The following is a 115,343-nucleotide window of genomic DNA, read 5'->3' on the forward strand; positions in this document are numbered from 1 at the left end:
AAGGGGGAATTGCTCACGCTGAACGTGGTCAATGATTATGGCACCAACATTCCCAGCGATTATCATTTGTAATGCGGTCGTGATGATAATCCGCTATGTGCCAGGCGACAGGGATAGCCAGTGAAGTTTGCTCCTTGGTTACCCTACCTGCTGACACCAAGCCTGTTGGTCAGTCATTTTGTATCAGCGGCAGATGAGAACAAACAAGACGAATATGTGTTTGAGGATGCGTTATTACGCGGTTCATCACTCGGCTTGGGTTCCATCTCCCGCTTTAATAAAAAAGACAGTTATGAAGCAGGCAAATACCAAGTTGATCTCTATATGAACAACAAGTTTGTCGATCGGATCGGGCTGCTGTTTGTGACAAAAGATGACGCGGTTATCCCCTGCTTATCAGCATCACAACTGCAACAAGCCGGCGTTAATGAAAATGTGCTGAACAATGTCGACCCGGAAGATAATTGTCTGGACTTTAAAACCCTGCTGCCCGCCAGTGATTACCACTTCGATTATGCCAAGTTGCGTTTTGATTTATCAGTGCCGCAACTGTTTGTTAAAAATGTCCCACGCGGCTATGTTGACCCACGCAATCTCACGGCAGGAGAGACCATTGGTTTCAGTAATTATAATTTAAACCAATATCACGTGGGTTATAACAAAGATGGGATTAAACGGACGACGGACTCAAGCTATTTAAGCCTGAATAATGGTATCAACGCCGGTATGTGGCGTTTTCGCCAACAAGGCTCTTTGCGTTATGACCAAACTCGCGGTGCAAGCTGGACATCTAATCGGCTATATAGCCAACGAGCCCTGCCCAGCATTGGTAGTGAAGTTACCGTGGGTGAGACATTCAGTTCTGGTCAATTTTTCTCCAGCCTCGGGTTCAGTGGTGTGGCACTGAGCACGGATGACCGCATGCTGCCAGAGTCACAACGGGGTTATGCACCGATTGTTCGGGGGATTGCCAGAACCAATGCCAAAGTCACGGTATATCAAAATAATCGGCCCATTTATCAGAGCACCGTTTCGCCGGGTGCATTTGAATTCAATGATTTATCTGCCACCAATTTGGGCGGTGACCTCACCGTTGAGATTCAGGAGGCCGATGGCAGTCTTAGCACCTTCCAGGTGCCATTCTCCTCGGTGCCAGAATCATTGCGCCCCGGTTATTCCCGTTACAGTTTCGCCGCCGGTCAGGTTCGCGACCTGAGCAGCCATGAAGTATTTAGTGAATTGACTTACCAACGCGGGGTCAGTAATGCTATTACAGCCAATACTGGGATGCGCTTGGCATCAGGATATCAAGCGGTTATGTTGGGCGGCGTTTTCACCCACTATATTGGGGCGCTGGGGCTGGATGCCACCTATTCCCATGCCAGCCTTCCTGGCGATGCCGACTCACCTGACAATAAACAGCAGAATGGCTGGATGGCCCGCGCCTCTTTTAGCCGGACGTTTGAGGCCACCAACACGACATTATCTGTCGCGGGTTACCGTTACTCCACGGAAGGTTACCGTGATTTAAGTGATGTGCTGGGCATCCGGGCCACCAGTAGTGGCAAAGTGTGGAATTCGGGCACTTACCAACAGCGCAGCCGAGCAGAAATATCCCTCAATCAGAATTTCAACAGTTATGGTTCGCTGTATTTAACCGCCTCCTCACAGGATTACCGCAATTCGCGCAAGCGAGATACTCAGCTGCAATTGGGCTATGCCAATACCTTGTGGCGCAATACCAGTTTTAACTTGGCGGTTTCACAACAAAAAACCGGCGGCGGCAACAATGAAACTTACTTTGTCGACCCCGGCAGTGGCATGCCTGCCGCGAATGGGGCCAATATCTTCGCCACTAATGAGACTGTGGTACAAATGTCGCTCTCATTCCCATTAGGGGGCAGCCCACAATCACCTTATATCTCCGCCGGGGCGGTCAATAGCCGGGTTAGCGGTGCCAGCTATCAGACATCGCTCGCCGGTGTGATGGGCGATGATCAGTCGGCCAGTTACAGCATGGATTTTGCCCGCAGTGAGCAAACCAAGGAAAACACCTTTAGTGGCAGTTTACAAAAACGTTTGCCCACCACCAGCCTGAGCGGCAGTGCATCGCGCAGCCCGGGTTATTGGCAAGGTTCTGCCAGTGCGCGGGGCGCGGTGGCATTCCACAGTGGCGGTGTCACGTTGGGGCCGTATCTCAGTGATACCTTTGCATTGATAGAAGCTAAAGGGGCCAGTGGGGCTAAGGTGATGTATGGCCAAGGTGCAAAAATTGACCGCTTCGGCTATGCCTTGGTTCCGACCTTGACACCCTATCGCTACAACACCATTACCCTCGATCCCGATGGGATGGATTTCAATACTGAACTCCAGGATGGCGAGCGGCAAATTGCGCCTTATGCCGGCTCCGCCGTGAAGGTCAAGTTCCGTACCCTCAGCGGATATCCAATTTTAATCACGGTCAGACTGGCCGATGGTAGCCAAATACCGATGGGAGCTGTGGTTTACAGCACTGGCGCTACAACCGATGACAACAGCGACGCGACGCCACAAAACTTGGAAGTCGGCATGGTCGGCCAAGCCAGTCAGGCATATTTACGGGCTGAACATTCCCACGGGTCGCTGATGCTGGTCTGGGGGGATGCCGCCAATGAACGCTGTCAGTTAGATTACGATTTAGGCACGCCTAATCACGATAAACAGCTGTATAAACTCGATGCCTTGTGTGTCGTTACCCAACATTGAATCAGAGAAACAGTATGAATCCTATGACACGTCAGGGTGCCAATCACCCCCTATGCAAGCCTCTTTTCTCCGGCGGTTGGCGCTTATTCTTTGCACTCTCGCTACTGAGTTCCGTGTTGCCCGGCTATGCCCAATGTGTTTGGAAAGGGGCAAATATTGGTGGCGATAATTACGGAGCCTCCTTGCAACTAGGCAACATCAATGTCACCAGTAATTATATTCAGCCCGTCGATTCAATTTTGGCGTCCAGCATTATTAGTTTGGTACCGGCGCGTTTTTGGTCCGATCCCGAGGCTGTTATCTATGAATGTGATCTCGCCGATAAAGACAGTTTATTTGAAGTATTTGCCACTAACGGCGACAGCAATGTCGGTGGCTATAGCAATATGGGCGACAACTATTTTCAAACTTTTTTCCCTTACACCGCGTTAAAACTGATTCATGTGGATAGTGGCATTGAGTTCACGCGAATCTGGCAGCAAGTTCCGCTAAAAAAGTATGATATGGTTGGCAATAAGATTCAGATTAAAGGCAAGCATTTCAGCCAGATCCGCGCTGAATTGAAAAAGGTCGGCACTGTCGACCGAACCCCCGGCCCCTCCAGCTGGGGCTGCTCGGGGCCAGCGGCAGATAACTATTCCGGTAGCTATACCTGCAATCAGCCCAATGGTTATGTGGTGTTCATGGGGCCGGGCATGCCAGTGCCGGAAACAGGCTATGATTCAGCGACAAATTATCAGACCTGGGGCTCAGGCCGCTATATGGCGTTCGGCATGAATACCTCGCCAGTTTCTATCCTGACGCGTAAAAATACCTGCGTTGTGCGCAATGTCACGCCCTATGTCATCTTCCCCATCATCACCGTCAGCGAACTCAATGATAATCAAACGCGCAGTGCGGATATCACCGTTGACATTGAATGTCAGGCCGGCACCGAATCAGGAATTAATAGCGGGCAAACCGCGCTCGGCATTCAAACTTCATTGCCAGGCTATCTGATAGCGCAAGGGCTAGGATTGGTCAATTCCGCAGGCGGTGTCAGTTACTTGCTTTCCGACCATTATGGTACTGACAGCCGCATTGCCACTGGCGTGGGAATCAGCCTCAGTGATAGCAATGGCGGGCCGATGAATTTTGTTGGCTGGGGCGGGTGTGTCAGCAATTGTGCCTCGACAGCCAGCGCAGGTTGGTATCCGGTGCTGAGCGGGGCCAATGCGAATGGCAGCCATGCTGCCGGTTTCAACAGCTACTCACACAACTTCACTGCCACCTTAAAAAAACTGCCTAACGGCACCCCAACCGCCGGTAAAGTTGATGCTACCGCCTATGTTTTGGTGAAAATACAATGAGAAACTTGTGCCTATTTTTATTGATGTTAAGCATTAATCCGCACGCCAGCGCGGGGCTGGTGGCGGCGTCAACCCGCATGATTTATCAGCCTGAATCGCGCGAGCGCACACTGATGTTGGCAAATACTAATGATTACCCGGTCGTGGTACAGACTTGGGTTGATGATGGCGATGTTGACAGCACACCAGATCAAGCCAAGGCCCCGTTCATGGTGTTACCGGCTGTATTTAAAATGCAACCCGGTGCCGCCCAAGGGCTACGTATTATCAATAAAGGGGACAATTTGCCGAGTGACCGGGAATCAGTTTATTGGCTGAATTTGTACGAAATCCCGCCGAAATCACGGCGTAACACCGATGCCTATGCCCAAGTGGCGATGGCCATGAATACACAGATGAAAATCTTCTATCGGCCAGCGGGATTAACCCCTCAACCGGCGGAAGCCATGAAAAAAGTCAGTTTTACCCTCAATAAGCAAAATAAAGAATATGTCCTCACTGCTCATAACCCTACGCCCTATCACGTTTCTTTCGGTCAGATTCAGCTCAAAAACCGGCAGCAAAGCTATACTATCGCGCAAGAGATGAACATGATGCTCGCCCCCTTTGCAGAGCGGCAATATCAGTTTGAGCATTCGCCAACATCACTTAGCGGTGAACAGACCTTGGACTATGTATATTTCGATGATGCTGGTAATCAGGTAAAAAACAGTCAGTTAGTCAAAGTGACACCGTAATATCTGGCGATAAGTTTGAATAAAAACCACATGAAAACCGACAAGTTTGCTGAAAAACAAGCCAATAAGCTCATTCTCTCAGCAAACGCACGTTTTTAGTGTTTTTCTACTTTGACAAATGCCACCGCCCTCGCTATTATTCGCCTCGTTCACACGATTCCTCTGTAGTTCAGTCGGTAGAACGGCGGACTGTTAATCCGTATGTCACTGGTTCGAGTCCAGTCAGAGGAGCCAAATTCTTGTTTTCATGCCGCTTTGCGAATCCTTATGTGATTCAGATTCAATAAGTTAGCGTGAAAAACCTTCCCGATGCATTTTCAGTCTTCCTTCCGCATCAGGAGAGTTTGGTGGTCAGATTTGGGGTAAAGTTAATTCGATGCACTGAATGCCCACTAAATGTCTCTTAATGATTCAAAAATCCGCAACGTAAAATCATCAGCAAAACCCTTCAAAGTTTCCGATTCTGACAGTCTGTATCTTTTAGTTCATCCAGGCGGTTCACGTCTCTGGTATCTCAAATATCGTATCAATAGAAAAGAATCCCGCCTCGGGCTTGCTGAATAAATCTAACTATTGGTAGCTATCAGGATCAAGTCATCACACTCCTGGCCTTGTCGCGCTATCTCGTGGCAAAACAAATGTTAAAAATGACGCGGCAGGTATGCCAGAAAGTGTACAAATTGCCTGAGGAAGTTACTGACAGAGGGACTTTTATCTAAATCCGATTTATTCAACAAATCCATTGCAGGGATACAACAGAGGCTAGCTTTCTTATATTTGGCCTATTCTAGCTGCTCGGATACCAGTAAAGGGCCACTTCATTGTTCTGCAGGCAACAAATTGTCACCGGCAGAACAATTTTATCTGTTGCCTGCCTAAAATATCGGCATCGTGGCTTCTGCTAATTGACGACACCAATGAGATCGAGTCTATTAATCTAGGCCATAAGTCAGAGTGTAATAGTCCTTGTTGAGTGGTCTGTTTTTGGTTTCAGTCTCTTCCACACAGGGCGAGCTTTTATCTGGGCTATCTTTTAGCGAGTTACCTAACAGCGGATCGCTATCAGATAAATGCTCATCCAACTCGCATTCCGCAAGCGGATTGTACTCGCCGCTGAATGTTGCATATTCATTAGCCTGATTATATGAGCCCGCATTCACATGGCGAGAATTCGCTAAACCAGCGACTTTAGTGAGTGTGCCGTCGTTTTCCAGGATTCCAGCAGTCTTGTTGATTGCTGAGCCTACGATGGGATGAATATTTTTAATCGTGCCGGGGCGGGTGACTGGCACGGAAGCAATCATCCCTTGGAAAGTATTGCCGTGGCGGTTAAGCGGGTTATAAAGCGCTATTTTGGCCGCCGGTGTTTGTTGTGCTGCGGTGGAGTGAATATTTTTAATCGTGCCGGGGCGGGTGACTGGCACGGAAGCATTCATCCCTTGGAAGGTGTTGCCGTGGCGGTTAAGCGGGTTATAAAGCGCTATTTTGGCCGCCGGTGTTTGTTGTGCTGCGGTGGAGTGAATATTTTTAATCGCACCGGGGCGGGTGACCGACGCGGAGGTCATCATCCCTTGAAAGGTGTTGCCGTGGCGGTTCATTGATGACGACGTATTTCTTATCGAAGCGACGCTGGCTGAAAATTTTGTACTTATCCAGTCTGCGACGAACGAGGCGCGAACGGTATTTTCAGTTACCATGCGCAACCCATTTATTGAGTTATTGATTGCTGTCATTTTCTTTACTTCCGTTTGATGGTGTTAGGGTTTGCTATATTCAAACGGCAGGGATTTTATTTCTTCCAAAATACGCTTATTTCTGGGTTCGCGGCACAACCGCAAAATGCGACATTTGATTTTTGTGAATACAAACGGTGAAAAAGATCAACTGTGAAATATTTACATTTGTAGGTATCAAATGCTATTACTGTTCTTGAACCAACATTTTACACGTTTAATAAATAGGCCTATTCTGGAGAATAAATGTTAACAATAAACGATAGCAAGCATAGAACAATAGATATTGAAAAAAGAAATCACTTTTTAAGACGGCATTCGTTTTCTGAAGGAGATCAATTTTCTTTAAAAAACAAATTAAAAGAGATAAATAACTCGCCATTGAGTCTAAGGCGTAGTGAGTTAATTTCTAATCTTGCACTGTCTGATAGTAATCAAACTCTAAGTAATCTAGTAAAAATTGAATATAAGGACAGTAAATTAAGTCAAATAAACAGCAAAGATTATGTATATTGTGGTTCAACAACAACACTCCCTGTTAATTATTGTGGAATGTCTCTCGATAATAATGGCCACTTAGTTTTAATTAAAGGGGATAGTTATGATTTTTTTGAAGGGATCTTCAAAAAATACACTACAGGTTATAAGTATAAAACTTCACAATTGATAGATAGTGAATGTGACAAGAAATTTAAAAGTCTCTACATAGATGATAATGGTCTATTAATCGGTACTGAGCGAAATACAGGAAAAAGTTATGTCATAAACATCTCTATTCCTGAACTCGATGTAAATAGTAAGGGGCAGTTCATTACTCTTGATTTAACAGACTATTCCTTGGAAGGAAAAAAAGAAGATCTAACATTTAAAATTGACAATAACCACTCCGTTTCATACTTTACAACAAACAATAAGTTATATTTAAAATCAATTCAAGAAGGAGATAATGTAAAAGATTATTCATGTTTACTTTATGAAATTAAAATCCCATTACGTACAGGTTATAGCCTCTCAAGCATAAAAAAAACAATGGGTGTTTTACAGGTGGAGATTAAAAATAGAAGTAAAAGGAGGGTTCTGTTTATCGACCCCAGACATATATCATCTAAGAAATTGGTCGTTAATAAAATAAGCCATAAGCCGCCACAAGTGTTTTCATCGCGCATAGGAAATGATCCTCATGAAAAATATCATGCAGGTCAACCTTTTACATCAGATCGCAAGGCTAATTTCAGCAGCAAAAATATCCCTTTGTTTTCATCTATAATCGATACATTTAGGACAAATATAAAACAAGCTAAACAACATTCCGTAGAAGGTCGACATAAAGAGGCTATAACGCATATCGCAAAAGCTATCGACCCGGGAATTAGTGCGGTTTATACTACAGTTCCAAGTTTGGTTAAACCAACAGCCTCAGCAATTGGGAATAATATTGACAGTAAAGAAAAATTATACGGCCATAATATAAATAGACTGAGGGCTAATGCTAAACCTTTATCAAAGGTCGCTAATGATGCTCTGGGGGTAAAACCAGAGCAAAACCTGTCAAAATCATTAATAAATTTGGCTAATGAAATTAAGCCCAAAGATACATTACATTTGACCAGTTCTGACAGGATAGCTGCATTCTTTGGCATTGCTCCCGGTGGCCCCCCCTTCGCTCCGGGATGGTTCGCTGGTATTGTCGCAGAACTATCAGATAGTCACAGCCTGACAATAGCCAAAACAGAAACTAGCAATATCAGAGTCTCATTTAACAATCGTCATAAAGTAGCTGCTACTGGTTTGGTTGGCACCGGACAAGGGTGGGAAAAAACATTACTGAATACGCCGAAGATAGATTACATGAAAGTAATGCCCTTCGAGGCAAATGCTATTATTGCCGCACAATGTATCTTAGGTAACAATTTCTCATTTGATATGTCAGAAGAACACTTCAAAGAATTTGCCACACAGTTTTCAGAACCGAAAAAAGACTCTTTGCTTAGAAATATGACCATTACTGAAGCTAAAGCCGAAAAAATAAAAGAAAAGGAATTTTTCATTAGACTTGAAGTCAAAGGAGAACTAAGGCTACAAGTAGGAAGTATGGTTAATCCCAGCACTTATATGGTCATGCCCCGAACAGCGGTGGGGGCGCGCTTGGCATTAGATTTATTAAAGATAAAAAGCAATACGTCAGAAGCGGCAGATAAGAAGGATAATATATTCCATCCCGACAAAGAAAATTTTAAAGTTACAGCGCTTGACCATGAGGCTGCTCTCTTCGCTGAGTGGAAGATAATGCCGATTGCTATGCATGGTGGGGGGGATGATATACTCTGGTGTTATCCATTACCTTTACTGGAAGAAAGTAAAACGCTGGCTCAATACACTAATAAAAATTCATTGACCATTTTTGAAAAGGCAGTAAACAATAAGCAATCGACAACACTTGTCAATAACTTACCTACCATAAATAGTATTAACATTGTTAGGGATACGCCAATTTTAATTACTATTAATGATAAAAAAGGTGTAAAAGCAGGGCTAAAGCTTAAAAAAGCGGCAAAGGTGGATAAATATATGGGGGTGGTTGATGATACCCTTAGAGAATTAAGAAAGTCTTTAGTTAATAAGCAAAGGAACAGCCAGAATAAATCCAGTGAAATAAACGTTATATCTCATTATGAACCAATTACCAGCCCATTTCTTCCTTCGGAAGTGGTAATGGACAATCAGTTATCGAAACCCAACACTTCTGAAGCCAAAGCTTATAGATTAAAAAAACTGGAGTTTCGCAGGAACAGTTCATTACAACACAAAGATGCTACTGTTCCGATGCCAATTCTGAATTTATCAAGTATTCACAGTATTACTTACGATCAATTCTTAGGTGAAATTGAATTTCTGTATCACAGTAAGAGTGATTTATCGCCGGTGAATGTAAGACGTAAGCTAACTACTTTATATTGATAAGATAGGGTCGACTGGTAGTCAGACTCGGGGTGGCGGCCGGGATCTGCCCTATCAGTCGACGGTACTTGTGGTAGCGCCCATCCTCCCGGCTCAAAAGAGCACTTTTCCCTGAAAAGTTGTGTCCAGCGGATTTTTGGTTAAACTCTGAACTAAAATTTCTTTTTTTCATTGAGACACCTGTGTTGTTCTGAGGTGAGCATATCACCTCTGTTCAGGTGGCCAAATTCAGTGTGCCACTACAGTTATAAATCCAAAATCATTGCATCACAAGGAATTGTGTTTTTGCTGGTCACTCTGGGGTCTTGACAGAGAGATGATTTAGATTCAGCTTATATATTAGCCAGTTACTGGCTAAAGAGAACCCAATCAGAGGAGCCAAATTAGAAAATCCCGCTTGGGCAACTAAGCGGGATTTTTGCTTTCTACTGCAAAAAATATCGTTAATCAAATACTCTGTAAGTGGAGCTTGGTCGGGAATAATAAAGAGCTATCATCACAGCGCATAAAAAATTAAAGCAGCAATGCCTCCGAATAAAAGCCACTTAATAAGATAATATATTCTGCGATTCCAGGCTTTAAGACGTTTGCCCACCTTACGTACCGCATAGATATATTTAAAAATTCGATTGACGCCCCCAGTCCTGTCCCCCTCTTCATTGGGTGCGGTAGCGGCACTCATTAGATTTCGCCCTAGCCAATGGTTAACCCACTGTGCCCAACGATAGCGCATTGGGCGCTCAATATCGCAAAATAAAATAAGCCGGTCTTGCCCACTCTGATTTTCAGCATAGTGAATATAGGTTTCGTCAAACAATATTCCCTCACCATCACGCCAACTGTAGGTTGTCCCATCCACATCAATAAAACAGCGATCATCATTCGGGGTAATTAAACCAAGATGATAGCGCAAAGAACCGGCGTAAGGATCACGGTGACGAGGTAAACGGCTGCCATCTGGTAATTCAGCAAACATTGCTGCTTTCACCGAGGGCAAGCCCTGTAATAATGTGGTTGTATGGGGGCACAACGTCATTGCCGATGGGTGGCTATCTTCATACCACTTCAAATAAAAGCGCTTCCAACCCGTTTTAAAGAAAGAGTTAAAACCGGCATCATTATATTTATCCGATGCTTTTATTTGCTGGATTTCCATTAATGCTCTGCCTTCCTCCCTGATTTTTAACCAATTATCTCGTAATACGGCAAGTTCGGGAAAAAGGTCTTGCTTTAAATAGGGCGTAGAGGGGACTCGTGAAAATAAATACATAAAGACATTCAGTGGCGAAACGAATGTCGAATGGTCTGAGAGTTGACGCCAGAATTTATAACGAACCTTGCCGCGAAAATGCACATAAGCTACACATAGGATGAAGAGCAATAGCACTATATATTTCATGATGTCCTATCAATAAATATTTTCAGTAGCTAATATTTAGTCTATTCCAATTGAACTTTCCAACCTAAAAATATTAAAAATAATGTCATTTGGCGATAACATCATAATTAATAAGCAATAAATGTTTGAATGTCATGGTTATTTAATGTGAAACACCCGGTAAAACAGCGCCCAGCAGGAAAGTCTTCACTTAACTCTCGCAACAATTGCAATTCAAAACGCCCAGTATCAAGCGAATAGCTGAGCAACTTTGCCTCAAGAAAATCAAAATAACGCCCAAGTTGTGGGTATACCGCTTTAAATAAACTCTCTTTAGCAGAAAAAGCCAATGTCAGCAATTGGTTGAATGGTAATGGGCCATCTTGAAAACAGTAATATTCCTCTTCACTAAGAATACCCGGCCATAGGTTGTCCGCTCTTTCAACAGCAATTAAACTTTCGATATCTAGGCCAATACCATGCAGTCGACGACTTACATCTAACAGCTCATTAGCAGGTGCTATTATTTGTGCGCCGCACAACGCGCGTTGGGTATTATGGCTGATGCTGCCAATCAGCCCGGCTGGCCAGCATGGCGCGCGGTCGATACCATTGAGCAAAGAATAATCGCGGACTTCTAGCATATTAAGGACTTGTCTGGCAACAAAGCGCCCGGCCAGATATTCAGCACGCCGTTTAGCAACGGCTTTTTGTAAACTGCCCGGGAACGCGATGCCATATACGGTAAACAACTCATCCCGATAAACATTGACATCAAAATCACATTTAGCCAAAAGCCCATGAAATAAGGGTTGATTATTCAAACCGGCGGCGGGTAATGCGGCAAAGGTAAAATTACTGAGAAATACCGGCGTCACACGTTATCCTGCTTATGTTGATTCATAGCGTTTTATACCCTGAAAAATTTGAATCACAGGAGAGCGGCAATTAAGCCATCCCCGCAATCTGACACATTAAGTGACTGGGGTGGAACAAAGAAAAGACAGCTAACACTTCTGCAACTTGCAGTATGGCGGATATAGTAGTAGCTAACTCGCATTGTCACAATATCAGACCCAGCCATTTGATGTAAAACGTTAGTCACTTCAAGTTGCACCTCGTAAATGGCCTAAAAACGATGTCATTCACTCCTCATTTTTTGATTTTAATTCATCATGAAATGCCACTTCACAATTATTGAAACGCAGTTTCTCCCATTTCTTTTTCTGTGACAATGGTCAATTTAAAAGCAAATGTAAACAGCTAGGTTGAATGTCATGGGATAAAGGAATAACCCTTTCATATAACTATTTCACTATTAGAAATACTGTAATTTTATTTATTATTTTAATGAATTCTGGAGACCGCCGAATGAAATTTCCTAAGCCACTACCAACACTCTGCCTAGCAATTTCTACCATTTTATTTAGCCAAATAGCCACCGCGCAACAAATTAAAGCCGCTGATGTTCACCCTAAAGATTATCCCAATGTGGTCGCAGTTAAAAATATGGGAGACAAACTGAAGACGGCCACTGATGGTCGCCTGGAAATTAAAACATTCCCAGGTGGGGTGTTAGGTGATGAGAAACAAATGATAGAGCAGGCTCAAATGGGAGCAATTGATATTATTCGTGTCTCTATGACACCCGTTGCTTCTATTTTACCGGAGATCAGTGTCTTTACTCTGCCCTATATGTTCCGCGATGAAGATCACTTGCATAAAGTGCTTGATGGTAAGATAGGTCAGGAAATTGGCGATAAAATCACTAACAGTAAAGACTCAAAATTGGTCTTCCTCGGGTGGATGGATGCCGGCACTCGTAATCTAATAACTAAACAGCCGGTCATTAAACCTGAAGATCTTAAAGGCATGAAAATCCGTGTACAAGGTAGCCCTATTGCGCTGGCAACACTGAAAGCCATGGGCGCTAACTCACTGAGTATGGGGGTCAGTGAAGTATTCAGTGGCATGCAAACTGGGGTTATTGATGGCACTGAAAATAACGAACCCACTTTTGTCGCACATAACTATATGCCAGTCGTTAAGAATTATACCTTGAGCGGCCATTTTATTATTCCCGAATTGTTCCTTTATTCTAAAACCAAGTGGGATAAGTTATCTCCTGAAGATCAGCAAGCCATTCTGAAACTGGCAAAAGAAGCACAGGCAGAACAGCGGGTATTATGGCAAGCCTACGTACAGCAATCTCATGACAAAATGAAAGCTGGCGGTGTGCAATATCATGAAATTGATCATGACCATTATTACAAAGCTACCCAATCCGTTCGTGATGAATTTGGCAAAGATTACCAAGACCTTATCCAGCAAATCAGTGCTGTCCAATAATACTCTTTTGGCGGTATGACGCTGTTCGAATACCGCCTATATTCTGAGGTCTCCACTATGGCTCGCTCTTATCTATCAACGATGGATGTTTTATATCGCCTGTCAATCTGGGTTGCTGGTATTGCTTTAATTATTATGGTTGCGGTTATTCCTATAGGGATATTCGCCCGTTATGTGCTCAATGATGGCTTATCTTGGCCCGAACCCGTGGCTATTTTATGCATGGTCACTTTTACCTTTGTTGGCGCAGCGGCCAGTTATCGCTCCGGCTCACATATCGCGGTCAGTATGGTCACCGACCGGCTGTCTGAAACAGGTAAAAAAGTCTGCCTGATATTGGTGGATTTGCTGATGATATTAATAAGCCTGTTTATTTTGGTGTACAGCTACATTTTGTGCAGCGAACTTTGGTCACAACCCGTGGCGGAGTTCCCATTACTGACCGCCGGGCAAACTTATATTCCTCTGCCTATCGGCTCCGCTATTACCTTACTCTTTATTATCGAGCGCTTGTTTTTTGGCCCACAAACCCACCGCCCGGTCGTCATGATTGGCAATTCATAATTTGGGGAACTTTGCCTTATGGACGCATTTATTTTAGTTTTTACTTTGGCAATTTTGTTGGCTATCGGAGTGCCTGTGGCCTACGCCGTCGGCTTAAGTGCTATTGCTGGCGCATTTTGGATTGATTTACCTCTCGAAGCCGTAATGATTCAAATTACCAGTGGCGTAAACAAATTCTCATTATTAGCCATTCCATTCTTTATTCTGGCGGGTGCCATTATGGCCGAAGGGGGAATAGCGCGGCGGCTGGTAAGTTTCGCCTATATCTTCGTTGGGTTTATCCGTGGCGGTCTGTCACTGGTCAATATTGTCGCCTCAACATTTTTCGGTGCCATTTCAGGCTCGTCAGTGGCAGATACTGCCTCAATTGGCTCAGTGATGATCCCCGAAATGGATAAAAAAGGTTATCCCCGTGATTTTGCCGCCGCCGTGACTGCCAGTGGCTCAGTGCAAGCAATATTGACTCCTCCTAGCCATAATTCAGTGATTTATTCATTAGCAACCGGCGGTACGGTCTCTATTGCGGCTCTGTTTATTGCCGGGATCCTACCGGGCCTGTTGCTCAGTTTCACACTGATGCTGATGTGTGTCGGCTTTGCTTATAAGCGGGGCTATCCCAAAGGTGAACGCGTGCCCTTCCGTCAGGCGCTTAAAATCTTTGTCGACACATTATGGGGGCTGATGACGGTAGTCATCATCATGGGGGGCATTCTTTCCGGGATATTTACGGCCACTGAATCAGCCGCAATTGCCTGTTTATGGTCGTTTTTTGTGACCATGTTTATCTATCGTGATTATAAATGGTCAGAGTTACCCAAGTTGATGTACCGCACGGTAAAAACCGTCACTATCGTGATGATTTTGATCGGGTTTGCGGCCAGTTTTGGCGCCATCATGACCTATATGCAATTACCCGAGCGAATCACGGAGTTCTTTACCTCAGTTTCTGATAATAAATACGTCATTCTGATATGTATCAATATCATGCTGTTGCTGATCGGCACTTTGATGGATATGGCGCCGCTGATTTTGATATTGACCCCGGTATTGATGCCGGTCACCAATTCATTAGGCATTGACCCGGTGCATTTCGGCATGATTATGTTGATTAATCTCGGGATTGGCTTGATTACTCCCCCGGTCGGCTCGGTGTTATTTGTCGCCAGTGCGGTGAGTAAACAGAAAATTGAACAAGTGGTGAAAGCCATGCTGCCGTTTTATGGCGCGCTGTTCTTGGTGCTGATGTTGGTCACCTATATCCCGGAAATATCGCTGTGGTTGCCCAGAGTCTTTGGTGTGCACAACGGCTAAGATAGGCCGCTTTTACTCAGTTGGGCCGCTGACTGGCCCAACCGAGATAAATAAAATTAATTAAATCAATACCATAGACTCATGATTGGCCACCCCACCAGCAGCAACATGGTAATGTAGAACACCCCCATGATCCCGCCCAGCCGCCAATAGTCTTTTGATTTCACATAGCCGCAACCATAAATAATCACGCCAGGGCCGGTAGCATATGGGGTGAGAACCCCCATGATCCCAATAGACAATACTAGCAACATGGATAAATGTTCCATCGGCACGCCACTCAACCCTTTACCGACAGCTAAAATCACCGGCAACATGGTGGCGGTATGGGCAGACAAACTGGCAAACAGATAGTGGGAGAAATAAAACACTAACACTAATGCGACAATGGTCATATTCGGTGAGAAACCGTCCAGATGGGTGCTCATGGTGTTGGCGAACCAATCAATAAATCCGGAGCGAGTCAGGCCGTTGGCCATCACCACTAATGTCGCCAGATTGACCAAGGTATTCCAGGCGCTGGAGTATTTGGTAATATCCTTCCACGACACCACATGTAGCGCCAGCATCAGCGATACTGCCAGTAAACCGACCGCCGTTGCATCAATAAACTTACTGCCAAATACCCACAAACACAGGCTCAACAGCACCAAGCCAATCAGCGTCATCTCTTGGCGAGTCAAGGCCCCCATCTCTTTCAATGCTGTTTGTGCCCAAGCCGCCACTTCATCACTTTTGGTGACACCGGGCTTATATAGTACATAAGAGAGCCAAGGTGCGACGACCAGCAAAATTAAGCCCACGGGCAGGAATGCCAAGAACCACTGCATCCACCCGATATGCACACCGGCAATCTTATTCACAAACTCAATACCGAGCACGTTAGGTGCCGCGCCGGTTACAAACATGGAGGAACTGATGCTGGTGCCGATCACCATCATCCACATCAGATAACCGCCAATCCGCCGTGACGAGGGGTCATGCGGGTAGGAATCAAATAGCGGTGGCAGGTTTTTGACCACCGGGAACACCGTCCCCCCCGTGCGGGCAGTATTCGATGGAGTAAATGGTGCTAAGAGAATATCAATAATAACAATAGCATAACCCAATGTCAGAGTCCGTTTGCCCATGAATTTAACCATGAACAAGGCGATTCGACGGCCCAACCCGGTCGCTTCATAGCCGAGCGCAAAGATAAATGCGCCAAACACCAGCCAGACGGTGGTGCTGGAGAACCCCGCCAGCCCCCATTTCAATGACTCTTTACTACCATTGAAACTGGCATCGGCCACTTCCGCCGCACTGAATAGCACCCAATCAGAGCTCAGCACGCAAATCGTTACCGCAATAAAGCTTATCGCGGTGGCGGGAATCGGCTCTAAAATCATCCCGACAATCATAGCGACAAAAATCGCAAAATAGCGCCAGGCTTGAGGTGGCATACCTTCCGGCGTGGGTATCAATAGCAAAACCGCCAGCACCACAAAAGGCGCGAGCGCTTTCCATAATTTCTCATGCGACTTCAACATAAAGTGACTCCTATATACCCAATAGATTTCAAGTTGCAGTTAGACGGCAACGGAATGAACCCAGGAGTTGAGATAACTCAATGACTTGGGTGAGTGATGGCAGCCAACAACCCTGCATCTTGAAAGATGACGGGTATAACTCCGTTATTATTTTTGTCAGGGATATGATGAGGAAATTGCGCCAGAAACCAGGTCAGGATCAGCAGGTCAGCGCTGCCGCCGGGGCTAAGATTACGGGCGATACACTGGGCGTCAAACCTCCGCACTTTTAACTGGCTGAGAGGCGCGCGCATCCCTGCCGGTGAGAGTGAGGCCAGAAGTTCTGTCGCCTGTTGTTGTAACCATTGCAACCCCGCCATACCGCCACGAGAAACCACATTGGTATCGCGATTGACGGACATCAAAATCAGCAAGGTGTGCAATAGGGCATGATCAGGTTGCGCTCCGTCAGCTAATAAGCGCCGGTATGCGGGTAAAGCATGGGTTAACACCGTCGCAAAACCTGATTCCGCCTCACCGCGCGCACCGGTCAGGCCATGTTGATAAAACAGGCGCTGACCCGCAGTTTGTTGCGGATTGGATTGGTACAACTCGCGCTCGGTTAGCCCACAACATAAGCTGGCAACCTCCTGACACACCGTTTCAGCACTGATTTGTTGCGCACGCACACTCAACCGCCCGAGCGCACAGCACATTAATCCCAGTGAAAAAACGCTGCCTTTATGGGTATTCACACCGCCGGTGGCCAAAAACATGCTGTTTTCACACGCCAGCCCCAGTGGTCGTAAACGGCTCAGTGCCGCCTGCCCGTGCACATCACTGTGGCGAATACCATGCTCAATAAAACGTGGCAGCCACGGCGCAATAGCATCCGCACTGTGATAAAAATCGAGCAGCGCCATATCCCGATGTGCGCCACAATTAACGCGGTCGACCAAACCGGGTTTGGGAGTCAGGTTGACTTCGGCCAACAGCGCCTGATAAGCCAGTGCACCATATTTTTGGCTAAAGCTAGATCCCTGCCAATGTGCCGACGACGACAGCACCATGTCGTCAGTGCGTTGCAGTTGTGGCATTGAGCATCAACTCCATCTGGGCCAGTAATTCTTCGATACTGTGGGTTTGCGCTCGAGCACAAACATGCGCTGGGCGGTGGCATAACAGGCAGCGGCGGGCAGCCAAGCCGACATCACGACGCGACAAAATTCGCCCTGAAATATCAAGCACATCGATATCCCATAACCGGCCCTGCGGGTGCTTTAGCTCCAGTAACAGTGCGGCGTCTTTCACCTGCTCCGCAGGCAAATCAACCGCTATCAGCCCTTCACACCCAGTCGGCAATGGGAAAACTTCTTGCTGCAATACCGGCCAAGATTGCTGCTGGCTCAATGCAGTAATCGCTTGCCACGCCAACGCAAACAGCTTGCGCGTCAATGGGTTATCTTTCACTGCACCGGGCGCGACTAAGGTCAGAGAAATCAACGTGACTTGGTGGCGAGCCAACCAAACCTGTTGACGGCTCTGGCGCGACTCTCGACTGGTCAGCAATTCCGGCAAACTAATCGGCCGGTTAGCCGCTAACGCCGGGGAAAATGTATTCATCGCCTACTCCTGTATCTGATGAACAACATCAATCACCGAGCCGTCGCGGTAACGCACTACGGCCACCACACGGTCGGTGAATTTGATAGGTTGCGGTGCGCCCGTCAGGGTCAGCGCGCGCTGATAAAGCCAATCGATAGTCACCACCGGTAAACCCGCCTGTTGCAAACGTTCTGCCAGTTCTGGCCGTGCCGGATTGACCGCAATACCGTGATCGGTCACGAGAATGTCCACACTGGAACCCGGCGTCACGCAGGTTGTCACTTCCTTGACTAAGGTCGGGATCCGCCCACGCACCAGCGGCGCCACAATAATTGACAATCGCGCCGCTACCGCGGTATCACAATGGCCACCCGAAGCCCCGCGCAGCACGCCATCAGAGCCGGTCAACACATTGACGTTAAAACCAATGTCAATCTCCAGCGCACTGAGCACCACCACATCCAGCCGGTCAACTGATGCGCCTTTTGAACTGAAATTGGCATATTGATTCGCACTGATTTCAATATGCTGCGGATTGCGAGCCAGTGAAGAAGCCGCCTGTTTGTCAAAACTTTGCACATCTAACAGCTTGGTAATCAGCCCTTTTTCATGCAGTTCCACCATGGTTGAGGTGATCCCCCCGAGGGCAAAAGCCGCCGTGATATTGCGGCGCACCATTTTGTCCTCCAGGAAGCGGGTCACGGCCAGTGATGCCCCGCCGGTGCCGGTCTGCAAAGAGAAGCCGTCGACAAAATAGCCCGAGCCCGCAATCACCTCTGCGGCGCGGCGAGCAATTAATAATTCGCGGGGATTAGAGGTCATTCGGGTGGTATCAGCACCAATCTTGTCGGCATCTCCCACTTTCTCAACTTGCACAATCAAATCGACCTGATCCTGAGTAATACTGGCGGGATGGTGTGGATAAGCCAGCAAAGCTTCAGTTAACAGCACCACACAGGCGGCATATTCAGCATCAACACGGGCATAGCCCAAGGAACCACAACAGGCATTCCCACTAAAACCATTGGCATTGCCGAACTCATCACCGGCCGGAACCCCAATAAAGGCGACATCAATAGTCAATTCGCCGGACTCAATCAGATTAACGCGGCCACCATGTGAGTGAACTTGAACAGGTTTGGTTAATAATCCGCGCGATATTTCCTCTGCCAGCGGCCCGCGCATACCCGAGGTGTATATTTCGCTGACTACGCCATTGCGAATATGCTCAACCAGCGGTGAATGGCAGTCACTCAGGGAGCTGGAAGCTAAACGTAAGTTTTTGAATCCCATGGCTGCAATGGCATTCATGACCAGATTTAAGGTCAAATCACCGGCACGAAAAGCATGGTGGAAGGAGATGGTCATGCCATCTTGCAACCCACTGCGGCGGATAGCATTTTCCAATGAATCACAAACCTTGCTATCGCGCGGTTTTTGCGCCTGTAAATTCGCTTTCGAGCTGCTTTGATATGGGGGATGCGCCGGGCTGTTATCCTGACAATCACTTAAGCTGGCTATCCGTTGTTGCCTATTCATTTCTTATTCCTCACGCAGGCCGCTGGCCGCACGCTGTAAAACCAACCGCGCCCGCTCAATTACCGGGCTGTCCACCATCTTGCCGTTCAGGGAAACCACCCCGCGTCCTTCGGCTTCTGCCGCAACAGCGGCATCGACCACCGCCTGTGCATGGCGGACTTCTTTCTCAGTCGGGGCATAGAGGTTATGTAATAGTTCGATTTGGCGTGGGTTTATCAGCGATTTGCCATCAAAACCCAGTTGTTTGATGAGCGCGGCTTCCTGCAAGAAACCGGCTTCGTTATTGGCATCGGAATACACGGTGTCGAAAGCTTGAATACCGACAGCGCGGGCCGCCTGCAAAATTGAACAGCGCGCAAATAACAGTTCAATGCCCTCGGGCGAGCGATCAGTGCGCAAGTTGCGGACATAATCCTCGGCTCCCAAGGCAATGCCCATTAAACGCGGGGATGCCTGTGCAATAGCCAGCGCCTGCGTAATGCCCTGCGCAGACTCAATTGCCGCTAACAGGCCGGTGCTGCCCACTTCGCGGCCGCACTCCGACTCGATACGGCTGATTTCATCCGCCATATCTGCCACATCTTTCGCGTGGTCAGTTTTCGGCAAACGCACGATATCCGCCCCACCGCGCACGACAGCCTCTAAGTCAGCCAGACCATAAGCTGAATCCAATGCATTGACGCGAACTATGGTTTCCACATCTTGATACAGTGGATGCTGCAAGGCGTGATAAACCAAACGACGAGCGGCATCTTTTTCGCGCAGGATAACCGAGTCCTCCAGATCAAACATCAGTGCATCAGCCTGATAAATAAAGGCATTACTGACCATGGCAGCATTAGCACCGGGAACAAATAACATGCTGCGGCGCATTCTGTTTTTCATTTCGGGTTTCATCAATGCGCTCTCCATGGCAGAATTTTTTCATCGCAGGCTCTCAGCAGCGCGGTTTCCAGCCGTGCTTGCAAAACGCAATCTAGCGCGCCTTTATCGTCAATAATCAGTTGCACCCCGGTCACTCGATACTGTTCCAGCAACGCCAATACGCTGTAGCGAATGGCTTCACCAAATTGCTTGTCTACACTGCTGTGTATTTGCAGGTCTATTTCGGGTGGATTTAATGGCGCGATGCGCACCATAACGTCGCTTGACTCCAACGTTCCGGCGACGGCCTCTCTAATAATTTTCATGTTTCACCTGATTAACTTGTCTTCAAATTCGCGGTTTCTGATTTACACATCAGTCCCTATCTTTGCGCCCTGCTGTAACCAACTGCTTTTAATCAGTTAAAACAGGGCTGAATTCTTTACTCGCGTGGGGCTTTTCTCGGCGCTGGCTGCCTTATGTGCGCGTTGCGCCAACAGTCGCTGTAAGTAATGGCAGGTCGCCGGAGGCACTAATTTTCGAATGGTTTCGCCATCTCCCTGGGCCAGTAATTTGCGCACCCATGAGGCGGAAATGGCGGTGTTGTGATATTTGAGGCGTTCAATTTCTACCAATGCAATCGGCGGATAAGGCAATGATGGCGTTTCCAGCCAAAAGCCCATGTCGCGGTTATATTTGGCCGTCACGCTACAAAACGGCTCAGTTCCAACAAAACGATGAGTGACACCCAGTGCCGGAGCTAAATATTGGCGGAATATTTTCAGGTCAATCTCGGTATAACAGTCATCTGCCACACCTTGATCTTTAATGAAATAGCACGGGAATGTGGCGCGGGAAATCATATATTCCGAGCCGGGGTGTACCGTCAGATTTGCAATATCTTGCGTGCCTTCGAGCACCAATTGCAGTCGATCTTCGTACGGGAAACGCGAATTATCTTCTTTGACTAAAAACAGATGTAACCAATCACATTGGGCCGCGGCCTGCCGCACCAAATATTGATGCCCGCGGGTAAACGGGTTGGCATTCATTACAATACTGCCAATTTTCTGCCCTGGCTGGCGTAATTGACTTAATTGTTTGGCATAGCGCTGCAAACGGCAGTCGCTATTTTCCATCAACACCGCAATACCCGGGACACTGGCTATAGGATAAAAGCCACAAGCTTTAAACAAGCTCTCATTTTTAGTTTTGGTATAAATAAACAGATGGCTATGGTGGCGTTCATAGGCCAGATTGACTAACTCAGTTGCCAACGTGAGTGCCAACCCTTCGCCCCGCACCTGCTCACTGATTGCCACGCATTTGATAATATTGCCAGCAATGCCACCACAAGCTACAAGCTTTTCATTACGGCTTACGGTAATAAACACCTCAACGGTGGTATCTATATTCAGATCATTGGCACGTAAGAAACGTGTTATTTCTGCAATCTGCTGATGGTCTGAACGATTAATTCGGTCAAATACCGTGTCCATAATTCACTCTCTACCATAACGTTTACATAACAAATAAAAAACAAGTTAAGAAGCGAACAATAAAATAAAAATTCGCCACAATTTAAAATAAATAATTCACGTAGAAACAACAGCATGAAATAAATCGGAGTCAGATTATTTTTAATTTTAATTTTAATTAATTTACGAGCACATGCTAAACATAAAAACAACGCGGTTAATTGACCTATTTCACAGATAAGAAAGTAAATATAAGTTATTTAATGGTTTTAATTTTCTTAATTATAAATATATATTTTTATTTCTCTTAGCTATTTAATTATTTCTTAAATTAACTTATGTTATCGCCAGTGCAATAGCCCATATGTTAATTAAGGTGAGTCGTGTGCCAAGTTATTCCATAGCAGAAAAATTAAAATGGCGCGGCCGCATATGGGGCCGGCTGAAAAACATGGCCTTTCCACTGCGCATATTTCTGTTGCTGTTAACCGTGTCTATCTTACTGGTCGGCGCGCTGGATCGTTTTCTCAGTCATAACTTTGAGCAATATCTGTTGGATCAAGTCAGTAAAACTGCAATGAATCAGGCCAAGATAATTGCGTCGATGGACTCGGTGGTCAATGCCGTTAAACATCGTGATAAAGCCCAACTAGCACAAATTGTCGGCCGGCTTGGCAATACCTCCGACCTTGACTACCTGGTCATTGGTGATACCCAGTCAATTCGCCTGTATCACCCAAACCCGCAGATGATTGGCTACCCGATGCAATGGACCAAAGCCGGCGCATTGGAAAGGGGCGAGAGTTACATTATTTTTGGTAAAGGCTCAATGGGCGAGGCCATGCGCGCCAAAACCCCAATTCGTGATGAACAGGGAAAAATCATTGGTGTGGTTTCGCTCGGTTATCTGATCAGCAAAATAGATCACTGGCGACTGATTTATCTGCTGCCCCTGACCCACTCTTTTATTCTGGTGCTCGTGGTGCTGTTGCTTTTGTCATGGCTGTTTGCTCACCATATCCGCCGCCAAATGATGGGAATGGAGCCGAAAGAGATAGCGCGCGTGCTAAGACAGCAAGAAGCGCTGTTTGGGGCTGTATTTGAAGGGCTATTAGCGGTTGATCCTGAGGGGAGGATCACTGCAATCAATCAGAATGCGCGTAAAATGTTACACATCTCAGCCACGCCACAGCAATTGATTGGCCGTAAAGTCAGTGAGGTGGTCTCTCCTGACCACTTCTTTCTCGAGCAAAGTGGTGACAATCGCCAAGATGAACTCTGTACTTTTAATGGCTTAAATGCCATTGCCAACCGGGCGGGCATTTGGTCGGAAGAGAGGGTTTTTCAGGGCTGGGTGGTGAGTTTTCGCAGTCAGGATGATATTCATACTCTCAGTGCCCAGCTCAGCCAGATTAAGCAATATGTCGAAAATCTGCGCACAGTGCGCCATGAACATCTTAATTGGATGTCGACGATGAGTGGGTTGTTGCAAATGAAAGAGTTTGACCGGGCACTGGAGATGGTGAAAACCGAATCTTCCTCCCATCAGGCACTGATTGATATGCTGCGCACCGCATTCAATAACCGGCAGATTGCGGCGTTATTATTTGGTAAATACCACCGGGCCAAAGAGTTAGGTCTGAATTTGAACTTTATCCCCGGCTGCCAGTTAGGGCATTTACCGCCCAATATCGGCGAGAATGAACTGGCCGCTATTATGGGAAATCTGCTGGATAATGCTTTTGAAGCCAGCTTAAAAAATCCAGAGGGTGACAAACAAATTGAAATTTACCTATCTGATGAGGGTGATGATGTGATTTTAGAAGTCGCCGACCATGGCTGCGGTATCGACCCACACCTGCAAGATAGCCTGTTCGAGCGGGGTATCAGTTCTAAAAATTCAGACGAACACGGTATTGGCCTGTATCTGGTGGCCACCTATGTTCAGCAAAGTGGCGGCACCATTACGCTAGAAGAAAATCCGCCGCGCGGCACCTTATTTACCGTCTTTATACCAAAGACGCATTGATCTCAAAGACAGGGAGATCCCATGGAATGTCTTAATATTTTAGTGGTAGAAGATGAAACGCCACTGGCAGAAATGCATGCAGAATTTATCCAGCAAAGCCCCCATTGCCAGCAAGTCTGGCTAGCAGGCAATTTGCAGCAAGCCCGCAGTATGGTGGCCCGCTTTCATCCTGATTTGATTCTGTTGGATAACTATCTGCCCGATGGCAGTGGTTTGGCGTTATTACGAGAACTGACTTTACAGGGGTTTTCCGGCGGCATTATTTTTGTTACCGCCGCCAGTGACAGTGAAACAGTCTCTGAGGCTATTCGCTATGGGGTATTTGACTACCTGATAAAACCGGTCGCTTACCAACGGCTGGAACAATCTTTGGCCCGCTATCGCCATCGTCATCAAGTCCTGCAAGATGGTACTAAGGTCAATCAGCGCCAAATTGATGAGATGTACAACACTTATGCCCGTGGCGAACAAAAAGTCACATTGCCATTGGGTATTGACCAAATGACTTTGGATAAAATTCAGATGTTGTTTGCTAATAATGCAGATGAATATACCGCTGAAAATGTTGCGCAGGTGCTCGGTTTAAGCCGGACAACAGCCCGCCGTTATCTGGAGTTTTGTGCGACTAACCAAGCCCTACAAGCAGAGATAATTTATGGCAAGGTGGGCCGGCCGCAGCGAATCTACCGCAGTAAAAAAACGGCGTAATCCTAAACCTGTCTAAGTTCCACGCCACCTCTTTCATGCTCCACACTCCCCCTGTGGAGCACTGCATTTTTCAGTGAGAATTGCCTATTTCTCCAGCAGATTTCCGCCGCATATGTTAAGCCTCTTACATTTTTAATAACAATTATTGCCACGCTAATGATTGATGAGCATCATGCCAACTTATGTCCCGTAATAATGAAAAATCATGATTAATGTCGCATTGATAGATGACCATATTGTTGTGCGCTCGGGTTTTGCCCAGTTGTTATCGCTGGAAAAGGATATTCGTATTATTGGTGAATATGGCTCAGCGGCAGAAGCTTGGGCCAAGCTGCCCGAGACAAATATCCATGTCGCTGTTATGGATATTTCAATGCCGGATGAAAGTGGCTTAAGTCTGCTCAAGCGCCTGCGCCAAAAAATGCCCCATTTTCGCGCCATTATCCTGAGTATTTATGACACTACCGCATTTGTACAAAGCGCGATGGACGCCGGGGCCAGTGGCTATTTGACTAAGCGCTGTGGCCCGGACGAATTAGTTCAAGCGCTACGCACCGTCAATGGCGGTGGGCTGTATCTGTGCGCCGATGCATTGCGGGCATTGCGCCATATGCCACAACAGCCGCAACAACTGGCGGTGTTAACACCACGAGAGAAAGAGATTTTCCAGCTATTAATCAATGGAATAAGTGTTAAGTCGATTGCTGAGAAATTATCGCTCAGCCATAAAACTGTGCATGTTCACCGGGCTAATATTCTGGGTAAACTGAATTGCGAAACCACTGTCGAACTGGTGCATTTCGCCTTGCAACATCAGTTATTGGCAGGAAACTGACATGTGGCAATTGCGCTCTGTGGGGTTATCGCTGTTTCTGGCTATTTTCTTCTCGCTGAGTTGGCTGGCACTGTGGACAATTAGCTTTTATCTGAGTGATGATGGCCTGCACGCCGTTTTATTACTGCCCCAAGGCCTGCGGCTAGCATTGATAATTCTGCTGCCACGCCGCTATTGGTCGGTGTTATTGCTGACAGAGTGCGCTGCATTGGGGTGGTTGCACAGTGAGCAGTTGCAACCGACGATTTTGATTATGTTGTCCCCACTCCTCAGTTTGCTACCCGCCGGACTGACCCAGCGTTTTTGGCACCATTACACCCTTTATTGGCAGCGGCTATTACTGCTGCTCGCCGCCGTCACGGGTAACAGTCTGCTACACGGGCTAATTTTTAGCTACTGGCTACCTTTGCCATTAACTCAAACCCTGCTCGCCACTTTTACCGGCGGCATCCTGCTGGTGCCATTTACCTATCTAATATATGAATATTTAAAACAGCAGCATATTCGAAACTTATTCTCTCAACAGATGCCAGACCCGCCACTGCGCACATCTCTGCTCATTTGGTGCTCGCTGATTTTCGCAATTGGGGTTTGTGTGCAGATAGCCATTGCCCCGAATATGGAGCGGCTGTTGCTGATTTTTGTCTTCCTGCCCAATGTCTTCATGGCCTATAAATTTGGCTGGCAAGGAGGGGTGTTAGCGGCGGTATTAGGCAGTTTGATGATAACAGTGACCCGTCAAGCCAGTGGGGCATTTCATGATTTAGCTGAACTGGAGTTGTTCCTTTCGACTCAAGCACTTTTGGGGCTGACATTAGGCATCGCCATCAGTCGCCAACAGCAGTTGGCACAACATCTGCACCGTTATCGCAATCAGCTAGAGCAAGAGTTGCAAACCCGCCGCAAACTGATGAAACGGCTGGTGCATACAGAGGAAGATGTACGCAAGGAAATTGCCCGCGAGCTACATGATGAAATCGGCCAGAATATCACCGCCATTCAAATTCAGGCGATGCTAGTAAACCGCAGTGCGCCCTCGCCAGCAGCACAATCTGCCGCCAATCAAATTAGCAGCTTGTCACAACGTATCCACCAAACAACTCGCCAATTATTACGACAATTGCGCCCGCCAGTGCTTGATGAAATGCCACTCAACCAAGCACTGCATCATCTGGCAGAAGAGTTTGCTTTTACCGAGCAAGGGATTCATTTTCAAATGGATTATGCGCTACCCTCACCGCCCGGTGAGGATGTGGTGATATTTACACTTTACCGGTTGGTGCAAGAGTTGCTCAATAATATTAATAAGCACGCTAACGCCAGCAATATCCAGGTAAGTCTGCACTTGACCGACGATATCATCACTTTGGAAGTGCGTGATGACGGAATGGGTATCCCGGAGTCATCTCCCGGCGGTGGATTGGGCTTGCGCGGTATTGAAGAGCGCGTGCGGGCGCTGGGCGGCGACTGGTTGCTACAGCGCCGCTTAGGCACCCGGGTCGTGGTCAATCTGCCCACCCATGTCCGCACCAGCGACTCTGTGAGCCTGCCCACAGAACGGGATCAAAAGCCCGCATAAATAAGCATTATTCCTAACCGTCTACAACCTTGTCTGATCCCTTTTATTTTTTCCTTCCTTACACTCAACCTAATTACCGGAGGAATCCATGTCAGCACCGCCATTGTCGTCAAAGACTTTACCTGCCGAGCCTTTGACACCGGAACAGGTGAATGCGCGCTACCGCTATTGGCGACCGCGCCTGATGGCCGCCATGGTGATGGGCTATGCCGCCTTTTATCTGACACGCAAAAGTGTCAACTACGCGATGCCGGTGATGCAACTGGAACTGGGTCTGGATAAAGGGGATATCGGCTTACTCGGCACACTGTTTTATTTGGCATATGGCGGCTCAAAATTTGTTTCCGGCATTGTCAGTGACCGCAGCCAAGCGCGCTGGATTATGGGCATCGGTTTGATGATGACCGGGATACTGAATGTGGTCTTTACCCTGTGCCACTCGCTGCCCGCCCTGTTGGTGGTCTGGACTTTAAATGGTTTCTTTCAGGGCTGGGGATGGCCGCCTTGCGCCAAATTGCTAAGTACTTGGTATTCACGCAATGAACGCGGCACTTGGTGGGGATGTTGGAATACGTCCATCAGTATTGGCGGGGCGGCGGTGCCGCTGCTATCGGCTTTTCTGGCCTCGCACTACGGCTGGCAGGCCGCACTGCTTGTGCCCGGGACCATCGGCATTGTGTTAGGTATTTGGTTATGCTGGCAATTGTGTGATAAGCCGCAACAGCAAGGTTTGCCGACCATCGGCCAATGGCGACGAGATCCGCAAGATCAGTGGCAAGAGCAACAAAGCCCGCCCATGCCGATGGGGCGTATTTTTCGCGATGCCATTTTGCGCAACCGCACCATCTGGCTGCTGGGCGTTTCTTATGTGCTGGTCTATTTGATCCGCATTGCCCTCAATGACTGGGGCAATATTTGGTTAGCAGAGAGCCATGGCGTCAATTTGCTCAGTGCCAATGCCACCCTATCACTGTTTGAGTTAGGGGGATTATTTGGCGCGTTATTTGCCGGTTGGGGGTCAGATTTATTATTTCGCGGACAGCGCGCGCCCATGATTTTGCTGTTTGCGCTGGGGTTATTTCTGACCATGACCGCCCTGTGGCTGGCCCCGGTACACAACTATGCGCTGCTATCAGTGACGTTTTTCAGCATCGGCTTTTTTGTTTTTGGACCACAAATGCTGATTGGCCTGGCGGCCACCGAATATACCCATAAAGATGCCGCTGGCACTGTCACGGGGTTCCTCGGGTTATTTGCTTATCTCGGTGCTGCGCTGGCGGGGTGGCCACTGGCGCAAGTATTGCAACATTATGGTTGGCAAGGTTTTTTTGCTTTGCTTACTCTGGCGTCAGCCGCTGTTGGTTTGTTATTGATGCCGCTCTTGATGACCGGCATCAATCGATTGAAAGCAGTACGTTAGACAAAGTCAGTCATACCGCTACCTACAACTGTTGTCTCTGTAACCGTTGTCTCTATAACGACAGCCCAACCTGCACCCGGTAACGTGTGCATAAGGGTATAAAAAGGATAATGTGATGAAACTTGTACCTCTCTCAGCATTGATCGCCGCCGGCCTCGCCCTAAGCGCCTGGACTACCGTTGCCAAAGCGGAAGGCCGTTTGGTTATTTATTGCAGCGCCACCAATGCCATGTGTGAAGAAGAAGCCAAAGCATTCGGCGAAAAATACGATGTAAAAACCAGCTTTATTCGTAATGGCTCCGGCAGCACGCTGGCCAAAGTGGATGCAGAGAAAAAGAATCCGCAAGCCGATGTTTGGTATGGCGGCACGCTAGACCCGCAGTCACAGGCCGGTGAAATGGATTTACTCCATCCCTACGCCTCTCCTAACTTAGCGCAAATCATGCCGCAGTTCCGTGACCCGGCAAAACGCAAAGGTAATTACTCCTCCGCCGTTTATATCGGCATTTTAGGGCTGGGAGTCAATACTGACCGCCTGAAAGAGAAGGGCCTGCCAGAGCCAAAATGCTGGAAAGACCTGACCAACCCGGTCTATAAAGGCGAAATCCAGATTGCCGATCCGCAAAGCTCTGGCACCGCCTACACCGCACTGGCAACTTTCTCACAGTTATGGGGGGAAGAGGCGGCATTCGATTACCTGAAAAAACTGAATGCCAACGTGTCGCAATACACCAAGTCAGGTATCGCCCCGGCCCGTAACGCCGCACGTGGCGAAACCACCATCGGCATTGGCTTCTTGCATGATTACTCTCTGGAAAAAGAGAAAGGCGCGCCACTGAAATTGATTTCACCCTGCGAAGGGTCTGGCTATGAAATTGGTGGGGTCAGTATTTTGAAAGGGGCGCGGAATCTGGACAATGCCAAGTTATTTGTTGACTGGGTATTGTCAAAAGACGCACAAGAATTGGCATGGCAGAAAGGCCAGTCATACCAGATTCTGACCAACACGACGGCAGCGACCTCCCCTAACTCACTCAAGCTCGACGATCTGAAGCTGATTAACTACGATATGGACACTTATGGTGCCACCGAAATGCGTAAGAAACTGATAACCAAGTGGGTCAATGACGTCAAGATGGGTCAATAACCACCAAGTATAAATATTAATAACTTATCGACTACTTCTATACCCAAGGTCATTGGCGTTGCAGCAAAGTTAACCACACCGCTGTAGCGCCAAAGACACCGGGTGGTTATCTAGGGAACACCATGACACATACTCTGCGGCTCCCGCAGACACGGGATGCTATTTTCTATTGGCTGGCGTTTGCCGTGGCTGCTTTTGCCTTATTACCCACTTTCAGTCTGGATTACGGCCTGCTTGAAGCGAGCCGCTCTGAGCTGCTGCTCGCTTATGGTTGGTCTGGGCTAAACATCAGCACATTGTGGTTTACCCTGCCATTAGTATTGCTTTTCAGACCACTCTCCCCGCAAGGGCGCGAACACCGTGCTCGCCATTTATTTGATGCCGGTTTTGCCCTATTCTGCGCTCTATTCGTGGTAATAAGCTCTGCATGGCTGCAACGTGGCTTAGGTTTTGCCACGATTGGCTTGTTTATTGCTTTGGGGGCCATCATTACATTGGCGCTCGCTCGCCTTGAATGGCTGGGCGGCGACCGTTTTGTAATCGGATCATTGGTCACCATTATTGCTTTGATAACCGTCTTCATTCTGTTTCCCAGTATCGCTATCTTCATTCCGGTGTTTACTGACGAAAGCGGAGCGTTTGCGCCATGGCAATTTATGGCGATCCTCGGGCAGGCGCATATCCTGCAAGTTATCTGGAATTCGTTCGTGCTGTCGGTTGCAGTCGGTATCGGCTGCACATTCTTTGGCATGGTGCTAGCCATTTACACCACCAGAATTGCCAAGCGCTCAGCTTTGCTGGGGCGGATTTTCTCCATTCTGCCGATTGTCACCCCGCCGTTTGTGGTGGGGCTGGGCGTCACCCTGATGATGGGCCGCTCCGGTTATGTCACCGAGTTAATGGTCACGTGGTTCGGCCTAACGAACACTAACTGGCTCTATGGTTTTACCGGTATCTGGCTGGCACAAGTTCTGGCCTTTACCCCGATGTCATTTATGATCCTCGACGGCGCGATTAAAACCATTCATCCGTCGCTGGAAGAAGCCTCTTATACCCTGCGCGCCAGCCGCTGGCAGACTTTTATGCAGGTATTTCTGCCGCTATTGAAACCGGCACTGGCGAACTCATTTTTGATAGTCATTGTGCAGTCACTGGCAGATTTCAGTAACCCACTGGTATTGGGGGGGAACTTTGACGTGCTCGCCACGCAAATCTACTTCTACATCACTGGCGCGCAACTTGATTATCCGGCGGCATCCACACTCGGCGTCATTCTACTGATGTTCTCGCTGTTTATTTTCTGTATCCAATACATGTGGATAGGCAAGCGCTCCTACGTCACCATCTCCGGTAAATCTTCGCGCGGCGATGTCCAACCATTGCCCGTCACTCTGGTGTGGGGCACGACGGCCATGTTGTATGTGTGGATTGCCTTTAACGTGTTGCTTTACGGCAGCATTTTCTATGGCAGCTTTACCGTCAACTGGGGCGTCGATTACACCTTAACGCTGAATAACTTCAATCAGCTATTTGGCCAAGGTTTCAGTGACGGTGCTTGGCCCTCATTGCTCGATACCCTGCTCTATGCCGGTATCGCCGCACCTATCACCGCCGCTTTTGGTCTGCTCATTGCCTATATCGTGGTTCGCCAGCAATTCCGAGGGAAAAAAACCATCGAGTTCAGCACCATGCTGTGTTTCGCCGTACCGGGAACCGTGGCCGGGGTCTCCTATATTTTGGCCTTTAACAGTGCGCCGGTGTACCTGACTGGCACGGCGGCCATCGTCATTATCTCGATGGTGATGCGAAATGTTCCAGTTGGGATACGTGCCGGGATTGCCGGCCTCGGGCAACTCGATAAATCACTGGACGAGGCCTCACTCAGCTTGCGAGCCGGTTCGCTGCGCACCGTGATTTACATTTTGCTGCCATTGTTGCGTCCGGCGATTTTATCGGCACTGATTTACAGCTTTGTGCGGGCTATGACGACGGTCAGTGCCATTGTTTTCTTGGTGACGCCAGATACGCGAGTCGCCACCTCCTACATCCTTAACCGCGTAGAAGATGGTGAATACGGTATCGCGATTGCCTACGGCTCAATTCTGATTGTGGTGATGCTCGCCATCATCTTCCTATTTGATTATCTGGTTGGCGAAGCGCGAATTGCCCGCTCAAAAGCCAGTAACGCCGAATAATGGCGCACTGAAAAGGCTTAACATGATGACTAACGAAAATAATGGGTCTAACAAAAATTATTTTTCTGATAAAAACCAAGTGACTGAGAAAAAGCATTTTGTCGAACTCAAGCATGTCAGTAAGCGTTTTGGCAGCAATACCGTCATTGATGACTTAAATCTGGCTATCCCTAAAGGCGAAATGGTCACCTTACTTGGGCCCTCCGGCTGTGGTAAAACCACGGTATTACGGCTGGTTGCCGGGCTGGAAAAACCCACTGGCGGGCAAATTTTTATCGACGGTGAGGATGTTACGGACAGATCTATCCAGCAACGGGATATCTGTATGGTGTTTCAGTCCTATGCCTTGTTCCCCCATATGTCTCTGGGCGAAAATATTAGTTATGGCCTGAAAATGCTGGGGCGTCCAAAAGATGAAATTCGCGAACGGGTGAAGGAAGCACTGGCATTGGTGGACTTAAACGGCTTTGCAGACCGTTTTGTCGATCAGATTTCAGGGGGGCAACAGCAGCGCGTGGCGCTGGCAAGGGCACTGATTCTAAAACCTAAAGTGCTGCTGTTTGATGAGCCCCTCAGTAATCTGGATGCTAACTTGCGCCGCAGTATGCGCGATAAGATTCGTGAATTGCAGCAGCAGTTTAATATTACTTCGCTCTATGTGACACACGACCAAAGTGAAGCTTTCGCCGTTTCTGATACCGTATTGGTGATGAATAAAGGCAAAATCATGCAAATTGGTGCACCGCAAGAATTATATCGCCACCCGGCGTCACACTTTATGGCCAGTTTTATGGGGGATGCCAACGTCTTTCCCGCGCGTATCAACAGTGATAGCGTCGAAATCTTTGGCTATCACATCCCTCGTCCACAAGGATTTGCTGCAGGATATCAACAAGCTACCGTGGGTGTAAGACCAGAGGCCATTACCCTTAGCCAGCAAGGTGAGCCAAGCCAGCGCTGCACTATCAATAAAGTAGCTTATATGGGGCCGCAATATGAGGTTTTAGTTGATTGGCAGGGTCAATCATTATTATTGCAAGTGAATGCCACACAGTTGCAACCGGCTCCTGGCGATAACTATTACCTGCAAATTCATCCATATGGCATGTTTGTCCTGACGGATGCCCCGCAATAAGTTCTCTGGCGGGCAGTGTGACCACACAACTGCTCGCCACTTTATCGGCCGCCATGGCGATTTTGTCGGCGAGTATTGCTCGAAAAGCCAAAAATCTCAATAAGTTGCACAAACTGTAAGCAAACAATCCAAATTTACTGTTTCCCCTTTGACATGTTCCTCGGACCCCGCTATTATTCGCCCCGTTCACACGATTCCTCTGTAGTTCAGTCGGTAGAACGGCGGACTGTTAATCCGTATGTCACTGGTTCGAGTCCAGTCAGAGGAGCCAAATTAGAGAAACCCGCTTAGGCAACTAAGCGGGTTTTTTGCATTCCAATCCCATGATTAGAATCGCTTTCTGATATACAAGATCCAGAGCAACGCCGCCAACACGCACTGGCACAATTACCAAGCTCGCCGCTCTACACACGTAAAACCGCTCCGGCGAGGATTATTCTCAGGAGCGGTCTGTTGGAATCATTATTGCCGCTATGGATTCAGGACTTTTTTGAGTCCAATGCTCGGTGAATCGCCGCTTCCAATTCGTTAGCTTCGAATTTTGCTACATAGGCATCAGCACCCACTTTGCGGACATGATCTTCATTCGCACTCCCCGATAATGAAGAATGGATAATGACAGGAATATTCTTCAGGAATTCATCCCGCTTAATATTTAATGTCAGGGTAAAGCCATCCATCTCCGGCATTTCTAAGTCAGTTAGCACAAATGAGATTTTATCCGAGACAGGGCGGCCCTCAGCCCTCGCCTCTTCAGCTATCTTCTTGATTTTATTCCATGCCTCTAAGCCAGTGATATGCATCACGGCGGGAATATTCATCATCTTCAGCGCTTGTTCCAGCATAGAGCGGGCCACTTTTGAATCTTCTGCCACAATAGCCACCGCATCCGGCTTCAAATCAAATGCCTTGGTTTTCTCGCTATCAATTTGCACATTGCGGTTAGCGGGAATAATGTCATATAAAATTTGTTCGACATCTAATACCAGCGCTAACCTGTTACTGGCGGTGTCATTATCGAGCCGGGCGATACTGGTGATATTGCGGCTTTTTACCCCCGCATCGGCAGCCAGTACCTGGCTCCATTCCAGACGAACGATATCGTCAACAGACTCCACCGCAAAGGCCTGGGTGCTGCGGGCATATTCAGTCACCAGCAGAATATTCAATCCAGTTTTGGGCACACACCCCACAATCGCTGGCAGGTCAATTACAGGAATGATTTCACCACGTATATTCGCCACGCCCATCATTGGTGAAGCCATGCCTGCCGCTTTGGTTAGGGTTGGCATCGGGACAATTTCGCGCAATTTAAACACGTTAATACCGTATAACTCCGATTGTTGTTCCTTTTGGGACTCCCCTAAACGGAACAGCAACAGTTCAAATCTGTTGGAGGAGGTGAGATTAGTTCTCTCCTCTATCTCTTTTTGAAAATTATCCATACTTTCCCCGCTGCAAATAAGAAGTCCAATACAACACGGCACGCGCTCATCCCACGACTTCTCATTACCTTGCTGGTGCGCACAATAGTAGAACTTATTTCTTTATCGGCAATTGGCGCGAAATGCTTAATAATTCGATATCAGATTGATAAAGTGCGGCGGGTCTTTGCTATCAATGCACTGGCGCGGCTTGGCTCCGTAAACTGGGGTTACGGATATACTGAACTTATGCCGCTGGCCGATAACGCCATAACCAGCGGCCAGTGGACATCCGGCGGTAAAATAGTACGCCGCGCACTATCCAGTCGAGGAACATCCCCATCCATACCCCGGTGACACCAAATCCTAATGTCACCCCCAAAATGTAACCGACGATAATACGGCATCCCCACATTCCAGCAAGTGCGACCCACATAGTGTAACTGGCATCTTTCGCGCCTTTTAACCCCGACGGCAGCACCCAGGCCGCCGCCCAAATTGGCATGAAGAGCGCGTTTATCCAAATCAGGTGCTTAACGACGTCGATAACCCCCGGCTCATTGGTATACAACGCGGCCAAGAATCCGGCGCTGGGGATAGACAGCACCGCAATAAAACAGACCCCCAGCGTTGAGAGCCAAAAAATATGCTGGAGCTGACGGATGGGCTGCAAAATCTGCCCTTTCCCCAAGCGGGTTCCGATAATAATCGTCGAGGTATACCCCAGCGCATTACCCGGCAAGTTAATCAGCCCGACGATTGAGAATGCAATAAAGTTGCCGGCAATGACTTCTGTCCCCATCCCGGCCACAAAGCGCTGAGTAATCAGCTTTCCAATACTAAACATCACCGACTCAACACTGGCAGGAATGCCAATACTCAAAACCTCGAACATGATGGCCGAAGTAAAGGGCATAAAATAGGCTTTAAAGGGGATGCGCAGAGTATTATTGGCCCCGAAAATCAACACCAACACCACGACCAGGGCACCTAAATAACGGGAGAGTGTGATGCCAATCCCCGCACCGACAAAACCCAGCCCTTGCCAATGCCACAAACCGTAAATCAGCACACTACTGATGGCAATATTGAGAATATTCATGGCGATATTGATAAACATCGGCAGCCGTGTATTACCCGCGCCGCGTAAGGCACCGCATCCCACCAGGGTTATTGCCATGGCCGGATAATTCCACACCGTCAAATGCAGGTAGGTCAACGCCATCGCCTTAACTTCAGGATCAGCCTGGCTGGCCATTAGATTGATAATGGCTTCCCCGGCAAAATGCACCAATAACACTAATAAACAGGAGATGAGGACTAACAAGGAGATGGATTCACGTGCCGCGGTTTGTGCCTGTTTGCGCTTGCGCTGGCCCAAGCTGAATGACACTACCACTGACGTACCGAGCGCTACTGAAGCAAAAAAAGCCGCAATCAACATATTGAAACTATCGGCCAGCCCCACCGCGGCCATCGCTTCTTTGCCCAACCAGCTGACCAGCAAAGTGCTAAACACGCCCATCAGCAACACGCACAAGCCTTCAATAAACAGTGGGATCGCCAGCGGCGTTATTTCACGCCAAAACAGTACCCGATATGATTTTCGCTTTTTATACCAGGCATTTTCGCAAAAGATTTTCAACTTAACAGTCCCTGAAACCCTACCCATTTGCATACCTCCGCGCTTTCCACCACTATGGTGAAATATCCCTAAGCGCAGATTTACAATGGCGATTTCTCACTTTAAATTTTAACGTGTAATACACGATAAAAAGTCGACCCACCCATCATAACAGAATGGCAGGTTAATTTAAATGAAACGCAATTTCACAACATAGATAATGAAATAGTTATGCAATAAGATATACATAAATATGCAAAATCTCTTTGACTCGAACACCCGTTTTGCGATATCAATGTAGGCATTGAAACCTTTGCCAGACAGACCTAATTCATACAGGATTTAATTGATGACAACTATTCTCAAACACCTTCCTATTAATCAGCGTGTTGGTATTGCTTTTTCCGGTGGTTTGGACACCAGCGCAGCACTGCTGTGGATGCAGAAAAAAGGGGCGATTCCTTACGCCTATACCGCCAATCTGGGTCAGCCTGATGAAGAAGATTACGATGCCATTCCGCGTAAAGCGATGGAGTACGGTGCTGAGAAAGCTCGCCTGATTGATTGCCGGAAACAACTGGTTGCTGAGGGGATTGCCGCCATTCAGTGTGGGGCTTTCCATAACACCACTGCGGGTGTTACTTACTTCAACACCACGCCACTGGGTCGGGCGGTTACCGGGACGATGTTAGTTGCCGCAATGAAAGAAGACGGCGTGAATATTTGGGGTGACGGCAGTACTTACAAAGGTAATGATATTGAGCGTTTCTATCGTTACGGTCTGTTGACCAATGCAGAGTTAAAAATTTATAAGCCATGGCTGGATACTGACTTTATTGACGAACTCGGTGGCCGCCATGAAATGTCCGAATTTATGATTCAATCCGGTTTCGATTACAAAATGTCGACCGAAAAAGCCTATTCCACTGACTCCAATATGTTGGGTGCCACTCACGAAGCCAAAGATTTGGAATTCCTGAACTCCAGCGTCAAAATCGTTAACCCGATTATGGGCGTAAAATTCTGGGACGAAAATGTGGTGGTGAAAGCGGAGCAAGTTTCTGTCCGTTTTGAGCGTGGTTATCCGGTTGCGTTAAATGGCGTGGTGTTTGACGACAGTGTTGAGCTGATGATGGAAGCCAATCGCATCGGCGGTCGTCACGGTTTGGGTATGAGCGACCAAATTGAAAACCGCATTATCGAAGCCAAAAGCCGTGGTATTTACGAAGCCCCGGGGATGGCATTGCTGCACATCGCTTATGAACGCCTGCTGACCGGTATTCATAACGAAGATACTATTGAGCAATACCATGCTAATGGCCGCGTGTTGGGCCGGCTGCTGTACCAAGGCCGTTGGTTCGATCCACAAGCACTGATGCTGCGTGACTCGGCTCAGCGTTGGGTCGCCAGCGAAATCACCGGTGAAGTCACACTGGAACTGCGCCGGGGCAATGATTACTCCATCTTAAATACGGTGTCTGAGAATCTGACTTACAAACCAGAGCGCCTGACCATGGAGAAAGGTGATTCGGTGTTCTCACCCGACGACCGTATTGGGCAGTTAACCATGCGCAATCTGGATATCACTGATACCCGCGAGAAACTCTTCAACTATGTTGAGACCGGGTTACTGTCATCTTCTGCGACGACGGGTTTGCCGCAGGTGGATAACAATAATCTGACCGTACATGGGTTGCAGAACAAGAATAACTAATTGTTATTATTAATATAAATTGCCATTGGCATACACTGAAGCAGGTTTGGGTTATCAACCGAAACTTGCTTCAGTCATCATTGTTGAAACAATATCAAATAGTTGGCGTTGGCAATTCGATATTACTCTCCGCCAATGACCCCATATTGTTATACATCGCGCAGGCCGCATCCACCAAATGCATGGCGAGCGCCGCACCGCTCCCCTCACCTAGGCGCATGCCCATTTGCAGGTAAGGCTCAAGTTGCAAATGGTTGAGAGCGATAACCGCGCCTTTCTCGGCCGACAAGTGCGATGGAATCAGATAATCATGCACTCCCGGGGCAATACGGCAAGCGGCCAATGCCGATGCATAGGAGAGAAAACCATCCAACACCACCGGCAAACCTGCAGCCGCCGCACCTAACATCACCCCGGTCATACCCACCAAATCAAAACCACCGACTTTGGCCAACACATCAATACCATCACTGCCATCCGGTTGATTGGTTTCAATCGCCCGCCGGACAACCGCCACTTTATGATGCAATTGTTCACTGGGGAAATTTGCCCCAATCCCCACAACACATTGTGGGTCGCTGTCAGTGAACACACTGACCATCGCCGCCGCTGGTGTCGTATTCGCCATGCCTAATTCGCCCACACCAAACACTTTCACACCATCAGCCGCCTGCTGTAATGTCAGCTTCGCACTGGCGAGCAGTAAGTCTTCAGCTTGCAGGCGGGTCATGGCGGCCTCACAGGCGATATTGCCACTGCCTCGCGCCACTTTCATATCTAGCACGCCCGCTAGCGTCTCACTGTCGATCCCCACATCAACCACTTTCACTTCAACCCCGGCATTGGCGGCCAGCACACAAACACCGGTGGTGCCTTTCACCATATTCAATGCCTGAACCATCGTCACGGCGCGCGGGGAGACAGCCACCCCCTCATCGTAAACACCGTGGTCAGCGGCCATCACGATGATTTGTTTGCGCTCGACTTGATGACCATATAACCCACGCATTCCAGCCAGTTGAATCGCCAATTGCTCTAAACGCCCTAGGCTACCAGGGGGTTTTAGCAAACCATCCAGCCGTGTTTTGGCGCGGGTCATGGCCCTGCTATCTAGCGGCCCAATAGTGCGTAGAATTGATGACAGTGTTTGCATGTATTTAACCTCGTGTTGCAGGCTGCCAAACAGCCCGGCTGTTGAACGCACACAACGTGACAAATCCTTGGTGGATCTCCAACACGCTGTATGCCCCCTGCTCAAAATGAAAATGCCACATGGCTGCCGCCGGCATTGCCAGTAAGCGCGCCAGCATCAGGCTTAATACCCCTTGATGGGAAACCAGTAACTGATTGTTATCGTTATTTTTTATTGAAAGCAGTGACTGAACCACGCTTTCTATCCGGGCTGAAAACTGTGGAAAAGACTCCCCGCCGGTGGGGCTGGCCTGTTGCCAGTCCGCCAGCCATGCCGCCCATGCATCAGGGTCTTCACGTTGTAAATCATGGTGATGGCGCATTTCCCATTGACCAAAATTCATTTCATTTAATTGGTCGTCGGTGCCTGCATCCAGTGAATGCCCCGCCAACACAATATTGGCAGTATGGCGCGCGCGCAGTAACTGGCTACTGACGCCATGGCCGAACGCCACATCCGCCAGCCAACCCGCGACATCGCCAGCCTGTGCTACCCCCTGCGGGGTTAACGCCACATCGGTCAGGCCGCAAAAAACACCGCGCAAATTGGCTTCAGTTTGCCCATGGCGCACCAGAAAAAGTCGCATACAATGGCTCATCAAGATTGATCGGAAACCGGCCGCCTCACAATAGCGCCAGTAAGAATACCAATTCACCCACTTCAGCAGCGGCACCCAGTGTGTCACCGGTTTGCCCCCCTAAACGGCGGCGCAGGTAGACCGCCAATAGCAGCACAACAACCATGGCGATAATCAGCGCCAACAGTGCCGCCCCCTTACCGAGCAACAGTGTCAATACCGCCCCACCGGCCAAAGTGACGGCGGTTTGCCACCCCGTGACTTTACCAATGTATATATTGCCTAACCCATTACCTTCGCGCGCATAACGTTGGCGATACATCAACAATACAATGACCGTGCGCCCAGCCACGGATGCTGCAGTGAGCATCGCTAACATGGGCACATCGCGCAGTGCCAATTCACTGACCACCAGCACTTTGGCGACCACGATAAATATCAGCGCCAAACCGCCATTAGTACCGAGGCGGCTGTCGCGCATGATCTCCAGCATTTGCTCGCGTTGACGGGCAGAAAACACCCCATCACAGGTATCTGCCAGCCCATCGAGATGAAAAGCGCCGGTCACCAGCGCCAATACCAGGACATATCCCAGCGCCGCCAGCGGCACACCACACCACGGAGCCAACAGAGTGAATCCCCCCCCCGCGATCGCCCCGACAATCAAGCCAATCAGAGGAAAACCAATAATACCGCGCTCATAGTTATCCATCGCCAGCCCGTGAGTCCAGCGCTCAGGCACCGGAATGCGGGTCATAAACTGCAATGTTGCGAGAAATAAACGCAGGCTCATTTAATTTTTACCTCAATGCCAGAAACCACGAGAAACACCTCGTCAGCGGCGGCAGCCAGGCGCTGGTTGACCCGCCCGGCGATATCACGAAAATGCCGAGCCAAGCGGTTTTCCGGCACAATTCCCATGCCCAACTCATTGGTGACCAGATAGATAGGCGCTGAACTTCGGGCACAAGCTGCCAGCAGGTCGGTAATTTGCTGCTGAATCCCCACTTCCAATAATGTAAAATCCATCTGCTCCGGCGGGGTATCACCCGCCAGTTCAAACAGTAAATTGGTGATAAGTGTCGTGATGCACTCCAACATCACGGCTTCACCGGGCTCAACCTGTTGCTCAAGCACCATGCCGAGGTCTCGATACCCTTCCCAAGTTCGCCAGTGCGCTGGGCGGCTGGCGCGATGTAATTCCACTCGCGCGGCCATTTCTGTATCTGTCACCACCGAGGTGGCTATGTAAAACACCCGCTCAGCAGCTTGCGCGGCTAGGCGTTCGGCTAATGAGCTCTTGCCACTGCGCGCCCCCCCGGTAATCAAAATCACTGCGCGCGCTCCTGTTGATGTGTTTGCATGAGTTGAAAAATTTTATCAATATCAATATGTTCGCGCATGCATGATGCCAAAATGTCGAACTGTTGCTGTTTATGTTCAGCATAATTGACGGCCACCCCGTCAAAGGCCGCCAGCCCTTTGCGCTGGCGCAGGTTATCCAATAGCGCGCGGGTAAAATAGTGGCTGTCAAACACCCCGTGAATGTAGCTGCCCAGCACGCTGCCATCGGCATTTAGCGCGCCATCCAGCCACTGCTCGGATTGCCCATTGCGCAGCATTAAGCGGGCAAACGGCGTCGCATCGCTCCCCAGATGGGAGACACCCATATGGATTTCATAGCCCTCAAGCTGCTGCTCACCGCAATTTGCCAGGATCCCTGGCAGGCCAGTCTGACAATAGCCGCTCACTCGCGTGGTGACTTTATCGTGGGCAAACGCGGTCTCCACATCCAATAGCCCCAAGCCGTCCATCTGCTCAAGGCCCGACTCCACACCATCAATGATACGTTTGCCCAGCATTTGATAACCGCCACAAATACCTATCACGGGTACATTATGTTGATGCTGCGCCAGTAACGCCGCCGCCAATCCGCTGTGGTGCAACCATTGCAAATCCCCCAGCGTATTCTTGCTACCCGGCAGGATAATTAAGTCCGGTTGACCCAACGCCGACAATTGAGAAACATAGCGCAGGCGGACATCCGGTTGAGCGGCCAGCGCATTAAAATCGGTAAAATTGGCGATGTGTGGCAAGCGAATCACGGCGATATCCAGCGACTTTTCCGCGGCATCCTGATATTTGCCATTTTGCAATGCGACGCCATCTTCATCTTCTAAATCAATATCCAGCCACGGCATCACCCCCAGCACCGGCACGTCCGTCAAAGCTTCAATCTGTTCTAAACCCGGCTTGAGCAGCGCGATGTCACCGCGAAATTTATTGATTATCACCCCTTTGACCCGGGCTTTTTCATGCGGATGCAACAATGCCAAGGTGCCATAGATAGAGGCAAAAACACCGCCGCGATCGATATCAGCCACCAATAACACTGGCGCATCCGCCATCTCCGCCATGCCCATATTGACGATGTCACGATCACGCAGATTGATTTCCGCCGGGCTGCCCGCCCCCTCCAGCACCATGACGTCATATTCGCGCGCTAGGCTATGGTAAACCGCGCTAATTTGTTGTTGCAGTTGCGGTTTATATTGGTGGTATTCCACGGCATCCATATTGCAGGCAACTTTGCCCATTAACACTACCTGCGCCTTGCGGTCACTGGTGGGCTTGAGCAACACCGGATTCATACGGACATCCGGGGCTATTGCGGCGGCCTCGGCCTGAAAAATCTGCGCGCGGCCCATCTCTTCACCTTGCGCCGTAATCCCTGAATTAAGGGCCATATTCTGTGATTTAAAAGGCGCGCAGCGGTAACCATTTTGCATAAAAATGCGGCATAGCCCTGCCACTAATACACTTTTACCGACATCGGATGCTGTGCCCTGCACCATTATCGATAAATTCTTCACAGGCCGACTCATCGCATTTCCTCCGTTTCCCGCTGATGCATCAGCGCAAAAAGTTGTTCTTCTGTTTTGCACAGTGGCAACCCCAGCTCACTGTGCATTTTGACTAACCAGGGCTGAACCAGCCCAGCAGCCTGGAGTTTATCCTGTTGCAAAAATACATCGGTTGTTGCGCCCGCAATCACCAGATGCCCGCGCGATAAGACATACAAATAGTCGCAAACCTTATAAATCAGATCGATATCATGGCTGGAGAGAATAACCCGTTTTCCCTCGGCGACAATGCGCTCAATAATAGTAATCATGTGCTGGCGGCCCGCGGGGTCTAGCCCGGCGGTAGGTTCATCCAGCAACAGATATTCCGCCTCCATGACTAGCGCGCCAGCAATCGCCACCCGCTTTTTCTGGCCGTGGCTCAAATGTTGGATAGATTTATGGCGAAATCCTTGTGCGTCAACCAGGGTCAATGCCCGGTCAACACGCTGTGCAATAATATCTTCTGGCATGCCTAAATTGCGCAAACTGAAAGCAATGTCGCTATCAATGTCAGTATAAAAAACCTGCTGTTCCGGGTCTTGAAACACCGTGGTCACGCGCTGGCGTAATTCGCGCAAATGGGCTTTTTTATAACTGAGCGGCTCACCTTGCCACAATACCGCCCCCTGCTGGGGTTGCAGGATGCCGGTCAGGTTCATAAACAAGGTGGATTTACCACAACCATTGGCCCCCAAAACGCCGGTGACCGCGTGCTGACTGAAATCCAAAGTCAAATCATGCAGTACTTGCTCATCCTGATAGCTGAAACCTAACTGCCTTGTGGCTAACATGACATTCTGCCTTACAGGTGGAAATCGCCCTGATAGAGTTTCATATCCAGCGCAATGACCATTTGCTGATAGCGAATCATCACGCGGGTAAATAACATACCGACCAACATTGCTAGCGAGTGGTAGCCGATACGCAATGAGATATAGCCAAATCGCAGAGACTGCGCCTGTTGGATAGCCGCGGCCTCTTCAATCAAAATAAAGATAAAACGCCAAGTCAGCAGGATCTGCTCAGTGAGCAATCGCGGGGCATGGCAGCGCTTCAATATTTGGATAAGCTGCGGAAAAGGCGTGTTAAGCACAAACCAAAACGTCGCCGCCAATGCCGCCAAACTGCGCCACAGTGTTTGATTAGCGGTCGCTAAGCCGACTCTATCAATCCCCAGCCACCAATGACCCATTTGTACCCCCCACCATAAACTCTCCGGTTGGCGGGAAAGCGATAACACAATGGTCACCAGCCCCACCAACAAGAAAGAGAGCGGTAGCGCCAACCAGCGTAAATAACGCCTCGGCCCCACCCGCAGCAAGTAGCAGGTCAGCCCGGCGATAAACACGAGCAGCAATGCTTGATACATCGGCGGGCTAAGCATGGCCAATAATAGGAAAACGCCATATAACACCAGTTTTCCCATGGGATCGACCTGTCGCCAGCGGCTTTGATAACTTAGTTTATCAATCCCCAGCATGCTCACCGCGTTTCCCCCGGTAATAGCCTAAGATATAGAAAATCACCGCCGCCCCAATGGAACCTTGCAGGGTGAAGAGCAAACTTTCAATTTCGCCGCTGGCCGGCTCATACAAAGGCTGGAACCAGGGTTGGTAATGGGGTGCTGTTGCCTGGATCAAGGTTTCAGCTTCACCATCTGAGCCACCGTATTCACCACCGTGATTAATAAAGAACGGCATTATGACCAGAGCGATAACCATCGCCAGCAAAATAAGTGTCTTTTTCATGTTAATGTGTCTCCGCGTGAATTAACTGGCGTTTAGTTAATTGGTCATAAATCATCACCGTCAGCAGCCCTTCGGCAATGGCAATCGGGATCTGGGTAATGCAGAACACCCCCATAAATTTGACCACCGAGCCACTGACACCAAATTGTGGGTCTGGAAAGGCCAAACCGAGCTGTACCGAGGTGACAAAATAGGTGGTTAAGTCCGCCAGCATGGCACAGAGGAATACCCCAACATCACGGCGCAACCCGGCCTTACAGGCCAATTTCCAGACCAGATAGCCCACCACCGGCCCAATGACCGCCATTGACATGCCATTCGCCCCTAAGGTCGTCAAACCGCCGTGTGCCAATAATAGCGCTTGGAACAGCAGCACAATCGCGCCCAACACCGCCACCACGACCGGCCCAAACAGAATGACCGCCAGCCCGACACCGGTTGGATGTGAGCAACTGCCGGTCACTGAGGGAATTTTCAACGCAGATAACACGAAAATAAAAGCGCCGCACAGCGCCAGCAGCACTTTTTGATTACTGTCTTCAGAGACAATCTGTTTTAAGCGCACCAGCCCCATAAACAAGCACGGCAGGAACAGTATCCACCAGGCCAAGGCCCACATTGGCGGTAAAAACCCCTCCATGATGTGCATCGCAAAAACATCATTGGGTGCCAGTGTTAGCAGGATGGCGATGGCCACTCCGCTATATGAAAGTTTCTTTAACTCTTTTTCCATTTCCATTAGTTGCTCCAATCACTTTGGATATCGGTTAAAAAACTGAACGGTTCATTATTTTTAACTTACTGTTATTAAATAACTAATTTCTGCTTATTCACTAAAATAGTCGAGAAATAGGGCAATGGCTGGTCAGCGGCAATGGTATCTAACTGACGCCAGCACACTTCCCCGGGCAATGAGGCTTCCGACATCAGGAGCGCATGTGGGAACAGGTTTAATCGGCCCAACAGCGCCTGAATTCGGGCGAAACGGCCATAAACTTTCATCAGCACCACACAGTCGTGGTCACGCAGTGCGCGCTCCAGTTCAATTTCCGGGGCAGTGCAAGACATAATCGCCAGTGACTGTTGCTCCATTGCCAGCGGTAAACCGGCGCGCGAGGCAATGGCAGCAAAGGAGGTCACGCCGGGTACAATTTCCAACCAATCTGGCCGACCAATACGTTCTAGCAAAAATACCCATGTGCTAAATAACATGGCGTCGCCAAGGGTGATAAACCCGACCTGACGGCCATTGGCAACTTCCGCCTGTAACTGTTGCGCCACCTCATCCCAAACTGCTTGTTTTTCGCGGTCATCAGCGCTCATCGGGAAATGGCAGCTGCGGATTTCGGTTTGGGGGGATAAATATTCCCGCACAATCGACAATGCCAGACTGTCGCCGCCCTTACGCCCCGCCGGGGCATACAGCACATCAAGCTTGCCGAGTAATCTGGCGGCTCGTACGGTGATTAAATCGCTGGCTCCGGGGCCAACTCCTAATGCATAAAGTCTGCCGCTCATTACGCCGCCTCCTGCTGTTTTTGTTGTAAAGCATGGTCTAAATGTTCGACAAACATCTGGCGAATCAAGGGGTTTTCCCCCAAACCTTGCAGCCATGACTGAGCACGGATGCCGGCAAGCTCCAGTTGTGATTGCCATGAATCCGGCTCATCAGAGGCCATGTCATTGATAGCGTGGTCACCGGCCACCAACATCAATGGCATTAAGTGAACTTTGCGCACCCCCTGCTGCTGTAAGCGGGTAATGATCTGACTGATTTCCGGGTAACTTTCGACGGCACCGACCAAGGCGGGGAAGTTCAGAGAGGTCATTAAATGGTCCAGGCAAGCATAAGCCGAAAAGGCATAGTGACTGGCACCGTGGCCCATAAATACCACGCGCTCATCAGCCGCCAGTGGGGGCATTTGCGCCTGGAGCGCCACCAGTAATTGCTGATAATCGGCAAAACGACTCAACAGCGGCGTACCCAATACCAAGTGGTGGAAACATTCACTGAAGCTGCGCACTTCATTAGCCACTTTCTCGTATTCATCGCCATTAATGACATGCAAAGATTGAATAGCCACATCCTGGTAGCCTTGCTCAGCCAAGAGTTTCAGTGCTTCTCGCGGGTTATTGATAAGCAGGCCATCGCGTTTGCGCAGCTTGCGAATAATCATTTCTGATGTAAATGCACGGAACACATCACGATCGCTGTAAGCCGCAGCCAATTGCTGCTCACAGGCATCAATATTCTTTTGCCGGGTGTGTGCGTAACTGGTGCCGAAACTGATGACCAACAGTGCCTTTTTCATTTTATTGTCCTCGTTGTTGCTGCCAGTGCATCAGATGCTGGGTAACTTCATCCAATGAAGTCACTGGTTGCCCAATGCCCCCCAACACCACTGTGGCCGGGCGTAGCACCACAATGCAGGGAATATTCAATGCCAGACAGGGAGCCACTTTTTCCTGATAACCACCTTGTGCGCCCGATTCTTTGGTGATGACCACATCCGGCCCGCAAAACTCATACAATGCTTGATTGAATTGCATGCTAAATGGCCCGCGCAGTGCAATAATCTGATCCACCCCCAATCCCAGCGCCTCACATTGGCTCAATACTTCTGCTGTTGGCAGCACCCGCACGAATAAGGTTTTACCTATCAATTGCTGCTGATACTCAGCTAACTGCTTACTGCCAGTCGTCAGCAACACTCGCGGCCCCAGCCGCTGTGCTACAGCGCAGGCGGCCGCAATGCTGTCCACTTTGTAGAGCAGGGGGTGATTGAGCGCTTCAATTTCACTGGGGCGCAGATAGCGGGTTAGCGCCACATTAGCTTGCCGGCAAGCGGTAGCCACATTGTCACTGAGCAAATCAGCATAGGGATGCGAAGCATCAATCACCCACAATAGGTGTCTATTGATAAGGAAATCAGCCATCTCGGCCGCATCCATCCGCCCTACCAATATCTCGCCGCCAATATCCCCCGCCAGTTGTTTGCCAGCATCGGTGGCAACCGATAGGCTGTAGCGCTCGCCTGCGCTGTCCAGTAATTGACAAATCAGCCGCGCATCACTGGTGCCACCAAAGATATGGATCGGCGGATAATCCTTGCTCATAGCGCATCGCCCATCATAATGAATAGCCCCGCGGAGTAATCATCAGCCCGTGACGACAATAAGTGGCCTGATTTCCCACAATCACCAAACTGGTCATGTCTACCGGCTCATAATCCATGGCTGCCAGAGTGGTTAACCATTTTTCCTGCTTTTTACGCCCTGCCGCTTTCACCACGCCGACCGGTGTTTCAGCTTTTTTCCACGGCTGCATTAACTCAAATGCCCGCGCCAAGTGCCCTTCACGGCCACGGCTGCGTGGGTTATAGAAACAGATAACAAAATCTGCCTGCGCCGCCGCGATAATGCGCTTTTCAATCACCGCCCATGGCGTCATCAAATCACTCAGGCTGATGTGACAAAAGTCATGCATCAGCGGCGCGCCGAGCAGTGAGGCCGCAGCAATGCTGGCGGTAATCCCAGCCACCAGCCGCACCTCTAGGTCAAGCTGTTGCTGTGTAACCAGCTCCAGCACTAAGCCCGCCATCCCATAAATACCCGCATCACCACTGCTGATAAGCGCCACGTTATGGCCCGCCATGGCCAGATCAATGGCCGCCTGACAGCGCTCAATCTCTTTACACATGCCAGTTTTAATCACCTGTTTATCTAGGGTCATGGACTTAACCAAATGGGTATAGGTTTTATAACCGACGATAATTTCCGCCTCGCGAATAGCGGCGATAGCGTCCTGGGTCATCATCGATTCACTGCCCGGCCCGATGCCAATCACGGTTAACATTAATGCGATACTCCCAAAGTGATGGTGACGCCCTGCTGGCGCAGAGTATTGCCAACCAATTTACCGTCACTCATTAGCCAGGCGACGGGTTGTGAAACGCTGCCGACACCCACCGTTTGGCGGACAAAATCAGAAGCAGGGAAACGTTGCTCATGGCGGCTCAGTTCGCCGACACTAAACAGTTCAAACGGCACCCGCCAGCACTGAGCCAATTGGTGTAGCGCCGGTTCGTCTTTCTTGATAGTGACACTGCCAATAGCGCGCAATGCCATGATATCGAAATGATTTTCTGCCATTTGCTGTTGCAGCAATTCAACCAATGTTTGCAGTGACGTCGCACGGCGGCAGCCAATGCCCGCCACCACCCGGCGCGGCACCAGCTTGTAAACAGGTAATGGCAGTGGCGGCAGAGTGTCACGCAGGGTGATGCACACTAAAGCGTCCAGTTGCGGCAATGCATCCAGAGAATCAACCGGGATAAACCCGCGGGTATCGCAGCGCGCGCGTTCAACCCGCAGAGGGGTATCCCACCACAACCCAACTTTTTGGCTGCTAACCAGCATTTGATTGACCACTTTGACTGCGTGACGGAAATCCTGCATTTCGGCATCCAACTGGGTTGCCAAGGTGTCCAGCGCGGCCATCTCGTTAACATCGGTGGCGGTGGTTATCACCGGGTCTGCCCCCAAAAGGCCCGCCAGATAGCGAGTTAGTGTATTTGCCCCCCCCACGTGACCCGACAATAAACTGATTACGTGTTGCCCGCGCTCATCAATCACCACCACCGCAGGGTCGGTCATTTTGTCCTTAACTAATGGCGCAATAACCCGAACGGTCAGGCCGATAGCCCCCACCACCACCAGCGCCGAATACTGTTTAAACGCCTCGCGTAGGGTATCGCCAAAACTGCCGTTGAACGGCAAAAAGCCCGGCTCCAGTAGCTTGTCACTGGTAAAACAGGTCAGCGGTAAATGGGTTTGCAAACGCCGCGCCAGCCGCACGCCACCGGGCGTCAAGCAAAAAACGGCGATAGATTCAGGCTTGACGATATTCATGGCTGAACCCCGCATCATAGAGTTTGGAATAGTGGTATTCATCGCCAAGGAATGCCCCCACCAAAATCAGTGCAGTTTTATGAATCGCCGCCGCCTGAACCAACTCGGCGATATCGGCCAATGTGCCGCGTACCGTGCGGCTTTCCGCCCATGTCGCTTTGTACACTACGGCGACCGGCGTATTGGCGGGATAGCCACCGGCAATTAAACGCTCGGCAACGCGGTCCATTTCTTGTACTGACAAGAAGATAGCCATTGACGTTTGGTGGGCCGCAAAAGCTTCCAGTTGTTCCAATGGCGGCATCGGGGTGCGCCCCTCAATCCGGGTGATAATCAAACTTTGCGCCACTTCCGGGACGGTATATTCCACACCCAGTTGCGCCGCCGCACCCAAGAAAGCACTGACCCCCGGCACCGAGACAAAGCCAATGCCATGTTCACCCAAGACCTCGCCCTGCTCACGAATCGAGCCGTACAAAGAGAGGTCGCCGGTTTGCAACCGCACCACCAATTTGCCCGCGCGCACGCCATCCACCATCAGCGTAATGATTTGCTCCAAATTCAAACCCGCGCTGTCGTGGCACTCCGCTTGGGGGGAGCAATACGCCAGCAATTCGGTGTTGATAAGCGACCCGGCATAAATGACTACCTGTGCCTGTTGCAGCAGGCGGTAACCTTTTAAGGTAATCAGCTCTTTGTCACCCGGCCCGGCCCCAACAAACCAGACTTTTTGCGTATCCCATGTTTGTGTAACCGCTGTCGATACGGCATTAGGCTGCTCAGACATTGCTCGCCTCCTTGTGGCAGGAAATAAGATAAGTAGGATTATTCGGTTTAAAATAGTGCCCGCTGCCCAGAGGGGTTAGAGTGGCGAGTTGCAATTGCACACAATCCAACTCGCTGACGGCGCAGGTCTGTAAATGGCTTAATGCTTCATTGAGGTTATTGAGTAAAATAAAGGTCAGAACCAGGCGGCCACCGGGATTGAGCATCATCAGCGCCCAGTCGATAAGCTCCGTTAAATGGCCACCGCTGCCGCCGATAAAAATGGCATCGGCTTTATCCGCCAATGGCTGTGGCGCGATGCCCGCGATGATGGCCACATTGCTGCACCCCAACCGCTGACGGTTTTCATCAATTAATTCAAGGGCAGCCGGATTGCGCTCAATGGCGCTCACCCGTAAATGGGGGAAACGCAGCGCAGCCTCCAACGCCACACTGCCGGTTCCGGCACCGACATCAATTAGGTGAATGGCACTCGGCAATTCCAATCGCTCCAAGGCCAATGCCCGCACCGCTTCTTTGGTCATCGGGACTTTTTGCCCGCGTAAGAACAATTCATCTTTCATTGAGGATAACCACCACATTCATGTCATAACGGGCTGCCACTTGATCGGCCGGCAGGCGGTGGATGCGCTCGTTGGATTGCGAAAGGTTTTCACCAATAATTAGGGTGCGAGATAGGCCACGTTGGTGCAGCGCATCGGCAATGGCCCGTGGGCCAATAATTCCATCGGTCACCATCGCCACTTTGTCGTGCTGGAAAATCCAGTCAAAATCCGGTTCGCGGCCATGGCTGCTGGTGAGGAAAAGGTCATTCATGTCCAGCGCGACTTTGGCGCACAAATATTGAATTGCGCTGATGCCGGGGACGATCTGCAACTCCTCGGCGCTGAAGTTCGCTGCCAATAATTTCCCGATGCCATACAGCAGAGGATCACCGGAGGCCAAGACCACAATGGCGCGATTTTTGTTGCTATCCAGCCACTCTAATAACCCCAGCAGATCAGAATCCAGTAAGCGCGACTCTTTGCTATTGCCACTGAATGTTGCCAAGTGGCGTTTACCACCAATCAGCACCTCGGCTTGGTTAATAACCCGCCGCGCTTGCGCAGTCAGATACTGAGTATCACCGGGGCCAATACCCACCACAGTAATCATCGGAGCGCCTCCACAATCTCATCCAGTGGCCGGCTACTGCCCAGCACCTGATTATCAAAAGAGAATAAAATGGCGTCACACTGGGGTGGATTAACGGAAAAACGCATCATTTCAGCGACCCGTTCACAAATGCGCACCGCAATGCGCGAATACACCTGCTGCCAGCCCTGTTCGGCAATTAACTCCATTGCCGCTTCTGTGGTATCGCACTGATTAACTTCAAGTAATAACGCATGCGGCGCGCCCAGTAAGGCCAGATGCGCCACCAGCGTTTCCATCCGTCCGTCCGCAATATGGCTGTGAGTGTGAAAAATACCGGCGGCCACTTTGACTAATTTGCCGGGGTGCCCCACTAACAGGACGTGGCGAAAGCCCAGCCGCACTGTTTCTTGCAACATATAACCGACGAAATTACTCATGGTGACCACCCGCTGACTATCGAGGCCCAGATGGTCGCGAACAAAACGCTCGCCGTGATTCCCCGGCACCAAAATAACGCGATCTTCACCCGCCGCCCGTTTCATCTCCAACTCCAGCGCCAATGAGCGTTTCCAGCTCTCTTCTGACATCGGCGTCACAATGCCGGTGGTGCCGATGATGGAAATGCCGCCCAGAATCCCCAACCGCCCGTTGTAGGTTTTCTTTGCCCGTTCTTCCCCTTCTGGCGCGAAAATTTCTATCTCTGCACCGCGTAGTGGGCCGATGACCTCGCGCACAGCGGCTTCGATAGTCTGGCGTGGGGTGCGATTAATGGCGCTGCTGCCCAGCGGCAGACCAATTCCTTTGCGGGTGACCGTCCCCACCCCTTCACCACCACGGAGGGTAATCTCCGTAAGTTCAGTGAGTGTCACGCGGGCAAAAATCAGCATGCCGTGGGTGGCATCAACATCATCACCGCCGTCTTTGCGAATCGCCGCAGTTGCCTGCTGGCCTTCAATCAAAGGCTGCTCAACATTCAAACACAGGGTGATGCCAGAGGGAGTGACAATAGAAATCTGATCAATCACTTGCTGGCGCAACACCATCAGTGCGGCCACCTTCGCCGCCGCCGTGGCACAAGAACCGGTGGTGTAGCCTTTGCGGTATTGCTTGCCATTATGCCAAATGCTGTCTAATGGCTGGTTTTGCTGCATAATGTCAGCACTGGTCAGACTGTCACTCATACCGCCCCCCGTAACTGGTAGAGGATGGCATTGACAATGGCCGCTGCCACATTACTGCCCCCTTTGCGCCCCAGTGCGGCAATGCAGGGCAAATCACTGTCAACTAGCGCATCTTTGGATTCTGCCGCCCCGACAAAACCGACCGGCACACCGATAACCGCCACCGGCGTGGCTTGCCGCTCCAATAAGCGGAATAACGCGGTTGGCGCATTGCCGAAGACAAATAGCTGTTCACCGGGTTCTGCCAACGCAACATCCACCGCCGCCATCGAGCGGGTAATACCCTGTATTGGCGCACTTTCTACCACGCGAGGGTCACTGATATAGCAGCGGCATTCACAGCCCATCTGCTTGAGCAGGGTTTTATTGATGCCCGACATCGCCATGGTGGTATCGGTGTATAAGGTACACCCCCGGCTGATAGCCTTCGCAATACGGCTCAATACCTCCGGTGAAAAATGCAGAATATCCAGCCAGTCAAAATCGGCTGTGGTGTGGATAACCCGTTTGATAACCGCTTCATGCATCTCACTGACAAACACATAATCGGGCCGTTCATGGGCAATAATGTCACCAATAATAGCAAAGCTGTTTTGCTCGATTTCTTGTGGATTCTTTATATAGCTCATGGGGTTATCCTTATCAAATCCCGGCCAACAGCAGCCTAGCCAATGCGAATAGTAAAAGAGCCAATAACGACGCCATCGTCATCAAATGGATGCTGCGCGGGATATCACTCAGGGCCACGTCACGCCGCGCATCACCCATCCAGGGTTTTTCTACTCGCTCACCAAAATAGTCATTTGGGCCGCCCAAGCGGATACCCAGCGCACCCGCCACCGTGGCTTCTGACCAAGCACAATTCGGGCTGGAATGCTGATAACGATCACGCCAGCCAATGCGCAGCGCCTGCCGATAATCGGCCTGAATCAGCCAGGCGGCGGCACTCAGTAGCAACCAACTCAAGCGTGCTGGAACCCAATTTGCCAAGTCATCCATGCGCGCCGAGACATACCCGATCGACCGATATTTCGGTGTTTTGTATCCCACCATCGAATCAAGGGTATTGACCGCTTTGTAGGCCATTGCCAACGGCGCACCGCCCAACATTAAGAAAAACAGCGGTGCAATCACGCCATCAACACTGTTCTCCGCCACGGTTTCCACCACGGCGCGGGTAATTTGCGGTTTTTCCAGTTGCGAAGTATCCCGCCCGACAATCCATGACAGTTTTTCGCGACTTTGCGCCAATGACCCCTGCTGTAGCGCAGTAAACACCAACAGTGCCGCGTCACTCAAACAGCGCCCGGCCAGCAAGGTGTAAATCATCCACACTTGCGCCAGCCAGCCGAGCCACGGGTTAATCGCTGTCATCAGCCATAAAAACCCCCAACTGGTCAGCCCGGTGATACCGACCACCAGCAACCACAGCACCGCCCCGCCCCACTTCAGCGCCCGCTCACTGCGGCAGACTGCGCGGATGACTCGTTGCAGTTGAGTAATCAGGTTGCCAATCCAGCGCACCGGATGCGGCCAGTGCGGCGGGTCACCCAGCCAATGGTCCAATAAGAAAGCAACAAACCATGCGCTCAGGGTCATAGCACACTCCGGGCGGCAGTCAGCCAGCCATCCAGTAAACCGGGGCGTTGAGCAAAGTGAATATGCAGGTAGCTGGCCTGAGTCCGTTTTACTTGATAGCCACTGCGCCAGCGCTGGATAACTGCACCATCGCGCCACTTGCTGCTATCAAAAACTGGCGTCAATGGGCTGGTAAAATCGGAGTAATGGAATTCATGACCGCGTAAAATCTCGCCTTGTGCTGCCAATAACGTGTCACTGTTGGCCTGTGCTTGGCAGTAGCCAAAGCGGGTTAAACGTTTTCCCATCCGGCTGTCACCGGCCAAGATTCCTACCATCGAATGGCGTTGCCCATTCTCATCAGTTAAACCTTCGCCCAGATACATCAAGCCGCCGCATTCGGCATACAGCGGGATTTGCTGCCGGTGGGCTTGCTGTAATGCGGCATGCATCGCGGTATTAGCGGCCAACACCGGGGCGTGGATTTCCGGGTAACCGCCCCCCAGATAAATCATCTGGCAGGCGGGCAAATGGCGGTCATGTAGGGGGCTAAAACGTTGGATGCGCACCCCGGCTTGCTCTAGCAAATCCAAGTTATCGGGATAGTAAAAATTAAAAGCTTCATCTTCGGCTAAGGCCAATGTTAGGCCATCAGCCAAGGCCTGCGGGGGTAATGCGGGCGGGGTGCCCACCGGGAGTTCAGTGGCAGAAGTCAGAGCCAGCAATCTGTCCAGATCGATAAATTCTTCAACCTGCTGAGCCAGCCGTTGCCAACGTGGGTCGCTATCTGGCTGTTTGCCAGTTGGTCCGCCGCGCTCTTGCGCCGGAATCAACCCTAAGTGGCGCGATGGCAATGCCACATCTTCCATCACCGGCAAACGACCCAATACTGGAATGCCGCAATAGTGTTCTATGGCATGGCGAATAAGTTGATAGTGATTATCTGAATTGACGCGGTTAACAATCACGCCTGCAATGTGGAGATTAGGATCAAATTGGCAAAAACCGAGCACGGTGGCGGCAACCGAGGTTGATACGGCCTTGCCATCAACTAACAAGATAACCGGGCAGCCCAACTGTTTGGCCATCGCCGCACTGCTGCAATAATCAGGATCAGTCCCATAGCCGTCATACAACCCCATGACGCCTTCAATCACCGCAACATCGGCATGGCACATATGCTGGTTATACAACCCATTGAGGGTAGCGGATGGCAGCATAAAGGCATCGAGGTTGCGCGAAATTACGCCACTGACGGCGGTATGCCAGCCAGTATCCAGATAATCCGGCCCGACTTTGAAAGGTTGCACCGACAATCCACGCGCCATCAGCGCCCGCAAAATACCCAGCGTGACAGTAGTTTTACCGCATCCACTGCCGGTGCCTGCGATGATAAATGCTTGTTTGCCTGAGTGTTGCATAAAAAAATCCCGCCATTTCAAGCGGGATTTGCAGGGTCAAAAAGGTGCAGTTACGCAACGACACCGCTGCGCGCATCTGATGACAACCCGCTTCCCACCGAAGGAGTTGAAACTCTTTTACTGATTTGGCAGGTCTTCTGGCTTAGCTTCATCCTCCCCCGCTACCTTCCCAATCCTATGGATCAGTGGTCTCAGCGGGTTCGTCAGCATCACAGCAGCGGGGGCTGCGGGGGATTGTCACCCCCTTCCCAATCGTGACTTTAGTGCAAGTACACGACATAACCATTTCAGTAACTGAAATTATCTAATTACAGTAGACTCTGTTATTAATTTCTTTTCTTACTATGTAATTTATCTCTTTATTTACACTGTTATAACAGGCCATTTATTAATTGATAGCCTGATAGAATTCCTTAAAATTAATATACGCCTTTCTGATCGGAAAAAATGGTTAATTTTATTTTTTGCGAATAATTTTTTTGCTAAACCATAACAAATAATTGTCACTGAATATGATTATTAACCATTAAAAACAATAAGTTATGATGACATTTTAGTTAAAAAAAACAGCAATAAATTGCCATTATTTATTTTATATTATTAATACTAGGTTTAATTTTTAAATAGATAATCTTGAGTGAATAGCATGACCAATTGATATTAGATCAATAACTGTCATTCCATTTCGCTACGCTCAGAAGAAAGCGAGCGAAATACCTGCGGTGTCACATTGTAAGTCTGACGGAACACTTTGCAGAAATAGCTGGTCTGGGAAAAACCTAAATTCTTGGCAATACTGGCAATGCTCCAGTCACTGTGTTGCAACATCTCACGGGCATTAGCCATCCGCTGCTGATTGACCCAGGCATTAAAGCCGATGCCCTGATATTTTTTAAACAATTTGCTGAAGTAGTAAGGGCTGAGATAAACCTTCGCGGCCACTTCTTCCAACCGCAATTCTTCCGATAAATGTGTGTCAATATAGCGCAATGCTTTCTTCATTTTACTGTCGTGGGGGTGAACCGGGCGTATTCTACCCGGTTCTTTGCTGCCCATATTGTCATTGATAACCACAAAGTTGAGATGCTTTTTGAGGCAATTCTCCACAATCAACTTCAGTAAATCCGCTGAAGCAATCACCCGAGAAAAATCCATAATGGGCACATTGTGGAATTCATCCATCAGTGCCGGATTCTGTTGCCAGTGATTATCAACACTAAGGATATCAATTAAGTAAACATCCGAATGTAGCCGCACCTGACCGCATAGCACAAACCCGACCAAATGGCCGGCGATAACTAACGGGATAGAGAAATCCGTTAGCCCGGCGTGGCAACGGTAAATGCAAGGCTCATTGGATTTTGAGGCTTCAAGGCCACCACAGCGATCACTCATTCGGCAACGCAGGTGGTTAACCGGGTCTTGGCGCATCAATTGACAAAATGGGGTGAAGTTAAAGAGGTCAGAAATTTCTTCGCCGTGAATATTCACCACGACCACAGCCAGCCCGGTTGCCTGAGCAAAATCCTGCGCGATTTTATTTATGAGCTCTGAGTTTAGAGAACTGGCAGAAATCATGATAAAACCTCTCAGTTAATTTTAATTTATTGTTATTAAGTTTCGTTTGTTACTATAAATCATCCCTGTAATGAACAATGTGTTGCTGCTTTGTTATATTTTCATTCCTATTTGCAATGTGGAAAACCCATATCCCTGTCGAGGTTTGTGCTTTAGTGAAATGAAGGAAAATAACAATTCACTTTACCAGAGTCATAATCAACAGGGGACTATAATCAGTCTATTAACCAGAATAGATCACGAAATTCCCTCATCTTAATACCTATTTGCAGTCCCAAGATGAGGAAATCATCATTAATTTTTAATAGCCTAATTTACTATTTCTTCATCATCCAACTTACAGGTCTTGCACGGCAGGTTTTTACCAATAAAGAAGCGGTAAACAGCTGCACCCAAGCAAGCACCAATAATAGGGGCCACAATAGGAACGATGAAATAAGGAATATCACGACCACCGGTCATCGCGAGTTTCCCCCACCCGGCAAAGAAAGTAAATATTTTAGGGCCAAAATCACGCGCGGGGTTCATAGCAAAACCGGTTAATGGGCCAGTCGCCGCACCAATCACCGCCACCAGAATACCAATTAAAAGCGGCCCTAATGCCCCACGAGGAACACCATTGCCATCATCCGTCAATGCCATAATCAGCCCCATCAAAATTGAGGTAATAATGATTTCAACAAATGCGGCTTGCCATACACTAATAGCCGGTGATGGGAAGGTACTGAAAATACTGGCCAGTTGCAGACTATCCAAACTGCCGCGCACCATCTGATGTGCCGTTTCAAAATCAGTGAATAAATTGTGATACAGCATATAAGACAGCGCCGCACCACCAAAAGCCCCGGCAATTTGCGCAACACTGTAAGGAATAACTTTACGGCCTGGGAAGCAGGCAAACAGCCATAAAGCAATGGTGATGGCTGGGTTAAGATGAGCACCAGAAATCCCGGCAGTCAAATAGACGGCCAGTGAAATTCCAAGCCCCCACACAATACAGATTTCCCACAAGCCAAAACTAGCACCGGCCACTTTCATTGCCGCCAAGCAACTAATACCAAAAAATAAAAACAGCCCGGTGCCAAGAAATTCTGCCATACACTGGGCTTTGAGTGAGTCGTTCATAGGGTTACCCTGCTTGAAGTTATTATGATTAATACGTTGTGTTCAGTAATGCACGGCCCTTGACTCAACCACTATAAAGAGACAGAAAATGAAAGTGTTGTCGTAATCTGCCATTCATTAAACAAAAACTAGAGTTTCAATAACAAATTATTGCTATTGCGTCGTCATAAAACAACCGCAATGCCCTGAGAATAAACCAGTTAGAACTGAATTTAATAATGTGACTTTCTTGCCATTTATTCTTTCTATTATTGTTATCAAGCTCGCAGTTTCTCATTTTATGTGAGCCAACTCTTCCTTTATGTTAATGCGCGCAAATACCAAAGATAATATCGCCTGTCACCACTTAAATTTTAATTTTGAATCTGCCATAGCCAATTATTGTCACTCATCAATTATTAAATAGACTTAAAAAATAATAAGTTAATGTTTATGGTGACAATATTTTGTTATTTCGTCGCTAACCATTCTCGCCAGTAAATTCATTACAGCCATTCTTTTTCATTGCTTGTTTGTATATTCAATTCCAGCACGAACCTGACAACGTTATTTCTGAACATGACAATCCAAGCCAGAACACGGCATCTGATATTCCGTCGAGGTATTTATGCAACAAGAAGCACTAGGAATGGTGGAAACCAAAGGGTTGACCGCTGCCATTGAAGCTGCTGACACCATGGTGAAATCGGCCAATGTGACGTTGGTAGGCTATGAAAAAATTGGCTCCGGCCTGGTCACTGTCATCGTACGTGGTGACGTCGGGGCGGTAAAAGCGGCGACTGATGCTGGCGCAATTGCAGCCGCTAACGTGGGGGAAGTGAAATCTACCCATGTCATCCCACGTCCACACACCGATGTTGAGAAATTTTTACCCAAGGGAAATAGCCAATGAAAAGCAATGACCTGGTCGACCAAATTATGGCGCAGGTGATAGCAAAAGTCGGTGAACACGCTCCGGCGTCTTCTGCACCATCATTTGATAAACCATCATTCAATAAACAACCATCCTATAAACAACGAGATACGGCTATGGCTGAGAAAACTTGCAGTTTAACGGAATTTGTTGGAACCGCGATCGGTGACACGGTCGGACTGGTAATCGCCAACGTCGATAGCGCCTTACTAGATGCAATGAAGCTCGAAAAACGTTATCGCTCCATTGGTATTTTGGGCGCTCGCACTGGCGCTGGCCCGCACATCATGGCGGCGGATGAAGCAGTAAAAGCCACCAATACCGAAGTGGTCAGCATTGAATTACCACGCGATACCAAGGGTGGCGCTGGCCATGGTTCGCTGATTATTTTCGGTGGCGATGACGTTTCTGACGTCAAACGTGCGGTGGAAGTAGCACTGAAAGAGTTGGACCGGACTTTCGGCGATGTTTACGCCAATGAAGCGGGCCACATTGAATTGCAATACAGCGCCCGCGCCAGTCATGCATTAGAAAAAGCTTTCGGCGCACCGCTGGGGCGCTCTTGTGGTGTGATTGTCGGCGCACCGGCATCCATCGGTGTTTTGATGGCCGATACCGCCGTTAAATCCGCCAATGTTGATGTGGTGGCTTACAGCTCACCGGCACAGGGCACCAGTTTTAGTAACGAAGTGATTCTGGTTATCTCCGGTGACTCTGGCGCGGTTCGCCAGGCTGTGATTTCTGCCCGTGAGATCGGCAAAACGGTATTAGCCACCTTAGGCGCTGAACCGAAAAATGACCGCCCTTCTTATATCTGATGCCACAGTGAGGCTGTTTCATGAAATCGAAAAGATTTGAAGCATTGGCAAAACGCCCGGTTAATCAGGACGGTTTTGTCAAAGAGTGGATCGAAGAAGGCTTTATTGCCATGGAAAGCCCGAACGACCCAAAACCATCCATCAAAATTGTGAACGGCGTGGTGACTGAGCTCGACGGCAAGCCACAAAGCAGTTTCGACCTAATTGACCACTTTATCGCCCGCTACGGTATCAATCTAGAGCATGCGGAAGAAGTGATGAAGATGGATTCCGTCAAGTTGGCCAATATGCTGTGTGACCCCAATGTGTCGCGCCGCACCATTGTGCCGCTGACGACCGCCATGACACCGGCCAAAATCGTCGAGGTGGTTTCCCACATGAATGTGGTGGAAATGATGATGTCGATGCAGAAAATGCGCGCCCGTCGTACCCCATCACAGCAAGCCCACGTCACCAACGTGAAAGATAACCCGGTGCAAATTGCCGCCGACGCCGCCGAGGGTGCATTCCGCGGTTTTGATGAGCAAGAAACCACCGTGGCGGTAGCCCGCTACGCACCATTCAATGCTATTGCGCTGTTGGTTGGCTCGCAAGTGGGCCGCCCAGGAGTTTTGACTCAATGTTCTTTGGAGGAAGCCACTGAGCTGAAACTGGGGATGCTGGGCCACACCTGTTACGCGGAAACCATTTCAGTTTATGGCACTGAGCCGGTATTTACCGACGGCGACGATACCCCATGGTCAAAAGGTTTCCTGGCCTCTTCCTATGCATCACGCGGCTTAAAAATGCGCTTTACCTCCGGTTCCGGCTCCGAAGTTCAAATGGGCTACGCCGAGGGAAAATCCATGCTGTATCTGGAAGCGCGCTGCATTTATATCACCAAAGCCGCCGGGGTTCAGGGGCTGCAAAACGGCTCTGTCAGCTGTGTCGGCGTGCCATCAGCGGTGCCATCGGGCATTCGCGCCATTTTGGCGGAAAACCTGATTTGTTCGGCGCTGGATTTGGAATGTGCCTCCAGTAACGACCAGACCTTTACCCACTCAGATATGCGCCGTACCGCTCGTCTGCTGATGCAATTCCTGCCGGGTACTGACTTTATCTCCTCCGGTTATTCGGCGGTGCCGAACTACGACAACATGTTCGCCGGCTCCAACGAAGATGCCGAAGACTTTGACGATTACAACGTCATGCAGCGCGACCTGAAAGTGGATGGCGGCCTGCGCCCGGTATTGGAAGCGGATGTGGTGGCGATTCGCAATAAAGCTGCACGCGCTCTGCAAGCTGTATTTGCCGGAATGGGCCTGCCGCCTATCACTGACGAAGAGGTGATTGCGGCAACTTATGCCCACGGCTCAAAAGATATGCCAGAGCGCAATATCGTCGAAGACATCAAATTTGCTCAAGAAGTTATCAGCAAAAACCGCACCGGTCTGGAAGTCGTGAAAGCCTTGGCGCAAGGCGGCTTTGAAGATGTGGCGCAAGACATGCTCAACATCCAGAAAGCCAAGATTGCCGGTGACTACCTGCATACCTCGGCCATTATCAAAGGTGATAACCAGGTGCTGTCAGCGGTGAATGACGTCAATGACTACGCAGGGCCAGCTACCGGTTACCGGCTGGAAGGTGCACGTTGGGAAGAAATTAAAAATATTCCAAACGCGCTTGATCCAAATGAGCTTGGCTAAGGGGTTCACGAAATGGTGGATATTAACGAAAAACTGTTACGCCAAATTATTGAAGGCGTATTGCAGGAAATGCAGGGAGACCAGAATACCGTCTCCTTTAAGCAAGAGACCCAAGCTGCGCCAACGGCAACCGCCGTGGCTTCAGGGGATTTTCTCACTGAAGTGGGGGAAGCGCGTCCAGGCACCCAGCAGGATGAAGTCATTATTGCTGTCGGCCCGGCATTTGGATTGTCGCAAACCGCCAATATCGTCGGGATACCGCACAAAAATATTCTGCGCGAAGTGATTGCCGGAATCGAAGAAGAAGGTATCAAAGCACGCGTCATCCGCTGCTTTAAATCCTCCGATGTGGCCTTTGTCGCAGTTGAGGGCAACCGCTTGAGCGGCTCGGGGATCTCTATCGGCATCCAGTCAAAAGGCACCACGGTGATTCACCAGCAAGGTCTGCCACCGCTCTCCAACTTAGAGCTGTTTCCACAGGCCCCACTGCTGACACTGGAAACCTATCGCCTGATTGGTAAAAACGCCGCCCGCTATGCCAAACGGGAATCACCACAACCGGTTCCGACCCTAAATGACCAAATGGCCCGGCCAAAATATCAGGCCAAATCCGCGATTCTGCACATTAAAGAAACCAAATATGTGGTGACTGGCAAGAATCCTCAGGAACTCCGGGTGGCGCTTTAACAAAGGAAAACACAATGAATTCCGAAGCTATTGAATCCATGGTTCGCGATGTGCTGAGCAAGATGAACAGCTTACAAGGCCAAACGCCAACTGCAGCTTGTGCTCCAGCGGTCAGTTCGCGCAGTGATGCCAAAGTCGCTGATTATCCGCTGGCGAATAAACACCCTGATTGGGTGAAAACCGCCACAAACAAAACGCTAGATGACCTGACATTGGCTAACGTGCTGAATGGCAGTGTGACTTCACAGGATTTACGTATTACCCCAGAAATCCTGCGTATTCAGGCATCTATCGCCAAAGATGCCGGTCGCCCACTGCTGGCAATGAACTTCGAACGTGCGGCCGAGCTGACCGCGGTGCCCGATGACAAGGTGCTGGATATCTACAACGCCCTGCGCCCATACCGCTCCAGCAAAGAAGAGTTACATGCCATCGCCGATGACTTGGAACAGACCTACAAAGCGATTATTTGCGCTGCTTTCGTGCGCGAAGCCGCCGTTTTGTATGTCCAGCGCAAGAAGCTAAAAGGCGACGATTAATTTGGCGATATCAAACGAAGGGAAATAGGTCGTTGGGGTCGTAGCGGCGTGAGCCGCCGGAGCGCCCCTAGACATATAGGCCCTTCGCTCACCTCGGCTAAATCAGTGGGGTGTTACTGTCAGCAACTTAAGGTAAGAGATATGGATTACATCGTCGGGGTAGACATCGGCAACTCATCAACAGAAGTCGCATTGGCACAATGCATGACTGATGGTCAGCTGCACTTTGTTACCAGCACCCTAACCGAAACCACCGGTATAAAAGGGACGCAACGCAACATTTTCGGCATTAATAAGGCGCTGAATTTGTTGGTGGAAAAGGCCGGTATTGCGCTCAGTGATATCAGTCTGATCCGTATTAACGAGGCAACCCCGGTAATTGGTGATGTGGCGATGGAAACTATCACTGAAACCATTATCACTGAATCCACCATGATCGGCCACAACCCGAAAACCCCCGGAGGGCTGGGGTTGGGGGTCGGGCTGACTATCACTCTTGATGAGCTGGTCACCCGTGACCCTGCCCAACCTTACATTCTGGTGGTGCCATCCGCAGTGGATTTTGCTGATGTCGCTGCGGTGGTTAATGCCGCCAGCGGTGCCGGATACCGCATTAGCGCGATTATCCTGCAACGCGATGATGGGGTTCTGGTCAGCAACCGCCTAAATAATCCACTGCCCATCGTCGATGAAGTGCTGCATATCGACCGCATTCCAATGGGCATGCTGGCGGCGGTTGAAGTTGCCATGCCAGGTCAGGTGATTGAAACCCTCTCTAACCCTTATGGTATTGCCACGGTCTTCGAACTCAGTGCCGAAGAAACCAAAAATATTGTTCCCGTGGCACGCGCGTTGATTGGCACGCGCTCGGCGGTAGTGGTGAAAACGCCAGAAGGGGATGTTAAAGCCCGCTCCATCCCGGCCGGGCATCTGGAGTTATTCGCCGATGGCCGTACTGTCCGCGTGGATGTTGCCACCGGAGCAGAGGCCATTATGACCGCAGTTAACCGCTTTCGGCATCTGGACAATGTGAGTGGCGAAGCGGGCACCAATATCGGCGGCATGCTCGAACACGTGCGCCAGACCATGGCGGAGCTGACCAACAAACCCACCAATGAAATCTTCATTCAAGACCTACTGGCCGTTGATACCGCCGTGCCAGTTAATGTCATTGGCGGGCTGGCGGGTGAGTTCTCGCTTGAGCAGGCGGTGGGTATCGCCTCCATGGTGAAATCTGATCGTCTGCAAATGGCGCATATCGCCAGTGAGATCGAAAAGACCCTGAACATTGATGTACAAGTCGGGGGGGCGGAAGCCGAAGCGGCGATACTCGGCGCGCTGACCACACCAGGGACAAGGCGGCCACTCGCCATCCTCGATTTGGGCGCGGGCTCTACCGATGCCTCCATTATCAATGCCCAAGGCCAAATCGTGGCAACCCATCTGGCCGGCGCTGGGGATATGGTCACGATGATCATTGCCTCTGAGCTGGATCTTCAAGACCGCTATTTAGCCGAAGACATCAAAAAATATCCATTGGCAAAAGTGGAAAGTCTATTCCATCTGCGCCATGAAGACGGCAGTGTGCAGTTCTTCCCACAACCGCTGCCGCCCGAGGTTTTTGCCCGATTAGTGGTCGTCAAACCCGAGGGGCTGGTGCCACTGCCGGGTGATTATGCACTGGAAAAAGTGCGCAATATCCGCCGCTCCGCCAAACAGCGGGTGTTCGTCACCAATGCGCTTCGCGCCCTACGCCAAGTCAGCCCGACCGGCAATATCCGCGATATCCCCTTCGTGGTGCTGGTTGGCGGCTCGTCGCTGGACTTTGAAATCCCGCAATTGGTCACCGACGCCCTCTCCCACTACAAGCTGGTGGCCGGTCGCGGCAATATTCGCGCCAGTGAAGGCCCACGTAATGCGGTGGCAACCGGGCTGATTCTGGCCTATCAGCGGGAGAGTGGCCGATGAACTTTTCCCATGATGCACCCGCCATTGTTATCAGCCTAACCTCGTCAATACCCGAGGCGGTCTGGCACCCGATATTACTGGGAATTGAAGAGGAGGGAATTCCCTGGCAATGGCAGCAAGACGACGAGGGTGATGCCGTACAACGCGCCTGGCAGGCGGCGACCCGCTCCCCATTATTAGTGGGGCTGGCGTGTTCTGCCGACGAAATCGTGCTGCATTTTCGCAATTTACCGCCCACCAGCCCGCTGTTTCGGCAAGCGTGGGCACAAGACTCAGACCCACTACGGCGGCTAGGCAACAATGCCGCCCGACTGGTGAAAGGTTTACCGTTTAAGTTATAGCCACAACCCATAAAAGGATAAATGAAATATGAACAACGCATTGGGCTTAGTTGAAACCAAAGGTTTAGTCGCTGCTATTGAGGCGGCTGACGCCATGGTCAAGTCTGCCAACGTACAGCTGGTGGGATACGAAAAAATCGGCTCTGGCCTGGTCACAGTGATGGTCCGTGGCGATGTCGGCGCAGTAAAAGCAGCGGTTGACGCCGGTTCTGTAGCAGCCAGCGCGGTGGGTGAGGTGAAATCTTGCCATGTTATCCCACGCCCGCACAGCGATGTAGAAGCCATTTTACCGACCTCTGCCTAAGGGTTAAGAAGAGGAACACAGCGTGAAAACGTCACTGGGTTTACTTGAAGTTAACGGTCTAGCGCTGGCGATAGGCGCGGCGGATGCCATGGCAAAAGCGGCATCCGTCACCCTTACCGGGATTGAAAAAACCAACGGTTCTGGCTGGATGTTAATCCGCCTGACCGGTGATGTGGCCTCGGTACAGGCGGCAATCAACAGCGGTGTCGCCCTTGCCCAACAACACCATGGTTTAGTCTCGCACGCAGTATTGGCCCGCCCGGCAGATGCGTTAATGGCGCATTGGCAAGCGCCCAAATGTGAGCCGATAGCCGCCAAAGCGCCAACCTTGAGCGAAGTTGCGCACGAGGTCGCCATCGAGGTTGTTATCTCTGAAGTGTCCGCCGATGAGCAGGCGGAGGTTGAAGAGGCAGCAGCCCCTCGGCCTGCCGCCACCGACGATGCCCCGGCAATAGCCTTGAACGCGGAAAAAAAGAGTGCAGAAAGTGAGGCCCAGCCGGCTGTGCGTGTGAGCTGCAATCTCTGCCTCGACCCGGCTTGCCGACGCCATAAAGGCGAGCCTCGCTTTCGCTGTATCCACTTAGGTAAACGAGGAAAAATCTGATGGAAAAAGCGTTACTGGAACCCGTTGTCAGTAAGATCCTCGACGAAATGCGTCTTCGTCCGATCCCACTTGGGGTTTCCAACCGACACCTGCACCTCGCGGTGCAGGACTACCAGCAATTATTTCCCAATCAGCCGCTGGTCGAGAAAAAAGCGCTGCTACAACCCGGCCAATTTGCCGCCGAACAGACGGTCACTTTGGTCGGGCCAAAAGGCAGTTTAAACAATGTTCGCATCCTGGGGCCATTACGCAGCCGCAGCCAAGTAGAAATTTCGCGCACCGACGCCCGCACTTTGGGTATCAATGCGCCGCTGCGCATGTCGGGTAATTTGGACGACACTCCGGCTATCCGCTTGGTCAGCCCATACGGCGAACTGGAGTTACCCCACGGCGTGATTGTGGCACTGCGGCATATCCATATGTCACCGCTGGACGCCCTTATCTATCGGGTCAAACACGGTGACCGAGTGCAGGTGGCAATCCAAGGCAGTGGTCGGCGGCTGATTATGGATGATGTGGTTATCCGCGTTTCACCCCAAATGAAACTGGAAATGCACATTGATACCGACGAGGCCAATGCGGCAGGTGCCGATGATCCGGCGGCATTTGCCACATTGTTAACGCCATCACAGGCAACGCAGCCATGAACTTAACGCAGGCACAAACCGAACAACTGGTCAGCCAGATTGTCACGCGGTTAGTTGAGCGCGAACGCCGGGTGCATACCTTGCTGCTGCCCCAGCTCCGCGCCGGGCTTGATCCTGCGCTATTCATCCACCATGCCACGCTGCATTTAATGTTGCCGGACTTGGCATTTATCTGCCGGTTAGCACAGTCCGACACCCGCTGCCCGGCGGTAGCGGCCCTGAACGAAGCATGGTCATGGGGCATGAAAGTGCATATCAGTTTGCAGCGCCAACTATTGCCAGCGCTGCCCGCTGCGGCACTGCGCCGTATGCCGCTGAGTTTCAGTGACAGCCAAGGCATGGCGGTACGGTTTTATGCAGGCCAGGTGTTGAGCTATCGCGATCTCGCCACACTCGACCCCGGCTGGTTGCTTATCGACCACCCTACGCTGGTGACACCGCTGGCAAAAGACCAGCTGTTAGCCCGTCACATTCAACTGTTAAGGCAGGAGTAAATCATGCAACTGGCCAGAGTGGTAGGTTCCGTGGTCTCAACGCAAAAATCGCCGACGCTGATTGGTAAGAAGCTGCTGTTAGTGCGCCGTGTGGCCGGTGATGGGTCACTGCCACCGGATAGCAACACGCCGGATGAAGTGGCGGTCGATTCAGTCGGTGCCGGCCAAGGCGAGTTAGTGTTGCTGTCCGGCGGTTCCAGCGCCCGGCGTGTTTTTGCCGAGCCAAATGATGCCATCGACCTGGCCATCGTCGCCATCGTCGATGAATGCTCTTACTGATTGCGCGGGTGATTTTATGAGTATCTATACCAAAACTGGCGATGCAGGCACCACCGCCCTATTCACTGGCCAACGGGTGAAAAAAAGTCACCCACGGGTAGAAGCCTACGGCACATTGGATGAACTGAATGCAGCCCTGAGTCTGTGTGCCCGTGCGGCACAGGGCGAGGAAAATCTTCAGCTACTGGACGCCGTACAGCACCAACTATTTTATTTCAGTGCTGAACTAGCCAGCGAGGGCATAGCAACGCCTCCCGCAGGGCGCAAAAGTATTCATGAGCAAGACATTCATGCGCTGGAACAGGCGGTAGACCGCTGCATGGCACAGTTACCACCGGTTCACAGTTTTATCCTGCCCGGTAATAGCGAGGCCGGCAGCCGCTTGCATTTTGCCCGCACCCTAGCACGGCGCTGCGAACGGCGGCTGATTGAGCTAGCAGAACAAATCCCGGTGCGCCCGGTGCTGTTGCAATACCTAAACCGGCTATCCGATTGCCTGTATGCACTGGCGCGTGATGAAGACCAGCGCCAACAATTGCAGCAAACCGCACAAACTGTCGTGGCCCGTTATTTGGCGGCAACCGAGCTGCCGTCTGTACCAATCGCTGCCACAGCGCCAGCCAATATTGCCACAGCAGAACTCGGATTTTCCGCGGTCCATCAGTTAGTTAAGCTGGCGGTTCATGCCGCGATGACATTACAAATTGCAGTGGTGGTGGCACTGACTGACCGCCACGGCAACATGATTATGACCTACCGCATGCCCAATGCCCTGCTGGTCAGCAGTGAGCTGGCACCGAAAAAAGCCTGGACCGCCGTGGCCTTAAAAACCGCCACCCATCAACTTAGCCATGCCATTCAGCCGGGGGCTGACTTATTCCAATTAGAGGCCAGCACCGGCGGCAAAGTGGTGAGTTTTGGCGGCGGTTACCCACTGTGGCGCGATGGCCAATTGGTCGGCGGGCTGGGGATCAGCGGCGGCAGCGTCGAACAAGATATGCACATTGCAGAAGCGGCCATATCGGCTTTACACCTGAGGAATGAATAATGAACACCAATGACCTTGAATCTCTCATTCGCACTATCCTCACCGAGCAACTGACGCCCGCACCTGCGTCTGCCTCCAGCGCTATTTTTGCCAGCGTGGATGAAGCAGTGAATGCCGCCCACCGCGCATTTTTGCGCTACCAACAAAGCCCGATGAAAACCCGCAGCGCCATAATTAGCGCCATCCGCGAACAGCTTAAACCACAGCTTGCATCTTTATCTGAGCGCGGTGCCAGTGAAACCGGCATGGGAAATAAAGAAGATAAATTCCTGAAAAATAAAGCTGCATTGGAAAACACCCCGGGGATTGAAGATTTATCGACCACTGCGCTTACCGGTGATGGCGGCATGGTGTTATTTGAATTCTCACCATTTGGGGTCATTGGTTCTGTTGCCCCCAGCACCAATCCAACCGAGACCATTATCAACAACAGCATCAGCATGCTAGCTGCCGGTAATGCGGTGTATTTCAGCCCGCACCCTGGAGCCAAAGCAGTATCACTGGATTTAATTGCCCAAATTGAAGAGATAGTTTTCACCAGTTGCGGCATCCGCAATCTGGTGGTGACGGTGCAAGACCCCAGCTTTGAAGCCACCCAACAGATGATGGCGCACGATAAAATTGCCTTACTGGCAATCACCGGTGGGCCGGGCATTGTGGCGATGGGAATGAAAAGTGGCAAAAAAGTGATTGGCGCCGGGGCCGGTAACCCGCCATGCCTGGTGGATGAAACCGCCGAATTAGTAAAAGCGGCGCAGGATATTGTGGCCGGTGCCTCCTTTGACAATAACCTGCCCTGCATTGCAGAGAAAAGTCTGATTGTGGTGGAGAGTGTTGCCGACCGCCTATTACAACAAATGCAAGCTTTCGATGCTTTATTAATCAGTGATCCGCAAGAGGTCGACAGCCTGCGCCAAGCCTGCCTGACACCACAGGGCCATGCTAATAAAAATCTGGTCGGTAAAAGCCCGGCAGAGTTACTGAAAGCCGCGGGGCTAACCTGCCCGGCGAAAGCACCGCGCCTGTTACTGGTTGAAGTGGCCGGTGACGACCCTCTGGTCACCACCGAGCAATTGATGCCGCTGTTGCCGGTGGTGCGGATAAAGGATTTTGATGCTGGCCTGACACTGGCATTGCAAGTGGAAGCAGGCTTGCATCACACCGCAACCATGCATTCGCAGAATGTTTCGCGCCTAAACCTGGCGGCGCGTCTGCTGCAAACCTCTATCTTTGTGAAAAATGGCCCGTCCTATGCTGGGATTGGCGTGGGTGGCGAGGGCTTTACCACCTTTACCATCGCCACCCCGACCGGAGAGGGCACCACCTCGGCGCGTACTTTTGCACGTCAACGCCGCTGTGTGTTGACCAACGGTTTCTCCATTCGCTGAGTGAGGTCGTATGAAGACTTTTTTCCTACAAACTCGCATTTATAGCGGGGAAGGCAGCCTTAAAGTGCTGCAACGTTTCCAGCAGCGTAAAATCTGGATTGTGTGTGACGGCTTTCTGGCGACCTCGCCATTGTTAGACCGCCTGAAACAAGCGCTACCCGCAGACAACCAGATAAGTCTGTTCAGTGATATTACGCCAGATCCGAACATCGCCACGGTGGTGAAAGGCATTGAACAAATGCACACACAGCACCCCGACATCGTGATTGGCTTTGGAGGGGGATCAGCACTGGATGCCGCCAAAGCTATGGTCTGGTTTAGCCGCAAACAAGGGCTGGAGATAGAAACCTGCATTGCTATCCCGACCACCAGCGGCACCGGTTCTGAAGTGACCAGCGCTTGCGTCATCAGTGACCCGGAAAAAAGCATTAAATATCCGCTATTTGACGATGAAATTTACCCGGATATCGCCATTTTGGATCCGGCGTTGGTAGCGAGTGTGCCACCGGTTATCACCGCCAATACCGGATTGGACGTGTTGACACATGCGCTGGAAGCCTATGTATCACCGCGTGCTAGTGACTTTACCGATGCATTGGCAGAGAAAGCGGTTCAGATTGTATTCCGTTATTTACCAACCGCTTGCCGTAAAGGTGATTGCCTAATTACCCGCGGCAAAATGCACAATGCTTCTACTCTAGCGGGCATGGCGTTCAGTCAGGCCGGGCTTGGCATCAATCATGCCATTGCTCACCAATTGGGCGGCCAATTTCACATCGCGCATGGTTTAGCAAATGCCCTGCTACTGGTGCCGGTCATTCGTTTTAACGCCGCGGATGCCCGGGCACGCAAGCGCTATGCTCGGCTGGCGAAATTATGCCATTTCAGCCCAGCCAATGGTGATGACAGCGCGGCGGTCAATCAGTTGATTCACCAGATTGAGTTACTGAAACGCCAATGCGGGCTACCTCAACCACTGGCGGCAATGAAAGTCGACGAACGCCAGTTACAACAACGCATTCCAGACATGATTACCGCCGCTCAGGCCGATGTGACATTACGCACCAATCCGCGTCCGGCTGATGATAATGATATCCGTGGAATCATCGAGGCACTTTATGAGTGATATACAGATGCCAGATGCCCCATTGCTGCGCTCGCCTCCCGCCTATGGCGAGCTGGCGCAATGTGATGCCACCACTATCCAACAGCGGGTGCGTGATGCTGGAGTTGTTGGTGCGGGCGGGGCCGGGTTCCCAACAGCAGTGAAACTTCAGGCACAGGCTGAGATTTTCCTGGTCAATGCCGCGGAGTGTGAGCCAATGCTGAAAGTGGACCAGCAATTGATTCCTCGTCAGGCGGCGCGGCTGGTGCGTGGCGTGCTGTATGGCATGACCGCTACCGGTGCGCGCGAAGGCATTATTGCCCTGAAAGCCAAATATGTAGAGGCGATTGCCGCACTCACTCCGCTGTTACCTGCGCAAATTCGGTTACATACTTTACCCGATGTTTACCCCGCCGGGGATGAAGTCATCACTATCTGGCTGGCCACTGGCCGCCGGGTGCCACCGGCCGCCCTGCCCGTCAGTATTGGCGTGGTGGTCAATAATGTGCAAACCCTGCTCAATGTGGCACGCGCGGTTGAACAACAATGGCCAGTCACTCGCCGTACCTTGACGGTGAATGGCGCGGTGGCGCGGCCCTTAACACTAACCGTGCCACTGGGTACCCCCCTGCGCGAAGTGCTGGCGCTGGCCGGTGGCGTCACTATTGATAATCCCGCCTATATTAATGGCGGCCCGATGATGGGCCACGCCCTGCATGACCTCGACCAACCGGTAACCAAAACTACCGGCGGCTTATTGGTGCTGCCAGCGCATCATTTATTAATCACCCGCCGCGCCCGCAGTGATCAAGACGTGCTCGCCATTGCCCGCACCGTATGCGAGCAGTGCCGCATGTGTACCGAGCTGTGTCCACGCCATTTGATCGGCCATGAATTGCCGCCGCATCTGCTGGTGCGCGCCATTATTTATCAACAAATTGCCACGCCGGACATCTTACTCAGCGCCCTTACTTGCTCGGAATGTGGTGTGTGCGAAAGCTATGCCTGCCCGGTGGATATCTCGCCCATGCGCATTAACCGCTTGCTGAAAACACAATTACGCGCACAAGGCGCTCGCTATCAAGGAGAACTGCGCGAGGCCGACCCAATGGCCAATTACCGCATGGTGCCAATATCGCGACTCATTGCCCGCCTGGATTTAACCGATTGGTATCAGCCCGCCCCATTTGACGAGGCAGTCTATCTGCCGCAGCAGGTGATTTTGCCGCTGCGCCAACACATTGGTGCGGCGTCAGAAACTGTTGTGACAGTGGGCGAGCGGGTTGAACAAGGCCAACTCATCGGGCAAATCCCGGATAACGCCTTGGGCGCAGCACTGCACGCCAGTATTCGTGGTGTTGTCACCGCCATCAGCGCCAACGCCATCACCATTGAGCGGCTTTCTTAAGAGGAATGGGCATGTCACAAGCCATTGGAATTGTTGAATTAAGCAGTATCGCCAAAGGGATGGAGGTCTGCGACCTGATGCTGAAAAGCGCCAACGTCAACTTGTTGGTCAGCAAAACACTGTGCCCCGGCAAGTATTTGCTGATGGTGGGAGGCGCTATCGGTGCCGTTAGTCAGTCGGTACAAAATGGTGAACGGCACAGCGGCCACTTATTGGTCGACAGCATCGTGCTCCCCAATCTTCACCCCTCGGTATTACCGGCCATCAGCGGCCTAAATCCGGTGGAAAACCGCCAAGCCGCAGGGGTAGTGGAAACCTGGAGTGTGGCGGCCTGTATTACCGCAGCTGACCGCGCGGTTAAAGCCGCCAATGTCACTCTGGTGCGCATTCATATGGCATTTGGCATCGGCGGCAAATGTTATCAGGTGCTCAGTGGCGATATTGCCGATGTGCAAACGGCAGTGGATGTGGCCAGCCAGTGTGCTGGTGAGAAAGGATTGTTGGTTTACAGCGCCACTATCCCGCGGCCCCATGAGGCGCTGTGGCGTCAGTTAGTTCAGGAGGCATGATGGAAGCGAACAGCCCCCCCGAGCGCGTGATTCAAGAATATGTTCCCGGCAAACAGATAACTCTCGCGCATCTGATAGCCAACCCTAATAAGGCGCTTTATAAAAAATTGGGGCTAAACGATGTCAGTAGCGCCATTGGCATTTTGACCATCACCCCGAGTGAGGCTTCCATTATTGCCAGTGATATCGCCACCAAGTCTGGGGCGGTTGAGATTGGTTTTATTGACCGCTTCACCGGGGCGGTGGTGTTTACCGGCGATGTTTCGGCGGTGGAATATGCCCTCAAGCAAGTGATTCACACCTTGGGCGACATGATGAAATTTACCGCCTGCCCGATGACGCGGACCTGATGCCATGCAACGCATTATGTTAATTGGCCCCAGTCAGTGCGGCAAAACCTCGCTGATTCAGCGCCTGCATGGCGAGGCACTGAATTATCAGAAAACCCAGTCCATTATCTGGCAAGACAATGCCATCGATACACCGGGTGAATATTTGGAAAACCGTTGTTTATACAGTGCGTTATTGGCCAGTGCTTGTGAGGCCGACGTGGTGGGCTTGGTGCAAAACGCCGATGCCACGCAAAGCTGGTTTGCGCCGATGCTGGCGCAGGTATTCAACCGGCCGGTAATCGGCATTATCAGCAAAGCCGACAGTGTCAGCCATCCCAATCAACTGAGCTGGGCGGCGGACTGCCTCACTCAAGCGGGCGCACAGCATATTTTCATCACCTCGGCGCACACCGGCGAGGGGTTAACTGACCTTATGACTTATTTGAATCATTCTGGAGAGTCGCATGCCCGGTAAGATTATGGCGATTAACGCCGGCAGTTCTTCGTTGAAATTTCAGTTGTTTTCCATGCTAAATGCACAAAACGGCCAACAGGACGAGCAAGTGCTGTGTCAGGGGCTTATTGAGCGCATTGGCATGGATGACGCCGTGTTTAACCTGCGCGCCGGTGATGTGAAATGGCGAGAAACACGCCCGATTGCCGATTGCCGTCAAGGTGCTGAATACCTACTTAGCGCGCTGATTGAGCACAATATTATTGATTCGCTGGATGAGATCATCGGCGTCGGCCATCGTGTTGCTCACGGCGGCGAGGCTTTTGCCGATTCGGTGCTGATAACCCCGCAAGTACTGGATAAAATTGAACAACTTGGCGCGCTGGCCCCATTGCATAACCCAGTTAACGCCTTGGGCATTCGGGTATTCTTGCATGCTCTGCCCCATGCCCGCGCTGTGGCCGTGTTTGATACTGCATTCCACCAAACACTTAGCCAGACTTCTTATCTCTACCCGCTGCCGTGGCGCTACTATGAGGAGCTGGGCATTCGCCGCTATGGTTTCCACGGCACCAGCCATAAATATGTCAGCGCAGTCTGTGCCGAACGGATGGGGCGGCCCCTGGAAACCTTGCGGATTGTCTCTTGCCATCTGGGTAACGGCTCCAGCATCTGCGCCATTGGCCATGGGCACTCGGTCAATACCTCGATGGGCTTCACCCCCCAGGCCGGCATCATGATGGGCACCCGCAGCGGTGATATTGACCCCTCTATTTTACCTTTTATTCAACAAACCGAGGGCAAAAGTGCGGTCGAAATTAACCAGCTGATTAACAACCAATCCGGCTTACTGGGGGTCTCCGGCATCTCACATGATTACCGCGATGTCGAGCAGGCCGCAAACCAGGGTAATCCCCGGGCCGCCGTGGCTCTGGCGCTATTCGCCGAGCGGATCCGCGCGGTCATTGGCAGCTATATTGTGCAATTGGGTGGGATTGACGCACTTATCTTTACCGGTGGCATTGGTGAGAATGCCCGCCATGCCCGTCAACAGATATGCCGCGAGCTAGGGTTTCTTGGCATTGAACTGGACGAAGATAAAAATGCAAGAAATCAGTTTTTTATCCAGCAGGATAATGCTGCCGTGCAAATTGCCATCGTCAATACCAATGAAGAATTAATGATTGCCCGTGATGTCATGCGCGTGGCACTGAACCTGCCGGTACAACCAGCGCTGGCCGCACAATGAGAGACAATATGAACAGTGGGAAAGTTTGGCTAGTGGGCGCAGGGCCTGGGGATGCAGCATTGATTACAGTCAAGGGCTTACATGCTATTCGTCGCGCCGATGCTCTGGTTTATGACCGTTTAGTCTGTGCCGAGCTGCTGGCGGAAGCGCCAGATGGCTGTGAAATGATTAATGTGGGCAAAAACCCAAATCACCACTTGGTGCCGCAGCCACAAATTAATCAGATTCTGGTCGATTGCGCCCAGCGCGGATTAAATGTGGTGCGGCTCAAAGGCGGCGACCCGTATGTGTTTGGCCGCGGCGGTGAAGAAGCTGAGGCGCTGGCGCTGGCGGAGATCCCGTTTGAAGTGGTGCCGGGGATAAGTTCCGCTATCGGCGGGCTGGCCTATGCCGGGATCCCGGTAACGCATCGTGATTATGCCTCTGGCTTTCACGTCATTACCGGCCATTTGCGCCAAGGCAATGAACCACAAGATTGGGCGACATTAGCCAAACTGGAAGGCACGCTGATTATTCTGATGGGGATGACTCAGCTGACCACCATTTGCCAGCAATTGATTGCCGGCGGTAAAGCACCGGCCACCCCTGCTGCGGTGGTGATGTATGCCAGCCACCAGCAACAGCAAGTGGCCAGCGGCACCCTGACCACATTAGCGGATCAAGTGGCGGCACAAGGCTTATCGGCACCGGCGCTGATTGTTATTGGTGATGTCGTGCGCCTGCGCGATATACTGGCATTCACACCAGAGGCGTTGTCGCTAAACTCAATTCCCTCGCTTATGGTACTCTAAACACACAAGCTAAATAGGGGTATGACGCCGCAATGAGTGAGCATGGTGGGAATGTGCTGGAAATGGCACTAAAAATCGGAACTGATGCAGAGAATATCATTGATTTTAGTGCCAATATTAATCCACTAGGGATGCCAGATTCTCTAAAAAAGGCCATTGTTGCGCAGTTAGCTCGCGCGGAGCACTACCCCGATGTTGAGTATCGCCAATTGCACAGTGCATTGGCACGCGCCCACCATTGCTTGCCGGAGAATATCATGGCGGGCAACGGTGCCACCGAACTGATTTACGCCGTGGTGCATTATCTGCAACCGCGCAGCGCCCTGCTGTTAACGCCGAGTTTTGCTGAATACCGCCGGGCCCTGCAACGGGTGGGTTGCCAGATTCACAACTATGCGATGAGTGCAGCAGATGGCTACCAGCCCGATGAACGGCTGCTAGAAGTTTTAGTGCAATTACGCCCGGATTGCCTGTTTCTGGCAACGCCGAATAATCCCACGGGCCTGATGCCGGATGCGGCGCTATTGCAAGCTATTGTGCGCTGCTGCTATCAACACCATATCGCCTTAATTGTTGACGAAGCCTTTCTTGATTTTCTGCCCGAGGAACCGGGGCTTATCCCGCAATTGGCGGATTTCCCCGGCCTGTATGTCTTACGCTCGCTGACCAAGTTTTTTGCCATTCCGGGGCTGCGTTTAGGTTACCTACTCAGTGGTGATCTGGCGGGCATCCGGCATATGAAACAACAACGCGAACCCTGGACCATCAATGCATTTGCCGCACTGGCCGGTGAGATTATTCTCGACGACCAACCTTATATTCAAGCCACTCATCAATGGTTGGCCCAACAGCAACATTGGCTATATCAGCAACTCTGCGCCCTACCCGCACTGCGTGTATGGCAAGGCCGCGCCAACTATCTCTTCCTGCACTGCTTGAGGCCAGAGATTAATCTGCAGCAGGCATTATTGCAGCATCATATTCTGATCCGCCATTGTGCTAACTACCCAGGATTGACGCGCGATCACTACCGTGTGGCCATCAAAAGTGCGGCGGATAATCGGCTGTTGGTCAGCGCCTTGCAGCAGGTTTTCGGCCATGGCTGAAGCCCGCTGCCCCGCCTCCTGTGGTGAGTTGATTCAGGGCTGGATACTGGGCGGCGAGAAGCTGATTTCCTGCCCGGTAAATTGGTTTAGCACCGTGTCAGTCGCTGACGGAGTTCCGGGCCACTGCGAGCGGCCACGTATGCGCCAAATGCTGCGGGCGGTACTGGCTTACTTCGACCAACCTGCCGACAGCGCCCGTGGCCTGCATATCAGTTTTGAGTCCACGATTCCGGTGGCTAAAGGGCTGGCCAGCAGTACCGCCGATATTGCCGCTACCGCATTGGCCACAGCTCGCCATCTGGGTGAAACACTGGACGAGGCAACACTGGCTGGTTTGTGTGTCGCTTTGGAACCCACCGACAGCACCTTGTTTCAGCGCCTGACGTTGTTTGACCATCAAACCGCCGCCACACAAATTTCTTATGATTGGCAGCCCAGCATCGATATTTTGCTGCTGGAAAGCCCAGAAACACTCAATACTGAAGACTATCACCGCCGCCATCGCCAGACTGCACTGCGGGCAAGCGCGGCGTCTTTGGCACAAGCATGGCAACTGTTTACTCAGGCCGCCGAGCACCACGATTACGCCCTGTTAGGCCAATCCACCACACTGAGTGCCGAAGCCAGCCAGCATTTGTTGGTCAAGCCGGATTTTTCCGCCTTATTAGAATTAGTGGAGGATCTGGATTTATATGGACTGAATGTGGCACACAGCGGCAGTGTGGTGGGGCTATTGTTAGACCGTCAACGTCATGACGTAGAACAACTTTATTGGCAATTGCACCAGCGCAATATCAGCCGAAACTATCCAAGCCAACATCTATTAACCATGGTGCCAGGTGGGGTGCGATAACCCCGCCACACCGCGATGCAACCGCAGATAAGCGGCTAAAACACCTCAAACCAGAATGTCCATGTAAACTACGCTGTTATTACTCTTCCACCGACCATTTTTATGCAACGGTCTTTGTTTCTCCCCTCAGAATCATGACGCCAGTCACAAACCGGGAAAGCAGCTATTTTATCCATGTAAATAGCATTCAAAGATATGGGGAAAATAGCTATCGAGGCAGTAGAGTCCATCTACGGGAATGTAGTACGGATGTAAAATCTGTTTCCCAATAAATCTTCATTTTTTTAAAAACATAAATAAAACTTAACTAATACAGAATATTACGTCAACACCTAACAACGATAGCCTCAACCTACATTAGCTCCGGGAGCCTTAGATGAAAAAACTGAGTGTAAAAACGTTATTGGCAGCCAGCGTATTCAGCATGATGGTGTGCTCAGGTAGTGCACTGGCGCAAGAAGTGGAAGTCGTCAATATCTCGAAAATCGCGGGAATGCCATGGTTTAACCGTATGGGTGAAGGAGTGGAAAAAGCCGGGAAAGACCTCGGGATTAAAGCCTATCAAGTCGGGCCTTCCAGCACTGATGCCCCACAGCAAGTTAAGATCATTGAAGATTTGATTGCCAAGAAAGTCAGTGCCATCAGTATTGTACCGAACGATGCCGATGTGCTGGAGCCGGTATTCAAGAAAGCGCGTGATGCCGGTATCGTGGTATTAACCAACGAATCTCCGGGGCAGCCGAGCGCTAACTGGGATATCGAAATCATCGATAACGCCAAATTCGCCGCAGATAATGTGGAAGAAATGGCAAAAGCGATGGGCGGCAAAGGCGGGTATGTCATTTATGTCGGCAGCCTGACGGTGCCACAACATAATCTGTGGGCCGATTTGTTTGTTAAATACCAGAAAGAGCATTATCCGGAAATGTTTGAAGTCACCAGCCGTATGCCTGTTGCTGAGAGCATTGATGACTCACGCCGCACGACATTAGACCTGATGAAAGCCCATAGCGATTTGAAAGGTATCGTGGCCTTCGGTTCACAAGGCCCGATTGGTGCTGGCCGCGCCGTGAAAGAAAAACGCGCGAAAAACAATGTTCACGTATTTGGCATGATGATCCCGTCTCAGGCGGCGTCATTGGTTAAAAGTGGTGATATCGCCATGGGCGTCACTTATGACCCAGGTTCTGCCGGCTATGCCATGACTGCCGTGGCGGACAAAGTGCTGAAAGGCGAGAAAATCGAAACTGGCATGGAGATCCCTGGGGTGGGTAAAGCCGAAGTTGATCAGGGTAAACACCTGATTCAATTCCATAATGTGTTACGGGTCACCAAAGACAACGTAGACTCGCTGTATTGATTCTTTGTGTTATCGCAGAGCCGGGAACTGCCCTCGGCTCTGCCATTAATGCCCACCTGAATCAAGAGGATGTATGCAGCCATTCATTACTTTAGAAAATATCAGTAAGACCTTTTATGGCGTCAAAGCACTCAATAAGGTCGCTATGACCCTGTTACCGGGTGAGGTTCACTGCCTCGCGGGGCAGAACGGTTGTGGCAAGTCGACACTGATTAAGATTATCTCCGGTGTTTATCAACCCGATACCGATGCCGCAATTACCATTGACGGTAAAACTTACTCTACGCTAACCCCGATTGAATCTGTCCGCCTGGGAATTCAGGTGATTTATCAAGATTTATCATTATTTCCCAATCTGACCGTGGCTGAAAATATCGCCATGAACCATTATCACCACCATCTGTGGGTGAATAAGCACCAGATGCGGGAAACCGCCGAGCGCGTCATTAACAGTATTGATGCCCACCTTAATCTGGACGAATTGGTCGAGGATTTGCCTATCGCCCAGAAACAATTAGTCGCTATCTGTCGCGCACTGGCACAGGATGCTCGCCTCATTGTCATGGATGAACCTACCGCCTCGCTGACCCGCCAAGAGGTTAACGGCTTGCTGCGGGTGGTGCATGAACTGAAATCACGCAATATCTGCGTGGTATTTGTCAGCCACCGGCTGAGCGAAGTGCTGGAAATTTCAGACCGAATTACCGTGCTGAAAGATGGCAATTGGGTTGGCACCTACCCCGCGACCGAGGTAGATAACCAGCGCCTGGCTTGGTTGATGACCGGGATGAAGTTTGATTTTCAGGTGCTGCCCCCGTACAGTGCCGCGCGCCCGGCCGTGCTGGCGGTCGAAGAGTTGTCGCGTGGAAACGAATACCACAATATTTCACTGACTTTGCACCCCGGCGAAATTGTTTCACTGGTCGGCTTGCTCGGCTCTGGCCGCACCGAATTGTGCCTCAGCCTATTTGGTTTAACTATGCCTGAGTCTGGAACCATTCGTATCAATGATAAGCCAGTGTATTTCACCAGCAACCGCGATGCCATTGCCGCCGGTGTGGGCTATGTCTCGGAAGACCGTATGAGCACCGGGCTGATTATGGCGCAATCCATCCGCGACAACATCAGCGCCACCGTATTACATCGGCTTAAAAATGCTTTCCACCTGATGCGGACTGAACGAGTCGATACTCTGGTGGAAGATATGGTCAAACACTTGTCGATCAAAATCGGTAATAGCGATTTGCCGGTCAATACATTGTCTGGCGGCAATGCCCAGCGCATTGCCATCGCCAAATGGCTGGCAACTGACCCGCAAATTTTGATCCTCGACTCCCCAACTGTAGGGGTGGATATTGCCAACAAAGCCGGTATTTATAATATTATCAATGCCCTGGCTGCACGGGGAATTGCGGTGTTAATGGTGTGCGATGAGATTGATGAAGCTTACTTTAATAGCCACCGCATTTTAGTTATGCGGTCTGGGCGGCTTGTGCAGCAGTTCTTGCCGAGTAACAGCAGCGAAGCAGCCATTGCGGAGGTAGTAAATGGCTAACCCCCATGCACTTAATAAATCTGATGTCGGTAAAACGGGTTTATTCAACAAAGAAAATCTGAAACGCCATGAAGTGATGCTGGCTTTCACTATATTGATTATTTCGACTTATCTTACTTTCACCAGCCCTGACTTTCTCACCCTCGCTAATATTTATGACTTGATAAATAACTATGCCATGTTGACCATTTTGGCGTGTGGCTTGTTTATCGTGTTGATTTCTGGCGGTATTGATATTTCATTCCCGGCGATGACCATTATCTCGCAATATGTCATGGTGACATTAATTGTGAAGTTTGGTGGTAACTTCCCCGTGGCTTTCGCACTGGCTGGCGGCATCGGCTTATTACTAGGGTTGATTAATGCGCTATTAGTTAATCGCCTGCGCGTCCCATCCATCATTATTACCATTTCTACGCTAAATATATTCTACGGATTATTGCTGTATCTCAGCCGGGGAGTCTGGCTGTATACCTATCCGGAATGGTTCGAACACGGCCCAATGTTGTTCTCTTTCACCGCTGCGGATGGTTATGATTATGGTCTTTCACTGCCTATTTTGACATTGCTGGTGACCATTATTGTCACTGCCCTGCTGATGACTCGCACCAGTATTGGCCGGCAAATTTATGCATTGGGCGGCAATCAGGAAGCGGCATCCCGCATGGGATTCAGCATTCTTAAACTGCAACTGTTTGTTTATGGCTATATGGGCTTCTTATCCGGTATTGCCGGGGTGGTGCAATCCTATACCGTGTTGACGGTAGCACCAGACTCATTGCTGGGTTATGAACTCACTGTATTGGCGGCGGTCGTGTTGGGTGGCACCAGTATTGTCGGCGGGCGCGGTACCCTAACCGGCACTCTACTGGGGGTGATTTTGCTGGCAATACTGCAAAATGGTTTGAATTTACTGGGTATTTCGTCGTACTGGCATACCGTGGTTATCGGTCTGGTGATTATCATCAGTATCAGTGTGACGGCCTGGGGCCAACGTCATAAGGTAGGAATATAACCATGTCGAAAACAACTCAACGTGATCATACCGAGCGCTGGCTGGTCGCACTGCTGGTGCTGGTGGCGGTGGTATTCAGCCTCCTGATCCCTCAGGTATTCTGGTCTGCGGCTAACTTCCAATCCATCGCCTCACAAATTCCCGTGGCGGGAGTATTGACGCTGGCAATGGCTATCACCATGCTGACCGGCGGGATCAACTTATCCATTATTGCTACGGCGAATGCCAGTGCATTAGTCATGGCATGGGTTTGTACCCAACTTGAACCAACATTCAGTTCAATGATATTGATGCTGTTGGCGGGGGCTTCGGTTGCCTTGGTGGTGGGAGTTATCAATGGGGTGCTTATCTCAGTGGTGCGGGTCTCCCCTATTTTGGCGACATTGGGCATCATGACCTTGCTCAAAGGCGTGAATGTGCTTATCTCCAAAGGCTCGGCGATTTCGAATTTTCCCAACTATGTGCTGGCATTAGATCGCAGCTATTTCCTCGGCGTTCCCGTGCCGCTTTATCTGTTTGCGGCGGTGGCGTTGGTTATTTGGCTTATCTTGGCGAAGACCCCACTGGGCCGCCAGATATATCTGTCCGGTTCTAATGAAAAAGCCACCTTTTTCTCTGGGATCAATACCCGCCGCACGCTGATTTGGGTGTATGTGATTTCATCGTTACTGTGCGCTGTCGCGGCATTGTTGATGATGTCCAAACTTAATTCGGCCAAAGCTTCTTACGGCGAATCATTGCTACTTATCACTATCCTAGCGACAGTCTTGGGCGGAGTTAATCCTGATGGCGGATTTGGTAAGATTTTCGGCATAGTGTTAGCGCTATTCTTACTGCAAATGCTGGAAAGTGGGCTGAATATCATGGGAGTGAGCAGCTATATCACCATGGCGCTGTGGGGCTCGCTATTGTTGGCATTTATCTTTGTTAAAGGCACGAAATTGCCCGCCTTGAGTTTTTTGCGACAGAACAAACCATCAAACTAAGGGGGTTTTGTTCAAAAGAAAAGGCTGGCAATCAATACCAGCCTTACTCTTAATAGCATTAAAATAAGCTATCAAACCTGGGTGAAGTTATTTAACCTCGCCCATCGCCTTCAGTTTTTTCGACAATTCACGGCGTTCTTTGGACAAATCAGCATTTTTGATGATGTAATCATCAACACGATCTTCGTAGTCACCACGCATGTTAGCGATAATGGCCTGAACCTCTTCGATGCTCATCCCTGGCTTGATGTATTCACTCAAGTTATCGAGCAACAGAACGCGTTTTTGGTTATCACGGATTTTCTTTTCGTTATCAACGATTTCACGCTGCAACTTGTTTTTGCGACGGAACATACGCACAAACTCCAAAACGTCCTGGAAAGTTGGCTTACTTGCATTATCCATTTTCACACCTTCACTTAAGTTTTACACAAATTCAATTGCTGGTGACCAAGCTACCTGCACCATACCGCTTTGCCGTGCCTGGTGACAAGATTCATTGGCTTATCTTACCTGCTTTACCCGCCAGACAGAAATTTCATCTGCCTTAACACCCAATCGATCACCTGCGTAAGGTCATATTAATCAGAAAGTCCAATTCCTCAAGCTGTTTGGTTAACTCCATACTCAACCAAACATAGCCATAAATCGGCGTTTCTACCTGCTGTTCTTGCGTGACAGCCAACATCAATGATTTCAATTCGGTCGAGATTTCACTCAACTCACTGGCCACTTCGCGCTCGCGGGCCGGGGAACCATCACGCAAGCTGTCACTTAATGTATTCAGAGTGCGGACAGTCACCAATTGGGTGTTTCGTAACCCTTTGGCATTGAGCATAATAAAATGACTTTCCCGCGATGACCAATATGCATCTACCAATAATTCTAATGTGCAAATCAGATTGCGGCTTAATGTCTGAATAGCCTCAAACACATCTTTATTAATATGGGATTCTTTACTGGCGGGTACAATAAACGTACGCATTTTCACCGCTTGATTGAGCGCGGCTTTTAGTTTTGGCTCTAATCGCGGGCGGTCGATAACATTCGGCGACAAGTAAGCAGCATAAACTTGGCTGAGCGCGCGCAGATTATCACTCATTTGCATACGCCAATGGGTAAAAGCCCGCTGTGGATAGACACTGGTAAAAACCAGCGCCAATAGTGAGCCAAAAATAACATCGCCACTGCGCCACAGCGCGGTATGCATATCCCCGGGAGCAGACCCACACACCACCGTCAGCGTGATACCAATTAGCAGGGCCATATAGGGCCGTTTGCCCAAGGTCAGGTAGCCACAAAAGAACATCACTACCCCACACCAAGCCAGCATAAATGTTAGAGAATAAGTTTCAAGATACAGCGCTATCAAACCCGATATCGCGCCAAAAACAGTTCCGCCAATACGCTGCATCGCCCGGGACAACACATTACCCCAATAGGATATTGGCCCCATCACCACCACTAATGTTATCAGCGGCCAAGTGCCCTCTGGAATCGCCAGTAAACGGATAATCAAGAATGTTAGGATAAACGCCAGCGTAATACGTAAAGCGTGAGTAAAACGGTAATGGGTATAAATCAGGTTGTCCAATGGCGATATTTTTTTGTTCAGGCGCACGACAGACCTATTTCCAATAAGACAGAAAAACCTAAGTCTAGCCGAGTTATTTCGCGTTGGCACCGGCTTAACCGTTACCAAAAGTGGCAGGAACAGATCAGAGGGGGAAATATTCCCCGTCAGAGATTTCCGACGGGGAAACCGGCTTATTTAAAATCAACCGCCATTTGTTGCACAATAGACACGCCAGAGCTGGACTCAACACAGCAAGCAATATAATCGGTGAACCGTGGTGACCTTGGCATACCCAGACTAAGCAAACGTTCATTACTAAACCGCACGTTAAGCATGGCAAAAGCACCATATAAGCGCATGGCTTTCAACATTAAGCGCTCATTGCAGGGGCCGAAAATACCTTTTAGTTGATTGCGCATCTGCACCAATACGCCGTATTCCACCTGGCGATAATCCGTACCCACCGGTTTTTGTCTGGCGGCTGAAGACATGGCTTGATCAATTTCGGCAAAGCTGACACTGCCCATTTCTCCGGCAGAAATATGATAGATATTCTCCGGTAAATTAGGATGTTGCAAAATACACAATAAAGCATCGGCACAGTAATCAACTGGAATAACATCAATGTGGTCATCCAATGAGCACATGAATTTGCGCAGCATTAGTGCCATACGGAATACCCAGAAGATGCTACTGGAAGGTTGGCAACCCAGACGAGTATGCCCAACAACAATTGATGGCCGGGCAAATACCAGCGGTAACTCTGGGCACTCTTCTGCCAGTAAACGTTCAATAGCCGATTTAGATTTGGTGTACTCGACCAAATGTGCGTGATCTTCAGCAGATAAAACCTGCTCACTGACCACAGTGTCTGCATCTGGAGTGCAAGACATGGCGGTGCCAACATGAATAAACCGTTTCAAACCAGCAACTTGTGCCATTCTCTTGCCAAGAGCTAATGTGCCATCGACATTCACTTTCCAAATTAATGGATTATTACCGAAGGAAGCAACAGCCGCACAATTAATAACATGCGTCACCTCGTCAATACGCGGGTCATTAATAAAACTGTCCGGTTCCGCTAAATCGCCTAATAAAATATGGCTGACATTTATTTTATTCAAGCGCCCACTCGGGAGATAAAATTTTGCCATATTCTCTCGAATACGAGTCAGCCCCTGTTCCGGTGTGTTAGCCCGGACCAATAATAAATAATTAAAATCTGAGTTTTCCAACAATAGTTTTTCGAGTACAGCTCCGCCCAGAAAACCAGTGGCACCGGTTAATAGAAGTGTTTTCACTATGAGTCCTACTTATTATGTTCAGTAGGCGAATTGTATGAATAACTAAGTAAACGGCAGGTAAATATTAGTTAGATCGGTATACCCTGAGTGAAACATAATTATTTCAAAATAAATCCTGACGTCCCAGCACGTGGGAAATGATATTCTAAAACCAATGCCTTTGGTCACTGCGGCCTACCGCTAGCGGAGACCCACCATAAAGAATGACCATAAGAATTAAGGGTTAAACTGAATAATGTCAGATAAAAATAAGCAACCAACATTTTACGTCCACGATTATGAAACTTTCGGCCAGCACCCGGCATTAGACCGGCCAGCACAGTTTGCTGGGGTGCGCACCGATTTGGATTTCAATATCATCGAAGAGCCACTGGTGGTTTACTGCCAGCCCGCAGATGACTATCTACCGCAGCCAGAAGCCGTGATGATTACCGGGATTACCCCGCAACATGCCTTAGCCAATGGGGTGAATGAAGCTGAATTTGCCCGCCAAATCCATCAGGCTTTCAATGTGCCCGGCACCTGCATTCTCGGCTACAACAATATTCGTTTCGATGATGAAGTTAGCCGCAATATTTTCTATCGCAATTTTTACGACCCCTATGCCTACAGCTGGCAAGGGGGGAATTCTCGCTGGGACTTGCTTGATGTGATGCGTGCCTGCTACGCCCTGCGACCGGACGGTATTATCTGGCCGGAAAACGAAGATGGCCTACCCAGTTTCAAATTAGAGCATTTGACCAAAGCCAATGGCGTCGAACACTTACATGCCCATGATGCAATGTCCGATGTGTATGCCACCATTGCTATGGCAAAATTGGTAAAACAGGCGCAACCACGGCTGTTTGATTATCTTTATCAGCACCGCAGTAAACATAAAATAAACGCACTAATTGATATCGCAGATATGACGCCGCTGGTTCATGTGTCCGGCATGTTTGGCGCAGCACGCGGTAATACCAGTTGGGTGGCACCACTGGCATGGCATCCCGACAATAAAAATGCGGTGATTATGTGTGACTTAGCGGGGGATATGTCGCCGTTACTGGAATTGGACAGCGATGCGCTGCGCGAACGGCTGTATACCCGCCGCGATAAACTCAAAGCAGAAGAGGCTGCGGTGCCGCTAAAATTGGTGCATATCAATAAATGCCCGGTGCTGGCACCGGCTAAAACACTGTTGGCTGAGAATGCCGAGCGTTTGGGTATTGACCGCCAGCGCTGCCTGGATAATTTACAACTACTGCGGCAGAACCCGCAAATCCGTGAAAAAGTGGTGGCGTTGTATGCTGAGGCCGAGGCTTTTGTAGTTTCTGATGATGTGGATGCCCAGCTGTATAATGGCTTTTTCAGTGATGCCGACCGCACCACCATGAAAATTATTCTGCAAACTGAGCCGCAAAACCTGCCGGCGCTTGATTTGACATTCCAAGACCCACGACTGGAGCAACTGTTTTTCCGCTTTCGCGCACGTAATTACCCCAATACCTTGACTGATGGGGAACATCAGCGCTGGTTAGAGCATCGCCGCGCCGCACTCAGCCCTGAGCGAGTGCAAGACTATGTGCTGCAACTGGAACAGTTCTATAACCAGTATGAGGACGATAAAGAGAAGTTGGCCCTGCTAAAAGCGCTGTTTGACTACGCCAGAGATCTGGTGAGTTGATATCGGTAATGGATTTTATCCCATAAAAAACGGAGCCATCAGGCTCCGTTTTAATCAGCAATAATGCAAACACAGTTACTGTGCTAATTCGCCATTAAACTGTGGCAGTGCCTGGCGGAAAGCGCGGGTTTTCCAGACCATATACAGCAGGCCAATAGCCCCCCATACCAAGCCCAGTGTCATTGAGCTACTTTCCAGATTCATCCACAGCACTCCGACGGTTCCTGCACCAATCATCGGCAGAATCAGGTAGCTGAAATGATCCTTAAACGTGCGGTTGCGGCGCTCACGGATATAAAACTGTGAAATCACCGACAAGTTAACGAACGTAAAGGCGACCAATGCACCGAAGTTAATCAATGCTGTTGCCGTCACCAAATCAAAGGAGATAGCAGACAGTGCCACACCACCGACCAGCAACACGTTGATGGCCGGTGTACGCCATTTCGGGTGCACGTAACCAAACACTTTCTCCGGGAATACCCCGTCACGGCCCATCACATACAGCAAACGCGAAACGCCCGCATGGGCCGCCATACCAGATGCCAATACCGTGACACAAGAGAAGCACAGAATGACTGACTGGAAGAATTTACCGGCAACAAACAACATGATTTCCGGCTGCGACGCATCAGGATCACTAAAGCGCGAGATATCCGGGAAATAAAGTTGCAGGAAATAAGACACCGTAATAAAAATGATACCGCCGATTAATGCCGTCAGGAAAATCGCTTTGGGAATCACTTTACCGGCATTCGGTGTTTCTTCTGATAGTGAGCTGATACCGTCAAAACCGAGGAATGAGAAGCACAGTATCGTTGCCCCGGTTATCATCGGCACCAAATGGGCATTTTCAGAGTAGAACGGGCGAGGGCTAACCAAGGTACCCGCACCTTCACCTTGATAAACACCGTGAATCAACAGCCCCATAAAGAGCACCATGATAGCCACCTGAACCACCACAATAATCGTGTTCAAATTCGCTACCACATTGATGCCACGCAGGTTGAACAGCGTCATCAGGCTAACTAGCGCGCCGACAAAAATCCATGAAGGCACACCTGGGAAAATAGCTTCGAGATAAATTTTTGCCAGTAAGATGTTAATCATCGGCATGAACAGATAGTCCAGCAGTGATGACCAACCCACCATAAAGCCAACATTCGGGCTAATGGATTTCTGGGCGTAGGTATAAGCAGAACCCGCAGATGGGAAGCGCTTAACCAATTTGCCATAGCTGATGGCAGTAAATAGCACCGCAATCAACGCAATGGCGTAAGAGGTCGCGACGTGACCATCGGTCAGGCCGGATACAATGCCAAAAGTATCGAAAATGGTCATCGGCTGTAAATAAGCCAGCCCCATCATCACCACTTGCACCAACGTCAGGGTTTTTCTGAGTTGAACGCGGTTATTGGTGCCAGTTTGATTAGTGCCGACTGCAACGGTTGCATTATGCGTCATGATTCAGCCTCCCCATACCTTTAACCCAATTTGCAAGTGTAGCTCGCAGGTCAGAGGTGACGGGGAAACTTCGTATCTGCCTGGGATACGTCAGTGGGGAAACAAGAGCGGTGTAACGGGTATGTGCCATACCTGCTGCTCCATAATCGCTGCATGTGCAGCGCATACCGGTGGGCACCGGTGCCAGTGTGAATAATTGCCCCATCTTTCTTTCCTCATAACGGCGATTTTCGTATGTGAATAATCGCTCGCGAACCTGTTTATCTATCCGGATCGTTGTCCGGCCTCTTGATTTAGTGAAAACATGAATGCAAAAAAATAACCGACGCGTTTAAACGTCGGTTATTGCATGGGGTGTATTTTGCCCTAACTTGAGAGCAAAAAACAAGATGTTAAACCGCCTGAAACGATAATATTATTTTAGCGGCCCCGAAACGGCGACTCCCCCGCTACATCAGCGCTGAGCAGCAATTTCCACCCGCTCAATCGCCGCCCATATTTTGTCTGAATTTAGCGCAACAGGCAGATAATGAATTGACTCACTCGGTTGCAGAATTCGGCCAATTACGCGCTCAATAGCCTCGCTATCATGAATATCAACATCCAGTGCAGCCAAATGTGTCGGCAAGCCCAACTTATTAAACGCCACAATCAATGATTGCAAGGCTTCATCCTGCTCTAGCAGAGCGGTCTGGACTAAAATTCCATAGGCCACTTTGGTGCCATGCAGGAAATGCTCAGTTTGCGGCAACAGTGTCAACCCATTGTGTACCGCATGTGCCGCCGCCACCCGGGTATAACGTTCCCCCAACCCGCCGACCATGCCACCACCAGCAATAATGGCATCCACCACATCCAGGAAATCTTGCGTCAGTTCGCCCAATTTGACCGCCTGCAAAGCGGCTTCGCTCTGTGTTAACAGCACATTGCGAATATCCAGCGCGGCTTGCAACCCCAAGCGAACCGTCAATGATAACGTTTCTGGCTGCGGGCTCAATACTACCGCCTCATACCATTTAGCCAATGTATCGCCAATTCCTGCCAGCAGATATTCCACCGGTGCCTGCAAAATAATACGCGGCTCAACTAACACCAAATGGTTGGCATCTTTGAATATTTCGAAATTCAGTGCTTGCCCAGCATCATTGTACCAGACTGAAAGTGGTGTCCAGGCCGCACAAGTTGCCGCAATCGTCGGGATTGCCACCAATGGCAGCCCGAGTTTGCGCGCCACCACCTTTGCCGTATCCAATACCGCCCCGCCACCAATGCCAATCACGACTTGACGGTCACCGCCCGCCTGTTGCACCAATTCAGTCACCGTCGATTCACTGCAATGGGTAGAAAATGGAGCCCGTACCGCCTGTGGAGCATAAAATGCTGCCGGCAGGTAATCACTCGCGGCAACCAATGCCCGCTCACCATAGATCCACAGCGCATTATCCAGCGCCGCCTGAGGATAAAACTCACTCAGTTTGGCAATGGCACCCGGGAAAGAAAAGTAGTTGGCAGGCCCCACCTGCACTCGGATTGTGTTCGCGCTCATGCCCCTGTTCCTTTTAAATCATTATTTATTTTAAGTTGCGATGTTATTCGTGTTTTTCCATCTTAAGGGCATGCTTATCATTGTTTAATAATTTTTTGATATACCTTAACTATTTTAGTTTGTTGCGAATAATGGAATCTGTGTTAAAAAAGAAGACTACTGGTAGCATTAATGACTGCCTGTTTCGCTAAAATACTTTATAGGGCAGTGGTCGAAACTTATGTCCAGCATCACCTCCTCCCGCCTTGAGATGCGGAATATTTCTATCTCGTTTTCTGGATTTCATGCCCTGCAACAAGTTGATTTTACACTGGAAGGTGGTTCGACTCATGCATTGGTCGGTGCCAATGGCGCAGGAAAATCGACCCTGATGGCGATCCTTTCAGGTGCACACAGTCACTATCGCGGGGAAATCTATATTGATGGTCAGCAGATAGACCTTCACTCCCCGCACCAAGCAAAGCAGCACGGCATTCATGTGGTTCAGCAAGAGGTTGATGTCGCGCTGATCCCCACCCTGTCTGTGGCGGAAAATATTATGCTGGATGCACTGGCCGAGCAGGGGCATCTGCTTAACTGGCCGCAGCTTTACCGTCAGGCTGAAGCGCTACTTAAGCAGCTGGATCTCAAATTGAATGTGCGCCAGCGCCTGGAATCTTGCACCTTGGCCGAGAAACAGCAGGTGCTGCTGGCCCGCGCCCTTTCCCATCAATGTCGTTTTCTCATTCTGGATGAACCCACCGCGCCACTGGATCAAGAAGAGAGCGCCCGGCTGTTTCGAGTGGTTCGCCGCTTGCAATCCGAAGGTATAGCCATTGTTTTTATTTCACACCGAATCCATGAATTACACGAAATTTGCGACCAACTGACCGTATTACGTGATGGTAAGCGCGTCAGCCATGATCTGATGGGCGAGCTGAGTGGCGAGCAAATTGTGGAAAAGATGCTCGGCCATACCTTGGATGATATTTTCCCGCCGCGCCGCCGCGCCGTGAGTGGAAAAACATTGTTGTCAGTCAGTGGGTTGCATGACCAGCATAAACTGCGTGATATCTCTCTGACTTTACATCAAGGGGAAATATTAGGGATTGCCGGGCTGGCTGGCGCCGGTAAAACCGAACTGTGCAAAGCCTTATTTGGTGCCACGCCGAGCCGGGTTGATCAGGGTGAATTACAGGGCAAACCGTGGAGGCCGCGCTCGCCGGAAAAATCCGTCGCCCAAGGGCTGGCTCTGGTTCCGGAAGAGCGGCGCAAAGAGGGTATTTTCATTCACGAAAATATCCCGATGAACCTCAGTGTGGCTGCCGATGACAGTTTTTCGCGTTGGAGCATCTTTAGCCACCATCAGGAGTTGCGTTGGGCAACAGAGCTGATTGCGCGCCTTGGGATACGCACCTCCTCACCGCAGCAAAAACTGGCCCGTCTGTCTGGCGGAAATCAGCAAAAAGTGGCGATTGGTAAGTGGCTGCGCGGGGATGCGCAAGTGCTGATTTTTGATGAGCCCACCAAAGGCGTGGATATCAAAGCCAAACAGGATTTATTCAATCTGATTGACGGGCTAGCACAACAAGGAAAAGGCATTATTTATGCGTCCGGTGAATTCTCAGAATTGGTCGGTTTATGCTCTCGTATCTGTGTGTTGTGGGATGGGCGCATTGTCGCCGAACTGAATGCCGCAGATGTTGATGAAGAAACATTATTACTATTTTCAACCGGAGGAACGCCTCAGTGAGCAAAGAAATATCCCTGCCAGACACCCAACCGTGGCGACACCAGTTGTTTGATTTTCTCTACAAATGGGGGATGTTGCTCACCGTTGTGGCGCTAATCGCGTTATTTGGCTTAGCCTCCGATAATTTCCTCGACCCGAACAATATCATCAATATTTTGCGCTCCATCGCCATTGTGACGGTGATTGCCATCGGAGTATCGATTTCCCTGTCCATTGGCGGCTTTGATTTATCCGTCGGTTCGACGGCTTCGCTGGCCAATGCCATCGTAGTGTCGCTGTTTGTCTGGTACGGCTTTGGCACCACTGGCGCCATTATTCTGACCTTACTGGTCTGTACTTTGGTGGGTTTGTTTAATGCATTTCTGATTGTGGTACTGAAAATCCCCGACATGCTGGCGACCCTGGCCAGTCTGTTCGTGATTCAAGGTGTGGCAATGACATACAGCTACGGCGGCTCTATCACCCAGAATATGCTGCTACCCAGTGGCGATATGGCGGAAGGTGTCATTCCTGAGATGTTTTCAGCACTGGGCCAAGTGCCGGTGATCGTGCTTATCATGTTGGCGGTAACGATTGTGGTGCAATTGTATTTATCGCTGACTAAACATGGCCGACGCATGTATGCCATTGGCGGTAATCCAGAAGCTGCACGTCTGGCTGGCATTCGCACCATCCGCTATCGGGTATTGGCTTATGTGTTGTCGTCACTGTTGGCGGCACTGGGCGGGATTTTACTGGCATCACGAATTGGCTCGTCACAAGTCAATGCCGGTGGCGGCTACTTGATGGATGCGGTGGCGGCGGCCTATATTGGTTTCTCATTGGCCGGTTCTGGCAAACCGAATGCTTTCGGTACCTTAATTGGTGCCGTGATCCTCGGGGTGTTGCAAAATGGCCTGGTGATGCTGTCAGTGCCTTACTATGCGATGGATATCATCAAAGGGCTGGTTCTGGCGATGGCACTGGCACTGACATATATTCATCAAAAACGCTGATATTCAGCTGCGTATTGACAGGGCCAACGGCACTCAACGGCCGCAGCCCTTTCGTGCGATTAATTTAAAGGCATTCGATTTGGGTCCGGGTATTGATACTCAAACCCCAACTCACTGCAAATCTTGCTGCCATCAATCTCACGTGGCGCTTCTTCGATATCTTCAGGTGCAAATTCAGGCGGCGTCAGCTGCAATGCACGGGCACACTCAGGATAGAAGTCACGTTTACGTGGGTGACCCGGCGCACACAAATTGTAAATATGGCCGCCTCTGGGCAGATTAAGCAGCAGTTCGATTGCCGATATCACATCTTCCTGATGCACCAGATTCACCCCCAGAGAACCGCCTTTCACATTGGTTTTACCCGCCAGAAAACGGCCCGGATGGCGATCTGTCCCTACCAGCCCTGACAGACGCAAAATATCCACCGAAGTATTGGGTAATTTATGCAGCCATTGCTCAAGTTCTGCCAGCGTTTTTCCCGCCGTGGTCACTGGTTGCAATGGGGAGTTTTCTTTAATTCGCCCCCGGGTTTCACCATAGACCGAGGTCGAACTGGTAAACATAATACGCGGTACACCGAACGCCAGCGCGCTGTCGACCACCATCTGCACTGCTTGAAAATACTGTGCGCCGCCATCTGTCGTGCGGCTGGCAGGCAACGTAATCACCAGCGCATCCACCGTCATCAATTGTGTCAAATCATCCGGATCGCAAATCAGCTCCGGTGTCAGTTGTAATTGATAGCAATTAATCCCACTCATTCTGGCCGCTTCAACGCCATCTGACGTGGTTTTACTACCGACCACCTGAACTCCGCGGCGAACCAATGATTGTGCCAATGGCATACCCAGCCAGCCCAATCCAATTATGGCTACTTTTTTCATCTCAATTGCCCTCGACCGGTTCATACCGACAACCCACCCCATACTAATAACCCACACCAATTAATGTAACCTAATAATTACTCGACATTATGAATCTGTTTTCATTCCTCGGCGTAATTGTCATATGTAACAATTTTCCGCTCAAACTGACATCAAACAAAGTGATAACCGCTAAAAATAAAACCGCCACTGGTCGATAGCTCGTGGCTTGCTGCCGGAAAATAGGGCGGTCGGGTGAAAAAAAGGTTGCGTGCCACCCGCTGGATGGTTTACGTTGATTGACAGAAATTATGCCAGAAAGCCAAACACAGAGAAGCTACTATGAATCGCGTTCAATTTAATCACCATCATCACCATCATCCTGACTAGTCTTGCAGGCCGATGTGTGCTGGAAGACGGTTAACGAATCTTCCAGGTGGCGATAGAACGCAATAGAGAAAGCCCTCGGAAGATTATCTTCCGAGGGCTTTTTTGTTGCTCACAATTTTATAAAGTTAAATTAAAAATGAATAAATTAAGAGGATTACCATGCTAGATAAAACACGTTTGCGCATTGCAATGCAGAAATCAGGCCGCCTGAGTGACGATTGCCACGAGTTGTTATCGCGCTGTGGGATTAAAATCAATTTACAACAGCAGCGCCTGATAGCCTTTGCTGAAAACATGCCTATTGATATCCTGCGGGTGCGTGATGACGATATCCCGGGGCTGGTAATGGATGGCGTGGTTGACTTGGGGATTATTGGCGAAAACGTGCTGGAAGAAGAGTTACTTAGCCGCCGTGCTCAGGGAGAAGACCCTCGTTACTTCACTTTGCGCCGCTTGGACTTCGGCGGTTGTCGCCTGTCGCTGGCCGCCTCACTGGACACCGAATACACCGGGCCACAATGCCTGCAAAATAAGCGCATCGCCACCTCTTACCCACATATTTTAAAGCAGTATCTTGATAAGCACGGCGTGACTTTTAAATCCTGTTTACTGAATGGCTCCGTTGAAGTTGCCCCCCGCGCCGGTTTGGCCGATGTCATCTGTGACTTGGTTTCCACCGGTGCTACCTTGGAAGCCAACGGTTTGCGCGAAGTCGAAGTTATCTACCGCTCTAAAGCCTGCCTGATTCAGCGTGATGGCGAAATGCCTGCGGATAAACAACAACTGATTGACCGCCTAATGACCCGCATTCAAGGGGTGATTCAAGCTCGTGAATCCAAATACATCATGATGCACGCGCCAAGTGAACGTCTGGACGAAATCATTACCCTGCTGCCGGGTGCTGAGCGCCCGACTATTCTGCCATTGGCCGGTGATAAGAGCCGGGTCGCAATGCACATGGTCAGTAGCGAAACACTGTTCTGGGAAACCATGGAAAAACTGAAAGCGCTGGGTGCCAGCTCCATTCTGGTATTACCTATTGAAAAAATGATGGAGTAACCCATGCAGCCGACGAATTTCAATACCCTCATCGACTGGCAGCAATGCAGCCAAGAGCAGCAACAAGCTCTCTTGAGCCGCCCGGCCATCAATGCATCAGAGCGGATAACCGCGACAGTCAGCGAAATCCTTAACCGGGTGAAAGCTGAGGGCGACAGCGCCCTGCGTGATTTTAGCCAGCGCTTTGATACTGTGCAGGTGGCTGATATCCGTATCAGCAGTGACGAGATAGCCGCTGCGGCTGGGCGCTTGAATGACGACATCAAACACGCCATGGCCCAAGCGGTACGCAATATTGAAATCTTCCATCACGCGCAGAAAATGCCGGTGGTGGATGTTGAAACGCAACCAGGGGTACGCTGTCAGCAAATCACTCGCCCGATTGCCTCCGTCGGCCTGTATATTCCTGGCGGCTCCGCGCCGCTACTGTCTACCGTACTGATGCTCGCTACCCCGGCGCGAATTGCCGGTTGTCAGCGCGTGATTTTATGTTCGCCACCGCCGATTGCCGATGAAATTCTGTATGCTGCGCAATTATGTGGCGTTCAGGAAGTCTTCCAGATTGGTGGAGCGCAAGCCATCGCTGCCATGGCCTTCGGCAGTGAATCCGTGCCCAAAGTGAATAAAATTTTTGGACCAGGCAATGCTTATGTCACTGAAGCAAAACGCCAAGTCAGCCAACGGCTGGATGGCGCGGCAATTGATATGCCCGCCGGCCCGTCAGAAGTGTTGGTTATCGCCGATAGCGGTGCCACACCGGCGTTTATTGCCTCTGACTTACTGTCCCAGGCCGAGCATGGCCCTGATTCGCAAGTGGTTTTGCTGACCCCGGATGCGGCGATTGCAAAGGCAGTTGCCGGCGCGGTTGAAGAGCAACTCCAGCAGTTATCACGTGCCGATATCGCCCGTCAGGCACTGGAAAGCAGCCGCTTAATCATCACCAAAGATTTGCAGCAATGTATTGATATCAGCAATCAATACGGCCCAGAGCACTTGATTCTGCAAATCCGCCAACCAGAAAATATTATCGATAAGATTGATAATGCCGGTTCCGTCTTTATGGGGGATTGGTCGCCAGAATCTGCCGGGGATTATGCCTCTGGTACCAACCACGTGTTACCGACTTATGGTTATACCTCAACCTATTCCAGTCTTGGATTAGCGGATTTTGTCAAACGGATGACCGTGCAACAATTAACACCGCAAGGTTTGCTGGGTTTGGCATCCACCATTGAAACACTGGCGCAAGCTGAACAACTGACCGCCCACAAAAACGCGGTGACGCTACGTGTCGCCGCCCTGAGCGCCGCCAATAAGGAACAAGCATGAGTAAGTTTGCCAATGTCACTGAACTGGCGCGCGCCAATGTCCGTGCCCTGACCCCGTACATGTCTGCCCGCCGCTTGGGCGGTAACGGCGACGTGTGGCTCAATGCCAATGAATATCCACTGGCGACTGAATACCAACTCACGGCGCAAACCTTCAACCGCTACCCCGAATGCCAGCCAAAGTTGGTTATTGAACGCTATGCCGCCTATGCCGGTTTAGAAACCGAGCAAGTCTTGGTTAGCCGTGGGGCTGATGAGGGTATTGAGCTATTGATTCGTGCTTTTTGCGAGCCGGGTAAGGATGCTATTTTATTCTGCCCACCGACCTATGGTATGTATGCTGTCAGTGCCGAAACCTTTGGTGTTGAACGCCGCACCGTGCCAGCTAAAGCGGATTGGCAATTGGATTTGCCGGCCATTAAAGAGAGCTTGGATGGGGTAAAACTGATTTATGTTTGCAGCCCAAACAACCCGACAGGAAACTTAATCAACCCCGCTGATTTACGCGAAATATTGGAACTGGCGCAAGGCCGCGCTATCGTGGCAATCGATGAGGCCTATATTGAGTTCTGCCCGCAAGCCTCAGTCAGCGGTTGGCTAAAAGATTATCCGAATTTAGTCATTTTGCGCACCTTGTCGAAAGCCTTTGCCTTGGCCGGTTTGCGCTGTGGCTTTACCCTAGCTAACAGCGATATCATCCAACTGTTGCTTAAAGTGATTGCACCCTACCCATTATCCACACCGGTGGCAGATATTGCGGCGCAGGCACTTAGTTCGCAGGGCCTTGAGCAAATGCGCCAGCGGGTAAACGAAGTCAAAGCCAATCGTGAATGGCTAGAAAATGCGCTGCGCAACTGTGCTTGTGTCGAGCAAGTGTTTACCAGTGAGAGTAACTACTTATTAGCGCGATTTACCGCCTCCAGCAGTGTGTTCAAAGCATTGTGGGATCAAGGTATTATTTTGCGTGACCAAAATAAGCAACCGGGATTATCCAACTGCCTGCGCATCACTATTGGTACCCGTCAAGAGTGTGAGCGCGTCATCGCCGCTCTGACGCCACTGCCCGGCATTGATAGCTCGAATAATACCAATATTGCTAGCCTCCGAAAGGAAACGATATGAGCCAGAAATTTCTTTTTATTGACAGAGACGGCACCTTGATTGCCGAGCCACCGGAAGACTATCAGGTTGATCGGTTGGATAAACTGGCGCTGGAGCCAGAAGTTATCCCGGCTTTACTGGCACTGCAAAAAGCAGATTACCGTTTGGTGATGATAACTAACCAAGATGGCTTAGGCACTAGCAGCTTCCCACAGGAAACCTTTGATCCGCCGCATAATTTGATGATGCAGATTTTCAGCTCTCAGGGAGTCAACTTTGAGCAGGTTTTAATTTGTCCACACTTGCCAGCAGATAACTGTGCTTGTCGGAAACCAAGAACCGCATTGGTCGCAAGCTATTTAGCTGAGGGGGTGATGAATAACGCCAACAGCTATGTTATCGGTGACCGCGAGACTGACCTGCAACTGGCGCAAAATATGGGTATTAGCGGCTTGCGCTACCAGCGTGATGGGTTGAATTGGTCACAAATTGCTAAGCAACTGACACAGCGTGACCGCCATGCCCACGTCAATCGAGTCACCAAAGAAACAGCCATTGATGTCGATGTCTGGCTGGATCGCGAAGGCGGCAGCAAGATCAAAACAGGTGTCGGTTTCTTTGACCATATGCTGGATCAAATCGCCACTCACGGCGGTTTCCGTATGGATATTCAAGTCAGTGGCGACCTCTATATTGATGACCACCACACAGTGGAAGATACCGCACTGGCGCTAGGCGAGGCGATTAACAACGCCTTGGGTGACAAACGTGGTATTGGCCGTTTTGGTTTTGTACTGCCGATGGATGAGTGTTTGGCACGTTGTGCGCTGGATATTTCTGGTCGCCCGCATTTGGAATATAAAGCCGAATTTAACTATCAACGGGTTGGTGACCTTAGCACCGAGATGGTCGAGCATTTCTTCCGCTCCCTCTCTTATGCCATGGCCTGCACCCTGCACCTGAAAACCAAAGGCCGCAACGATCACCACCGGGTAGAGAGCCTGTTTAAAGTATTCGGCCGCACCTTACGCCAGGCGATTCGTGTTGAGGGTAACACCCTGCCAAGTTCCAAAGGAGTGCTGTGATGGAAGTGGTGATTCTGGATACCGGCTGTGCCAACCTCTCCTCCGTCACTTATGCGGTGCAGCGTTTAGGTTATGCCCCGGTTATCAGCCGTGACCCAGAAATCGTGTTACGGGCTGATAAACTGTTCCTGCCCGGCGTCGGCACAGCGCATGCCGCAATGGATCAATTAAAACAACGCGAGCTTATCGAGTTAATTAAAAGCTGTACTCAGCCAGTACTGGGTATCTGCCTCGGCATGCAGTTGCTGGCCACCAGCAGTGAAGAAAGTGGCGGTATCGAGACGCTCGGTATTATTGATACGCCGGTAAAACAAATGACTGACTTCGGTTTACCGCTGCCGCATATGGGGTGGAATCAGATTACCGCACAGGCGGGCAATCATCTGTTCCGTGGTATCCCAGACGGAACTTATTTCTACTTTGTGCACGGATACGCAATGCCAATATGCCCAAATACCATCGCCCAAGCCAATTACGGCGAGCCGTTTACCGCCGCAGTCGAAAAAGACAACTTTTTTGGCGTGCAGTTTCATCCGGAGCGCTCTGGAGCGGCTGGAGCCCAACTGCTGAAAAACTTTCTGGAGATGTAAGCCCCATGATTATTCCCGCTTTGGATTTAATTGAAGGTAAGGTGGTGCGTTTGCACCAAGGTGATTACGGTCAACAACGTGACTATGGCAATCATCCCTTACCGCGCTTACAGGATTATCAGCAACAAGGTGCTCAGGTATTGCACTTGGTCGATTTGACCGGCGCTAAAGATCCCGCCGCTCGTCAAATCCCCTTATTGCGCGAGTTACTGGCCGGCGTTGATGTCCCAGTGCAGGTCGGTGGCGGCATCCGCAATGAACAAGATGTTATCGCACTGCTTGAAGCCGGTGCTACACGGGTTGTCGTCGGTTCAACCGCCGTTAAACAGCCACAAATCGTGCAACAATGGTTCCAACGTTATGGCTCGGAAGCCATTGTGTTAGCACTGGATGTACGCATTACTGAAGCCGGTCGTAAAGAAGTGGCTATCAGTGGCTGGCAGGAAAACTCTGACACAACTTTGGAGCAGATTGTCGAACAATATCTGCCTTTCGGCCTAAAACATGTGCTATGCACAGATATCTCTCGTGATGGCACCCTGAGTGGCTCGAATGTCGAGCTGTATCAAGAAGTGTGCCAACGCTACCCACAAGTGGCGTTCCAAGCCTCTGGTGGGATTGGTTGCTTGGATGATATTGCCCGTTTACGTGGCAGTGGTGTACAAGGGGTGATTGTGGGCCGCGCGCTACTGGATGGCAAATTTAACGTGAAGGAGGCGATTGCATGCTGGCAAAACGTATAATTCCTTGTCTGGATGTGAAAGACGGCCAAGTGGTTAAAGGCGTCCAGTTCCGTAATCATGAGATAATTGGTGATATCGTGCCACTGGCGCAGCGTTATGCACAAGAAGGGGCCGATGAACTGGTATTTTACGATATCACCGCCTCCTCCGATGGCCGAGTTGTCGATAAAAGCTGGGTATCGCGAGTTGCGCAAGTGATTGATATTCCGTTCTGTGTCGCCGGGGGGATTAAGAGTGTGGAGGATGCTGGTCAGATCCTGACATTTGGCGCTGATAAAATCTCTATCAACTCGCCAGCATTGGCCGACCCAACCTTAATTACCCGCCTGGCAGAGCGCTACGGCGTACAATGTATTGTGGTTGGCATTGATACTTGGTATGACGCCGAAAGTAACAGTTATCAGGTTTATCAGTTTACCGGCGATGAAAAACGCACCAAAGCCACCACCTGGCAGACCGAAGATTGGATCAAAGAAGTCCAGCTGCGCGGTGCCGGTGAAATTGTGCTGAATATGATGAATCAGGATGGCGTGCGTAACGGCTATGATTTACAACAATTAAAACAGATGCGGGCGGCCTGCCATGTTCCGCTGATCGCCTCTGGCGGCGCTGGAACACCGGAGCACTTCCTTGAAGCATTCCGTGATGCAGATGTTGATGGTGCGCTGGCAGCCTCAGTGTTCCATAAGCAAATTATTAATATCGGCGAATTGAAAAAGTATTTGTCTGAACAAGGCGTGGAGATAAGAGTGTGTTAAGCGAACAACAAATTAACCAACTAGATTGGGAAAAAGTCGACAATCTGATGCCTGCCATTGTTCAGCATGCGGTATCGGGCGAAGTTTTGATGATGGGATATATGGATCGGGAAGCACTGACGCAGACGGAAAAAACCGGCAAAGTGACCTTCTTCTCCCGCACCAAACAGCGCCTCTGGACTAAGGGTGAAAGCTCTGGCCATTTCCTCAATGTCACCAATATCTACCCTGATTGCGACAATGACACACTATTGGTTCTGGTTAACCCTATTGGCCCAACCTGTCATTTGGGCAATAACAGCTGCTTCGCACCGGCAGCCAGCGACTGGGGTTTTCTATATCAATTAGAGCAGTTGTTGGCATCACGTAAATCAGCGGATCCGGCCAGTTCTTATACGGCAAAATTGTATGCCAGTGGGACTAAGCGTATCGCACAGAAAGTGGGCGAAGAAGGAGTTGAAACCGCCCTCGCTGCGACTGTCAATGACCGCGAAGAGTTAACCAACGAATCCGCAGATTTGCTGTATCACTTGTTAGTGTTATTACAAGATCAAGATTTGGATCTGAGTAACGTGATTAGTCGCCTGCGGGAACGCCACGAAAAATAATATTCTGGCGCACGGCTGAAGGATAAAAAAATGCCCCCGCAGCTAGCTAATCGGGGGCGTTTTTATTGCGGCAAAGCTCAGTAGCCTAAAGGTGGATTACTCCATCCATTCGGTGTGGAATACACCGTCTTTGTCGGTACGTTTATAAGTATGCGCACCAAAATAATCGCGCTGTGCCTGGATCAAATTGGCAGGCAATACCGCTGAGCGGTAGCTATCGTAGTAGTTAATCGCCGCAGAGAATGTTGGTGTCGGAATACCATTTTGAACCGCGTAAGACACAACATCACGCAATGCTTGCTGGTATTCATCGGCAATTTTCTTGAAGTATGGTGCCAACAACAAGTTCGCGATATCCGCATTTTCTGCATATGCATCAGTGATTTTTTGCAGGAACTGAGCGCGAATAATACAACCAGCACGGAAAATCTTAGCGATTTCACCATAATGCAGGTTCCAGTTATTCTCGTCAGAAGCTGCTTTCAACTGAGAGAAACCTTGTGCGTAAGACACGATTTTGCCCAGATACAGTGCACGACGGATTTTCTCGATAAATTCAGCTTTATCACCGGCGAAAGGCTGTAATTTAGGCCCAGTCAGCACTTTAGATGCGGCTACGCGCTGGTCTTTTAGCGAAGACAAATAGCGGGCAAACACCGATTCAGTGATCAATGTTAATGGCTCACCTAAGTCCAGAGAACTTTGGCTGGTCCACTTACCGGTGCCTTTATTAGCAGCTTCATCCAGAATCACGTCAACCAGGTATTTACCGGCTTCGTCTTTCTTGGTGAAAATGTCTTTCGTAATATCAATCAGATAGCTATTCAACTCACCTTTGTTCCACTCAGCAAAGGTGCTTGCCAACTCTTCGTTGCTCAAGCCCAAAGACTGCTTCAGCAAAGAGTAAGCCTCGGCGATCAACTGCATGTCGCCGTATTCGATACCGTTGTGAACCATTTTAACGTAATGGCCAGCACCGTCTGCACCGATATAAGCAACACAAGCATCACCATCATCTGCACGCGCAGCAATTTTCTCAAGAATGGGTGCGACCAGTTCGTAGGCTTCTTTCTGACCACCCGGCATGATTGAAGGGCCTTTCAATGCGCCCTCTTCGCCACCGGAAACACCGGTGCCTATAAAGTTAAAACCTTGCGCGGAAAGTTCACGGTTACGACGGATAGTATCTTTGTAGTAAGTATTACCACCATCAATCAGAATATCACCTTTATCAAGGTGCGGCGTCAGTGAAGCGATGGTCTTATCAGTTGCTTCACCCGCTTTCACCATCAGCAGGATACGGCGCGGTTTTTCCAGTGAATCAACAAACTCTTCAACGCTATAACTTGGCACCAGATTCTTGCCTGGATTCTCAGCAACCACTTCGTCGGTTTTGTCTGATGAACGGTTAAAGATAGAGACGGAATAACCACGACTTTCGATGTTGAGCGCCAGGTTACGGCCCATCACCGCCATACCGACAACGCCTATCTGTTGTTTGGACATTACAAAAACTCCTGTCTGAAGGATGACACCTGTTACCGGCTTTGAGGCCAACAGGTTTTTGATGTGGGAAACATGTTAACTCAGGATTATGTCAGCTGGGTAGTGATTGGTGCGATAGATAGCACAACTGACCAGTTGCTGTCCGCAATGGTTTGCTTTTCCTAACCGAGCAGTGAATATGACTCAATTCATTAAGATAAATTGCATAAAAAAAGCAATCACATGGATTGCTTTTCATCTATCTATCTCAAACTCAGCTTATGCCAAAAAATCTTTCAGCCAGGCTTTAAATTCGGCCCCTTGTTTAGGATGACGTAAGCCGTAAGAGACATAAGCCTGCATATAACCGAGTTTCTCACCACAGTTATAAGATTGCCCGGTTAAAGCTACAGCATCGACCGGTTCTTGTTCAGCCAAAGCATCAATGGCATCAGTCAATTGGATCCGACCCCATGCCCCAGGTTTGGTTTTTTCTAATAGCGGCCAAATATCGGCAGATAGCACATAGCGCCCAACCGCAGACAGATTTGATTTCAGATCTGCCGGGCTTTGTGGCTTCTCGACCATCGCTTTTATTCGGCTGCTTTCACCAGGAGCCAATTCAGGTTTCTCACAAGAAATTACCGAATAATTTGATAATGCTTCAGGCTCGACCGAATGCACGAGTACCTGGCTGGTGCCCGTCTCTTCAAATCGTTGGACCAACTGAGCAAGATTGTCTCGAGTCAAATCTGATTTGGCATCATCAATCAGTACATCTGGCAGCAACACGGCGAAAGGTTCATTCCCCACCAAGGGCTTGGCACAGAGTACCGCATGGCCTAACCCCTGAGCATGCCCCTGGCGAATATGCATGATAGTCACCCCGGGAGGACAAATAGATTGCACTTCATCCAATAATTGGCGCTTAACCCGAGCTTCCAACATGGCTTCTAGCTCATAAGAAGTATCGAAATGGTTCTCTACTGCATTCTTTGAAGAGTGAGTTATCAAGATAATTTCTTTAATACCAGCAGCAACACATTCGTTAACTACATACTGGATCAATGGCTTATCAACAATAGGTAACATTTCTTTTGGAATAGCTTTCGTGGCGGGAAGCATTCTCATGCCTAAGCCTGCCACGGGGATCACTGCTTTCAATTTGGTCATAATTAACCTACTGATTTCTAGTGCAAATTTAAAATTATTCTAAATTCAACCGCTAAATCATATTAGTCGATTTGCTGTTTCAGCCAGGCAGTAAACTTTTCGCCTTCCGTATTATGGCGAACACCATAGGTGACAAAGGCTTTCATATAACCCAATTTATCACCGCAATCGTGAGATTTACCCGTCATATGAAAAGCTTCCACGGGTTCTTGCTCCATCAACATCGCAATAGCATCTGTAAGCTGAATTTCATCTCCCGCACCGCGAGGTGTTTTCTTCAGCAATGGCCAGATATCTTTTGACAACACATAGCGCCCCACTACCGCGAGGTTAGACGGCGCATCGGCGACTGAAGGCTTCTCCACAACCGCGGTCATTAAGGTGCTTTCACCCGGGGCTAAATCGACATGACCACAATCAGCAATTCCGTACTTGGATACATCTGCTTTGGGGACCGGCTCGACCATAATCTGGCTACGACCAGTTTCTTCAAAGCGCTGAATCATACTAGCAAGATTTTCTTTAGATAAATCAGCTGTTGAATCATCCAGCAAAACATCAGGTAATAGCACAATAAACGGATTATCCCCCACCATAGATTGCGCACAAAGCACCGCATGCCCCAATCCTTTGGCATGACCCTGGCGCACCTGCATGATTGTGACATCCGGTGGGCAAATATTTTTAATCTCTTTCAATAACTGCCGCTTAACCCGTGACTCTAAAGCTGCTTCCAATTCAAAAGATGTGTCGAAATGGTTTTCTATCGCATTTTTGGATGAATGGCTGACCAGTACAATCTCTTTGATTCCCGCAGCCACACACTCTTTCACGATATATTGAATCAGGGGCTTATCAACCACTGGCAGCATTTCTTTCGGAATCGCCTTGGTCGCTGGCAACATACGGGTACCAAGACCGGCAACAGGAATGACTGCTTTCAAAGACTTCATTGCTATGACCTCTTCAACTTTAAACAGTTAAATCTGGTTAGATTAATTCTGTACACTAAGAGAAATAAGCTGGAATTGCTCATTATCAATTTATCTGTCTCAAAGCTTACATCAGAAAGTTCCTGATTACATTTATAAAATATCAAAAAATATTTCATAAAGCTGTCATCACGCAAAAATGAATAAATAGTGCACGACTCAAATAATATGCTATTAAAAGCCATATAAGTGCAAAAAATAAAATTACCTATCCATTATTTCATTATATAAACTGATATAGCTTGAAACCATTTTTTCAGAGGTGAAGTTTTCTAAATAACGATTTCGCGCGTTACATCCAAACTCAGCTGACAATTCAATGTTATCCCACAATTTATCCATTGCGAGCCTTAATGCCACAGAATCTGATGGTGGAACGACTAGCCCGGTTAATTGGTCAATATTAATGAATGTTGTTCCTGTCCCTATCTCACTTGAAATTAAAGGCTTACCGTACATCGCGCCTTCCAATAAAGTGATACCAAAAGCTTCGGAACGTAGATGAGATGGAAAAACCACCGCATAACAAAGCGTTAAAAGGGCTGTTTTATCTTCATCCGATACTGCGCCTAAAAAATGAATATTCTCAATTTTTAGTTCTTTGACCTGTTTTTTAAGTTCAGTCTCAATTGGCCCTGCACCAACAATAACAATTGGATAAGTTGAGTTTTTTGCCGCGTCAATAAGAATATGTAAACCTTTATAATAGCGGAAAGCCCCGACAAATAAGAAGAAACGAGGGCCAAATTTATTTTGCCAAAACTCAAGACGGTCAGCAGTAGGCAGCGGATAAGATTTTTCATCAAGACCATAAGGAATAACACTGACTTTATGTGAGAATTTCTTTAGTGTGATACTGGTAGCCACATAATTAGGTGAGGCGGCTACAATATGTGAAACACTAGCTAGAAACTTATTCATTAATGGCGCATATATTTTTAATATATTTTTCTGTTTTACAATATCAGAATGGTAACTAACAACAGTAGGCTTTTTAACTCCAGACAGAAAATGAACCATATCCATAAAAGGGAATGGAAAATGATAGTGGATAATATCAGCCTGCTGAGCTAATTTTTTAAAATCTTTCAATGCCTGAAAAGAAAAAGGGGTAGATGCCGCTTCAAAATTTATTGGAGAACAATAAGCCGTATGCGACTTTATTTTCTGATTAACAACTTCACCGCGTTTACTTAAAGAAAGCACGGTCGATTCAATGCCTCTATCCGTGCCGCCTTCGCATAATTGAAAAATAACTTGCTCAACACCACCAAATGTATCTGGATAATATGTTTTATAAAAATGCAGCACTTTTAACATTATGTTGTTATACCTGCTTGTAAGCTTTTATCGTTTCTTGGGCACATCTGGCCCATGAGAATGTTTTCGCTCTGAGAAGACCTAATTCTATTGACCGGCGACGCCACTCTTCATCTTCCAGGCTTTTAATAATAGCAATAGTCAGCCCTTCAACATCAAGTGCATCACACATTAAACCCGAGTCGCCTAAAACTTCGGGCAATGACGCTGCATTGGAGCAAACAACAGGTATGCCCGATGCCATTGCTTCAAGAATAGGTAATCCAAATCCTTCATATAATGAAGGAAATAAAAATGTTCTCGCCCCTGAGAAAAGCAAAGGCAGATCTTCGGAACTCAGATAGCCAAGATACAATAGCCACCCTTGTTGTTTGGCCAGTTCAAAGCGGCGGTGTAAACTCTCACTATTCCACCCGGAAAAACCGCAAATGACTAATGGATATCGAGTGCGCAACTCCAGCGGAAGTCGCTCATAAGCATCGAGCAAAGTGGCAATATTTTTTCTTGGTTCGATTGTTCCTGTAAATAGCGAGTATTGGCCCGCAATCAAGTTCAAACGGCTCATTAAGTTTTGCAATGAGGTATATTCACGAGGGTAAAAATCACCACTACTCGCTAATGGAGCTGATACTATTCGCTCTATAGGATAATCAAAATACTCAGCTAACTCTTTTCGGGTAAATTCAGAGTCTGTTATTAACACTTTCGCTCTTTTTAATGTTAACAATAACTCTTTTTGCATATAGCGAACACGATTTTCAGGATGGCATTTCGGCCAAGTAAAAATAGAAAGATCATGGAAAGTAGCAACAGCATTAGGAATTCGAGGTGGTAAATAAAAATTTGGACTATGATAAATGAAACTATTGTAGGAACTTAAGGCTAAACTCTTTAGCCAAGGTGCCGAGATACGATATAACTCACTAGCAATGGCATTATTTTTAACGAAATTTTTCATCCCTGAAGCCGTGCTCGATTTAACATTGATAGTAGGTAAATTTCGAGATATCTCTCTTCCTTGTAAAAAAAGAAGATCTGATATTTCATTATTACTCTGTAATTCTCGAGCTAACTCATAAGTATAACGGCCAATCCCAGTTAAGGGATATTTAATAGAATCAGTACCAAAAACAACTTTCATTATTTAGTTTCCAGCATCCAACGCAGAGTATCTTCTAATGGTGGTGTATTCCATCCATCGACAATGCGTTGTAATTTCCTGGAATCACCACACAACGTTTTTACTTCATTAGCGCGAACGAAAGCAGGATTGACATGAATAGATAAATTATGCGAAGTTATTTTTTCACATAGGCTAACAACTTCACGCAATGAATAAGTTCGCCCTGAACAGACATTAACAGTTTCGCCAATAGGTTTGGCGAGTAAAAGCCCCAAATAAGCTTTAGCTAATGCTCTTACGTCGGTAAAGTCACGCCATACATCCAAATTACCTAATTCTATTTCACTCGCTTTACGTTTGAAATGAGAAACTATTTTCGGTAGCAAAAAATTATCTGATTGCCCGACCCCAGTATAATTAAACGGCCGAACAATAATAATTGGTAATTTTTCTGACCAAAGTTTAGCCATATACTCCATAGCTAACTTACTGACGGCATAGTCATTAGCGGGATTTGCTGCGGTTTCCTCGCTCAATATACCTGCTTGCGAATTACCATAAACATTGGCACTGCTGGCAAGTAAAACAGCCTCAATATTGTCAGCAACAACACTTAGTGCCGCCAATAAATTTCTAGTGCCAACAACATTTACATCATAAAAAGCGGCAGGATTACCATGACCAACAAAAGCAATAGCTGCGAGATGAACAACCAGATGAGGTTTTACCTTCTCAATAACAGAGGTTAGTCCATCAATATCCAGTAGGTCCACTTGAAAATAGTCAGGATCATTTGAAGGCTGGGAGCCTAAACCAAATACCCGGTAACCGGCAGCGGATAACTCCGCTGCCATATAATGGCCGGTAAAACCCTGAATACCGGTGATCAGGGCACGCTTGCCATTCATTGTCATCAGAATGAGAAACCTTGTTGATTACGACGCAGGTCTTCTTCTACCATCATCAGACAAAGTTCTTCTAATGTTGTTTTTGGTTCCCAGCCAAGTACATCTTTTGCTTTTTGTGGATTACCAATTAATAACTCAACTTCGGCCGGGCGATAGAACTTAGGATTCACTTTAACCAGGGTTTTCCCTGTCGCAGTATCAACCCCGATTTCATTTTCATCCTTGCCTTCAAAACGTAAATTAAAGCCAGCAGCCTTGAATGCCATAGAAACAAAATCACGCACAGTCTCAGTACGGTTAGTTGCTAAAACAAAAGTATCAGGAACATCAGCTTGTAACATGCGCCACATACCTTCTACATATTCTTTAGCAAAACCCCAATCTCGTTTAGCATCCATATTACCTAATTCAAGAATATCCAACTTGCCCAATTTAATTTTTGCCACAGAGTCAGTAATCTTGCGGGTAACAAACTCACGCCCACGCAATGGTGATTCGTGATTAAAAAGAATACCGCTGCAGCCGAAAATACCATAACTCTCACGATAGTTAATGGTCATCCAGTGTGCGTACAATTTAGCTACACCATAAGGGCTGCGTGGATAGAATGGTGTTTCTTCAATTTGCGGTATCGCTTGAACTTTACCGAACATCTCAGAAGTAGAAGCTTGGTAAAAACGAATTTTGGTATTAACAATCCGAATAGCTTCTAATAAATTAAGTGGGCCAATACCTGTAATTTCTGCAGTGGTTGCAGGTTGGTCAAAAGAAACTCCCACAAAACTCTGTGCGGCTAAATTATATACTTCAGTAGCTTGTGTGGTTTGCAATAGGCGAATGCTGGCAGAAAGATCTGTTAGATCATATTCAACTAAATGAAGGTTAGGATGTTTATCAATACCTAACTCTTCAATACGCCAAAAGTTAACAGAACTGGTACGACGATAAGTACCATAAACCTTATAGCCCTTATCAAGTAACAACTCAGCGAGATATGCGCCATCTTGGCCAGTTATGCCGGTAATAATTGCAGTTTTCATTATTAGTCTTTGCCCACTTATTAAGAAATAAAAAACACTTATGAAAAGTACACTTTAATAGATTCAATGAGTAATTATTGAATTGTAAAATTTTTATGGCGCAGGTTTATCTATTAATAAGATACTTATCATTTAATGCGCCGGGAAGTTTAACTACAACAGTCGTCGAATCTATGATAGCTTGAAAACTCGTACTTTCCCCTGGAGTAAGAACAATTATATCCCCTTCATTCCACACCTTTCCACACATCAATATCTTTCCACTTATAACACAGGTTATCTCGGTAGCAATTTTATGATAGTGCTCTTCTTCGCTGGCCCCTTTTAAGTAGTGCTTCACAGCGACTTCACACTCATCAGTGTGAAAGGCATTTGGTGAAAATGCACCAATAAACCATCCGCCGATCATATCATTAATTTTATAGCTTTCCATTTATACTCCTAAACTCATTTTATTTCTATCTGGCGGATTGTTTTTAGTGGATGATATTGTTCAGGGTCTATTTTAATCACTCCAACACGTAACCCTTTCAATATTAATTCATTGAATGATGGGCAAATATAGAAGCGTCCATCGACCTTAGCATCTTTACGGATCATGTTTTTTACTGCATCAGTGAAATCTGATGTTTTTCTAAACCAATACGTACCAGCAGTTGCATTTCTACTGATTGGTTTTTTCTCAGATGCTTCAGTAACTAGACCTTCGTCATTTAGCATTACATAAGAATATCTAGGATGTATTGAATCAAATATAATAGTTCCTGCATCATAATTATTGTTATTCATTTCGTCGATAAAGTTTTTGATGTCTACATCAACCAGTTGGTTTCCACTGACAATAAGTAGAGACTCTGATTGTGGTAAGCTAACTGTACCCAGTAATGCAGTACATGCAGCACCGGCGGTATTATCGGGAACAGGAAATACACTGAATTTTTTATCCGATATCAGCTTAACAATATCATCTAGATGATATCTTTTTATATATTTATCTTGGAATAAATAAACAACCTCACCATCATTGAATGAAAGCTGGTCTGTAACTCTCTGAATTAATGGTACTCCATTTACCTCAGAAAGACATAAAGGATAATTTTTATCATCGGGATCGATATAATTATCCCCAGCAGCGAGAATTAATATATTCAAAACTGACCTCCTTTATCCAAACCATCAATAAATGCCTTAATACTTCTATAGTTTACATCAGTAACATCATTCACAACTAGAACATGAGCACCTGAAGCTTTGGCTGCTTTGATACCATTTTCGTTATCTTCAACAATGACACATTCATCAGGCCTAAAACCTAATTTATCTATAGCTTTATTATAAATTTCTGGATTAGGTTTACCTTGTTTCACATCTTGGTTAGAAAGAACGATGTCAAGATAGCCGATCAGTGAGGCTTTTTCCATCATAGTAACCACGCTATTTCTAACAGAATTTGATGCAACACCTAATTTATACCCTTCCTGCTTTAATTTTGAGAGAGCGTATTCATGGATGAATAATGGTTTGCATTTTGTATGAACGATTTCCATCGTGTATTGTTGTTTCATCTCATTAATGAATGAGTGCAACTGTACCGGTAATGAATATTCAGCACTTAATATATTAAGCTTGTCTTTAGTCGGTAAACCATCAAATTTTGTTAGATGATCATATCGTTCAATATTAAAACCAAATAAGTTTAATGCTTGATTTAAAGCCTCATAATGCCATTCCTTTGCTTCGATTAACACTCCATCCATATCAAAAATAACGGCCTTAATCATATATCCTCCTTGAACATTTCGGCAGCATCTATGGGAAAGTCGGTACACAAGATAATTCGATCATCTTTTGATATTCCGGAATCTCGCATTAAGCTCCACAACATTTTATAGTCATCACGTTTGTGCAACTCTGGAGATACTATACAAACTTGCTTATTATCATTAAGTAAACTAGATATTAAATTCATGTCATACCATGTACTATGAAATGCATCTAACCAAATACCTTCACATTCTTCGTAAAATGTTGCGTCTTGCTCATATTCGCTCATTCGACTGAAAACAGAAATATTACCATTTTTAATATAAGTAAGTTGATCAGGTATTGACATGTCAAATACAAAGGAATCGGAAATTTTTTCTTCTTCAAGAAGTTGGCTTAGTTGGTCTACAAGTCCATCTGATTTTATATTCAATGCTAACGGTAGATTACGTCCTTTTAGTAATTTAAATAATTCTTTTAATGTTAACTCTCCACCGCAAGGCATATCATGGGATATAACCAATTTTTTATTCAAATCTCTAATATCTGTTTCTATACCAAAGCCGAGATCGAAAGAACGTTCAAAGGCAATAAGAGAGTTTTTTTCATCACTATTATTCCAATAACCTCTGTGGCTTATAATTTTCATCTTATAGACCTTTTGTCGCCTTGAGTGATACTGGTAGTTTTAGAAATAATTCTAAATCCGCAGGTGTCCCAAGTCCATACATCCCATTAGCCTCTGAACCAATATTGTAAATTCCAATAGAAGCACCCTTTTTAATTAAATAATTGTATGCAGGGGCAACATAAAACTCACCATTCACTCGGTCATTTGCCTCGATCATTTCTTCAGCTGAAGTTACAAAATCAGCACCATGGCGGAAATTATAAATCCCAACCGTTGCTTCACTAGAAATAACTACTTTTTCAATAACTCGATTAATCCGGCCAGAATCATCGAATCCGACAAAAGACCATTTAGGATCATTAGCAGTCATTGTCATAATCCCCCCCTGATGATTTACATCAGATATAGCTGAAATATAGGTATTAATATCACAGTCTATATATTGGTCACTATTGGCAATCATTAAAGGATCTGTACTATTTATATATTCTTTTGCCAATAAAACAGTACATGCAGCGCCTTCTGTCAAACTATCTGTTTCAATAACAACCGAGTTTTCTGCCCACTCCATCAATTTATTAGCCACATCATATTTTTGGACATGAGATTTTTGGACAATAAATATGAATCGATGTTGACATTGTGGTGTAAGGTTATTAATGACAACTTTCACCATAGGAATATTATGAACACTAATTAAGGGTTTAGGATTTTCAAATCCTGCATCTACAAAGCGACTACCAGCACCAGCCATAGGTATAACAATATTCAACATTTTTATTCACCTTCTAAATTAAAAATTTGATAATGAATCATTAACAATAGCTATATATTTTACAAGAAATCATTTACAGGCTTAGAAAGAAATATATGTTATCATTTTATTTTAGTTACCTCTGTACTTATCTTTCAATACAAATTAATGCTACTTAAAATAATTGATTACTCTACGGAGAAAGTTTGATTTTAAATTTTTAAATTCAGTCTGACAACGAGTCAACTTCTCATTCACCTCTGATAACTCTATATTTAACCTATCATTCTCCTTTCTTATATCATTTAGTTTATTTGTTAACTCAATAATATATACTTCAGGAAACTCTTGTCGGTTAGATGGGAAGTGCCAGTAATGTTTACCGTCATAGTATTTAAGCCCCCGTAAATTTAACTCATTTTCCATTAATTCATATTCTTTCCCTTTTCTACAAAAAAATATATTAAACTCATTTGAGGCTGGGTCATTAGGTTTTATTTTGTATGCGTAAAAATTATTTTTATCTAAAAATAATAATGCTGAAAGTAGATCATCGTCAGTTCCAGAATATAAAGATAAATGCTTAACAGACGGGACCTCTAGCATTCCACCATCAATCCGATCTATATATTTTCCTCCCGTTTTCAATGCAATCAAATCCATCCCTTGTATATCAATTTTAATAAATCGAATACGGTTAAATGAAAGTCGATCTAAAAACGATGAAAGTGTCATTGTTTCTACATTGATCTTATTGGAGTGAATTAGATCTATTCTATTAGACCAATACTCATCTGTATTAAGATGTTCAGTGGAGAAGTCTAAAAGGCTTGAAGTTCCAAATTCTGATTCAGTTGATATATTAAAATTACTCTTTCCATTCTTTTCAGAAATTGCAATCTCATGAATGATATGATTTGAAATTTTCTCTTTTTCGGTTTCTTCCTTTAAAAATATAGCTAATTGCGGATATGGCTCCACTGCATGAACTGTGATCTCAGGGTTTCTTTTAGCAACTTCTAATGAGAAACCTCCCATATTAGCGCCTAGATCAATAATAATATCATTCACACATTCTCTCCTATTTTTTAATTAGCTGAGCGATAAAGTTAGTTATATTTTTATGCCCTAGACTTTCATTCTTAAGGTCGTAATTATCGGGAATATTTATCACGTTATTAATTATAGTTGTATTCTTTGACAACTCATCATTGAGATCAATGATAAAAGAGGATTCGACAAGCTCATTGAGTGGTTTTATATTTGAAACGATAGCAGGTGTATTACAGGCAAGAGACTCCAAGACCGGTAATCCCAACCCCTCATTAAGAGAAGGAAATAGTAATGCTCGTGCTCTCTGGTATAATTCAATCTGTTTATGTGTTGTTACTGATGACCACCACTCTATTTTTTCTATAGCGATATCCTCAAAAAAACTAAGCAGCATATCAAAAGAACACCGAACACTACCGAAAATAATTATTCTCTCGATATCAGAATTGTTTATTAATTTGGGAATAAAAATGACACCTTTTCTTTCGTCAAATGGTGCCGCTAATACAACAGTTTTTTCTTCATTACTTCTAGTTTTGTTAATTATTGTTTGTTCAAAACCAGCCGGAATAAAAGGCGGAATAGATAGTATCTTATTTTCATTAGTAACAAAATACGATATTTGTTTTTTACTCTCATCAGAGATTGAGAGTATTAAGTCATAATACTCAAAGCCTATTTTATGCTGCCATGCAAATTCTCGCAAACCCTGATTATCAATATTATGTAGTGCATATATATTTGGAATAGCATCTAGTCCAATACAAGCAGTGACACAAGAAAAAGAGTGCTTGTTAATATGAATCCATGGCGCAGCTACAATAACTAGAGAGTATTCATCAGGAATTTTTTCACCTAGATATGAACAAGCATAAGTAACCTTAAGATTATTGCTGATATTTATATAGCTATGCGTTCGAATTTTTCTTATTATCTCATGACGAGATTCCCCAACAAGATTATTTTCATAAAAACCATTATTTATAACGAAGTCTCTACTAAATACAACTCTAAAATACGTATCTATTCCAGAAATTTTTCTGTGTATTATATAATCCACATCTAAATAGTCTTTTATTGCATTGGTAAGAGACAAAACATAACGCCTGACACCATGATGACTATTGATTATACTATCATCAAGAATTAATAGTATTTTTGATTTTTTCATATAACTTGGTTCCTGCCAATTTGACTCTTACCGAATGGGGTAAACTAGCCCATATCAGAAATAGTATTTTTATAAAATTTATTTTTAATTTATAACGCAATGATTGATGGTTTTTTTTAATTTTAGATGCAGTTTTAAATGTGGATGTATAACCTAGTGGTGTATCGATGCTTACCGCCGAGGAGAAACCATTAAATCTAGCGATAATACCATTCTCTGAAAGATAAAATGCTAGTTCAACATCTTCAGCTTCATTATGAAGCAATAAATCGTTAAAGATAGGCTGTACAGCGATATGTTTCTTTACAACAATCAGGCCACCATTAATAAACGATCCAGATAGAATCTGATCATATGTATCTATATGAATTGGTGTTTGCCATCTTTTCTCTCTTGTTGGGAAAGCAATATATGCAGGAAACTCACTCCCATCGTGATAATATTGTTTTATTGTTAAAAAATCAAAATCGTACCCAAATTTTTCAAACCCATCAAAATAGTCTTGATTTACAATGTAACGATCATGAAATATTGCAATATTAGCATATTTAG

Annotated in this window: 113 protein-coding genes, 2 tRNA genes, 1 pseudogene, 1 riboswitch and 1 other annotated feature (2 of these 118 running past the window's edge); of the genes and pseudogenes, 59 read left to right on the forward strand and 57 right to left on the reverse strand. The window is 48.6% G+C overall.

All coding sequences use genetic code 11. The features are described 5' to 3' along the window. From D5F51_RS11165 to D5F51_RS22760, 6 genes and pseudogenes are all read left to right on the forward strand, one after another. Window positions 1–72, forward strand: partial view of a fimbrial biogenesis chaperone gene (locus tag D5F51_RS11165; RefSeq protein WP_129196765.1) — the final stretch only. Its footprint begins 663 nt before the window's first position; 72 of the gene's 735 nt are visible here — the last part of the coding sequence; the start codon falls outside the window, past its left edge; it ends in the stop codon at window positions 70–72. A gap of 48 nt (window positions 73–120) precedes the next feature. Then, window positions 121–2,745 carry a fimbria/pilus outer membrane usher protein gene (locus D5F51_RS11170; protein ID WP_129196767.1) on the forward strand — a complete coding sequence of 875 codons (2,625 nt, stop codon included), beginning with the start codon at window positions 121–123 and terminating at the stop codon, window positions 2,743–2,745. 14 nt (window positions 2,746–2,759) lie between these two features. Then, window positions 2,760–4,094 (forward strand): fimbrial protein, encoded by a 1,335-nt coding sequence (locus D5F51_RS11175; RefSeq protein WP_162301726.1) that lies wholly within the window; start codon window positions 2,760–2,762, stop codon window positions 4,092–4,094. Continuing rightward, window positions 4,091–4,831 (forward strand): fimbrial biogenesis chaperone, encoded by a 741-nt coding sequence (locus D5F51_RS11180; RefSeq protein WP_025377864.1) that lies wholly within the window; start codon window positions 4,091–4,093, stop codon window positions 4,829–4,831. The genes D5F51_RS11175 and D5F51_RS11180 overlap by 4 nt, the downstream gene beginning before the upstream one ends. Before the next feature lie 158 nt (window positions 4,832–4,989). Next, window positions 4,990–5,065, forward strand: a tRNA-Asn gene (locus D5F51_RS11185). Between the two features lie 162 nt (window positions 5,066–5,227). Beyond that, window positions 5,228–5,386 (forward strand): annotated as a pseudogene (locus tag D5F51_RS22760) (Arm DNA-binding domain-containing protein); the annotation flags it as partial. 377 nt (window positions 5,387–5,763) lie between these two features. Here D5F51_RS22760 and D5F51_RS11195 read toward each other — a convergent pair. After that, the gene (locus D5F51_RS11195) at window positions 5,764–6,564 is read right to left on the reverse strand and encodes a hypothetical protein (RefSeq protein WP_129196769.1); all 801 of its coding nucleotides are present in this window, start codon (window positions 6,562–6,564) and stop codon (window positions 5,764–5,766) included. Between the two features lie 246 nt (window positions 6,565–6,810). Between D5F51_RS11195 and D5F51_RS11200 the strand changes: the two genes are divergently transcribed. Next, a complete protein-coding gene (locus tag D5F51_RS11200; RefSeq protein WP_129196771.1) occupies window positions 6,811–9,522 on the forward strand; it encodes a hypothetical protein in 2,712 nt (903 codons plus the stop codon). A gap of 496 nt (window positions 9,523–10,018) precedes the next feature. On the opposite strand, the gene lpxO is transcribed toward D5F51_RS11200, so the two are convergent. Next, window positions 10,019–10,921: a lipid A hydroxylase LpxO gene (lpxO, locus tag D5F51_RS11205; RefSeq protein ID WP_025377860.1), complete on the reverse strand. Its 903-nt coding sequence runs from the start codon at window positions 10,919–10,921 to the stop codon at window positions 10,019–10,021. A 107-nt stretch (window positions 10,922–11,028) separates the two neighbouring features. Further along, window positions 11,029–11,778, reverse strand: a complete 750-nt coding sequence (locus D5F51_RS11210) for a 4'-phosphopantetheinyl transferase family protein (protein ID WP_129196773.1) — start codon at window positions 11,776–11,778, stop codon at window positions 11,029–11,031. Between the two features lie 493 nt (window positions 11,779–12,271). On the opposite strand from D5F51_RS11210, the gene D5F51_RS11215 reads away from it, so the two are divergent. Genes D5F51_RS11215 through D5F51_RS11225 form a run of 3 tightly spaced genes read left to right on the forward strand, consistent with a single transcriptional unit; the run spans window position 12,272 to window position 15,124 of the window. Then, the gene (locus tag D5F51_RS11215; protein ID WP_129196775.1) at window positions 12,272–13,249 is read left to right on the forward strand and encodes a TRAP transporter substrate-binding protein; all 978 of its coding nucleotides are present in this window, start codon (window positions 12,272–12,274) and stop codon (window positions 13,247–13,249) included. A 57-nt stretch (window positions 13,250–13,306) separates the two neighbouring features. Then, entirely contained in the window at window positions 13,307–13,813 is a 507-nt protein-coding gene (locus tag D5F51_RS11220; RefSeq protein ID WP_025377858.1) for a TRAP transporter small permease, read from the forward strand. A gap of 18 nt (window positions 13,814–13,831) precedes the next feature. Then, window positions 13,832–15,124, forward strand: a complete 1,293-nt coding sequence (locus tag D5F51_RS11225; RefSeq protein WP_129196777.1) for a TRAP transporter large permease — start codon at window positions 13,832–13,834, stop codon at window positions 15,122–15,124. A gap of 65 nt (window positions 15,125–15,189) precedes the next feature. Here the strand turns inward: D5F51_RS11225 and D5F51_RS11230 are convergent, their stop codons facing one another. From D5F51_RS11230 to citC, 7 genes are all read right to left on the reverse strand, one after another. Further along, window positions 15,190–16,653, reverse strand: coding sequence for an anion permease (locus D5F51_RS11230; RefSeq protein ID WP_129196779.1), 1,464 nt, complete (start codon window positions 16,651–16,653; stop codon window positions 15,190–15,192). 77 nt (window positions 16,654–16,730) lie between these two features. Then, on the reverse strand, window positions 16,731–17,729 hold the full coding sequence (citG, locus tag D5F51_RS11235; protein ID WP_129196781.1) for a triphosphoribosyl-dephospho-CoA synthase CitG: 999 nt from the start codon (window positions 17,727–17,729) through the stop codon (window positions 16,731–16,733). Next, window positions 17,707–18,255: a citrate lyase holo-[acyl-carrier protein] synthase gene (citX, locus tag D5F51_RS11240; protein ID WP_129196783.1), complete on the reverse strand. Its 549-nt coding sequence runs from the start codon at window positions 18,253–18,255 to the stop codon at window positions 17,707–17,709. Before citX ends, citG begins: the two co-directional genes overlap by 23 nt. A gap of 3 nt (window positions 18,256–18,258) precedes the next feature. Then, window positions 18,259–19,776 carry a citrate lyase subunit alpha gene (gene citF, locus D5F51_RS11245; RefSeq protein WP_129196785.1) on the reverse strand — a complete coding sequence of 506 codons (1,518 nt, stop codon included), beginning with the start codon at window positions 19,774–19,776 and terminating at the stop codon, window positions 18,259–18,261. A 3-nt stretch (window positions 19,777–19,779) separates the two neighbouring features. After that, window positions 19,780–20,673, reverse strand: coding sequence for an aldolase/citrate lyase family protein (locus D5F51_RS11250; protein WP_162301727.1), 894 nt, complete (start codon window positions 20,671–20,673; stop codon window positions 19,780–19,782). Continuing rightward, entirely contained in the window at window positions 20,673–20,966 is a 294-nt protein-coding gene (gene citD, locus D5F51_RS11255) for a citrate lyase acyl carrier protein (RefSeq protein WP_025377851.1), read from the reverse strand. The genes D5F51_RS11250 and citD overlap by 1 nt, the downstream gene beginning before the upstream one ends. Window positions 20,967–21,062: 96 nt before the next feature. Continuing rightward, window positions 21,063–22,139: a [citrate (pro-3S)-lyase] ligase gene (gene citC, locus D5F51_RS11260; protein ID WP_129196789.1), complete on the reverse strand. Its 1,077-nt coding sequence runs from the start codon at window positions 22,137–22,139 to the stop codon at window positions 21,063–21,065. A gap of 343 nt (window positions 22,140–22,482) precedes the next feature. Here citC and dpiB point away from each other — a divergent pair, with 343 nt between their 5' ends. From dpiB to D5F51_RS11305, 9 genes are all read left to right on the forward strand, one after another. Next, entirely contained in the window at window positions 22,483–24,147 is a 1,665-nt protein-coding gene (dpiB, locus tag D5F51_RS11265) for a sensor histidine kinase DpiB (protein ID WP_129196791.1), read from the forward strand. 21 nt (window positions 24,148–24,168) lie between these two features. Next, window positions 24,169–24,855, forward strand: a complete 687-nt coding sequence (dpiA, locus tag D5F51_RS11270) for a two-component response regulator DpiA (RefSeq protein WP_025377848.1) — start codon at window positions 24,169–24,171, stop codon at window positions 24,853–24,855. A 205-nt stretch (window positions 24,856–25,060) separates the two neighbouring features. Beyond that, window positions 25,061–25,690 (forward strand): response regulator transcription factor, encoded by a 630-nt coding sequence (locus tag D5F51_RS11275; RefSeq protein WP_025377847.1) that lies wholly within the window; start codon window positions 25,061–25,063, stop codon window positions 25,688–25,690. Between the two features lies 1 nt (window position 25,691). Further along, complete coding sequence (locus tag D5F51_RS11280; protein WP_129196793.1) at window positions 25,692–27,269, forward strand: MASE1 domain-containing sensor histidine kinase; 1,578 nt, start codon at window positions 25,692–25,694, stop codon at window positions 27,267–27,269. An 88-nt stretch (window positions 27,270–27,357) separates the two neighbouring features. Beyond that, window positions 27,358–28,689, forward strand: a complete 1,332-nt coding sequence (gene uhpC / locus D5F51_RS11285) for an MFS transporter family glucose-6-phosphate receptor UhpC (RefSeq protein WP_025377845.1) — start codon at window positions 27,358–27,360, stop codon at window positions 28,687–28,689. 115 nt (window positions 28,690–28,804) lie between these two features. Next, window positions 28,805–29,836 (forward strand): ABC transporter substrate-binding protein, encoded by a 1,032-nt coding sequence (locus D5F51_RS11290; RefSeq protein WP_129196795.1) that lies wholly within the window; start codon window positions 28,805–28,807, stop codon window positions 29,834–29,836. A 122-nt stretch (window positions 29,837–29,958) separates the two neighbouring features. Next, entirely contained in the window at window positions 29,959–32,031 is a 2,073-nt protein-coding gene (locus D5F51_RS11295; RefSeq protein WP_129196797.1) for an ABC transporter permease, read from the forward strand. Between the two features lie 25 nt (window positions 32,032–32,056). Then, window positions 32,057–33,166, forward strand: a complete 1,110-nt coding sequence (gene fbpC / locus D5F51_RS11300) for a ferric ABC transporter ATP-binding protein (RefSeq protein WP_129199323.1) — start codon at window positions 32,057–32,059, stop codon at window positions 33,164–33,166. Window positions 33,167–33,361: 195 nt separating this feature from the next. Further along, window positions 33,362–33,437, forward strand: a tRNA-Asn gene (locus D5F51_RS11305). Window positions 33,438–33,645: 208 nt separating this feature from the next. Here the strand turns inward: D5F51_RS11305 and D5F51_RS11310 are convergent. Next, a complete protein-coding gene (locus D5F51_RS11310; RefSeq protein ID WP_129196799.1) occupies window positions 33,646–34,611 on the reverse strand; it encodes a chemotaxis protein in 966 nt (321 codons plus the stop codon). Between the two features lie 226 nt (window positions 34,612–34,837). Continuing rightward, the gene (locus D5F51_RS11315; protein ID WP_025377841.1) at window positions 34,838–36,268 is read right to left on the reverse strand and encodes an EmmdR/YeeO family multidrug/toxin efflux MATE transporter; all 1,431 of its coding nucleotides are present in this window, start codon (window positions 36,266–36,268) and stop codon (window positions 34,838–34,840) included. Window positions 36,269–36,563: 295 nt separating this feature from the next. On the opposite strand from D5F51_RS11315, the gene argG reads away from it, so the two are divergent. Beyond that, the gene (argG, locus tag D5F51_RS11320) at window positions 36,564–37,928 is read left to right on the forward strand and encodes an argininosuccinate synthase (RefSeq protein WP_129196801.1); all 1,365 of its coding nucleotides are present in this window, start codon (window positions 36,564–36,566) and stop codon (window positions 37,926–37,928) included. A gap of 94 nt (window positions 37,929–38,022) precedes the next feature. Here argG and cobT read toward each other — a convergent pair whose 3' ends face one another. The 23 genes from cobT to pduF all read right to left on the reverse strand — a co-directional run bounded on the left by cobT (window position 38,023) and on the right by pduF (window position 58,068). Beyond that, the gene (gene cobT / locus D5F51_RS11325) at window positions 38,023–39,081 is read right to left on the reverse strand and encodes a nicotinate-nucleotide--dimethylbenzimidazole phosphoribosyltransferase (protein WP_129196803.1); all 1,059 of its coding nucleotides are present in this window, start codon (window positions 39,079–39,081) and stop codon (window positions 38,023–38,025) included. Between the two features lie 4 nt (window positions 39,082–39,085). Next, on the reverse strand, window positions 39,086–39,706 hold the full coding sequence (locus D5F51_RS11330) for an adenosylcobalamin/alpha-ribazole phosphatase (RefSeq protein WP_129196805.1): 621 nt from the start codon (window positions 39,704–39,706) through the stop codon (window positions 39,086–39,088). Between the two features lie 37 nt (window positions 39,707–39,743). Next, window positions 39,744–40,490, reverse strand: coding sequence for an adenosylcobinamide-GDP ribazoletransferase (gene cobS / locus D5F51_RS11335; RefSeq protein ID WP_129196807.1), 747 nt, complete (start codon window positions 40,488–40,490; stop codon window positions 39,744–39,746). Then, the gene (gene cobU / locus D5F51_RS11340) at window positions 40,487–41,032 is read right to left on the reverse strand and encodes a bifunctional adenosylcobinamide kinase/adenosylcobinamide-phosphate guanylyltransferase (protein ID WP_129196809.1); all 546 of its coding nucleotides are present in this window, start codon (window positions 41,030–41,032) and stop codon (window positions 40,487–40,489) included. Before cobU ends, cobS begins: the two co-directional genes overlap by 4 nt. Next, entirely contained in the window at window positions 41,029–42,582 is a 1,554-nt protein-coding gene (locus tag D5F51_RS11345; RefSeq protein ID WP_129196811.1) for a cobyric acid synthase, read from the reverse strand. The genes cobU and D5F51_RS11345 overlap by 4 nt, the downstream gene beginning before the upstream one ends. Further along, entirely contained in the window at window positions 42,579–43,394 is an 816-nt protein-coding gene (locus D5F51_RS11350; protein ID WP_129196813.1) for an ATP-binding cassette domain-containing protein, read from the reverse strand. Before D5F51_RS11350 ends, D5F51_RS11345 begins: the two co-directional genes overlap by 4 nt. An 11-nt stretch (window positions 43,395–43,405) precedes the next feature. Beyond that, window positions 43,406–44,083 (reverse strand): energy-coupling factor ABC transporter transmembrane protein, encoded by a 678-nt coding sequence (locus D5F51_RS11355; RefSeq protein WP_129196815.1) that lies wholly within the window; start codon window positions 44,081–44,083, stop codon window positions 43,406–43,408. After that, window positions 44,070–44,351, reverse strand: a complete 282-nt coding sequence (locus D5F51_RS11360; protein WP_025377834.1) for an energy-coupling factor ABC transporter substrate-binding protein — start codon at window positions 44,349–44,351, stop codon at window positions 44,070–44,072. The genes D5F51_RS11355 and D5F51_RS11360 overlap by 14 nt, the downstream gene beginning before the upstream one ends. A gap of 1 nt (window position 44,352) precedes the next feature. Then, on the reverse strand, window positions 44,353–45,090 hold the full coding sequence (gene cbiM / locus D5F51_RS11365; protein WP_025377833.1) for a cobalt ECF transporter S component CbiM: 738 nt from the start codon (window positions 45,088–45,090) through the stop codon (window positions 44,353–44,355). 68 nt (window positions 45,091–45,158) lie between these two features. Next, window positions 45,159–45,869, reverse strand: a complete 711-nt coding sequence (locus D5F51_RS11370) for a cobalt-factor II C(20)-methyltransferase (RefSeq protein WP_025377832.1) — start codon at window positions 45,867–45,869, stop codon at window positions 45,159–45,161. Continuing rightward, window positions 45,869–46,663, reverse strand: a complete 795-nt coding sequence (cbiK, locus tag D5F51_RS11375) for a sirohydrochlorin cobaltochelatase (protein WP_025377831.1) — start codon at window positions 46,661–46,663, stop codon at window positions 45,869–45,871. Before cbiK ends, D5F51_RS11370 begins: the two co-directional genes overlap by 1 nt. 1 nt (window position 46,664) lies before the next feature. Further along, a complete protein-coding gene (locus tag D5F51_RS11380; RefSeq protein WP_129196817.1) occupies window positions 46,665–47,468 on the reverse strand; it encodes a cobalt-precorrin-6A reductase in 804 nt (267 codons plus the stop codon). A gap of 13 nt (window positions 47,469–47,481) precedes the next feature. Then, window positions 47,482–48,207 carry a precorrin-3B C(17)-methyltransferase gene (locus D5F51_RS11385; protein ID WP_087769161.1) on the reverse strand — a complete coding sequence of 242 codons (726 nt, stop codon included), beginning with the start codon at window positions 48,205–48,207 and terminating at the stop codon, window positions 47,482–47,484. Further along, on the reverse strand, window positions 48,207–49,262 hold the full coding sequence (gene cbiG, locus D5F51_RS11390; RefSeq protein ID WP_025377829.1) for a cobalt-precorrin 5A hydrolase: 1,056 nt from the start codon (window positions 49,260–49,262) through the stop codon (window positions 48,207–48,209). The genes D5F51_RS11385 and cbiG overlap by 1 nt, the downstream gene beginning before the upstream one ends. Next, window positions 49,243–50,049 (reverse strand): cobalt-precorrin-4 methyltransferase, encoded by an 807-nt coding sequence (locus D5F51_RS11395; RefSeq protein WP_025377828.1) that lies wholly within the window; start codon window positions 50,047–50,049, stop codon window positions 49,243–49,245. The genes cbiG and D5F51_RS11395 overlap by 20 nt, the downstream gene beginning before the upstream one ends. Beyond that, the gene (locus D5F51_RS11400; RefSeq protein WP_129196819.1) at window positions 50,042–50,611 is read right to left on the reverse strand and encodes a decarboxylating cobalt-precorrin-6B (C(15))-methyltransferase; all 570 of its coding nucleotides are present in this window, start codon (window positions 50,609–50,611) and stop codon (window positions 50,042–50,044) included. The genes D5F51_RS11395 and D5F51_RS11400 overlap by 8 nt, the downstream gene beginning before the upstream one ends. Beyond that, window positions 50,601–51,203, reverse strand: a complete 603-nt coding sequence (locus D5F51_RS11405) for a cobalt-precorrin-7 (C(5))-methyltransferase (RefSeq protein ID WP_129196821.1) — start codon at window positions 51,201–51,203, stop codon at window positions 50,601–50,603. The genes D5F51_RS11400 and D5F51_RS11405 overlap by 11 nt, the downstream gene beginning before the upstream one ends. Then, entirely contained in the window at window positions 51,200–52,336 is a 1,137-nt protein-coding gene (cbiD, locus tag D5F51_RS11410; protein WP_391592383.1) for a cobalt-precorrin-5B (C(1))-methyltransferase CbiD, read from the reverse strand. Before cbiD ends, D5F51_RS11405 begins: the two co-directional genes overlap by 4 nt. Before the next feature lie 26 nt (window positions 52,337–52,362). Further along, window positions 52,363–52,995 (reverse strand): cobalt-precorrin-8 methylmutase, encoded by a 633-nt coding sequence (locus D5F51_RS11415; RefSeq protein ID WP_025377824.1) that lies wholly within the window; start codon window positions 52,993–52,995, stop codon window positions 52,363–52,365. Between the two features lie 13 nt (window positions 52,996–53,008). Continuing rightward, window positions 53,009–53,965, reverse strand: a complete 957-nt coding sequence (gene cbiB, locus D5F51_RS11420; RefSeq protein WP_129196825.1) for an adenosylcobinamide-phosphate synthase CbiB — start codon at window positions 53,963–53,965, stop codon at window positions 53,009–53,011. After that, window positions 53,962–55,365: a cobyrinic acid a,c-diamide synthase CobB gene (locus tag D5F51_RS11425; RefSeq protein WP_087769160.1), complete on the reverse strand. Its 1,404-nt coding sequence runs from the start codon at window positions 55,363–55,365 to the stop codon at window positions 53,962–53,964. The genes cbiB and D5F51_RS11425 overlap by 4 nt, the downstream gene beginning before the upstream one ends. Before the next feature lie 110 nt (window positions 55,366–55,475). Then, a riboswitch (cobalamin riboswitch) is annotated at window positions 55,476–55,667 on the reverse strand. A 373-nt stretch (window positions 55,668–56,040) separates the two neighbouring features. Then, the gene (pocR, locus tag D5F51_RS11430) at window positions 56,041–56,943 is read right to left on the reverse strand and encodes a transcriptional regulator PocR (RefSeq protein WP_025377822.1); all 903 of its coding nucleotides are present in this window, start codon (window positions 56,941–56,943) and stop codon (window positions 56,041–56,043) included. Between the two features lie 309 nt (window positions 56,944–57,252). Continuing rightward, on the reverse strand, window positions 57,253–58,068 hold the full coding sequence (gene pduF / locus D5F51_RS11435; protein ID WP_129196827.1) for a propanediol diffusion facilitator PduF: 816 nt from the start codon (window positions 58,066–58,068) through the stop codon (window positions 57,253–57,255). A gap of 607 nt (window positions 58,069–58,675) precedes the next feature. Between pduF and pduA the strand changes: the two genes are divergently transcribed. From pduA to D5F51_RS11570, 27 genes are all read left to right on the forward strand, one after another. Beyond that, window positions 58,676–58,960, forward strand: coding sequence for a propanediol utilization microcompartment protein PduA (gene pduA / locus D5F51_RS11440; protein WP_004090398.1), 285 nt, complete (start codon window positions 58,676–58,678; stop codon window positions 58,958–58,960). Further along, the gene (gene pduB / locus D5F51_RS11445) at window positions 58,957–59,799 is read left to right on the forward strand and encodes a propanediol utilization microcompartment protein PduB (protein ID WP_129196829.1); all 843 of its coding nucleotides are present in this window, start codon (window positions 58,957–58,959) and stop codon (window positions 59,797–59,799) included. Before pduA ends, pduB begins: the two co-directional genes overlap by 4 nt. A 20-nt stretch (window positions 59,800–59,819) precedes the next feature. Further along, complete coding sequence (gene pduC / locus D5F51_RS11450; protein ID WP_025377820.1) at window positions 59,820–61,484, forward strand: propanediol dehydratase large subunit PduC; 1,665 nt, start codon at window positions 59,820–59,822, stop codon at window positions 61,482–61,484. Between the two features lie 15 nt (window positions 61,485–61,499). Further along, window positions 61,500–62,171, forward strand: coding sequence for a propanediol/glycerol family dehydratase medium subunit (locus D5F51_RS11455; protein ID WP_025377819.1), 672 nt, complete (start codon window positions 61,500–61,502; stop codon window positions 62,169–62,171). 14 nt (window positions 62,172–62,185) lie between these two features. Beyond that, window positions 62,186–62,710: a propanediol dehydratase small subunit PduE gene (gene pduE / locus D5F51_RS11460; protein WP_129196831.1), complete on the forward strand. Its 525-nt coding sequence runs from the start codon at window positions 62,186–62,188 to the stop codon at window positions 62,708–62,710. Between the two features lie 141 nt (window positions 62,711–62,851). Continuing rightward, window positions 62,852–64,678, forward strand: coding sequence for a diol dehydratase reactivase subunit alpha (locus D5F51_RS11465; RefSeq protein WP_129196833.1), 1,827 nt, complete (start codon window positions 62,852–62,854; stop codon window positions 64,676–64,678). Beyond that, the gene (locus D5F51_RS11470; RefSeq protein WP_129196835.1) at window positions 64,675–65,019 is read left to right on the forward strand and encodes a glycerol dehydratase reactivase beta/small subunit family protein; all 345 of its coding nucleotides are present in this window, start codon (window positions 64,675–64,677) and stop codon (window positions 65,017–65,019) included. Before D5F51_RS11465 ends, D5F51_RS11470 begins: the two co-directional genes overlap by 4 nt. A gap of 28 nt (window positions 65,020–65,047) precedes the next feature. Continuing rightward, window positions 65,048–65,323 (forward strand): propanediol utilization microcompartment protein PduJ, encoded by a 276-nt coding sequence (gene pduJ / locus D5F51_RS11475; RefSeq protein ID WP_087769155.1) that lies wholly within the window; start codon window positions 65,048–65,050, stop codon window positions 65,321–65,323. A 22-nt stretch (window positions 65,324–65,345) separates the two neighbouring features. After that, window positions 65,346–65,927, forward strand: a complete 582-nt coding sequence (locus tag D5F51_RS11480) for a BMC domain-containing protein (protein ID WP_129196837.1) — start codon at window positions 65,346–65,348, stop codon at window positions 65,925–65,927. Then, window positions 65,927–66,574, forward strand: a complete 648-nt coding sequence (locus D5F51_RS11485; protein WP_129196839.1) for a phosphate propanoyltransferase — start codon at window positions 65,927–65,929, stop codon at window positions 66,572–66,574. Before D5F51_RS11480 ends, D5F51_RS11485 begins: the two co-directional genes overlap by 1 nt. After that, window positions 66,571–67,068, forward strand: coding sequence for a microcompartment protein PduM (gene pduM / locus D5F51_RS11490; RefSeq protein ID WP_087769152.1), 498 nt, complete (start codon window positions 66,571–66,573; stop codon window positions 67,066–67,068). Before D5F51_RS11485 ends, pduM begins: the two co-directional genes overlap by 4 nt. Before the next feature lie 3 nt (window positions 67,069–67,071). Continuing rightward, window positions 67,072–67,347 (forward strand): EutN/CcmL family microcompartment protein, encoded by a 276-nt coding sequence (locus tag D5F51_RS11495; RefSeq protein ID WP_004699362.1) that lies wholly within the window; start codon window positions 67,072–67,074, stop codon window positions 67,345–67,347. Window positions 67,348–67,363: 16 nt separating this feature from the next. Then, window positions 67,364–68,395 (forward strand): cob(I)yrinic acid a,c-diamide adenosyltransferase, encoded by a 1,032-nt coding sequence (locus D5F51_RS11500; protein ID WP_129196841.1) that lies wholly within the window; start codon window positions 67,364–67,366, stop codon window positions 68,393–68,395. Further along, window positions 68,395–69,783 (forward strand): aldehyde dehydrogenase family protein, encoded by a 1,389-nt coding sequence (locus tag D5F51_RS11505; protein WP_129196843.1) that lies wholly within the window; start codon window positions 68,395–68,397, stop codon window positions 69,781–69,783. The genes D5F51_RS11500 and D5F51_RS11505 overlap by 1 nt, the downstream gene beginning before the upstream one ends. Before the next feature lie 10 nt (window positions 69,784–69,793). Then, window positions 69,794–70,909 carry a 1-propanol dehydrogenase PduQ gene (locus D5F51_RS11510; protein WP_129196845.1) on the forward strand — a complete coding sequence of 372 codons (1,116 nt, stop codon included), beginning with the start codon at window positions 69,794–69,796 and terminating at the stop codon, window positions 70,907–70,909. After that, window positions 70,902–72,296: a 4Fe-4S dicluster domain-containing protein gene (locus D5F51_RS11515; RefSeq protein WP_162301728.1), complete on the forward strand. Its 1,395-nt coding sequence runs from the start codon at window positions 70,902–70,904 to the stop codon at window positions 72,294–72,296. The genes D5F51_RS11510 and D5F51_RS11515 overlap by 8 nt, the downstream gene beginning before the upstream one ends. A gap of 11 nt (window positions 72,297–72,307) precedes the next feature. Beyond that, window positions 72,308–72,865 carry a BMC domain-containing protein gene (locus D5F51_RS11520; protein WP_129196846.1) on the forward strand — a complete coding sequence of 186 codons (558 nt, stop codon included), beginning with the start codon at window positions 72,308–72,310 and terminating at the stop codon, window positions 72,863–72,865. Next, a complete protein-coding gene (eutS, locus tag D5F51_RS11525; protein WP_129199327.1) occupies window positions 72,865–73,215 on the forward strand; it encodes an ethanolamine utilization microcompartment protein EutS in 351 nt (116 codons plus the stop codon). Before D5F51_RS11520 ends, eutS begins: the two co-directional genes overlap by 1 nt. A gap of 4 nt (window positions 73,216–73,219) precedes the next feature. Next, window positions 73,220–73,672, forward strand: a complete 453-nt coding sequence (locus D5F51_RS11530) for a EutP/PduV family microcompartment system protein (RefSeq protein ID WP_025377814.1) — start codon at window positions 73,220–73,222, stop codon at window positions 73,670–73,672. Then, window positions 73,662–74,900: an acetate/propionate family kinase gene (locus tag D5F51_RS11535; protein WP_087769149.1), complete on the forward strand. Its 1,239-nt coding sequence runs from the start codon at window positions 73,662–73,664 to the stop codon at window positions 74,898–74,900. Before D5F51_RS11530 ends, D5F51_RS11535 begins: the two co-directional genes overlap by 11 nt. 8 nt (window positions 74,901–74,908) lie before the next feature. Beyond that, complete coding sequence (gene cobA / locus D5F51_RS11540; protein WP_129196847.1) at window positions 74,909–75,691, forward strand: uroporphyrinogen-III C-methyltransferase; 783 nt, start codon at window positions 74,909–74,911, stop codon at window positions 75,689–75,691. 32 nt (window positions 75,692–75,723) lie between these two features. Next, window positions 75,724–76,797 carry a threonine-phosphate decarboxylase CobD gene (gene cobD, locus D5F51_RS11545; RefSeq protein ID WP_129196849.1) on the forward strand — a complete coding sequence of 358 codons (1,074 nt, stop codon included), beginning with the start codon at window positions 75,724–75,726 and terminating at the stop codon, window positions 76,795–76,797. Further along, window positions 76,790–77,650: a GHMP family kinase ATP-binding protein gene (locus D5F51_RS11550; RefSeq protein WP_129196851.1), complete on the forward strand. Its 861-nt coding sequence runs from the start codon at window positions 76,790–76,792 to the stop codon at window positions 77,648–77,650. The genes cobD and D5F51_RS11550 overlap by 8 nt, the downstream gene beginning before the upstream one ends. 424 nt (window positions 77,651–78,074) lie before the next feature. Then, window positions 78,075–79,010, forward strand: coding sequence for an autoinducer 2 ABC transporter substrate-binding protein (locus tag D5F51_RS11555; RefSeq protein ID WP_227478293.1), 936 nt, complete (start codon window positions 78,075–78,077; stop codon window positions 79,008–79,010). A 73-nt stretch (window positions 79,011–79,083) separates the two neighbouring features. After that, on the forward strand, window positions 79,084–80,565 hold the full coding sequence (locus D5F51_RS11560; protein WP_162301729.1) for a sugar ABC transporter ATP-binding protein: 1,482 nt from the start codon (window positions 79,084–79,086) through the stop codon (window positions 80,563–80,565). Window positions 80,566–80,641: 76 nt separating this feature from the next. Next, window positions 80,642–81,580 carry an ABC transporter permease gene (locus D5F51_RS11565; protein WP_245994947.1) on the forward strand — a complete coding sequence of 313 codons (939 nt, stop codon included), beginning with the start codon at window positions 80,642–80,644 and terminating at the stop codon, window positions 81,578–81,580. 2 nt (window positions 81,581–81,582) lie between these two features. Next, window positions 81,583–82,566, forward strand: a complete 984-nt coding sequence (locus tag D5F51_RS11570; protein ID WP_129196855.1) for an ABC transporter permease — start codon at window positions 81,583–81,585, stop codon at window positions 82,564–82,566. A gap of 87 nt (window positions 82,567–82,653) precedes the next feature. Here the strand turns inward: D5F51_RS11570 and tmaR are convergent, their stop codons facing one another. From tmaR to D5F51_RS11585, 3 genes are all read right to left on the reverse strand, one after another. Next, a complete protein-coding gene (gene tmaR, locus D5F51_RS11575; RefSeq protein WP_002217522.1) occupies window positions 82,654–82,971 on the reverse strand; it encodes a PTS system regulator TmaR in 318 nt (105 codons plus the stop codon). Window positions 82,972–83,128: 157 nt separating this feature from the next. Beyond that, window positions 83,129–84,187: an FUSC family protein gene (locus D5F51_RS11580; protein ID WP_129196857.1), complete on the reverse strand. Its 1,059-nt coding sequence runs from the start codon at window positions 84,185–84,187 to the stop codon at window positions 83,129–83,131. 146 nt (window positions 84,188–84,333) lie between these two features. Beyond that, window positions 84,334–85,443 (reverse strand): SDR family oxidoreductase, encoded by a 1,110-nt coding sequence (locus D5F51_RS11585; RefSeq protein WP_129196859.1) that lies wholly within the window; start codon window positions 85,441–85,443, stop codon window positions 84,334–84,336. A gap of 238 nt (window positions 85,444–85,681) precedes the next feature. Between D5F51_RS11585 and sbcB the strand changes: the two genes are divergently transcribed. Continuing rightward, a complete protein-coding gene (gene sbcB, locus D5F51_RS11590; protein ID WP_025377805.1) occupies window positions 85,682–87,112 on the forward strand; it encodes an exodeoxyribonuclease I in 1,431 nt (476 codons plus the stop codon). Between the two features lie 75 nt (window positions 87,113–87,187). Here the strand turns inward: sbcB and D5F51_RS11595 are convergent, their stop codons facing one another. The 3 genes from D5F51_RS11595 to D5F51_RS11605 form a co-directional block, all read right to left on the reverse strand. After that, the gene (locus tag D5F51_RS11595) at window positions 87,188–88,576 is read right to left on the reverse strand and encodes an APC family permease (protein ID WP_025377804.1); all 1,389 of its coding nucleotides are present in this window, start codon (window positions 88,574–88,576) and stop codon (window positions 87,188–87,190) included. Further along, the gene (locus tag D5F51_RS22920) at window positions 88,566–88,781 is read right to left on the reverse strand and encodes a hypothetical protein (protein ID WP_129196861.1); all 216 of its coding nucleotides are present in this window, start codon (window positions 88,779–88,781) and stop codon (window positions 88,566–88,568) included. The genes D5F51_RS11595 and D5F51_RS22920 overlap by 11 nt, the downstream gene beginning before the upstream one ends. Window positions 88,782–89,030: 249 nt before the next feature. Beyond that, window positions 89,031–90,122, reverse strand: coding sequence for an oxidoreductase (locus D5F51_RS11605; RefSeq protein WP_129196863.1), 1,092 nt, complete (start codon window positions 90,120–90,122; stop codon window positions 89,031–89,033). A gap of 220 nt (window positions 90,123–90,342) precedes the next feature. On the opposite strand from D5F51_RS11605, the gene D5F51_RS11610 reads away from it, so the two are divergent. Together D5F51_RS11610 and D5F51_RS11615 are read left to right on the forward strand one after the other, a co-directional pair. Beyond that, window positions 90,343–91,854, forward strand: coding sequence for a sugar ABC transporter ATP-binding protein (locus D5F51_RS11610; RefSeq protein ID WP_129196865.1), 1,512 nt, complete (start codon window positions 90,343–90,345; stop codon window positions 91,852–91,854). Beyond that, the gene (locus D5F51_RS11615; RefSeq protein ID WP_129196867.1) at window positions 91,851–92,849 is read left to right on the forward strand and encodes an ABC transporter permease; all 999 of its coding nucleotides are present in this window, start codon (window positions 91,851–91,853) and stop codon (window positions 92,847–92,849) included. The genes D5F51_RS11610 and D5F51_RS11615 overlap by 4 nt, the downstream gene beginning before the upstream one ends. Window positions 92,850–92,908: 59 nt before the next feature. Here the strand turns inward: D5F51_RS11615 and D5F51_RS11620 are convergent, their stop codons facing one another. Further along, window positions 92,909–93,736, reverse strand: a complete 828-nt coding sequence (locus D5F51_RS11620) for an SDR family oxidoreductase (protein ID WP_129196869.1) — start codon at window positions 93,734–93,736, stop codon at window positions 92,909–92,911. A 321-nt stretch (window positions 93,737–94,057) separates the two neighbouring features. Here D5F51_RS11620 and hisL point away from each other — a divergent pair, with 321 nt between their 5' ends. The 9 genes from hisL (at window position 94,058) to hisIE (ending at window position 101,377) form a co-directional block, all read left to right on the forward strand. Next, window positions 94,058–94,105: a his operon leader peptide gene (gene hisL / locus D5F51_RS11625; RefSeq protein WP_002231208.1), complete on the forward strand. Its 48-nt coding sequence runs from the start codon at window positions 94,058–94,060 to the stop codon at window positions 94,103–94,105. After that, window positions 94,081–94,211: a sequence feature (His leader region), on the forward strand. Its footprint overlaps the gene before it by 25 nt. 53 nt (window positions 94,212–94,264) lie before the next feature. Then, window positions 94,265–95,164 (forward strand): ATP phosphoribosyltransferase, encoded by a 900-nt coding sequence (gene hisG / locus D5F51_RS11630; protein ID WP_129196871.1) that lies wholly within the window; start codon window positions 94,265–94,267, stop codon window positions 95,162–95,164. A 3-nt stretch (window positions 95,165–95,167) separates the two neighbouring features. Next, window positions 95,168–96,493, forward strand: a complete 1,326-nt coding sequence (hisD, locus tag D5F51_RS11635) for a histidinol dehydrogenase (protein WP_129196873.1) — start codon at window positions 95,168–95,170, stop codon at window positions 96,491–96,493. Next, window positions 96,490–97,614: a histidinol-phosphate transaminase gene (hisC, locus tag D5F51_RS11640; protein ID WP_025377799.1), complete on the forward strand. Its 1,125-nt coding sequence runs from the start codon at window positions 96,490–96,492 to the stop codon at window positions 97,612–97,614. Before hisD ends, hisC begins: the two co-directional genes overlap by 4 nt. Continuing rightward, window positions 97,611–98,678 carry a bifunctional histidinol-phosphatase/imidazoleglycerol-phosphate dehydratase HisB gene (gene hisB / locus D5F51_RS11645; RefSeq protein WP_025377798.1) on the forward strand — a complete coding sequence of 356 codons (1,068 nt, stop codon included), beginning with the start codon at window positions 97,611–97,613 and terminating at the stop codon, window positions 98,676–98,678. The genes hisC and hisB overlap by 4 nt, the downstream gene beginning before the upstream one ends. Beyond that, the gene (gene hisH, locus D5F51_RS11650; RefSeq protein WP_025377797.1) at window positions 98,678–99,268 is read left to right on the forward strand and encodes an imidazole glycerol phosphate synthase subunit HisH; all 591 of its coding nucleotides are present in this window, start codon (window positions 98,678–98,680) and stop codon (window positions 99,266–99,268) included. The genes hisB and hisH overlap by 1 nt, the downstream gene beginning before the upstream one ends. 5 nt (window positions 99,269–99,273) lie before the next feature. After that, window positions 99,274–100,011, forward strand: a complete 738-nt coding sequence (gene hisA, locus D5F51_RS11655) for a 1-(5-phosphoribosyl)-5-[(5-phosphoribosylamino)methylideneamino]imidazole-4-carboxamide isomerase (RefSeq protein WP_129196874.1) — start codon at window positions 99,274–99,276, stop codon at window positions 100,009–100,011. Next, window positions 99,993–100,769 (forward strand): imidazole glycerol phosphate synthase subunit HisF, encoded by a 777-nt coding sequence (gene hisF, locus D5F51_RS11660; protein ID WP_025377795.1) that lies wholly within the window; start codon window positions 99,993–99,995, stop codon window positions 100,767–100,769. The genes hisA and hisF overlap by 19 nt, the downstream gene beginning before the upstream one ends. Further along, window positions 100,763–101,377, forward strand: coding sequence for a bifunctional phosphoribosyl-AMP cyclohydrolase/phosphoribosyl-ATP diphosphatase HisIE (hisIE, locus tag D5F51_RS11665; RefSeq protein WP_129196876.1), 615 nt, complete (start codon window positions 100,763–100,765; stop codon window positions 101,375–101,377). The genes hisF and hisIE overlap by 7 nt, the downstream gene beginning before the upstream one ends. A gap of 96 nt (window positions 101,378–101,473) precedes the next feature. Here the strand turns inward: hisIE and gndA are convergent, their stop codons facing one another. The 15 genes from gndA to D5F51_RS11740 all read right to left on the reverse strand — a co-directional run. After that, window positions 101,474–102,883, reverse strand: a complete 1,410-nt coding sequence (gene gndA / locus D5F51_RS11670) for an NADP-dependent phosphogluconate dehydrogenase (RefSeq protein ID WP_129196878.1) — start codon at window positions 102,881–102,883, stop codon at window positions 101,474–101,476. 258 nt (window positions 102,884–103,141) lie between these two features. Then, window positions 103,142–104,035 carry a UTP--glucose-1-phosphate uridylyltransferase GalU gene (gene galU / locus D5F51_RS11675; RefSeq protein ID WP_025377792.1) on the reverse strand — a complete coding sequence of 298 codons (894 nt, stop codon included), beginning with the start codon at window positions 104,033–104,035 and terminating at the stop codon, window positions 103,142–103,144. 62 nt (window positions 104,036–104,097) lie between these two features. Beyond that, a complete protein-coding gene (galU, locus tag D5F51_RS11680) occupies window positions 104,098–104,988 on the reverse strand; it encodes a UTP--glucose-1-phosphate uridylyltransferase GalU (protein WP_025377791.1) in 891 nt (296 codons plus the stop codon). Between the two features lie 243 nt (window positions 104,989–105,231). Next, the gene (locus D5F51_RS11685; protein ID WP_129196880.1) at window positions 105,232–106,347 is read right to left on the reverse strand and encodes a glycosyltransferase family 4 protein; all 1,116 of its coding nucleotides are present in this window, start codon (window positions 106,345–106,347) and stop codon (window positions 105,232–105,234) included. 7 nt (window positions 106,348–106,354) lie between these two features. Continuing rightward, complete coding sequence (locus D5F51_RS11690) at window positions 106,355–107,488, reverse strand: glycosyltransferase family 4 protein (protein ID WP_129196882.1); 1,134 nt, start codon at window positions 107,486–107,488, stop codon at window positions 106,355–106,357. Next, a complete protein-coding gene (locus D5F51_RS11695; protein WP_129196884.1) occupies window positions 107,488–108,384 on the reverse strand; it encodes a GDP-mannose 4,6-dehydratase in 897 nt (298 codons plus the stop codon). The genes D5F51_RS11690 and D5F51_RS11695 overlap by 1 nt, the downstream gene beginning before the upstream one ends. Continuing rightward, window positions 108,384–109,418: a GDP-mannose 4,6-dehydratase gene (gmd, locus tag D5F51_RS11700; RefSeq protein ID WP_129196886.1), complete on the reverse strand. Its 1,035-nt coding sequence runs from the start codon at window positions 109,416–109,418 to the stop codon at window positions 108,384–108,386. Before gmd ends, D5F51_RS11695 begins: the two co-directional genes overlap by 1 nt. Before the next feature lie 106 nt (window positions 109,419–109,524). After that, window positions 109,525–109,851, reverse strand: coding sequence for a hypothetical protein (locus tag D5F51_RS11705; RefSeq protein ID WP_129196888.1), 327 nt, complete (start codon window positions 109,849–109,851; stop codon window positions 109,525–109,527). A gap of 14 nt (window positions 109,852–109,865) precedes the next feature. Continuing rightward, a complete protein-coding gene (locus D5F51_RS11710; protein WP_129196890.1) occupies window positions 109,866–110,570 on the reverse strand; it encodes a glycosyltransferase family 2 protein in 705 nt (234 codons plus the stop codon). Further along, the gene (locus D5F51_RS11715) at window positions 110,567–111,199 is read right to left on the reverse strand and encodes an HAD family hydrolase (RefSeq protein ID WP_129196892.1); all 633 of its coding nucleotides are present in this window, start codon (window positions 111,197–111,199) and stop codon (window positions 110,567–110,569) included. Before D5F51_RS11715 ends, D5F51_RS11710 begins: the two co-directional genes overlap by 4 nt. Then, the gene (locus tag D5F51_RS11720; protein ID WP_129196894.1) at window positions 111,196–111,831 is read right to left on the reverse strand and encodes a PI-PLC domain-containing protein; all 636 of its coding nucleotides are present in this window, start codon (window positions 111,829–111,831) and stop codon (window positions 111,196–111,198) included. Before D5F51_RS11720 ends, D5F51_RS11715 begins: the two co-directional genes overlap by 4 nt. Window position 111,832: 1 nt before the next feature. Continuing rightward, window positions 111,833–112,588, reverse strand: a complete 756-nt coding sequence (locus D5F51_RS11725) for a glycosyltransferase family 2 protein (RefSeq protein ID WP_129196897.1) — start codon at window positions 112,586–112,588, stop codon at window positions 111,833–111,835. Between the two features lie 150 nt (window positions 112,589–112,738). Then, window positions 112,739–113,638, reverse strand: coding sequence for an FkbM family methyltransferase (locus tag D5F51_RS11730; protein ID WP_129196899.1), 900 nt, complete (start codon window positions 113,636–113,638; stop codon window positions 112,739–112,741). A 10-nt stretch (window positions 113,639–113,648) separates the two neighbouring features. Next, window positions 113,649–114,791, reverse strand: coding sequence for a glycosyltransferase family 4 protein (locus D5F51_RS11735; protein WP_129196902.1), 1,143 nt, complete (start codon window positions 114,789–114,791; stop codon window positions 113,649–113,651). Continuing rightward, window positions 114,760–115,343, reverse strand: the 3' end of a protein-coding gene (locus D5F51_RS11740; RefSeq protein ID WP_129196904.1) for a hypothetical protein. It continues 673 nt past the right edge of the window; 584 of the gene's 1,257 nt are visible here — the last part of the coding sequence; its start codon lies beyond the right edge, outside the window; the stop codon is at window positions 114,760–114,762. Before D5F51_RS11740 ends, D5F51_RS11735 begins: the two co-directional genes overlap by 32 nt.

The sequence above is a fragment of the Yersinia hibernica genome (assembly GCF_004124235.1).
Taxonomy (GTDB): domain Bacteria; phylum Pseudomonadota; class Gammaproteobacteria; order Enterobacterales; family Enterobacteriaceae; genus Yersinia; species Yersinia hibernica.

Excerpts from the sequence above, each read along its gene's own strand:
- pduE (WP_129196831.1), top strand. The coding sequence starts at position 62,186 with ATGAATTCCGAAGCTATTGAATCCATGGTTCGCGATGTGCTGAGCAAG.
- D5F51_RS11550 (WP_129196851.1), top strand. The coding sequence starts at position 76,790 with ATGGCTGAAGCCCGCTGCCCCGCCTCCTGTGGTGAGTTGATTCAGGGC.
- galU (WP_025377791.1), bottom strand. The coding sequence starts at position 104,988 with ATGAAGTCTTTGAAAGCAGTCATTCCTGTTGCCGGTCTTGGTACCCGT.
- sbcB (WP_025377805.1), top strand. The coding sequence starts at position 85,682 with ATGTCAGATAAAAATAAGCAACCAACATTTTACGTCCACGATTATGAA.
- D5F51_RS11565 (WP_245994947.1), top strand. The coding sequence starts at position 80,642 with ATGCTGGCTTTCACTATATTGATTATTTCGACTTATCTTACTTTCACC.
- D5F51_RS11485 (WP_129196839.1), top strand. The coding sequence starts at position 65,927 with ATGGAAAAAGCGTTACTGGAACCCGTTGTCAGTAAGATCCTCGACGAA.
- cbiK (WP_025377831.1), bottom strand. The coding sequence starts at position 46,663 with ATGAAAAAGGCACTGTTGGTCATCAGTTTCGGCACCAGTTACGCACAC.
- D5F51_RS11200 (WP_129196771.1), top strand. The coding sequence starts at position 6,811 with ATGTTAACAATAAACGATAGCAAGCATAGAACAATAGATATTGAAAAA.
- hisA (WP_129196874.1), top strand. The coding sequence starts at position 99,274 with ATGATTATTCCCGCTTTGGATTTAATTGAAGGTAAGGTGGTGCGTTTG.
- cbiD (WP_391592383.1), bottom strand. The coding sequence starts at position 52,336 with ATGCAGCAAAACCAGCCATTAGACAGCATTTGGCATAATGGCAAGCAA.
- D5F51_RS11560 (WP_162301729.1), top strand. The coding sequence starts at position 79,084 with ATGCAGCCATTCATTACTTTAGAAAATATCAGTAAGACCTTTTATGGC.
- D5F51_RS11620 (WP_129196869.1), bottom strand. The coding sequence starts at position 93,736 with ATGAAAAAAGTAGCCATAATTGGATTGGGCTGGCTGGGTATGCCATTG.
- D5F51_RS11415 (WP_025377824.1), bottom strand. The coding sequence starts at position 52,995 with ATGAGCTATATAAAGAATCCACAAGAAATCGAGCAAAACAGCTTTGCT.
- D5F51_RS11370 (WP_025377832.1), bottom strand. The coding sequence starts at position 45,869 with ATGAGCGGCAGACTTTATGCATTAGGAGTTGGCCCCGGAGCCAGCGAT.
- D5F51_RS11495 (WP_004699362.1), top strand. The coding sequence starts at position 67,072 with ATGCAACTGGCCAGAGTGGTAGGTTCCGTGGTCTCAACGCAAAAATCG.
- citD (WP_025377851.1), bottom strand. The coding sequence starts at position 20,966 with ATGAAAATTATTAGAGAGGCCGTCGCCGGAACGTTGGAGTCAAGCGAC.
- D5F51_RS11505 (WP_129196843.1), top strand. The coding sequence starts at position 68,395 with ATGAACACCAATGACCTTGAATCTCTCATTCGCACTATCCTCACCGAG.
- D5F51_RS11195 (WP_129196769.1), bottom strand. The coding sequence starts at position 6,564 with ATGACAGCAATCAATAACTCAATAAATGGGTTGCGCATGGTAACTGAA.
- D5F51_RS11735 (WP_129196902.1), bottom strand. The coding sequence starts at position 114,791 with ATGAAAAAATCAAAAATACTATTAATTCTTGATGATAGTATAATCAAT.
- galU (WP_025377792.1), bottom strand. The coding sequence starts at position 104,035 with ATGACCAAATTGAAAGCAGTGATCCCCGTGGCAGGCTTAGGCATGAGA.
- D5F51_RS11355 (WP_129196815.1), bottom strand. The coding sequence starts at position 44,083 with ATGCTGGGGATTGATAAACTAAGTTATCAAAGCCGCTGGCGACAGGTC.
- D5F51_RS11520 (WP_129196846.1), top strand. The coding sequence starts at position 72,308 with ATGTCACAAGCCATTGGAATTGTTGAATTAAGCAGTATCGCCAAAGGG.
- pduA (WP_004090398.1), top strand. The coding sequence starts at position 58,676 with ATGCAACAAGAAGCACTAGGAATGGTGGAAACCAAAGGGTTGACCGCT.
- D5F51_RS11510 (WP_129196845.1), top strand. The coding sequence starts at position 69,794 with ATGAAGACTTTTTTCCTACAAACTCGCATTTATAGCGGGGAAGGCAGC.
- citX (WP_129196783.1), bottom strand. The coding sequence starts at position 18,255 with ATGAATACATTTTCCCCGGCGTTAGCGGCTAACCGGCCGATTAGTTTG.
- D5F51_RS11180 (WP_025377864.1), top strand. The coding sequence starts at position 4,091 with ATGAGAAACTTGTGCCTATTTTTATTGATGTTAAGCATTAATCCGCAC.
- D5F51_RS11570 (WP_129196855.1), top strand. The coding sequence starts at position 81,583 with ATGTCGAAAACAACTCAACGTGATCATACCGAGCGCTGGCTGGTCGCA.
- uhpC (WP_025377845.1), top strand. The coding sequence starts at position 27,358 with ATGTCAGCACCGCCATTGTCGTCAAAGACTTTACCTGCCGAGCCTTTG.
- pduB (WP_129196829.1), top strand. The coding sequence starts at position 58,957 with ATGAAAAGCAATGACCTGGTCGACCAAATTATGGCGCAGGTGATAGCA.
- D5F51_RS11470 (WP_129196835.1), top strand. The coding sequence starts at position 64,675 with ATGAACTTTTCCCATGATGCACCCGCCATTGTTATCAGCCTAACCTCG.
- hisC (WP_025377799.1), top strand. The coding sequence starts at position 96,490 with ATGAGTAAGTTTGCCAATGTCACTGAACTGGCGCGCGCCAATGTCCGT.
- D5F51_RS11275 (WP_025377847.1), top strand. The coding sequence starts at position 25,061 with ATGATTAATGTCGCATTGATAGATGACCATATTGTTGTGCGCTCGGGT.
- cobS (WP_129196807.1), bottom strand. The coding sequence starts at position 40,490 with ATGAGCCTGCGTTTATTTCTCGCAACATTGCAGTTTATGACCCGCATT.
- D5F51_RS11400 (WP_129196819.1), bottom strand. The coding sequence starts at position 50,611 with ATGAAAGATGAATTGTTCTTACGCGGGCAAAAAGTCCCGATGACCAAA.
- D5F51_RS11345 (WP_129196811.1), bottom strand. The coding sequence starts at position 42,582 with ATGAGTCGGCCTGTGAAGAATTTATCGATAATGGTGCAGGGCACAGCA.
- D5F51_RS11605 (WP_129196863.1), bottom strand. The coding sequence starts at position 90,122 with ATGAGCGCGAACACAATCCGAGTGCAGGTGGGGCCTGCCAACTACTTT.
- cbiG (WP_025377829.1), bottom strand. The coding sequence starts at position 49,262 with ATGAATATCGTCAAGCCTGAATCTATCGCCGTTTTTTGCTTGACGCCC.
- D5F51_RS11555 (WP_227478293.1), top strand. The coding sequence starts at position 78,075 with ATGATGGTGTGCTCAGGTAGTGCACTGGCGCAAGAAGTGGAAGTCGTC.
- D5F51_RS11220 (WP_025377858.1), top strand. The coding sequence starts at position 13,307 with ATGGCTCGCTCTTATCTATCAACGATGGATGTTTTATATCGCCTGTCA.
- D5F51_RS11715 (WP_129196892.1), bottom strand. The coding sequence starts at position 111,199 with ATGATTAAGGCCGTTATTTTTGATATGGATGGAGTGTTAATCGAAGCA.
- D5F51_RS11230 (WP_129196779.1), bottom strand. The coding sequence starts at position 16,653 with ATGTTGAAGTCGCATGAGAAATTATGGAAAGCGCTCGCGCCTTTTGTG.
- D5F51_RS11695 (WP_129196884.1), bottom strand. The coding sequence starts at position 108,384 with ATGACAATGAATGGCAAGCGTGCCCTGATCACCGGTATTCAGGGTTTT.
- D5F51_RS11720 (WP_129196894.1), bottom strand. The coding sequence starts at position 111,831 with ATGAAAATTATAAGCCACAGAGGTTATTGGAATAATAGTGATGAAAAA.
- cobT (WP_129196803.1), bottom strand. The coding sequence starts at position 39,081 with ATGCAAACACTGTCATCAATTCTACGCACTATTGGGCCGCTAGATAGC.
- D5F51_RS11315 (WP_025377841.1), bottom strand. The coding sequence starts at position 36,268 with ATGCAAATGGGTAGGGTTTCAGGGACTGTTAAGTTGAAAATCTTTTGC.
- lpxO (WP_025377860.1), bottom strand. The coding sequence starts at position 10,921 with ATGAAATATATAGTGCTATTGCTCTTCATCCTATGTGTAGCTTATGTG.
- D5F51_RS11705 (WP_129196888.1), bottom strand. The coding sequence starts at position 109,851 with ATGGAAAGCTATAAAATTAATGATATGATCGGCGGATGGTTTATTGGT.
- cobD (WP_129196849.1), top strand. The coding sequence starts at position 75,724 with ATGAGTGAGCATGGTGGGAATGTGCTGGAAATGGCACTAAAAATCGGA.
- gndA (WP_129196878.1), bottom strand. The coding sequence starts at position 102,883 with ATGTCCAAACAACAGATAGGCGTTGTCGGTATGGCGGTGATGGGCCGT.
- D5F51_RS11350 (WP_129196813.1), bottom strand. The coding sequence starts at position 43,394 with ATGTTAGCCACAAGGCAGTTAGGTTTCAGCTATCAGGATGAGCAAGTA.
- D5F51_RS11500 (WP_129196841.1), top strand. The coding sequence starts at position 67,364 with ATGAGTATCTATACCAAAACTGGCGATGCAGGCACCACCGCCCTATTC.
- pduF (WP_129196827.1), bottom strand. The coding sequence starts at position 58,068 with ATGAACGACTCACTCAAAGCCCAGTGTATGGCAGAATTTCTTGGCACC.
- dpiA (WP_025377848.1), top strand. The coding sequence starts at position 24,169 with ATGGAATGTCTTAATATTTTAGTGGTAGAAGATGAAACGCCACTGGCA.
- D5F51_RS11215 (WP_129196775.1), top strand. The coding sequence starts at position 12,272 with ATGAAATTTCCTAAGCCACTACCAACACTCTGCCTAGCAATTTCTACC.
- gmd (WP_129196886.1), bottom strand. The coding sequence starts at position 109,418 with ATGAAAACTGCAATTATTACCGGCATAACTGGCCAAGATGGCGCATAT.
- D5F51_RS11515 (WP_162301728.1), top strand. The coding sequence starts at position 70,902 with ATGAGTGATATACAGATGCCAGATGCCCCATTGCTGCGCTCGCCTCCC.
- D5F51_RS22920 (WP_129196861.1), bottom strand. The coding sequence starts at position 88,781 with ATGGGGCAATTATTCACACTGGCACCGGTGCCCACCGGTATGCGCTGC.
- citC (WP_129196789.1), bottom strand. The coding sequence starts at position 22,139 with ATGGACACGGTATTTGACCGAATTAATCGTTCAGACCATCAGCAGATT.
- D5F51_RS11295 (WP_129196797.1), top strand. The coding sequence starts at position 29,959 with ATGACACATACTCTGCGGCTCCCGCAGACACGGGATGCTATTTTCTAT.
- pocR (WP_025377822.1), bottom strand. The coding sequence starts at position 56,943 with ATGATTTCTGCCAGTTCTCTAAACTCAGAGCTCATAAATAAAATCGCG.
- tmaR (WP_002217522.1), bottom strand. The coding sequence starts at position 82,971 with ATGGATAATGCAAGTAAGCCAACTTTCCAGGACGTTTTGGAGTTTGTG.
- D5F51_RS11725 (WP_129196897.1), bottom strand. The coding sequence starts at position 112,588 with ATGTTGAATATTGTTATACCTATGGCTGGTGCTGGTAGTCGCTTTGTA.
- D5F51_RS11330 (WP_129196805.1), bottom strand. The coding sequence starts at position 39,706 with ATGCGACTTTTTCTGGTGCGCCATGGGCAAACTGAAGCCAATTTGCGC.
- pduJ (WP_087769155.1), top strand. The coding sequence starts at position 65,048 with ATGAACAACGCATTGGGCTTAGTTGAAACCAAAGGTTTAGTCGCTGCT.
- fbpC (WP_129199323.1), top strand. The coding sequence starts at position 32,057 with ATGACTAACGAAAATAATGGGTCTAACAAAAATTATTTTTCTGATAAA.
- hisF (WP_025377795.1), top strand. The coding sequence starts at position 99,993 with ATGCTGGCAAAACGTATAATTCCTTGTCTGGATGTGAAAGACGGCCAA.
- D5F51_RS11175 (WP_162301726.1), top strand. The coding sequence starts at position 2,760 with ATGAATCCTATGACACGTCAGGGTGCCAATCACCCCCTATGCAAGCCT.
- D5F51_RS11685 (WP_129196880.1), bottom strand. The coding sequence starts at position 106,347 with ATGTTAAAAGTGCTGCATTTTTATAAAACATATTATCCAGATACATTT.
- pduM (WP_087769152.1), top strand. The coding sequence starts at position 66,571 with ATGAACTTAACGCAGGCACAAACCGAACAACTGGTCAGCCAGATTGTC.
- citF (WP_129196785.1), bottom strand. The coding sequence starts at position 19,776 with ATGAATAGGCAACAACGGATAGCCAGCTTAAGTGATTGTCAGGATAAC.
- D5F51_RS11250 (WP_162301727.1), bottom strand. The coding sequence starts at position 20,673 with ATGAAACCCGAAATGAAAAACAGAATGCGCCGCAGCATGTTATTTGTT.
- D5F51_RS11405 (WP_129196821.1), bottom strand. The coding sequence starts at position 51,203 with ATGATTACTGTGGTGGGTATTGGCCCCGGTGATACTCAGTATCTGACT.
- D5F51_RS11380 (WP_129196817.1), bottom strand. The coding sequence starts at position 47,468 with ATGAGCAAGGATTATCCGCCGATCCATATCTTTGGTGGCACCAGTGAT.
- D5F51_RS11290 (WP_129196795.1), top strand. The coding sequence starts at position 28,805 with ATGAAACTTGTACCTCTCTCAGCATTGATCGCCGCCGGCCTCGCCCTA.
- D5F51_RS11535 (WP_087769149.1), top strand. The coding sequence starts at position 73,662 with ATGCCCGGTAAGATTATGGCGATTAACGCCGGCAGTTCTTCGTTGAAA.
- cbiM (WP_025377833.1), bottom strand. The coding sequence starts at position 45,090 with ATGGAAATGGAAAAAGAGTTAAAGAAACTTTCATATAGCGGAGTGGCC.
- hisB (WP_025377798.1), top strand. The coding sequence starts at position 97,611 with ATGAGCCAGAAATTTCTTTTTATTGACAGAGACGGCACCTTGATTGCC.
- D5F51_RS11280 (WP_129196793.1), top strand. The coding sequence starts at position 25,692 with ATGTGGCAATTGCGCTCTGTGGGGTTATCGCTGTTTCTGGCTATTTTC.
- D5F51_RS11225 (WP_129196777.1), top strand. The coding sequence starts at position 13,832 with ATGGACGCATTTATTTTAGTTTTTACTTTGGCAATTTTGTTGGCTATC.
- D5F51_RS11360 (WP_025377834.1), bottom strand. The coding sequence starts at position 44,351 with ATGAAAAAGACACTTATTTTGCTGGCGATGGTTATCGCTCTGGTCATA.
- D5F51_RS11465 (WP_129196833.1), top strand. The coding sequence starts at position 62,852 with ATGGATTACATCGTCGGGGTAGACATCGGCAACTCATCAACAGAAGTC.
- D5F51_RS11425 (WP_087769160.1), bottom strand. The coding sequence starts at position 55,365 with ATGCAACACTCAGGCAAACAAGCATTTATCATCGCAGGCACCGGCAGT.
- D5F51_RS11310 (WP_129196799.1), bottom strand. The coding sequence starts at position 34,611 with ATGGATAATTTTCAAAAAGAGATAGAGGAGAGAACTAATCTCACCTCC.
- D5F51_RS11610 (WP_129196865.1), top strand. The coding sequence starts at position 90,343 with ATGTCCAGCATCACCTCCTCCCGCCTTGAGATGCGGAATATTTCTATC.
- citG (WP_129196781.1), bottom strand. The coding sequence starts at position 17,729 with ATGCCACAACTGCAACGCACTGACGACATGGTGCTGTCGTCGTCGGCA.
- hisD (WP_129196873.1), top strand. The coding sequence starts at position 95,168 with ATGCAGCCGACGAATTTCAATACCCTCATCGACTGGCAGCAATGCAGC.
- D5F51_RS11595 (WP_025377804.1), bottom strand. The coding sequence starts at position 88,576 with ATGACGCATAATGCAACCGTTGCAGTCGGCACTAATCAAACTGGCACC.
- eutS (WP_129199327.1), top strand. The coding sequence starts at position 72,865 with ATGGAAGCGAACAGCCCCCCCGAGCGCGTGATTCAAGAATATGTTCCC.
- D5F51_RS11395 (WP_025377828.1), bottom strand. The coding sequence starts at position 50,049 with ATGTCTGAGCAGCCTAATGCCGTATCGACAGCGGTTACACAAACATGG.
- cbiB (WP_129196825.1), bottom strand. The coding sequence starts at position 53,965 with ATGACCCTGAGCGCATGGTTTGTTGCTTTCTTATTGGACCATTGGCTG.
- D5F51_RS11690 (WP_129196882.1), bottom strand. The coding sequence starts at position 107,488 with ATGAAAGTTGTTTTTGGTACTGATTCTATTAAATATCCCTTAACTGGG.
- hisG (WP_129196871.1), top strand. The coding sequence starts at position 94,265 with ATGCTAGATAAAACACGTTTGCGCATTGCAATGCAGAAATCAGGCCGC.
- pduC (WP_025377820.1), top strand. The coding sequence starts at position 59,820 with ATGAAATCGAAAAGATTTGAAGCATTGGCAAAACGCCCGGTTAATCAG.
- D5F51_RS11530 (WP_025377814.1), top strand. The coding sequence starts at position 73,220 with ATGCAACGCATTATGTTAATTGGCCCCAGTCAGTGCGGCAAAACCTCG.
- hisH (WP_025377797.1), top strand. The coding sequence starts at position 98,678 with ATGGAAGTGGTGATTCTGGATACCGGCTGTGCCAACCTCTCCTCCGTC.
- argG (WP_129196801.1), top strand. The coding sequence starts at position 36,564 with ATGACAACTATTCTCAAACACCTTCCTATTAATCAGCGTGTTGGTATT.
- dpiB (WP_129196791.1), top strand. The coding sequence starts at position 22,483 with ATGTTAATTAAGGTGAGTCGTGTGCCAAGTTATTCCATAGCAGAAAAA.
- D5F51_RS11385 (WP_087769161.1), bottom strand. The coding sequence starts at position 48,207 with ATGTTAACCGTGATTGGCATCGGGCCGGGCAGTGAATCGATGATGACC.
- cobA (WP_129196847.1), top strand. The coding sequence starts at position 74,909 with ATGAACAGTGGGAAAGTTTGGCTAGTGGGCGCAGGGCCTGGGGATGCA.